Source organism: Rheinheimera sp. A13L (assembly GCF_000217935.1).
Classification (GTDB): Bacteria; Pseudomonadota; Gammaproteobacteria; order Enterobacterales; family Alteromonadaceae; genus Pararheinheimera.
In genome coordinates this window covers 1-115343 of record NZ_AFHI01000006.1, presented here as the reverse complement: position 1 = coordinate 115343, position 115343 = coordinate 1, and the positions used below count along the sequence as shown (strand labels likewise).

General features: G+C 46.4%; 115 protein-coding genes (1 of these 115 running past the window's edge). 74 read left to right on the top strand and 41 right to left on the bottom strand.

Translation table 11 applies throughout. The annotated features are described in order from the left end of the window. From RHEIN_RS04530 to RHEIN_RS04500, 7 genes are all read right to left on the bottom strand, one after another. On the bottom strand, window positions 1-634 hold the start of the coding sequence (locus tag RHEIN_RS04530; RefSeq protein WP_008897794.1) for a Mur ligase family protein. The gene continues 1052 nt to the left of window position 1, outside the view; the window shows 634 of its 1686 coding nt (coding positions 1-634); its start codon is at window positions 632-634; its stop codon lies beyond the left edge, outside the window. Next, window positions 631-1560, bottom strand: coding sequence for a methyltransferase (locus RHEIN_RS04525; protein WP_008897793.1), 930 nt, complete (start codon window positions 1558-1560; stop codon window positions 631-633). The genes RHEIN_RS04530 and RHEIN_RS04525 overlap by 4 nt, the downstream gene beginning before the upstream one ends. Window positions 1561-1562: 2 nt before the next feature. Continuing rightward, window positions 1563-3038: an iron-containing redox enzyme family protein gene (locus RHEIN_RS04520; protein ID WP_008897792.1), complete on the bottom strand. Its 1476-nt coding sequence runs from the start codon at window positions 3036-3038 to the stop codon at window positions 1563-1565. 184 nt (window positions 3039-3222) lie between these two features. Then, window positions 3223-3369, bottom strand: coding sequence for a DUF2474 domain-containing protein (locus RHEIN_RS20645; protein WP_237704334.1), 147 nt, complete (start codon window positions 3367-3369; stop codon window positions 3223-3225). Continuing rightward, window positions 3366-4373, bottom strand: coding sequence for a cytochrome d ubiquinol oxidase subunit II (gene cydB / locus RHEIN_RS04510; protein WP_008897791.1), 1008 nt, complete (start codon window positions 4371-4373; stop codon window positions 3366-3368). Before cydB ends, RHEIN_RS20645 begins: the two co-directional genes overlap by 4 nt. Beyond that, entirely contained in the window at window positions 4373-5815 is a 1443-nt protein-coding gene (locus RHEIN_RS04505) for a cytochrome ubiquinol oxidase subunit I (RefSeq protein WP_008897790.1), read from the bottom strand. The genes cydB and RHEIN_RS04505 overlap by 1 nt, the downstream gene beginning before the upstream one ends. Window positions 5816-6217: 402 nt before the next feature. Then, window positions 6218-6943, bottom strand: a complete 726-nt coding sequence (locus tag RHEIN_RS04500; protein WP_008897789.1) for a Crp/Fnr family transcriptional regulator — start codon at window positions 6941-6943, stop codon at window positions 6218-6220. Window positions 6944-7336: 393 nt separating this feature from the next. Here RHEIN_RS04500 and RHEIN_RS04495 point away from each other — a divergent pair, with 393 nt between their 5' ends. The 9 genes from RHEIN_RS04495 to RHEIN_RS04455 all read left to right on the top strand — a co-directional run bounded on the left by RHEIN_RS04495 (window position 7337) and on the right by RHEIN_RS04455 (window position 16279). Then, complete coding sequence (locus tag RHEIN_RS04495; protein WP_008897788.1) at window positions 7337-8797, top strand: aminoacyl-histidine dipeptidase; 1461 nt, start codon at window positions 7337-7339, stop codon at window positions 8795-8797. Between the two features lie 264 nt (window positions 8798-9061). Next, complete coding sequence (locus RHEIN_RS04490) at window positions 9062-9901, top strand: sulfurtransferase (RefSeq protein WP_040554524.1); 840 nt, start codon at window positions 9062-9064, stop codon at window positions 9899-9901. Window positions 9902-9976: 75 nt separating this feature from the next. Then, window positions 9977-10513, top strand: a complete 537-nt coding sequence (locus RHEIN_RS04485) for a GNAT family N-acetyltransferase (protein WP_008897786.1) — start codon at window positions 9977-9979, stop codon at window positions 10511-10513. Window positions 10514-10642: 129 nt separating this feature from the next. After that, on the top strand, window positions 10643-11944 hold the full coding sequence (locus tag RHEIN_RS04480; RefSeq protein ID WP_008897785.1) for a DUF2254 domain-containing protein: 1302 nt from the start codon (window positions 10643-10645) through the stop codon (window positions 11942-11944). A 136-nt stretch (window positions 11945-12080) separates the two neighbouring features. Further along, the gene (locus RHEIN_RS04475; protein WP_008897784.1) at window positions 12081-12473 is read left to right on the top strand and encodes a hypothetical protein; all 393 of its coding nucleotides are present in this window, start codon (window positions 12081-12083) and stop codon (window positions 12471-12473) included. Window positions 12474-12634: 161 nt separating this feature from the next. After that, on the top strand, window positions 12635-13129 hold the full coding sequence (locus tag RHEIN_RS04470) for a GNAT family N-acetyltransferase (RefSeq protein WP_008897783.1): 495 nt from the start codon (window positions 12635-12637) through the stop codon (window positions 13127-13129). A gap of 214 nt (window positions 13130-13343) precedes the next feature. Next, entirely contained in the window at window positions 13344-13802 is a 459-nt protein-coding gene (locus RHEIN_RS04465; RefSeq protein WP_008897782.1) for an HIT family protein, read from the top strand. A 92-nt stretch (window positions 13803-13894) separates the two neighbouring features. Next, entirely contained in the window at window positions 13895-14332 is a 438-nt protein-coding gene (locus tag RHEIN_RS04460) for a GNAT family N-acetyltransferase (protein WP_008897781.1), read from the top strand. Window positions 14333-14998: 666 nt separating this feature from the next. Then, complete coding sequence (locus RHEIN_RS04455) at window positions 14999-16279, top strand: amidohydrolase family protein (RefSeq protein WP_008897780.1); 1281 nt, start codon at window positions 14999-15001, stop codon at window positions 16277-16279. A gap of 222 nt (window positions 16280-16501) precedes the next feature. On the opposite strand, the gene RHEIN_RS04450 is transcribed toward RHEIN_RS04455, so the two are convergent. The 3 genes from RHEIN_RS04450 to RHEIN_RS04440 all read right to left on the bottom strand — a co-directional run bounded on the left by RHEIN_RS04450 (window position 16502) and on the right by RHEIN_RS04440 (window position 20896). Further along, on the bottom strand, window positions 16502-17620 hold the full coding sequence (locus RHEIN_RS04450) for a hypothetical protein (RefSeq protein ID WP_008897779.1): 1119 nt from the start codon (window positions 17618-17620) through the stop codon (window positions 16502-16504). Window positions 17621-17776: 156 nt separating this feature from the next. Continuing rightward, window positions 17777-18397 carry a hypothetical protein gene (locus RHEIN_RS04445; RefSeq protein WP_008897778.1) on the bottom strand — a complete coding sequence of 207 codons (621 nt, stop codon included), beginning with the start codon at window positions 18395-18397 and terminating at the stop codon, window positions 17777-17779. A 72-nt stretch (window positions 18398-18469) separates the two neighbouring features. Next, on the bottom strand, window positions 18470-20896 hold the full coding sequence (locus RHEIN_RS04440) for a catalase (RefSeq protein ID WP_008897777.1): 2427 nt from the start codon (window positions 20894-20896) through the stop codon (window positions 18470-18472). A 262-nt stretch (window positions 20897-21158) separates the two neighbouring features. Between RHEIN_RS04440 and RHEIN_RS04435 the strand changes: the two genes are divergently transcribed. The 17 genes from RHEIN_RS04435 to RHEIN_RS04355 all read left to right on the top strand — a co-directional run bounded on the left by RHEIN_RS04435 (window position 21159) and on the right by RHEIN_RS04355 (window position 34373). Beyond that, window positions 21159-21731 carry an MgtC/SapB family protein gene (locus RHEIN_RS04435; RefSeq protein ID WP_237704333.1) on the top strand — a complete coding sequence of 191 codons (573 nt, stop codon included), beginning with the start codon at window positions 21159-21161 and terminating at the stop codon, window positions 21729-21731. Between the two features lie 49 nt (window positions 21732-21780). Continuing rightward, window positions 21781-22998 (top strand): NAD(P)/FAD-dependent oxidoreductase, encoded by a 1218-nt coding sequence (locus tag RHEIN_RS04430; RefSeq protein ID WP_008897775.1) that lies wholly within the window; start codon window positions 21781-21783, stop codon window positions 22996-22998. A gap of 80 nt (window positions 22999-23078) precedes the next feature. Then, window positions 23079-25799, top strand: a complete 2721-nt coding sequence (locus RHEIN_RS04425; protein ID WP_008897774.1) for a cation-transporting P-type ATPase — start codon at window positions 23079-23081, stop codon at window positions 25797-25799. Between the two features lie 81 nt (window positions 25800-25880). Continuing rightward, window positions 25881-26186, top strand: a complete 306-nt coding sequence (locus tag RHEIN_RS04420) for a hypothetical protein (protein ID WP_040554508.1) — start codon at window positions 25881-25883, stop codon at window positions 26184-26186. A gap of 56 nt (window positions 26187-26242) precedes the next feature. Next, a complete protein-coding gene (locus RHEIN_RS04415) occupies window positions 26243-26743 on the top strand; it encodes a DUF2937 family protein (protein WP_008897773.1) in 501 nt (166 codons plus the stop codon). A 63-nt stretch (window positions 26744-26806) separates the two neighbouring features. Next, complete coding sequence (locus tag RHEIN_RS04410; RefSeq protein ID WP_008897772.1) at window positions 26807-27217, top strand: DUF2784 domain-containing protein; 411 nt, start codon at window positions 26807-26809, stop codon at window positions 27215-27217. A 45-nt stretch (window positions 27218-27262) separates the two neighbouring features. After that, complete coding sequence (locus tag RHEIN_RS04405) at window positions 27263-27814, top strand: AAA family ATPase (protein WP_008897771.1); 552 nt, start codon at window positions 27263-27265, stop codon at window positions 27812-27814. A 58-nt stretch (window positions 27815-27872) separates the two neighbouring features. Beyond that, a complete protein-coding gene (locus tag RHEIN_RS04400; protein WP_008897770.1) occupies window positions 27873-28211 on the top strand; it encodes a hypothetical protein in 339 nt (112 codons plus the stop codon). 87 nt (window positions 28212-28298) lie between these two features. Next, window positions 28299-29108, top strand: a complete 810-nt coding sequence (locus RHEIN_RS04395; protein WP_008897769.1) for an alpha/beta fold hydrolase — start codon at window positions 28299-28301, stop codon at window positions 29106-29108. 64 nt (window positions 29109-29172) lie between these two features. Next, on the top strand, window positions 29173-29814 hold the full coding sequence (locus RHEIN_RS04390; protein WP_008897768.1) for a hypothetical protein: 642 nt from the start codon (window positions 29173-29175) through the stop codon (window positions 29812-29814). Between the two features lie 88 nt (window positions 29815-29902). Next, window positions 29903-30364 (top strand): hypothetical protein, encoded by a 462-nt coding sequence (locus RHEIN_RS04385; RefSeq protein WP_008897767.1) that lies wholly within the window; start codon window positions 29903-29905, stop codon window positions 30362-30364. A 105-nt stretch (window positions 30365-30469) separates the two neighbouring features. Then, complete coding sequence (locus tag RHEIN_RS04380) at window positions 30470-30760, top strand: hypothetical protein (protein WP_008897766.1); 291 nt, start codon at window positions 30470-30472, stop codon at window positions 30758-30760. Between the two features lie 30 nt (window positions 30761-30790). Continuing rightward, on the top strand, window positions 30791-31207 hold the full coding sequence (locus RHEIN_RS04375; protein WP_008897765.1) for a septation protein IspZ: 417 nt from the start codon (window positions 30791-30793) through the stop codon (window positions 31205-31207). 353 nt (window positions 31208-31560) lie between these two features. Beyond that, entirely contained in the window at window positions 31561-32337 is a 777-nt protein-coding gene (locus RHEIN_RS04370; protein ID WP_008897764.1) for a Crp/Fnr family transcriptional regulator, read from the top strand. Window positions 32338-32375: 38 nt separating this feature from the next. Further along, the gene (locus RHEIN_RS04365; RefSeq protein WP_008897763.1) at window positions 32376-33266 is read left to right on the top strand and encodes a GGDEF domain-containing protein; all 891 of its coding nucleotides are present in this window, start codon (window positions 32376-32378) and stop codon (window positions 33264-33266) included. 48 nt (window positions 33267-33314) lie between these two features. Continuing rightward, on the top strand, window positions 33315-33680 hold the full coding sequence (locus tag RHEIN_RS20290) for a hypothetical protein (RefSeq protein ID WP_008897762.1): 366 nt from the start codon (window positions 33315-33317) through the stop codon (window positions 33678-33680). 120 nt (window positions 33681-33800) lie between these two features. After that, window positions 33801-34373: a YdeI/OmpD-associated family protein gene (locus tag RHEIN_RS04355; RefSeq protein WP_008897761.1), complete on the top strand. Its 573-nt coding sequence runs from the start codon at window positions 33801-33803 to the stop codon at window positions 34371-34373. 58 nt (window positions 34374-34431) lie between these two features. Here the strand turns inward: RHEIN_RS04355 and fusA are convergent, their stop codons facing one another. Both fusA and RHEIN_RS04340 read right to left on the bottom strand, forming a co-directional pair. After that, window positions 34432-36537, bottom strand: coding sequence for an elongation factor G (fusA, locus tag RHEIN_RS04350; RefSeq protein WP_443216041.1), 2106 nt, complete (start codon window positions 36535-36537; stop codon window positions 34432-34434). Between the two features lie 380 nt (window positions 36538-36917). Then, window positions 36918-37103 (bottom strand): hypothetical protein, encoded by a 186-nt coding sequence (locus RHEIN_RS04340; protein ID WP_008897759.1) that lies wholly within the window; start codon window positions 37101-37103, stop codon window positions 36918-36920. A gap of 376 nt (window positions 37104-37479) precedes the next feature. Here RHEIN_RS04340 and RHEIN_RS04335 point away from each other — a divergent pair, with 376 nt between their 5' ends. After that, entirely contained in the window at window positions 37480-38937 is a 1458-nt protein-coding gene (locus RHEIN_RS04335; RefSeq protein WP_237704332.1) for a PepSY-associated TM helix domain-containing protein, read from the top strand. Between the two features lie 47 nt (window positions 38938-38984). On the opposite strand, the gene RHEIN_RS04330 is transcribed toward RHEIN_RS04335, so the two are convergent. Further along, the gene (locus RHEIN_RS04330; RefSeq protein WP_008897757.1) at window positions 38985-40037 is read right to left on the bottom strand and encodes an alkene reductase; all 1053 of its coding nucleotides are present in this window, start codon (window positions 40035-40037) and stop codon (window positions 38985-38987) included. Window positions 40038-40047: 10 nt separating this feature from the next. Beyond that, window positions 40048-40353, bottom strand: a complete 306-nt coding sequence (locus tag RHEIN_RS04325) for an ArsR/SmtB family transcription factor (protein ID WP_008897756.1) — start codon at window positions 40351-40353, stop codon at window positions 40048-40050. Window positions 40354-40614: 261 nt separating this feature from the next. Here RHEIN_RS04325 and RHEIN_RS04320 point away from each other — a divergent pair, with 261 nt between their 5' ends. The 3 genes from RHEIN_RS04320 (at window position 40615) to RHEIN_RS04310 (ending at window position 42867) form a co-directional block, all read left to right on the top strand. Then, a complete protein-coding gene (locus tag RHEIN_RS04320; protein WP_008897755.1) occupies window positions 40615-41088 on the top strand; it encodes a hypothetical protein in 474 nt (157 codons plus the stop codon). Window positions 41089-41249: 161 nt separating this feature from the next. After that, on the top strand, window positions 41250-41732 hold the full coding sequence (locus RHEIN_RS04315; protein WP_008897754.1) for a fasciclin domain-containing protein: 483 nt from the start codon (window positions 41250-41252) through the stop codon (window positions 41730-41732). Window positions 41733-41880: 148 nt separating this feature from the next. Continuing rightward, the gene (locus RHEIN_RS04310) at window positions 41881-42867 is read left to right on the top strand and encodes a DUF481 domain-containing protein (protein ID WP_008897753.1); all 987 of its coding nucleotides are present in this window, start codon (window positions 41881-41883) and stop codon (window positions 42865-42867) included. A 46-nt stretch (window positions 42868-42913) separates the two neighbouring features. On the opposite strand, the gene RHEIN_RS04305 is transcribed toward RHEIN_RS04310, so the two are convergent. Then, window positions 42914-43900, bottom strand: coding sequence for an LLM class flavin-dependent oxidoreductase (locus tag RHEIN_RS04305; protein ID WP_008897752.1), 987 nt, complete (start codon window positions 43898-43900; stop codon window positions 42914-42916). A gap of 226 nt (window positions 43901-44126) precedes the next feature. Here RHEIN_RS04305 and RHEIN_RS04300 point away from each other — a divergent pair, with 226 nt between their 5' ends. The 4 genes from RHEIN_RS04300 to RHEIN_RS04285 all read left to right on the top strand — a co-directional run bounded on the left by RHEIN_RS04300 (window position 44127) and on the right by RHEIN_RS04285 (window position 47382). Further along, the gene (locus RHEIN_RS04300) at window positions 44127-45404 is read left to right on the top strand and encodes an MgtC/SapB family protein (protein ID WP_008897751.1); all 1278 of its coding nucleotides are present in this window, start codon (window positions 44127-44129) and stop codon (window positions 45402-45404) included. Between the two features lie 91 nt (window positions 45405-45495). After that, window positions 45496-46050 carry a cytochrome b gene (locus RHEIN_RS04295; RefSeq protein ID WP_008897750.1) on the top strand — a complete coding sequence of 185 codons (555 nt, stop codon included), beginning with the start codon at window positions 45496-45498 and terminating at the stop codon, window positions 46048-46050. A gap of 58 nt (window positions 46051-46108) precedes the next feature. Further along, window positions 46109-47032, top strand: coding sequence for a pseudouridine synthase (locus RHEIN_RS04290; protein ID WP_008897749.1), 924 nt, complete (start codon window positions 46109-46111; stop codon window positions 47030-47032). Continuing rightward, window positions 47032-47382 carry a putative quinol monooxygenase gene (locus RHEIN_RS04285; RefSeq protein ID WP_008897748.1) on the top strand — a complete coding sequence of 117 codons (351 nt, stop codon included), beginning with the start codon at window positions 47032-47034 and terminating at the stop codon, window positions 47380-47382. The genes RHEIN_RS04290 and RHEIN_RS04285 overlap by 1 nt, the downstream gene beginning before the upstream one ends. A gap of 3 nt (window positions 47383-47385) precedes the next feature. Here RHEIN_RS04285 and RHEIN_RS04280 read toward each other — a convergent pair whose 3' ends face one another. Beyond that, window positions 47386-48498 (bottom strand): serine hydrolase domain-containing protein, encoded by a 1113-nt coding sequence (locus RHEIN_RS04280; RefSeq protein WP_008897747.1) that lies wholly within the window; start codon window positions 48496-48498, stop codon window positions 47386-47388. Window positions 48499-48754: 256 nt separating this feature from the next. Between RHEIN_RS04280 and RHEIN_RS04275 the strand changes: the two genes are divergently transcribed. Continuing rightward, window positions 48755-49048, top strand: coding sequence for a DUF2798 domain-containing protein (locus RHEIN_RS04275; RefSeq protein ID WP_237704331.1), 294 nt, complete (start codon window positions 48755-48757; stop codon window positions 49046-49048). 68 nt (window positions 49049-49116) lie between these two features. Here the strand turns inward: RHEIN_RS04275 and RHEIN_RS04270 are convergent, their stop codons facing one another. Next, window positions 49117-51120: a PhoX family protein gene (locus RHEIN_RS04270; protein WP_008897745.1), complete on the bottom strand. Its 2004-nt coding sequence runs from the start codon at window positions 51118-51120 to the stop codon at window positions 49117-49119. Between the two features lie 172 nt (window positions 51121-51292). Further along, the gene (locus RHEIN_RS04265; protein ID WP_008897744.1) at window positions 51293-53251 is read right to left on the bottom strand and encodes a multicopper oxidase family protein; all 1959 of its coding nucleotides are present in this window, start codon (window positions 53249-53251) and stop codon (window positions 51293-51295) included. Between the two features lie 328 nt (window positions 53252-53579). On the opposite strand from RHEIN_RS04265, the gene RHEIN_RS21025 reads away from it, so the two are divergent. Continuing rightward, on the top strand, window positions 53580-53750 hold the full coding sequence (locus RHEIN_RS21025) for a hypothetical protein (protein WP_158005466.1): 171 nt from the start codon (window positions 53580-53582) through the stop codon (window positions 53748-53750). Here the strand turns inward: RHEIN_RS21025 and cobB are convergent. Continuing rightward, complete coding sequence (cobB, locus tag RHEIN_RS04260; RefSeq protein ID WP_008897743.1) at window positions 53729-54433, bottom strand: Sir2 family NAD+-dependent deacetylase; 705 nt, start codon at window positions 54431-54433, stop codon at window positions 53729-53731. The genes RHEIN_RS21025 and cobB overlap by 22 nt on opposite strands. A 272-nt stretch (window positions 54434-54705) precedes the next feature. On the opposite strand from cobB, the gene RHEIN_RS04255 reads away from it, so the two are divergent. The 8 genes from RHEIN_RS04255 to RHEIN_RS04220 all read left to right on the top strand — a co-directional run bounded on the left by RHEIN_RS04255 (window position 54706) and on the right by RHEIN_RS04220 (window position 60421). Further along, window positions 54706-55200 (top strand): hypothetical protein, encoded by a 495-nt coding sequence (locus RHEIN_RS04255; protein WP_008897742.1) that lies wholly within the window; start codon window positions 54706-54708, stop codon window positions 55198-55200. Between the two features lie 180 nt (window positions 55201-55380). Then, window positions 55381-55875, top strand: a complete 495-nt coding sequence (locus RHEIN_RS04250) for a hypothetical protein (protein WP_008897741.1) — start codon at window positions 55381-55383, stop codon at window positions 55873-55875. A 259-nt stretch (window positions 55876-56134) separates the two neighbouring features. Further along, entirely contained in the window at window positions 56135-57040 is a 906-nt protein-coding gene (locus RHEIN_RS04245; protein WP_008897740.1) for a diguanylate cyclase domain-containing protein, read from the top strand. A 58-nt stretch (window positions 57041-57098) separates the two neighbouring features. Beyond that, complete coding sequence (locus RHEIN_RS04240) at window positions 57099-57698, top strand: hypothetical protein (RefSeq protein WP_008897739.1); 600 nt, start codon at window positions 57099-57101, stop codon at window positions 57696-57698. Window positions 57699-57960: 262 nt separating this feature from the next. Next, window positions 57961-58635, top strand: a complete 675-nt coding sequence (locus tag RHEIN_RS04235; RefSeq protein ID WP_139056402.1) for an energy transducer TonB — start codon at window positions 57961-57963, stop codon at window positions 58633-58635. Between the two features lie 10 nt (window positions 58636-58645). After that, complete coding sequence (locus tag RHEIN_RS04230; protein WP_008897737.1) at window positions 58646-59374, top strand: MotA/TolQ/ExbB proton channel family protein; 729 nt, start codon at window positions 58646-58648, stop codon at window positions 59372-59374. Then, window positions 59375-59788 (top strand): ExbD/TolR family protein, encoded by a 414-nt coding sequence (locus RHEIN_RS04225; protein WP_008897736.1) that lies wholly within the window; start codon window positions 59375-59377, stop codon window positions 59786-59788. It abuts the gene before it with no gap. Window positions 59789-59929: 141 nt separating this feature from the next. Continuing rightward, window positions 59930-60421 carry a glutathione peroxidase gene (locus RHEIN_RS04220; protein ID WP_008897735.1) on the top strand — a complete coding sequence of 164 codons (492 nt, stop codon included), beginning with the start codon at window positions 59930-59932 and terminating at the stop codon, window positions 60419-60421. A 339-nt stretch (window positions 60422-60760) separates the two neighbouring features. Here RHEIN_RS04220 and RHEIN_RS04215 read toward each other — a convergent pair whose 3' ends face one another. Continuing rightward, a complete protein-coding gene (locus RHEIN_RS04215; protein ID WP_008897734.1) occupies window positions 60761-61726 on the bottom strand; it encodes a glycosyltransferase family 2 protein in 966 nt (321 codons plus the stop codon). 270 nt (window positions 61727-61996) lie between these two features. Between RHEIN_RS04215 and RHEIN_RS04210 the strand changes: the two genes are divergently transcribed. Both RHEIN_RS04210 and RHEIN_RS04205 read left to right on the top strand, forming a co-directional pair. Then, the gene (locus RHEIN_RS04210; protein ID WP_008897733.1) at window positions 61997-62872 is read left to right on the top strand and encodes a DMT family transporter; all 876 of its coding nucleotides are present in this window, start codon (window positions 61997-61999) and stop codon (window positions 62870-62872) included. A 123-nt stretch (window positions 62873-62995) separates the two neighbouring features. Then, window positions 62996-64210, top strand: a complete 1215-nt coding sequence (locus tag RHEIN_RS04205; protein WP_008897732.1) for a glycerophosphodiester phosphodiesterase family protein — start codon at window positions 62996-62998, stop codon at window positions 64208-64210. Window positions 64211-64278: 68 nt separating this feature from the next. Here the strand turns inward: RHEIN_RS04205 and RHEIN_RS20640 are convergent, their stop codons facing one another. The 5 genes from RHEIN_RS20640 to RHEIN_RS04185 form a co-directional block, all read right to left on the bottom strand. Next, on the bottom strand, window positions 64279-64533 hold the full coding sequence (locus RHEIN_RS20640; protein ID WP_008897731.1) for a hypothetical protein: 255 nt from the start codon (window positions 64531-64533) through the stop codon (window positions 64279-64281). After that, window positions 64508-65005, bottom strand: a complete 498-nt coding sequence (locus tag RHEIN_RS04200; protein WP_008897730.1) for a hypothetical protein — start codon at window positions 65003-65005, stop codon at window positions 64508-64510. Before RHEIN_RS04200 ends, RHEIN_RS20640 begins: the two co-directional genes overlap by 26 nt. Before the next feature lie 36 nt (window positions 65006-65041). After that, the gene (locus tag RHEIN_RS04195; RefSeq protein ID WP_008897729.1) at window positions 65042-65365 is read right to left on the bottom strand and encodes a hypothetical protein; all 324 of its coding nucleotides are present in this window, start codon (window positions 65363-65365) and stop codon (window positions 65042-65044) included. 257 nt (window positions 65366-65622) lie between these two features. After that, a complete protein-coding gene (locus RHEIN_RS04190) occupies window positions 65623-66351 on the bottom strand; it encodes an alpha/beta fold hydrolase (protein WP_158005465.1) in 729 nt (242 codons plus the stop codon). Between the two features lie 174 nt (window positions 66352-66525). Next, window positions 66526-68865, bottom strand: a complete 2340-nt coding sequence (locus RHEIN_RS04185) for a TonB-dependent receptor domain-containing protein (protein WP_008897727.1) — start codon at window positions 68863-68865, stop codon at window positions 66526-66528. A 215-nt stretch (window positions 68866-69080) separates the two neighbouring features. Between RHEIN_RS04185 and RHEIN_RS04180 the strand changes: the two genes are divergently transcribed. The 3 genes from RHEIN_RS04180 (at window position 69081) to RHEIN_RS04170 (ending at window position 71143) form a co-directional block, all read left to right on the top strand. Beyond that, window positions 69081-69809 (top strand): substrate-binding periplasmic protein, encoded by a 729-nt coding sequence (locus tag RHEIN_RS04180; protein WP_008897726.1) that lies wholly within the window; start codon window positions 69081-69083, stop codon window positions 69807-69809. Between the two features lie 147 nt (window positions 69810-69956). Continuing rightward, on the top strand, window positions 69957-70547 hold the full coding sequence (locus RHEIN_RS04175; protein ID WP_008897725.1) for a hypothetical protein: 591 nt from the start codon (window positions 69957-69959) through the stop codon (window positions 70545-70547). Window positions 70548-70726: 179 nt separating this feature from the next. Continuing rightward, a complete protein-coding gene (locus RHEIN_RS04170) occupies window positions 70727-71143 on the top strand; it encodes a DUF4174 domain-containing protein (protein ID WP_008897724.1) in 417 nt (138 codons plus the stop codon). Window positions 71144-71214: 71 nt separating this feature from the next. Here the strand turns inward: RHEIN_RS04170 and RHEIN_RS04165 are convergent, their stop codons facing one another. Beyond that, entirely contained in the window at window positions 71215-72753 is a 1539-nt protein-coding gene (locus RHEIN_RS04165; RefSeq protein ID WP_008897723.1) for a S10 family peptidase, read from the bottom strand. Window positions 72754-72977: 224 nt separating this feature from the next. On the opposite strand from RHEIN_RS04165, the gene RHEIN_RS04160 reads away from it, so the two are divergent. After that, window positions 72978-73880 (top strand): AraC family transcriptional regulator, encoded by a 903-nt coding sequence (locus RHEIN_RS04160; protein WP_008897722.1) that lies wholly within the window; start codon window positions 72978-72980, stop codon window positions 73878-73880. A gap of 33 nt (window positions 73881-73913) precedes the next feature. Here RHEIN_RS04160 and RHEIN_RS04155 read toward each other — a convergent pair whose 3' ends face one another. Both RHEIN_RS04155 and RHEIN_RS04150 read right to left on the bottom strand, forming a co-directional pair. Beyond that, complete coding sequence (locus tag RHEIN_RS04155; protein WP_008897721.1) at window positions 73914-75311, bottom strand: alpha-amylase family protein; 1398 nt, start codon at window positions 75309-75311, stop codon at window positions 73914-73916. 262 nt (window positions 75312-75573) lie between these two features. After that, complete coding sequence (locus RHEIN_RS04150) at window positions 75574-76671, bottom strand: dienelactone hydrolase family protein (RefSeq protein WP_008897720.1); 1098 nt, start codon at window positions 76669-76671, stop codon at window positions 75574-75576. A gap of 250 nt (window positions 76672-76921) precedes the next feature. On the opposite strand from RHEIN_RS04150, the gene RHEIN_RS04145 reads away from it, so the two are divergent. Further along, a complete protein-coding gene (locus RHEIN_RS04145) occupies window positions 76922-79087 on the top strand; it encodes a prolyl oligopeptidase family serine peptidase (RefSeq protein WP_008897719.1) in 2166 nt (721 codons plus the stop codon). A 112-nt stretch (window positions 79088-79199) separates the two neighbouring features. Here RHEIN_RS04145 and RHEIN_RS04140 read toward each other — a convergent pair whose 3' ends face one another. Next, the gene (locus RHEIN_RS04140) at window positions 79200-80084 is read right to left on the bottom strand and encodes a LysR family transcriptional regulator ArgP (RefSeq protein WP_008897718.1); all 885 of its coding nucleotides are present in this window, start codon (window positions 80082-80084) and stop codon (window positions 79200-79202) included. A gap of 110 nt (window positions 80085-80194) precedes the next feature. On the opposite strand from RHEIN_RS04140, the gene RHEIN_RS04135 reads away from it, so the two are divergent. The 4 genes from RHEIN_RS04135 to RHEIN_RS04120 all read left to right on the top strand — a co-directional run bounded on the left by RHEIN_RS04135 (window position 80195) and on the right by RHEIN_RS04120 (window position 86327). Beyond that, complete coding sequence (locus tag RHEIN_RS04135) at window positions 80195-80791, top strand: LysE/ArgO family amino acid transporter (protein ID WP_008897717.1); 597 nt, start codon at window positions 80195-80197, stop codon at window positions 80789-80791. A gap of 91 nt (window positions 80792-80882) precedes the next feature. After that, window positions 80883-81959 (top strand): low-specificity L-threonine aldolase, encoded by a 1077-nt coding sequence (gene ltaE / locus RHEIN_RS04130; RefSeq protein ID WP_008897716.1) that lies wholly within the window; start codon window positions 80883-80885, stop codon window positions 81957-81959. A gap of 103 nt (window positions 81960-82062) precedes the next feature. Continuing rightward, window positions 82063-85302, top strand: a complete 3240-nt coding sequence (locus RHEIN_RS04125; protein WP_008897715.1) for a S41 family peptidase — start codon at window positions 82063-82065, stop codon at window positions 85300-85302. Window positions 85303-85454: 152 nt separating this feature from the next. Further along, the gene (locus tag RHEIN_RS04120) at window positions 85455-86327 is read left to right on the top strand and encodes a 3-keto-disaccharide hydrolase (protein ID WP_008897714.1); all 873 of its coding nucleotides are present in this window, start codon (window positions 85455-85457) and stop codon (window positions 86325-86327) included. Window positions 86328-86464: 137 nt separating this feature from the next. Here the strand turns inward: RHEIN_RS04120 and RHEIN_RS04115 are convergent, their stop codons facing one another. Continuing rightward, a complete protein-coding gene (locus RHEIN_RS04115; RefSeq protein ID WP_008897713.1) occupies window positions 86465-86893 on the bottom strand; it encodes a hypothetical protein in 429 nt (142 codons plus the stop codon). A 295-nt stretch (window positions 86894-87188) separates the two neighbouring features. Between RHEIN_RS04115 and RHEIN_RS04110 the strand changes: the two genes are divergently transcribed. After that, on the top strand, window positions 87189-87377 hold the full coding sequence (locus tag RHEIN_RS04110; RefSeq protein ID WP_008897712.1) for a hypothetical protein: 189 nt from the start codon (window positions 87189-87191) through the stop codon (window positions 87375-87377). A 112-nt stretch (window positions 87378-87489) separates the two neighbouring features. On the opposite strand, the gene RHEIN_RS04105 is transcribed toward RHEIN_RS04110, so the two are convergent. Both RHEIN_RS04105 and RHEIN_RS04100 read right to left on the bottom strand, forming a co-directional pair. Further along, entirely contained in the window at window positions 87490-88086 is a 597-nt protein-coding gene (locus RHEIN_RS04105; protein WP_008897711.1) for an FMN-binding negative transcriptional regulator, read from the bottom strand. 6 nt (window positions 88087-88092) lie between these two features. Continuing rightward, the gene (locus tag RHEIN_RS04100; protein WP_008897710.1) at window positions 88093-88488 is read right to left on the bottom strand and encodes a GNAT family N-acetyltransferase; all 396 of its coding nucleotides are present in this window, start codon (window positions 88486-88488) and stop codon (window positions 88093-88095) included. A gap of 90 nt (window positions 88489-88578) precedes the next feature. Between RHEIN_RS04100 and pdxR the strand changes: the two genes are divergently transcribed. From pdxR to RHEIN_RS04090, 3 genes are all read left to right on the top strand, one after another. Beyond that, window positions 88579-90018, top strand: coding sequence for a MocR-like pyridoxine biosynthesis transcription factor PdxR (pdxR, locus tag RHEIN_RS04095; RefSeq protein WP_008897709.1), 1440 nt, complete (start codon window positions 88579-88581; stop codon window positions 90016-90018). A 74-nt stretch (window positions 90019-90092) separates the two neighbouring features. Next, entirely contained in the window at window positions 90093-90224 is a 132-nt protein-coding gene (locus tag RHEIN_RS21345) for a hypothetical protein (RefSeq protein WP_008897708.1), read from the top strand. Window positions 90225-90358: 134 nt separating this feature from the next. Then, on the top strand, window positions 90359-91072 hold the full coding sequence (locus tag RHEIN_RS04090) for a hypothetical protein (RefSeq protein WP_008897707.1): 714 nt from the start codon (window positions 90359-90361) through the stop codon (window positions 91070-91072). Between the two features lie 54 nt (window positions 91073-91126). On the opposite strand, the gene RHEIN_RS04085 is transcribed toward RHEIN_RS04090, so the two are convergent. Further along, complete coding sequence (locus RHEIN_RS04085) at window positions 91127-91915, bottom strand: PhzF family phenazine biosynthesis protein (protein WP_008897706.1); 789 nt, start codon at window positions 91913-91915, stop codon at window positions 91127-91129. A 109-nt stretch (window positions 91916-92024) separates the two neighbouring features. Between RHEIN_RS04085 and RHEIN_RS04080 the strand changes: the two genes are divergently transcribed. The 4 genes from RHEIN_RS04080 to RHEIN_RS04065 all read left to right on the top strand — a co-directional run bounded on the left by RHEIN_RS04080 (window position 92025) and on the right by RHEIN_RS04065 (window position 93997). Beyond that, window positions 92025-92414 carry a cytochrome b562 gene (locus tag RHEIN_RS04080; RefSeq protein WP_008897705.1) on the top strand — a complete coding sequence of 130 codons (390 nt, stop codon included), beginning with the start codon at window positions 92025-92027 and terminating at the stop codon, window positions 92412-92414. 76 nt (window positions 92415-92490) lie between these two features. Then, window positions 92491-92910 (top strand): nuclear transport factor 2 family protein, encoded by a 420-nt coding sequence (locus RHEIN_RS04075; protein WP_008897704.1) that lies wholly within the window; start codon window positions 92491-92493, stop codon window positions 92908-92910. A 61-nt stretch (window positions 92911-92971) separates the two neighbouring features. Further along, on the top strand, window positions 92972-93415 hold the full coding sequence (locus tag RHEIN_RS04070; RefSeq protein WP_008897703.1) for a MarR family winged helix-turn-helix transcriptional regulator: 444 nt from the start codon (window positions 92972-92974) through the stop codon (window positions 93413-93415). Between the two features lie 72 nt (window positions 93416-93487). Further along, on the top strand, window positions 93488-93997 hold the full coding sequence (locus RHEIN_RS04065) for a DUF1993 domain-containing protein (RefSeq protein ID WP_008897702.1): 510 nt from the start codon (window positions 93488-93490) through the stop codon (window positions 93995-93997). Window positions 93998-94128: 131 nt separating this feature from the next. Here the strand turns inward: RHEIN_RS04065 and RHEIN_RS04060 are convergent, their stop codons facing one another. The 4 genes from RHEIN_RS04060 to RHEIN_RS04045 all read right to left on the bottom strand — a co-directional run bounded on the left by RHEIN_RS04060 (window position 94129) and on the right by RHEIN_RS04045 (window position 96384). Then, entirely contained in the window at window positions 94129-94914 is a 786-nt protein-coding gene (locus RHEIN_RS04060; protein WP_008897701.1) for a substrate-binding periplasmic protein, read from the bottom strand. An 83-nt stretch (window positions 94915-94997) separates the two neighbouring features. Then, window positions 94998-95900: a DMT family transporter gene (locus RHEIN_RS04055; RefSeq protein ID WP_008897700.1), complete on the bottom strand. Its 903-nt coding sequence runs from the start codon at window positions 95898-95900 to the stop codon at window positions 94998-95000. 24 nt (window positions 95901-95924) lie between these two features. Beyond that, window positions 95925-96128, bottom strand: a complete 204-nt coding sequence (locus tag RHEIN_RS04050; RefSeq protein ID WP_040554492.1) for a YbaM family protein — start codon at window positions 96126-96128, stop codon at window positions 95925-95927. After that, complete coding sequence (locus RHEIN_RS04045; RefSeq protein ID WP_008897699.1) at window positions 96115-96384, bottom strand: late competence development ComFB family protein; 270 nt, start codon at window positions 96382-96384, stop codon at window positions 96115-96117. Before RHEIN_RS04045 ends, RHEIN_RS04050 begins: the two co-directional genes overlap by 14 nt. A 162-nt stretch (window positions 96385-96546) precedes the next feature. On the opposite strand from RHEIN_RS04045, the gene RHEIN_RS04040 reads away from it, so the two are divergent. Further along, window positions 96547-97650: a tryptophan 2,3-dioxygenase family protein gene (locus RHEIN_RS04040; protein WP_008897698.1), complete on the top strand. Its 1104-nt coding sequence runs from the start codon at window positions 96547-96549 to the stop codon at window positions 97648-97650. Between the two features lie 434 nt (window positions 97651-98084). Here RHEIN_RS04040 and RHEIN_RS04035 read toward each other — a convergent pair whose 3' ends face one another. From RHEIN_RS04035 to dinG, 4 genes are read right to left on the bottom strand one after another with little or no spacing between them, the layout of a single operon-like run. After that, on the bottom strand, window positions 98085-99044 hold the full coding sequence (locus tag RHEIN_RS04035; protein ID WP_008897697.1) for a histone deacetylase family protein: 960 nt from the start codon (window positions 99042-99044) through the stop codon (window positions 98085-98087). Then, window positions 99017-99607: a primosomal replication protein PriC gene (gene priC / locus RHEIN_RS04030; protein WP_008897696.1), complete on the bottom strand. Its 591-nt coding sequence runs from the start codon at window positions 99605-99607 to the stop codon at window positions 99017-99019. The genes RHEIN_RS04035 and priC overlap by 28 nt, the downstream gene beginning before the upstream one ends. Then, window positions 99604-100383, bottom strand: coding sequence for a sulfite exporter TauE/SafE family protein (locus RHEIN_RS04025; protein ID WP_008897695.1), 780 nt, complete (start codon window positions 100381-100383; stop codon window positions 99604-99606). The genes priC and RHEIN_RS04025 overlap by 4 nt, the downstream gene beginning before the upstream one ends. 2 nt (window positions 100384-100385) lie before the next feature. Further along, on the bottom strand, window positions 100386-102434 hold the full coding sequence (gene dinG, locus RHEIN_RS04020; protein WP_008897694.1) for an ATP-dependent DNA helicase DinG: 2049 nt from the start codon (window positions 102432-102434) through the stop codon (window positions 100386-100388). Window positions 102435-102910: 476 nt separating this feature from the next. Here dinG and RHEIN_RS04015 point away from each other — a divergent pair, with 476 nt between their 5' ends. The 10 genes from RHEIN_RS04015 (at window position 102911) to htpG (ending at window position 115301) form a co-directional block, all read left to right on the top strand. Next, window positions 102911-105559 (top strand): TonB-dependent receptor plug domain-containing protein, encoded by a 2649-nt coding sequence (locus RHEIN_RS04015; protein WP_008897693.1) that lies wholly within the window; start codon window positions 102911-102913, stop codon window positions 105557-105559. A 134-nt stretch (window positions 105560-105693) separates the two neighbouring features. Further along, window positions 105694-106650, top strand: coding sequence for a class I SAM-dependent methyltransferase (locus RHEIN_RS20285; RefSeq protein WP_008897692.1), 957 nt, complete (start codon window positions 105694-105696; stop codon window positions 106648-106650). Window positions 106651-106834: 184 nt separating this feature from the next. Next, entirely contained in the window at window positions 106835-107152 is a 318-nt protein-coding gene (locus RHEIN_RS04005) for an HvfA family oxazolone/thioamide-modified RiPP metallophore (protein WP_008897691.1), read from the top strand. A 53-nt stretch (window positions 107153-107205) separates the two neighbouring features. Beyond that, window positions 107206-108054 carry an HvfB family MNIO-type RiPP peptide maturase gene (locus tag RHEIN_RS04000; protein WP_008897690.1) on the top strand — a complete coding sequence of 283 codons (849 nt, stop codon included), beginning with the start codon at window positions 107206-107208 and terminating at the stop codon, window positions 108052-108054. A gap of 1 nt (window position 108055) precedes the next feature. After that, window positions 108056-108793 (top strand): HvfC family RiPP maturation protein, encoded by a 738-nt coding sequence (locus RHEIN_RS03995; RefSeq protein WP_008897689.1) that lies wholly within the window; start codon window positions 108056-108058, stop codon window positions 108791-108793. A gap of 273 nt (window positions 108794-109066) precedes the next feature. Further along, entirely contained in the window at window positions 109067-109615 is a 549-nt protein-coding gene (gene apt, locus RHEIN_RS03990; protein ID WP_008897687.1) for an adenine phosphoribosyltransferase, read from the top strand. 27 nt (window positions 109616-109642) lie between these two features. Further along, window positions 109643-111856 carry a DNA polymerase III subunit gamma/tau gene (gene dnaX / locus RHEIN_RS03985; protein ID WP_008897686.1) on the top strand — a complete coding sequence of 738 codons (2214 nt, stop codon included), beginning with the start codon at window positions 109643-109645 and terminating at the stop codon, window positions 111854-111856. A 76-nt stretch (window positions 111857-111932) separates the two neighbouring features. Next, window positions 111933-112268, top strand: a complete 336-nt coding sequence (locus RHEIN_RS03980) for a YbaB/EbfC family nucleoid-associated protein (protein ID WP_008897685.1) — start codon at window positions 111933-111935, stop codon at window positions 112266-112268. Window positions 112269-112286: 18 nt separating this feature from the next. Then, window positions 112287-112889 (top strand): recombination mediator RecR, encoded by a 603-nt coding sequence (recR, locus tag RHEIN_RS03975; RefSeq protein ID WP_008897684.1) that lies wholly within the window; start codon window positions 112287-112289, stop codon window positions 112887-112889. 480 nt (window positions 112890-113369) lie between these two features. Continuing rightward, the gene (gene htpG / locus RHEIN_RS03965) at window positions 113370-115301 is read left to right on the top strand and encodes a molecular chaperone HtpG (RefSeq protein ID WP_008897683.1); all 1932 of its coding nucleotides are present in this window, start codon (window positions 113370-113372) and stop codon (window positions 115299-115301) included. The last annotated feature ends 42 nt before the right edge of the window (window positions 115302-115343 follow it).

Here is a 115343-nt window from a genome sequence, read left to right as displayed (position 1 = left end):
AGCAGTCGCCGGTTTTCACGCACTGTCCGTCGATATAAATGCCCTGTGTTGTTGTTGTGCCCGTACGCAAGCCGCTGGCGCGAAGCACATGTGAAATCAGCAGTGTGGTGGTTGTTTTACCGTTGGTCCCTGTGACGGCCACCACAGGAATGTGGTCCTTGGTATTTAGCGAAAAGAAGGTTGCGGGACTATGGGCACTGGTGTCGGCTATTTTTTTCAACTCATCGAGTTGTCCTTCGAGGTCAAACTGCTGCTGGTGCAGTATCGCTGTGATAAACCCGACTGCAAGCCGAAGCGCTGCTTCGGCTACGGCTTCGTGCTGATAGCCAGATATCAAGCGATACAAGTTGGGTGTTGAAGGAGAAAAAGCCAGCGCGTTGCAGAATGTCGCAGTACTGCCCAGCCAGGCCTGAGCCGCACAGGTCAGTCGCACCAGCAGCCATGGCACTTCGCACTGGTCAATAGCGATCGGAGCGAAGCTGCCTGGCATCAGTTTGTGTATAAGAGCTGTGGCCTCCTGCAAAACTTCGACCCCGACTGTACTGTGGCTTTTAAGGTCAATTAGCGTGACAAAGCAGGGTTCCATGGCATAAATGTTTGGTCCGCGCAGAAAGCGGCTGTTGAGAATTTTCACAACCTTGTCCTGCGGGCTCTGAGTAACACTGCAGCAATACGGTCGACTCCGGCATAAGCCGGTTCGTCCAGTTCTTCGCCGAATACATCAGGGTCGAGCTCCTGATAGTCCCATTCGAGGTTGGAACCCCCGAGAAGTGAGGCAACCGCAGTGCGAAAGCGGTCATGGCCCTTGATGATGGCTGTGCCTGTATAGAGCAACAAAGTGCCGCCAAGGGCCAGCCTCGTTTTAGCCTGACTGACAATAGCCAGCGACAGTCCTTCGCCGAAGCTGCCACCACCGTGCCGGTAAATGCGTTGCTGCACATCGAGCAGATAAGGCGGATTGGCGACTATTAAATCAAAATCACCCTCAACATTGTCCAGCAGATCGGAGCTTTGGGTCACTACCCGGGCCGCACCAGCAAGGCAAGCGTTAACAGCGCTGTACCTCAAGGCCATGTCGTTGATATCCACAGCAAAGACTTGTGCCAGTGGCCGTTCCAGTGCAATAAGCACGGCACCAGGGCCAGCACCGCAGCCTATATCAACGGCACGCCGAACTTGTGCATCACCGGCAAGATGTTGGGCTATTACGTTGGTAAAGCGGTAGGTGTCGGGACCGAAGAAGATGGCGTCTGAGGCTGTTGTCGGATAAGCCGAGTGCAGAAAAAGCTGGCCGTGCAGGGTTGAAGCTCGTACCCGCGAGATCCAGCCATCACCCTGCAAACTCAGTACATTGGCATGGCGCATCGCCTCAAAAAGCTGAGGCGCTATAAGCTCTTGCCGGAAAGGGCGGCTCCAGCCAAAGACATCCGTCAGATTCGTTGCCCAGTTGCCCTGCAACCTTGAATTAACCCGTGCGTGGGTGGCCGGAGTGACAGTGGTAAAAAAGTAGCCTGTGGCTTTTAGCTCCATAGCCAGACGTAGCAGAGAGTCGTTATTCATACTTAGCTCAGGTTCAGAAAAAGATCGGCATAGAGCCTGGTTGCTGCCAGACCTGCGGGCGTAGGGTGATTTGCTGGCGAGAGCAGGCCCGTTAAAACGGCAAAGGCCCCAGCCTTAGTGTCAACCCCGGTTAACTGGCTGAACAGAATATCAACCTCCGCACAGTTGCCGGTGCGGGGGGCCTTGTTGGCGTGATGAGCGATGATTTGTTTGATGCTGGCATCGCTTTGCGGCGCAGCTGAGCTTTCAATAGTGCTGCCAGTGGCGCGAATACGAAATCTGTTTATAGTGGGCGTCTTGTTTGCATCGTTCAGGATCCAATCTTTCAGAAGTTGTAGCTCGTAACCATCGAAGACGCCGAACATAGGGGCTTGCTCATCGGTTAACAGGTGCCAGAAACGACTTTGCTCCAGGCTCTCCCCGCGGCGGATCCAGCCAGTGGATTGCAAAGTCTTCAGCAGATCTGCCATTTCAGCCGATGAAGACAACCATTCACTCAGCAGCCGGCCTCCGACCAGGCAATAGTCAGAATGCAGTTTTGCTCCGGTCTGGGCCTTGTCAGAGATAACCCGCAGTAGTTCTTGCTCAAGATCAAAAGATGCAATCACTTGCTGCGTGCCCATGCCAACCTGGTTTAAGCGGTAGCCATTGCCGACACGACGATAAAACTCTTTGGCATCGCCAAGCCTCGGTGTGCAATCCTGCAGGCTTTGTAAGGCTAAACGCGCGTGGCCGGTAGAGGCATTATCGATAGACACATGCAAGGTAAAGTAGTAGGGGTCGATGTTGAGTTCGTTCAGTTCGTAGGCTGTGATCAGCAAGTGCAGAGGCAGCTGTTCGTAGCCCAGATTAAAACCTATTAATTCCGGCAAAAACTCATCGGCGTGATGGGCCAGAGCGAGCTGCACAGCTCCTTGTGTGAAGTGTGCTGTCGGGCCGTCCTGCCATTTCTCACAACCATAGCGGGCGAGTAATCGTTTGTAGATCAGCACATGGTTTTGTTGCAGATTGCCGCAACCCAGCTCTTCCAGATAAGTGCGGATAAGAGGTGTCAGCCGCGGATCCTGCCAGCTTTGCAGCAAGCCATAAAGCCAGGCACCGTCCACAAGTTTGGTTGGGGCAACAGCGCGAAGAAAATACATCGCATGCGAGCGGCAGCCAAAGTAACGCCGCGGCGACCCGGCACTCCGCTCATCAAGGTAGTGCCGGTACTCCTGTGCCACTTGATCCTGAGCACTGCACAGCACAGCCGGCAATGACAGCATAGTGGCAGGAAAGTCGGAGTGGGTTGCAGCGGCTATGCTAAGTTGTTCCTGCAGGAAGCTACGCGAGGTGGAGCCTGATAATTCGTCAATCTGGCCTACTATGCCAGAGCCCTCGTCTAACATGGCAAAATAAAGCTGCCTGCTATCCACTTGAAGTGGTGCAAGCAGGGCGGGTGTTGTCGGCTGAATGTTATGTGGTACTGAATACATCATATCCATGTCCTTTGATCTATATCCTATCTTAGTCGCGAGGGCAGTGAATGTTGGCGATCCGAGCACTGCCCCGAGGCTATATAGTGCGCTGCATCAGCAGGGGAGTCTGTTCGTTGTCGTACAAGGCGCGGGCATGCTTTTAGAGAGGTCGGTAGAGCTACGCTGAATGGATGATGGTGGCCGATCAGGCCGTCATTCCTACTGCAGACATAAAAAACCGCAATAAAGATGCGACTATGGCTAGTGCCGCGACGCTGGCCAGCCAAATCAGCACCAGCCAGCCTATTTGTTTAAGCCACAGTGGCGCAGTGAAATTGAATGCTTTATTCAATGGTAACCTTCCCCGGAAGTGACTTTTCCTCTGAAAACGTAGTAGGCCCATGCGGTATAAACCAAAATAAAGGGAATAATAAACAAGGCACCGACTAAGGCAAATCCCTGGCTTTGTGGCGGGGAAGCTGCATCCCAAATAGTGATTGAGGGGGGAATAATATGGGGCCACAAGCTGATACCCAGTCCGCTATAACCGAGGAACACCAACATTAACGTGAAAATAAACGGCTGGATCTGTTTTCGTTGAGCCACAGCGCGTCTCAACAAATAGGTACATGCTAGTACCAATACGGGAACGGGAGAAAACCAAAGAATAGTGGGCAAAGAAAACCAACGCTCTGCAATACTGGCATCACGCAGCGGTGTCCAAATGCTGACTACAACAATAAAACCCAACAGTATCCAACTGAGGTGGGAAGTGATTTTATAAGCACGGTTTTGAATTTCTCCCACCGTTTTAATTATTAACCAGGTGCTTCCCAGCAGAGCAAATGCAGCCACCAGGCCTATTCCGGTAAAAATCGAAAATGGCGATAGCCAATCAAAGGCATTGCCTGCATAAGCACGATCGACCACCGGAATACCCTGAACATAGGCGCCGAGAGTCACGCCCTGAAAAAAAGTGGCTGCGACTGAACCTCCTATAAAGGCTTTATCCCAAAAGTGCCTTTCATGGTCGAGTGCTTTGAATCTGAATTCAAATGCAACCCCACGAAATACCAGGCCGAGCAGCATCAGGATCACAGGTAAATACAGTGCACTGAGGATCACAGAATAGGCTAATGGGAAAGCGGCCATTAGCCCTGCTCCGCCCATCACCAGCCAGGTTTCATTACCGTCCCATACCGGAGCGACAGTATTCATGATGATGTCACGTTGTTCTTTTTCCTTAAAAAAGGGATAAAGAATGCCAAGACCCAGATCGAAGCCATCCATGACGATATACATCATGATGGAGAACAAAATAATAAGAGCCCAAATCACCGAAAGTTCAATACCCATTATTTATCTCGCTCATCAGGATCTGGTGCATCATCACGGTCGCTTTTTTTCGCAGCGGATATCGGCCGCATAGGGGTCTGTTCCTGACCAACTCCGCCTTCTTCGGTTTGTCGTCCTTCAAAGGGCACAGGTCCTTTTTGGACCAGGCGAAACAGATAAGCGGTACCAGTGCCAAATATGGCGATGTACACCACAATAAAGAGTAATAAGGTAAAGCCGAGTTGGCCCGCGCTATGATTGGATACCGAATCGGCAGTGCGGAAAATGCCATACACAGTCCAGGGTTGGCGGCCAATTTCGGTGGTATACCAACCCGCCAGTATGGCGATAAGCCCTGTGGGCCACATAAGCACTGCAAATTTCTGAAATGCTCTGTTGCTCCAGAGTTTTCCCCGCCAACGTAGCACAGCACCCCATATGCCCATCAGGATCATGCACAGTCCCAATCCGACCATAATACGGAAGGACCAAAAAACTATGGTCGAATTAGGTCGGTCTTCAGGTGGGAAGTCTTTTAACGCAGGTATGGGGCCGTCCCATGTACCAGTGAGGAGCAGGCTACCCAAATGGGGGATTTCTATTTTGTATCTGGTCTCTTCCCGCTCCATATCCGGCCAGCCAATCAGGATCAATGGCACACCTTCACCATTGGTTTTATTCTCCCAATGCCCTTCTATTGCCGCGAGCTTTACAGGTTGATATTCCAGTGTATTTAATCCGTGCAAGTCACCTACCACTGCTTGTAAGGGGGCGACCAGAACCAACATCCATAACCCCATCGAAAACATTTTTTTGATGGATGTATTGTTATTGCCACGAAGCAGATGCCAGGCTGCTGAACCCACCACAAGTAGGGCGGTTGCCAGATAAGCTGCAATGCTCATGTGAATAAGGCGATAAGGAAATGATGGATTAAAAATAACGGCAATCCAGTCGGTAGGTACTGCGCGTCCATCAATAATTTCAAAGCCCTGGGGCGTTTGCATCCAGCTATTGGAGGCAATGATCCAGGACGCAGAAATGAGTGTGCCGACAGCAACCATAGCGGTAGACATTAAATGCATTCTGGGGCCAACACGGTGCCAGCCAAATAACATCACCCCTAAAAATCCTGCTTCCAGAAAAAATGCAGTCAGTACTTCATAGGCCAGCAGAGGCCCGGTAATACTGCCGGCGAAATCTGAAAAATAACTCCAGTTGGTGCCGAACTGATACGCCATAACCAGACCAGAAACCACGCCCATACCAAAACTTACTGCAAATATTTTTACCCAAAAATGATAAAGATCCCGATAAACTTCACGCTTTGTTGAAAGCCAAAGTATCTCCAGCACAGTGAGGTAACTGGCCAAACCTATAGTGATGGCGGGAAATATAATATGAAATGAAATAGTGAAACCAAACTGTATTCTGGCGAGCTCTAATGCAGTAAATCCAAGCATTTAAACACCTCTGGTTTGCGCTGTTGCAGCTTAGATAAAGTCGATGTCAGTTAAAAAATAACGCCATTTTTTGGGAGCTAAGATGTTAAAAGATGACAAACACCATAGGTTGAGTTTAACCAGCTGCTTCAGCTGTCTCTGTTCGGTGGGGGACGCAACTTTACTTATTGAAAAAATCTGAGCGGGGCACACTGAACACTTAGATAAGTGAATAGCTGAGGTGCCTGAAAAAGAACTCTATTGAAGCAAACCACCATGGAAGTCTGCTTAATTTTTATGCTTAACAAGGTTTAAAAAGGAAGGACTGCCAGATCATGTTCGTGTTATAGCCACTGTTTGCTGCTTCATGCTTTTGTGGTTGGCAAAACCACTTGAGAAATAGCAGCTACATTTGTGATGTACTTACCGCTGCGGCAGATAAGGCAACAAGAGTTTTGTTTCTTTTTTTACTACTTCGTAACATTCACAGCTCAGCGCTTCGAGTTGAATTCTGTCCAGCACTTTGATATTGCCACGCGAATAAGTAATAGCTCCTTGTTTTTGCAGCTTTAATGCGGCTCTAGTCACGCCTTCTCTGCGAACACCAAGCATGTTGCCCATAAACTCCTGCGTCATAGCCAGGTTGTTGTGGGTTAAACGATCCATCGACAGCAGTAGCCAGCGGCAAAGTTGCTGGTCAATGGAATGATGTCTGTTACAGACCGCGGTCTGAGCCACCTGGGTGATCAAGGCCTGAGTATAACGCAGCATTAATTGCAATAATTGGCCGTTTCGGTTGAGTTCATCTTTCACATGAAAGCGTGGCAGGCGATATGCATAGCCGGCATTTTGCACCAGCGAACGGTTTGGCGTGCTCGCTCCGCCCATAAATAACGAAATACCTAACAAGCCTTCGTTCCCCACCAACATAATTGCCGTCGAGGCACCGTTTTTCATAATGTATTGCAGTGAGACAATAGCGTCTGTTGGAAAGTAGACATGACGCATAGGGCTACCAGACTCATACATGACTGAATTCAGTTGCAGAGATACCAATTCAAGGTGCGGAAATAAACGAGCCTGAACTTCAGGCGGCAGCGCTGCCAGTAAATGATTATGCTGCGGTTGAGGTATAGTTTTTGTAGACATTCAAGCCCTCAGATAAGGTGTAATGAGCGTAACGAGGAAAAAAACGGCCAGATCATGCTGCTGTAGTTCATATGATTTCAGTGCGGTAGCACACACAAGAGAATTGCCGCACAAAAAAACAGCAGCTAAGAATAGTGAGGCTGTACCTCACTATGTCTAAAAGTTAAATTGGAGAGGGATTAAAAACATTTCAGGTTTTTTGGCTTACTGAAATCAACCAAAGTCTATTGAGGAGTCCCGTGTGAGAGTCGGGCTTAGAAATGGCAGACTGAAGCCACCTTTACACTACAACCCTTTTGCAGAATAGTGACTCAAAGTTTTTAGCGCTGCACCAGCTGTGCTTTATGTTAAAATGCCCGCGTTTTTAGCTGAGCGTCTTAATCAGGAGTTGTTGTGTCAGCATTATCATCCTTATACCCACAGCCGTTATGGCAATGGTTTAGTCAAATTTGTGCTATTCCGCACCCGTCGAAACATGAGCAGGCGTTAAGCTTGCATATTCAACACTGGGCGCGTGACAAAGGCTTAACTGTTGTTGAAGACAAAGTGGGCAACCTGATCATTAAAAAGCCTGCAACACCAGGTTTTGAAAATCGTAAAGTGGTGGTGATCCAGGCTCACCTGGATATGGTGCCGCAAAAAAACGCTGATAAAAACCATGATTTCACCAGCGATCCTATCGAGGCTTATATCGACGGTGACTGGGTAAAAGCCAGAGGCACAACACTAGGGGCCGACAACGGTATAGGCATGGCCTCAGCTTTAGCTATTTTAGGCAGTGATGAGATTAAACACGGTCCTTTGGAAGTGCTGCTGACCATAGACGAAGAAGCAGGGATGACAGGTGCCTTTGGTGTGGAACCTGGCATGCTGGATGCAGAAATTCTGATCAATACCGACTCTGAACAAGAAGGCGAAATTTACATGGGCTGCGCCGGTGGCGTGGACGCTGAATTTACAGTGCCAGTCGTGTGGCAAGCCGCGTCTGATGCTGTAACCACTTTTGATTTAAGTGTAACAGGCTTAAAAGGTGGTCACTCAGGTGTGAATATTCATCTGGGCCGTGGCAATGCCAATAAACTGTTGGCGCGATTTTTAGCTGACAATGCAACAGAACTCGAATTGGCCATCGCCAGCTTTAGCGGTGGTTCGTTGCGTAATGCGATACCACGTGAAGCGACAGTCACGCTCACTGTTCCTTCGGAAAAACTGACCCGGTTGCAACAAGCGGTAGCACAATTTGAAGCCTTGTTGCAGTTTGAATTAGCTGCGGTTGAACCTGCATTAAAACTCAGTCTGGCCGAGGTGGTTACTCCGGCTCAGGTACTGACTGCTGCGACTCAAACTACACTGATCCACTTATTAAATGTCAGCCCTAATGGCGTGATGAGGATGAGTGATGAAGTAGAAGGCGTGACTGAAACCTCATTAAATATGGGCGTGATCAGTACTAAAACAAACAGCATTCAGGTGCTCTGTTTAATCCGCTCTTTAATAGACAGTGGCCGTGAACAGGTTGAAAGCATGTTAAGTTCACTGGCGTTGTTAGCGGGCGCAGAAGTGAAGTTCAGTGGGGCTTACCCTGGCTGGAAACCGAACCCGGATTCACCAGTGATGGCCATAGTGCGCGACACCTATCAGGATATTTATAACAAAGAGCCGGTCATTATGGTGATCCACGCTGGTTTAGAGTGTGGTTTATTTAAAGAGCCTTATCCGGATATGGATATGGTGTCGATAGGCCCGACTATCCGCTTCCCGCATGGTCCGGATGAAATGGTCAACATCACTACTGTAGGTCAGTACTGGGAATTATTGCTCGCCGTGCTGGAGCGTATTCCTGAACGAGCTTAACTAATGCAGTAAGTCGTTCAGTAAGCCATCAGTAAAAAAGCCCCGAAGCCGGGGCTTTTTTGTGTCTGCAAACTGGTTTTCTGCAAAAAGCAGACAGCTGCATTGTCAGGAAAAGTTGCTGTATTATTTCTGAGCTTTGCATGCCTGAGCCACTAAACTGTTGTACTTTCTGGTTTTTCTCAGTAGTTTTACTGCCAATTCATACAGGACGGGCTGGTTATGCCTCATCTGCTGCGTTGTGTGCCATTTTACCCAGGAGAAAAAATGGAATTCCCTCTCGTCACAACCTCTTGGCTCGAGGCCAATTTAAACAATCCGCAGCTTGTGCTTATTGATGTAAGTATGAGTAAAGTGGTGGGTAAAAAAGCCATTGAATATGGCCGACCACTTTTTATACCAAATAGCCAGCATCTTGATTTAGAAACATCATTGTGTGATTTAACGTCAACACAAGTTCACGCCTTTCCTGTGGAAGAGCAATTCACGCGGGAGGTTCAGCGGCTTGGTATAAATGCTGAAAGTATCGTTGTTTTTTATGACAATCAGGGCATTTATTCAGCGCCACGGGCCTGGTGGATTTTTCAGGCAATGGGCTGCAAAAATAGCTTTGTGCTGGATGGCGGTTTACCTCAATGGTTGTCCGAAAAAAGATCGGTGGTGTCGGGTTTATCTGTTGATGAAGCAGTACCAGGTCACATGAATGGAAAGCTTCAGTCAGGTTTTGTATGCGATTCAAATTACATCATGGACAAAATAGTAAATGGACAGCTGACTCTCATTGATGCGCGCTCGAAGGAGCGATTCCAGGGATTAGTTCCGGAACCAAGGGCAGGTGTCCGCAGTGGTCATATTCCCGGTGCTTTAAACTTGCCGTTTCCAGAGGTATTGAATGGGCATTGTTTTAAAAGCCCTGAACAGTTATCTGAGATCTTCTTAAACCTGACCGGAAGCAATAACACAAGGCTCGTATTTTCATGTGGTTCTGGTATCACCGCATGCATTACCTTGCTGGCTGCGGTTGTCGTGGGCTACAGTCATCTGATTTTGTACGATGGCTCCTGGTCGGATTGGGGAAGTAACAGTGCTTTGCCTGTTGAGTGCTAAGCTGGCAAACAAATATTATGACCAGCGGGTAGCCGCGTCAGATGAACCTGTGGATGGACATAGCTGAGGACAACAATGATACCGACATTAGAGACAGAGAGATTAATTCTCCGACCTTTTAACGCTGAAGATGCGCCAAAAGTTCAGTCGCTTGCCGGTGAAAAAATAATTGCCGATATGACAGAAAACATACCTCATCCTTATCTGGATGGTATGGCAGAGGAATGGATTGGGTTGCATGATGCCTGGTGTAAAAACAGAAAGGCGGTCGTGTTTGCTATTGTGATCCGTGAAAGCGGCGAACTTATAGGTGCTGTCAGTATTACGCAAATTTCAGGGCAGAGCGGGAACCTGGGGTATTGGATCGGACTGCCTTATTGGGGACAAGGTTATTGCACAGAAGCTTCTATGCGGATCCTTGAGTTTGGTTTTAACCACTACGCTTTGTCTCGTATTGATGCAAGGCACCTTGCCGGGAACCCGGCCTCTGGCAGAGTGATCACCAAAAGTGGCTTTCAGTATGTAAGGGATGATGTTGTTTCTGAACCTGGGGTCAAATACTACAAACTTGAAAGACAAGAGTGGCTGTGTAAAAACAAAAATCTGTCGTAAGGGATAAAACAACATGCTGGAAAATTGAATGGTCTCAGCAGATAGTCAGCATAATGAGTGCAGAGCTGTACTGAACCCTTTGGCGATAGCTGAAAACCAGTGCCAGACAAAAACCAAAGGAGCTTTGTTGTGTTAACAGAACGTTTTAGGCTTGTTTTTAACAAGTTTCGTGACCGGCTTTGGGTAAAACCCTTGGCTGTTTGTTTACTCTCTGTTGCGGTAGCCTTCGTCGCAAAATTTGCAGATGGCACTGGCTTGGCAAAATTTACACCAGAAGTTTCATTGGACTCGATAGAGGCTCTGCTTTCTATTATGGCGTCCAGCATGCTGGTTATTGCCACTTTCTCCGTCTCGTCTATGGTCTCTGCCTATGCTTCCGCAGCCAACACCGCAACGCCGCGGTCATTCACTTTGGTTGTCTCTGACGACGCATCGCAAAATGCACTTTCTACTTTTGTTGGCGCATTTATTTTCAGCATAGTAGCGCTGACCGCGGTCAAGAACGACTATTTTGAGAGGGCAGGATTGTTTATTCTTTTTGTTCTGACAGCCTTTATATTCGGTATGGTGGTGGTTACTTTTGTGCGCTGGGTCGACCGTATTGCGCGCCTTGGACGTATGGGAACAACCATTGATAAAGTTGAAAATGCCACTGCCGCAGCTTTGAAACGGCGGTGGAGTGCTCCACATCTTTGTGGGGTAGCTGTGAGTTCACAAAAGAGCGATCATGTGGTGTATGCAGCGAATGTGGGTTATGTCCAATACATAGATATAGCGGCGCTCCAAAGCTGGGCAGAACAAAACAAAGCGCTGTTAGTTGTAGCTGCTTTGCCCGGCACTTTTGCTACACCAAACAAAGCATTGGCTTATATCATTGCCGATCAGGGGGCGCCAACTGACGTTGATAACACCGCTGTTGCCGGGGCATTTCAAATGGGGAGTTCACGCCTTTTCGATGATGATCCGCGGTTTGGTTTGGTGGTACTGTCGGAAATCTCTGGTCGTGCTTTGTCTCCCGCCGTCAATGATCCTGGTACAGCCATTTGTATTATTGGAGTACTTGTCCGGCTTTTTACCCTGTGGGGTGAACCCCAACCTGCTGAAGGGAAACTGGAGTCGAAGTATGACCGTGTAGCAGTGCCTGAGTTGTCCGTGCGGGATATGTTTGATGACGCCTTCACCGCAATAGCCCGCGACGGCGCTGGAGTCATTGAGGTGGCTGTAAGATTACAAAAAGCGCTTGAGTCTCTGGCATCAAGTCAGGATGCCGATATACGGCAAGCTGCAGAGTACCACAGCCGTCTGGCCCTGAAGCGGGCTCATCTTGCGCTGAATATCGCAGAAGATCTTAAAGTGGTTGAAGATGCTGCTGATTTTTCAGCTAAGAGCGCAGAGTTATCTGCTTCACCAGTACATAAAAAGGAAAGGTGAGTGGATGATGATTGAAAGCGCTCACTGCTCATTCAACATCAATCTTTACTCTGAAATACCATATTTGCCATTCAGGCAGTACAGGCGATACAGTCAATTGAAAACGCAACCCTAACGAAAAGCATAAAAGGATATTATGGATTTTATACTACGGAATTTTAAATGGCTGATGCTGCTGTCCGGTGTGCTGACCTCCACTATGCTCTATGGCCTTTTTGCACCTCAGGCTGCGCTGCAGTCCATGTTCGGCAGCTCATTTGATGGCGAACTTGAATCATTGATTATCCGTAGCTGGTCTGCTTTGGTTGGCCTTATAGGTCTGATGTTGATTTATGGTGCATTCAATGAAAAACACAGAGTTTTCGCTGCAACAGTAGCTGCCATCAGCAAACTGATTTTTGTGGTGCTGCTCTTTATATACGGCCAGAGCTTTTTGCAAAAAGCAGCCCCGGCTATCGGCATGGATCTGATGGTTGTAGCTTGTACTCTGGTGTTTTTAATAGCGGTAAAAGGTAAGAGTTCAGCTTAGTAGCATGATGCGGAGAATGGTTCTGAAACGAATTCCAAAAATTCTGGTATTCGCTATTGAAAGTCTTTGATAAATAAATTATTTTTCACGTCCAATCAAGAGAATCACAAGGGCGTGCTGGTTATCGCCATCTCAGATATTTCATCAGATAGGATGTTTGTATGAAAATTGAAGTAAGAAAATTCAAAGAAAATGAAGTCGGGTTGTTGTCCAGTCTGTGGCAATTTTATGCATATCATCAAAGTACGTTTAATGGAGATAGTGTCAGTGAAAAGGGACTATTTGATATTGACGATGACTATCTGGCCGATGTTGTTCAAGGTATCGAAGACTGCGAAGCCTGGTTAATTTGCGTTGATAATGCTGTTGCGGGCTTTGTTACCCTTGAATCTACAGAAATAGCTGGCCGAGAAATGCCTGAGCTTTCAGATATTTTTGTGTTACCAAAATATCGCAACCTCGGGATCGCTACTTTTGTGATTGATAAGTTGTTATTAAATTCTGGTAATGAGTGGCATGTGGCTGTCTATAACGAAGATCGCACCGCTTATGATTTTTGGCTACATTTGTTTGCAAAACTCCCAATTAAATCAGTGGAAGAATTAAGCCCTCCGGAAAATGACGAGTTTCATGAGTTTGTTATACAAAATAGCTGAATACTCTATTCTGTTGCTTGTTAAATGAGCGCCACCAGCCAACTGTAGTGGGGAAATAGTCCGCTTTCGATGGCTGGTCGGTCAACGTCTGTATATGCAAAGTTAAGCTGAACAGGAGCCGGGTTCTCTTACAAAAAATAAAAGCCGTCTTAGTTTTTTGGATAACAACACCTGGCAGGCTGATCCATCTGGATGATTTATTGCAAGGATAGATATGAGTTGTATTTTTTGTGACATAGTTGCCGGTAGGTCTCCTTGCCATAAAGTATGGGAAGATGATGAGCACCTGGCTTTTTTGTCTATTTACCCAAACACTGCAGGTTTTACAGTTGTTATTCCAAAAAAACACTACCCGAGTTATATCTTTGCTCAGAAAGATGAAGTTGTCTCTAAGCTGACCCTTGCCAGTAAAAAAGTTGCTCTGCTGTTGGATAAAGCTCTTGATGGGGTGGCCCGGACCGGGATGGCCTATGAGGGATATGAAGTCGATCATTTACATAGCAAATTGATACCTATGCATGGCACTGGCAATGATTCAAATTTTCAGGCTATTGACGGGACCAAAGGGCCTTTCCTTCGCCGCTATGAAGGCTTTTTATCAACCCATGATTGTGAAAGAGCAAATGACAGCGAACTCGAAAAGCTGGCTGCTTATATCCGATCTTGTGCATAACTCCGTGTGTATAGCTCAGTGTTTACTCCAAGCCATTTTATCGCCAGTAAAGAGTCTGGCCTGATGCGCCGAACCAAGTTTAAGGACAAACCGTGCAGGTATCGCTAGAGCAAGTCACTAAAGAAAATTACGAAGCAGTATGTGATCTGGATGTGACAGAGGATCAACAGGACTATGTGGCCAGCTCTATGTGGTCACTGGTGGAAGCTATGTTTAACGAGGGTTATGAAACCAGAGCTATTTGTCTGTATGAGAGGCCCGTTGGCTTTTTAATGTGGGTAAAAGAGTCCAGCGAAAAAGTGTCAATTTGGCGTTTTATGGTGGACCAACACCATCAACAACAAGGTATAGGCCGAATTGCTTTAAATCTTGCAGTGGAGCAGATAAAACAAAGTCCAGGTCTGCAGCAAATTGAAATTTGTTACAACCCCGAAAACCCGGTAGCCAGGGATTTTTATGCCAGCTTTGGTTTTGTTGAGGTGGGTATGGATGAAGAGGGCGAGGATATGTTAGCTGTGATTCAGTTGTAGCCCACTGACAAATACAGCCAAACTAACCTTGGGGCCCAAGTGTTAAGGATAAAAACAGAGACACCTTTGGCAGACAATTTTTTATAAGTAGTTGAAACACATTCAAACCTTTTCCCTTTTTGCTACGACTAAGTGGTGTAAACAAAGTTTGGTGGCTCATTTGTGTGGGCCTCTGAGCAATATTTTTTTCCACAATAAGCCGTTTGAACTAAAGGATTAAGAATGAAAAATTGGCAGGACAGACAATTTCCACAGCCGCAGGCTGCCGGTCTGGGTACGGCACATGGAGGTGCCGTATGAAAAATTGGCAGGACAGACAATTTCCACAGCCGCAGGCTGCTCTAAAGGGTACGGCACATGGAGGTGCGGTATGAAAAATTGGCAGGACAGACAATTTTCACAGCCGCAGGCTGCCGGTCTGGGTACGGCACATGGAGGTGCCGTATGAAAAATTGGCAGGACAGACAATTTTCACAGCCGCAGGCTGCTCTTCAGGGTACGGCACATGGAGGTGCCGTATGAAAAATTGGCAGGACAGACAATTTTCACAGCCGCAGGCTGCTCTTCAGGGTACGGCACATGGAGGTGCCGTATGAAAAATTGGCAGGATAGACAATTTTCACAGCCGCAGGCTGCCGGTCTTGGTACGGCACATGGAGGTGCCGTATGAAGAACAGCCTGATAAAACTCACACTTTTCCTCTGTATTTATTGTGTTTCAGCATTACCCGTCGTTGCCGGGCAGCTACTTCTGACCCATGGTACTTTATTGGACCCCAGCGATCAGAGCATCACCAAACAACATCTGCTGCTGGATGAAACCGGCATTATTGCCAGACTGGACAGTATTCCGGCAAATTTTACCGGGCAACAGCTGGATATTAATGGCAAGTTTGTGATCCCCGGGTTGATTGATATGCACACCCATGCTTTTGGTAATCGTGGCCCAAATGCTCAAAGTGAAATTATGGGGCCAGGCACCACAGCTCAAGTGGTGTTGCATGCAGGAGTAACGGGGTTTGTTGATTTATTTGGCAATGAAGATCAGCTGTTTGAACACAGACGGCTGCAACAACAGGGCTTAATAGCTGGTGCTGATATCTATACCAGCTTGTCTTGTTTAACCGCGCCCGGCGGGCACTGCTCGCAATTTGGTAAAACCCGGACCATCAAAAGCGAAGATGAAGCCCGGCAGCAGATTGCTGAGTTAGCAGCTAAACAAGCCGATGTGATTAAGCTGGTCAGTACTATAGGCGGCAGCTTGCCATCGCTTTCTCCTGCTTTACTTAAAACCTCAGTGGATGAAGCGAAAAAGCGGGGTATAAAAACCATAGTGCATATTCATACTTTGGCTGATATCGACAGTGCCATAGCAGCAGGTGCTGATGCCATCACCCACTTGCCGGATGATGCAGCGATCACAGCTGAATTAGCGCAGAGGCTGGCAGCCCATAAAGTGGTTGTTATTCCAACTCTTGCCTGTGATACCGATGAATATGAGTTTATGTTCTCCGATGTGCTGCAATCTGCTCTTGCCAAACAATTAGCAGACCCCCGTATTATTCAAGGTTATCAAAAAGCAGCCAGTGATATGACGCCCGAACAAAAGCAACAAGCGAAACAAAGAACTGAAAAATACTACTTGTCGATGAAACATCTGGTGGCGGCTGATGTGTTGTTATTGAGCGGCACTGACGCAGGCAACTATGGCACTTTACAAGGTTTTACTGTGCATCGGGAAATGGAAAAGTTTGTTGCCTCAGGACTAACCACCTGGCAAGCGCTGGCCAGTGCGACCAGTGATGCAAGGCTTTTTTTGGGCAAACCAGCAGGCTTACAAGCTGGTGCAGAGGCCAGTCTGGTGATTCTGGATAGCTCACCCATTGAAGATATTCGCAATAGCCAAAAGATTTCTGCGGTGATCCATCAAGGCAAAGTTATCCATTAAAATTGTTGTTCAGTATGAGTAAAGGGCAGGGGAGAATCCTCTGCCGTTTATTCTTGTGTGGTTGATAAAAAACCTTTACCAGATAGCACCACGCACACTGGTAAAGGGAATCGCATGCTCTAAAAGAGTATGGCGATTAAGATGATGATGGGAATTGGGATCCCAAGAAACCAGAGTAATACTGAACGCATAACGATCTCCTTTTAATCGAGTGAGTGTGATTTACGCATCACGTTGACGACCGCCATAAACCGCCATCAGGCTTGCGACGAAGGCACCAAACAGCAGGGCTACAGCCATCCAGAGTGCGGCATAAGCTGATGCTTTGCGGGCATCATCTGCAGCTTCACGAGCCGTAGTTTCGGCGTTTTCCAGCATGGTTTTTACTTTATCAAAGCCCTCAGATACACGTTGCTCAGCGTCCTGCTGACTCAGATCCGTCTGCTGTGCAATCAATTGAGCTATATAGCTTTGATCTTCTTGTGGTAATTCACCTGCGTATAAGGCTCGGGCAAATATCCGTGTCACTTCACCAGCAGGAATGTCACGAATGTCCTGATCCGATCCATTGCTGCGTGATGCTGTTCTTTCCGTCTGAACTTGTGAGGCAGTTTCATTTGCTGGTGCTATAGCTCCTTGTGCCTGGGCTTCAGGAGTCAGTGCATTTGTTGATGAGGCGACTCGTCCAGCCAAAACATCAGGCGAAGGTTGGATTGCTCTTGAGGTTGTATTTTCGGTGGAACTTTGTGCATCAGTACGGAATAATGAATCCACAAAATAGCCCAGAGCATCTTTGTTGTCGCCAGAGCCGTTTTCATTGGCTGCCATAGTTGCCGCTGAACCTGCAGCTGTTCCGGCTACAACACCTGCTGCCCCACCAACCATTTCAGCGCTGGCACGCATACCACTGCCCACTGCACTGACGACTGATGTCATGATGACCGCTGTCAGCAGTGATGCGACGGCCCAGGTAAGAAAACCGTGGGCTGTATCGCGGAAGTACACTTCGTCTGTGTGTAAGTCTGTCCATTTGGTACGCAAACGACCAGCTAAATAGCCACCCATGCCGGATGCAGCCAACTGGGTGAAACTCAGCCAGATGATAGCTGCCACCCCAAAGCTGGTCGCGCTGATACCTTCCATACTCCATGGCGACACAGCAGAGAATCCAAGCCCAGTGCCCAGTATCATCAGTAGCAATGATAAGGCGGCAGCTCCGGCAGCTCCGGCAAAAATCGCTGCCCATGAAACAGCGCTCTGGTTGCCTCCGGATGCATCAACAATGTGGGAAGGAACACGGCGTTCTGCTATCGGGTCCAAACCCTGGTTAACGTATGACATAAGATTCTCCATTTCTGTTATTGATCAATAAAATCGTAAAGTGAGTGAGGCTGTTGGTGTTTGCATAGTTAGCGTCATTGGAAAACAGCGGTTTAACAGCGCAGGTTCTTTGTGGCTGGCTGAATTGTTTTGGGTGCAACCCTGCTGTGGTATTCATCAGTGTTTCGACTTCAGCATGCTGTCGCGATCCTGTTCTGCCCGGGCTGCGCCTATAGCCGTTTCTACTTTTTTTACTTCTTCCGGAGGCGGCAGAACGGCAGGTAAACCCAGGGATTCAATCCACAATTCACGCAGAAAACCTTTGGTGTGATACAAATGATGGTGCTCATCCTGCTCTACCAGCTCAAATGCAGCCAAAAGCGCAGTTGTTTCTTCACCCTGGCCGTGTTTTGCCAGATGCCCAATCAGCTCCCAATTTTGGTGATCTTTAGTTTCAGCCAAAACCACACACTCGCCAGCGACCAATTGTGCTGCAGCAGCACTGCCTCGTGCTTTGGCCATCAGCATGGCTTTCACCAGCGAATCGCCAATGTGAGCGACGACTTCACGGCCTGGCGTTATAGTGTCGGGGTCCAGTCCAAGCTCACCAAACACATCCACCAGTGCTTTTTCGTGGCTGAGTGTTTGTTCCAGATACTCTTGCCATTCAGTTTTTAAATCCTTGTTTTGTGCACACAGCAGTGCTGTTTCGTAGATTTTTATGCCGCCGCGTTCTGTCTCTAGCGCCTGATACAACAGCTCGTGCAGTTGCTTTTTGATGTAAGGTGTTTTTTTCATCGTTTTATCCTTTGGTAACACCACTTGAAGCCGTGGCAGGCTGTGCGCAGACCTCGCACACAGATGGAGTGATTAACTGGCTACAGCTTTAGTAGCTGGATCCCGGGATGGATGGCGATGCGCTGCCACAGCATGGATAAATTCCGGCACTATGGCGGCGAAACTGCTGCTGTCTGCCATCAAAATGCCCTCGTTTTCATCCACACCAGGCCCAACGCCTGCTATATCAAGCAGTTCCCGGCCATCCCCCAAAGCAAGGATGGTTTTGCAGTGCTGGTACAAGTCGCGGATAAATCCGAGACTATGCTTATTGGCTGCGAGTGCCCGGATTGCTTCGTTGCCATCGGGCAATACAGCGGCATCAAACAATACGGCCGGAGAGTTCTCCAATGAGCGGTCTGCTTCAATTTTTTCGCCTGAAGCGCAGGTAAATATGCCTATGCGTGGCCCAACAAAATGAACCACGGCGCCAGCTTCTGTCAGCGCGTCATAAAGGCAAAGCAGCGAGCTATACCTAACTCCATCCTCAATCAAAATGGCTACCTGACGGGTGCGAATACCACAGTCGCCCGGCAACGCCATCATAGATAAGGCGGCTGAGACTGTGACTTCAGGCAGTTGAGGTTCAAGAATGGCTTTAGGCATGGCGTCTGGCAGATCCATGCCCAAACCAGCTGCCACTTCAGCGGCCAAGTCAGGGCATACATTGACCAGAGAGGACAGCATGCGGCTGCGAATGGCAGGCACCGCCACTTTGCTCAGTTCAAAGCGAAACGCATCGGTAATATGGGCTTTTTCAACCGCAGTCTGGCTATTAAAAAACAACATAGCTTGCAGGTAATGTTCAGCAAATTTTTCTGGTTTGCCCCGCACTTTGTCTTCGCTGATCCTGTCAGGAAAGGACATAAAACCGCCGTTACCGGCCTGACTGACGGCTGACTGACTGGCTCCGGCCTGAAAAGGGCAACCACCCGCCAATGAATTCGGCTCATAAGCAACACGGCCACGATTCAGCGCTTGCCTGTGCATGCCATCTCGTTGGTTATTTTGTACTGAGGCAAGTGGCGAGTTGATTGGAATTTCGTGAAAGTTAGCGCCGCCAAGACGGGTGATTTGGGTATCCACATAGGAATGGATCCGGCCTGCAAGCAGCGGGTCATTAGAAAAATCTATGCCCGGTATAATATGTGCTGTGCAGAACGCAACCTGTTCGGTTTCAGCGAAGAAGTTGTCAGGGTTACGATTCAGCACCATCAATCCGACCGGCAGAACTGGCACCAGTTCTTCCGGGATCAGCTTGGTGGCATCAAGCACATCAAAACTAAAGCCAGCGGCTTGTTCTTCTGTGAATAACTGCAGACCCAGCTCCCATTCCGGAAACTCTCCCGACTCTATGGCTTCCCATAAATCACGGCGGTGAAAGTCGGGATCGGCGCCTGATATTTTCACTGCTTCATCCCAAAGCAACGCATGAGTGCCTTGTAGTGGTTTCCAGTGAAACTTGCAGAATATGGATTGGCCCTCTTCGTTCACCAAGCGGAAGGTATGAACGCCAAACCCTTGCATCATGCGATAACTGCGCGGCAGAGCGCGGTCTGACATCAGCCACATCAGCATATGGGTAGATTCAGGCATCAAAGAGACAAAATCCCAGAAGGTATCATGGGCCGATGCGGCCTGAGGCATACCGTGATGGGGTTCAGGTTTGACGGCATGAACCAGATCAGGAAACTTCATCGCATCCTGAATAAAAAACACAGGCATATTGTTACCCACCAGGTCCCAATTGCCTTCGTCGCTATAAAATTTCACCGCAAAACCACGCACATCACGCGCAGTATCTTTAGAGCCCCGTTCTCCTGCGACCGTCGAAAAACGTACAAAAACAGGGGTGATTTTGCCTTCTTCGGCGAAAGGCGCTGCTTTGGTGTATTTGCCAAGTGCGTCATAGGCTTTGAAGTAACCATGTGCACCTGAACCACGGGCATGAACTATGCGCTCGGGGATCCGCTCGTGGTCAAAATGGGTGATTTTTTCCCGCAGTATAAAGTCTTCAAGCAAGCTTGGCCCACGCAAACCGGCTTTCAGGCTGTTCTGGTTGTCACTGATACGAACACCCTGATTAGTAGTTAAAGGCCGGTCACTTGCATCTACCCTGACTCTGTTCAGCGAAGCTACTGTTGGGTTAGTGCCAGGGCGCACTGCGCTGCCGCTTTTAGCTGTGCCTGTATCTTCCGTCGCAGTGCTTGCCGTCAAAGCAATGGATCGTGGCACTGCAGTAGCTCCAGGCTGCGGCATTAAAGCGTTGTCGTGACCATATTCGAGCGCTTTGTTGCTATTGTAGGGCACTGCGCCAACCAAAGCGTCTATAGCACTGGCTTGCTCTGCCACTATGTCGTTTGTTTTGAGTACAGCCCCTTGGTCAGGTGCTGTGACGACTGATGGTGCATCTTTGTTTTTCAGCTGCGACGACTTATCTGGCTTTTTATTCTTCGTCATAATTGTTCTCCGGTGAGATGTGGACGGCAGGCAAAAGAACTGCCGCTGGAACCGCTAACCTGCATCGATTCTTACGCCGCTGGCAGGTGGTGTCTGTTCGATAACGAACTCTCTTTCAGCACCTTCGCTGTACCCCTGATCTGGCTTGACTGTTCCGATTTCATCCTGAGTGTGACAGCGCACCGACGCTCTGGCCTGCATCGCTCAGGCTGGTTATCAATCAACTGTTGTGTTGTATCTGAAGTCGGATAAACAGCTATTGATGATGATTTTTTTTATCCACTTTCACCTGCTGTTGCTGAGGCCTATGAACCTGATCCCCGACCTTGAATTGACTGTGGTTGCTTTACATATCCGCGACTTGTTGTTTGCTTTTATCCTGGCTTTGCCTATTGGCTGGGACAGGGAAAAAAAAGAGCGCACTGCTGGCTTGCGTACTTTTCCGCTGGTGGCTGTGGCTTCTTGTGGCTATATGCTGGTGGGTATTGAGGTGCTGAGTTCAACAGATGCTGAAGCCCGGGTGATGCAAGGCATCATCGCTGGTATAGGTTTTATTGGCGGTGGCGCCATTCTTAAAAATGCAGTGAAAGGAGAAGGCTCAGTGTCCGGCACTGCAACAGCGGCAAGTTTATGGTTAACCGGTGCCATAGGCATTTCAGTGGCGACAGGCAGGCTCGAAATTGCACTGGTGCTCAGTGCCCTGACGTTTTTTACTCTGAGGTTTATGAGCCCGGCTAAAGCTTTGCTTGGAGCTTCAGGCAATGAAAAACCACAAAACGAGGGCCAGAGCAACGAAAGCCAGCAAGACAAAACCCAACAAAAAGATCTGAGCTGAGGCCTGAGCAGGCTTCAAGCTGTTTTCCGTTCAGCATAAGGAGCGAGCTGTGGATTTAAAAAGCGGTTATCCGTATTGGGCCATCAAAAATGGTCTGATGCATGCGTTCCCGCAACTTGACAGCAACCTTAGCTGCGATGTGGTGGTGATGGGCGCTGGTATCACCGGGGCGCTTATTGCCGATGAATTGGCTTCACATGGGCATGATGTGGTCGTGATTGATCAGCGGGATGTCTGCTGGGGCAGCACCTCAGCCAGTACCGCCTTACTGCAGTATGAAATTGACACTCATGCCACAGAATTAGCCAAAAGCTACGGTGAGGCTTCAGCGCTTTTAGCTTATCAATCCAGCCTGAAGGCTATAGCCCGGGTTGCGGTGTTAGCCCAACAGATAGGTGATGTTGATTTTGCGCACTGTGAAAGCCTGTATTACGCCAGTAAAACTAAAGATACACCGAGCCTTGCCGACGAATTTTCCTGGCGTAAAAACCATGGTTTTCCTGTGCATTGGCTGAGCAGACAGGCTCTGAAAGAAGAGTACCAACTGACAGCTCCAGCGGCTATTTTAAGCACTGTGGCTGCCCGGGTTGATCCTTACCGGCTTGCGTCAAAACTACTGCACAGAATGCGCCAGCAGGGCACAGCTGTATTTGATCGCACCGAAGTGAAAACTATCACAGCAACAAAGAGTTCGGTTCAGCTCACCACAGATCAGGGCATGCTGATTAAGGCGAAGCATCTGGTGATCGCCAGTGGCTATGAAGCTCAGTGCTGGTTAAAGCAAAAAGTGGCACAAAATCGCAGCAGTTTTGCCTATATCACTGACCCTGTTGATCCAGCTCAACTCGGCTGGTTGGCCACTACTTTAGTCTGGGAGTCATCACGGCCCTATATTTATTTACGCAGCACTGGGGATGGACGCCTTCTGGTAGGCGGCGAAGATGATGACTGCGATATTCCGGCGCGCAGAGACAAGTTGGTTGACCGCAAAGCTGCAACTTTACAGCGTAAAGTCGCACTGTTATTTCCGCAACTTCAGGCAAAGCCGGCTTTCGCCTGGGCTGGTAAATTTGCTGAAACCAAAGACGGATTACCGCTTTTTGGTCAGCATTCCCAGTACGGGCCTCGTGTAGTCTTTGCTCTGGCTTATGGCGGCAATGGCATTACCTACAGCATGCTGGGGGCAGGCTTATTACGCGCACAAATAGAGCGCCGATCACATCCATTAACAGAGTTATTCTCCTTTGCCCGGCTGGGGTATGGCTGATATGAAGCTGGCAAACTTAAAGAGTTATCACTCACTACCAGTTGCAACAGTTCAGAGTGCAACACAAGGCAGGGAAAAAAATGCAAACATCAGAATTGGATAAGCAGAAAACCAGTTGGCACAGCGAGCCAGCAGAGTCGTCGCTTGATGAATTGAACAGCTCCACTTCAGGTTTGGAGCTGCAAGAAGCACAAGCGCGTCTTGAAAAAAATGGGCCTAATCGTTTACCCGAAGCGGAAAAACGCAGTGTAGTGATAAGTTTCCTGCTGCATTTCCACAATATTCTCATTTATGTTTTGCTTGGTTCTGCCTTTATTACCGCAATACTGGGGCATTGGATCGATACCGGGGTTATTCTGGCGGTTGTGGTTGCTAACGCCATTATGGGCTTTATTCAGGAAGGTAAAGCAGAAAAGGCAATGGATGCTATTCGTCAGATGCTTGCGCCTCGTGCCAATGTCATTCGGGGTGGTGAACGTGCCAGTATTGAGGGAGAAAAGCTGGTGCCAGGTGACATAGTGCTGCTGGAGGCTGGCGATAAGGTACCTGCCGATTTACGTTTGCTCAGTGTCCATGGCCTGTCAGTACAGGAAGCTATTCTGACAGGTGAGTCTGTGCCTGTTCAAAAGCAGACAAAAGCAGTGGCAGCAGATGCAGCTCTTGGTGATCGTCTCTGTATGGCATTTTCCGGGACTCTGGTGGTTGCTGGCCAGGGCAAGGGTGTTGTGGTGGCCACAGCGGGAAATACAGAAATAGGACGGATCAGTCACCTTTTATCAGAAGTAGAAACGCTCAGCACTCCTTTGGTTAAACAAATGAGTGTCTTTGCAAAGTGGCTGACTGCGCTGATCCTCTGTATTGCGGCGCTTTTGCTGCTTTATGGTTATTTTGTTGCCAACACTGCCTTCGCGGATTTGTTTATGGCAGTGGTCGGCTTGTCCGTTGCTGCTATTCCAGAAGGTTTACCCGCCATACTTACTATTACTCTGGCCGTTGGCGTGCAAGCTATGGCCAGACGACAGGTGATAGTACGACGACTGCCTGCCATCGAAACACTGGGGGCGGTTTCGGTCATTTGTTCAGATAAAACAGGCACTTTAACCCGCAATGAAATGGTGGTGACTTCGGTCCTGACTTCAGAACACTTGTTTAGCCTGGAAGGTGAAGGTTATGCACCTGAAGGTCTATTGTCGCTGGACGACACTTATGTGTCCCCGTCTGACTATGGGGTATTGGACAAACTGGCCAGGGCCGCCGCACTTTGTAATGATGCTGCATTGCATGAAAAAGAGGGTCAATGGCAGGCAGAAGGCGACCCAATGGAAGGGGCTTTGCTTGCTTTCGCCGGGAAAATGGGCATGGAAGTTCGCAAAGGACAAAAGGACTGGACTCGTACTGATGCCATTCCCTTTGATGCCCGACATCGTTTTATGGCGACTTTAAATCATGATCCTGACCAAAATGCCTTTGTATTTGTCAAAGGTGCGCCTGAACGTATTCTGAGTATGTGTCAGCAGCAAATGGGTAGCGATGGCACAGAGCAAGCTCTTGATAGCGGCTATTGGCAGCAACAAGCTGAAGCTATAGCAGCGAAGGGGCAACGGGTCCTCGCTTTTGCACTGAAGGCAATGCCAGCAGACCATAAAGTGTTGCAGCATCAGGATGTGGAGGGAGCCCTTACTTTGCTGGGCATGGTAGGAATGAGCGACCCGCCGAGACCTGAAGCTATCGCCGCTATAGCAGAGTGCTATGAAGCCGGGATCCGGGTAAAAATGATTACCGGCGACCATGCGAAAACAGCAGCAGCCATTGGTCGTCAAATTGGCCTGCAAAATCCGGACAAAGTGCTGACAGGTGCTGATTTGGATGCGATGGACGATCAGGCGCTCAGCGCCGTTGTTCTTGACTGTGATATTTTCGCCCGTACCAGTCCTGAGCATAAACTACGGCTGGTGACCGCCTTGCAAGCTCAGGATATGACGGTGGCCATGACAGGAGATGGCGTGAATGATGCACCTGCATTAAAACGCGCTGACGCTGGTATTGCCATGGGGCTTAAAGGCTCTGAAGCGGCCAAAGAAGCGGCAGAGCTGGTGCTTGCCGATGACAATTTTACCTCCATTGTTGCTGCTGTCCGTGAAGGACGTACTGTGTATGCCAATCTTAAAAAAGTGATTAGCTGGACACTGCCGACCAATGCAGGTGAAGCCATGGTGATTATTGTGGCTTTGCTTTTAGGTATTGCCTTGCCCATCACTCCGGTACAGATCCTGTGGATCAATCTTATTACCGCCATTACTTTGGGCATTGCATTAGCTTTCGAGCCCACTGAAGACCATACCATGCGCCGGCCGCCCCGTCCGCGCAGTGAGCCCTTGTTAAGCGGTGAACTGATATGGCATATCATTTTTGTCTCATTGCTTTTTTTAGCTGGCGTTTACGGTATTTATTATTTCGCCATAGAAAGAGGTTATTCTGTGGAACTGGCTGGAACTTTAGCGCTTAACACCCTGGTTGCCATGGAGATTTTTCATCTGTTTTTTATCAGAAATATCTACAGCACTTCGTTGACCTGGAAGGCAATACGTGGCACAAAAGTGGTATGGATGGTGGTGATTGCTGTGACAGCAGCGCAGTTTGCCATTACCTATCTGCCAGCACTGCAAACTGTGTTTGCTACAGAGTCGGTTCCCTTTTGGGACGGCGTATTGGTATTTGCCATAGGTGTAGCCTTGTTTGCCATTGTTGAAACTGAAAAGCAAATCCGTTTTGCTATTCGTTCTAAGTTAAATAGTCACTGACAGCTTAGCTATCAGCATTTTGCACTGGAGTTCAGTGCAAAATGCTGCCTTTTAATCTGTTGGTCCAGACGGGTTAAAATGATGAAACTACCTACAAAAATTGAACTGATAAGCTTTTGCGTGTTGCTGAGTATTGGCCTCTTTATGCTTTGGTATTTTCCGGCTCACTCTAACGCTGGCTGGTATGTGATAGTACTGGGGGTTACCTTTGGATTATTTCCCGGGCCGCAACTAAAAGCAAAGTTTGAACCCACTCACGAAAAAACAGCACAACTGCGACAGGATTCCATTGCGGCGCGGGAAAATTCATTCAGTTGGTGGGCGTCGCCATTTCCCTGGGGACTGGCTGTTTTAATGCTGGCCCTGGTGTTTGCCTTCACAGCATAACTATTTTCACCGCATAACTATTTTTAATTCGATAACCGGATACAGGACGCTTCATTTTGATTGGAAGACTGCTCGATAAGTTGGTTTTTGGTGCAGCGTTAATTTTAGCGCTGCAAATGCCTTTGCTGGTCGATCATTATCATCAGTATTTGTCAGGCCTCTACAGTGCCACCAAATGGCAAGTGGATGGCTACGAAGCCACTGCAAAAGCCCATCAGTTTGCTGACGTGAACTCTATGATTGATAACCACCTGAAAAACGCTGAACCCAGTGTCAGAACGGATGCAGAACAAAAACGGCAAACTGTTGAGTTATTGCAGGAGTTAACCAGCGGCATGGATATCTTTGCCCATGGCAATTTGTTAGAGAAGATGATCTTTATGCTGCATCCCGACAGAGTTCATGTGGTGAAAGAAGTGCTACAGAATTTCAAAGTGGGAATACCGCTCAATGCAAGTGGCTTGTTGTTTGGTGTGGTGTTGGCTTTGTTATTAAATATGCTGATTATGTTGCCGTTCAGACTCATGCGCTCAGGTCGTCGTGCAGAGCAGTACTAACAGCGCGTGTAACGTTAAACTTGTCTGGTCACTGCCAATAAATAGACATTGAGAGGAAATGCCATGTCCAGAGAACTGCTGCTGCTTGTAGTGGCTGATGCGATTTTGCTGGTACATGTGCTTTTTGTCTGTTTTGTCGTCTTTGGGCTTTTGGCTATTTATCTGGGGTATTTCCTGAACTGGCTGTGGGTCAGAAACCTGGCCTTCAGGTTGCTGCATTTGTTTGCTATTGGCATAGTGGTCCTGCAATCCTGGTTGGGTGTGATTTGCCCTTTAACCATTTGGGAAATGGCACTTCGAAAAGAAGCCGGAGCTGTGACTTACTCAGGCTCTTTTATTCAGCACTGGTTACATCAGTTGCTGTTTTACACAGCGCCGGAATGGGTATTTATTCTGCTGTACAGCGCTTTTGGCTTATTGGTTTTGGCTAGCTGGTTTGTTGTTCGGCCAAAAGGCCGTAGCGGTAAAGAGTGAGTTTCAGTTCTTTATGCGGCGTTTTATTATTCAAGGAAGATAAGCATGAAATTTGTGATGATTTATGGTGCCTCAGGCGTCGGCAAAGAAAGCGTCGGACGTGAGCTGGCAAAACGAAACGAGTGGCATCTATTTCCTCAGCATCTGGCTTTTGACATTGCTTGTGCTGTTGTGGGCTTTGGTAATACGGGGTTTGAAAAGTACCAACGCAAGATTTGCTTAGACGCATTCAGAACGCTGATTGACAAGAAAGTCGCAGGAATCGTTTTTACCTTCTGTTACGTTTATCCGGCCAGTAATTACTTTATCGAAGGCCTTTTTGAGCTGCTCAATGAGCATCAGATCAAGGCCGACTTTGTCAGATTATCCTGTGATCTGGAAGAACACATTAGTCGGGTGACGTCTGAACAACGGAAAAACACCAATAAAATTCAGTCGAAACTTTATCTTGAGGATTATCTGAACCGATTCGATTTTTCTGTGAATATAGCTGAAGTTGAAACTTTCCATCTCAACAGCACCGGATTAACTATTCAGCAGTCGGCACTCGAAATTGAACATTATCTGGCTAAACAGCAGAAAAAAACGCTCACCTGAACCGCTTTTCAACTATAGAATGTTGCGGTCTTCGAAAGTGGTTTAAACAAGGAAGAGTATGTTTTACACCGCATTTATATCACTGAGTTTCATTATTGCTCTTGTGTCATTTCCAGTATTTAGCCAGTCCTGTGATATTGCCGGCATTTGGAAACACGCGGAAAAAGATGTTTCTCTGGTGCTTGATACCAGCCTGCAAACAATTAAAGTGAAACAGCATTCGTTGAACGCCGGGGCTGAGGGATTAACTGTGGTGAAAAATCTGCTTCCTGACGTCGCACAGCCTAATCTCTGGTCTGGCGATATCTATTCAGCAGATATCAATTCTTTTGTGCCAGTTCAGCTTAAAAGCCCAGACTGTACTACTTTACTGATCACTGAAAATGCTGAAAAGTAAAAAAGAAATTCTGCGTTTGATTCGTCAGTAGTGAGAGCGCAGTGTTCTGGTCGGTTCTTTATCATTGAGTTTGAGTAAGGAGTTAGTTTGAAGTTTATTCTGGTGATTTGTGCACTGTTGTCTTTTTTCCTTTCTGCCGCAGGCAGCAAATTAGTACAAGTGAAAGATGCTGAACTTGAATATGAAATGGCGGGGAGAGGTAAAACCGTTATTTTGCTGGAAGCTGGTGGTGGTGCTGCAATGTCAGACTGGGAACCGGTATTTCAGCGTATGGCAAAGCAGGCCACTGTGATCCGTTACTCCAGGGCTGGCAACGGCAACTCCACCGCTATAAAACGCCATTTTACATCACGTGATTACGCCGATTATGCCAGCGAGCTTCTGCTCAAACTGAATATAACAGCGCCAGTTATACTGGTGTCGCATTCCTATGGTGGCAGTATAGCCCGGGATTTCGCCGCAACTTACCCAGCACAGGTGAAAGCACTCTTGATGCTAGACCCTTCCTCTGAGCATGATGTCGATATTATGCGTGCCATCGATTTGCAGCGAGCGAATCGCGAAATAGCGCAAATCAAGCTGGATGATATGGCCAATGGTATGTCGAACCAGTATCTGGATTTCTGGAGTAAAAGACCGCTGCCGGATTACCCGCAAATCAAAGATATGCCAGTCACAGTTATTGCTTCGGTTAAAACTCATGAAAAGCCAGGCAACCTGTTTTTCACCGAGCAAGCCCGCCAGATGTGGGGCGAGATGTGGCAGCAATGGGCAACAGCATTTCCGCAAGGCAGGGCTGTATTAACCAAAAAAAGCGGTCACTACGTGCAGTTTGATGAGCCGGAATTGGTGCTCAGTGAACTGCAGTTATTGCTGGAGAAATCAGAGTCAGATTAATCACTGGTCAGTTTATTGAACGACAAAGGCTGTAGTGAAAGATGCCATATAGGTGGAGTTTTGGATGAAGAAAAGTTTGTTAGTAAGCTATGGCATTGTTTACCTGGTGCTTATTGCCTTCAGTGTTTATGGCAGCATTTTAGTAGGGCAGTTTTCAGTAGCCAATATGATCAGCACCTTGCTTTCGGTGATCTATTTGCTGGGATTTTTTGGTTATGCACTGGAAAAAAGGATTTGGAATGCGGCCGTCTGGCGTCGGTTCTTTTATTTGGTTTCTATTGCAACCTTAATACAGCTGGTCGCGGCTTTTTGGGCCGACGAGAAACAATCACTGGAGGTCATAGTAGCGACTGTATTGAGTCTGCCAGTCATCTATGCTTTGTATCAATACAGCAAGGCCGATAGTGCTGTCTGGTTGAAAAACAAAGATTATTTAAAAGCAGCTTTGCTTGAGACATTGCTTACCGCTGAGCCTGTTTTGGTTGTCGAAAAGCTGAACGGTACGGACAAAACAACAGTGACCCTATCGAAAGAGTCTGGAGGCTACTCTGTACAAATATCAAGAGCAAACCACGACAAGGAAGAAGCCTTTGCCAACAGCTTTAACAACATTGGTCATCTGGCTGCTTTTGTAGAAAAATATACAGCAGTTACAGTGAACGATTTTGAAGAAAAATACGCTCAGCATGGTATTGAAATTAAATAATATTTTGCGCATTCTGCAAATCAGAGTTTAATTCTCTGTCGGCTGCGCTCTATTGTTATGTTGATACAGATTAATAAAAGGAACTTAGATGAAAAAGGTACTGGTAGCGCTGTTTGGGTTGGTTGCTTTTTATCATGCACATGTTGCTGCGGATGATTTTGACTATGACGCTTTTGTAAAAGCTTATTATCAGGCTCAGGTGGCGACTCAGCAGCCTGATGCGACCAAAGAAGATTTAGAACATTACCTGTCTTTTTTGACTGAAGATGTGGGCAATCAGCATTTTCCAAATGCGCCTGATGATTCGCGTGAGCCTGACGGCAAAGCACTGATGCGTAAGGGCATGACACATTATTTAGGCGGCCATACTGAATACAAGGCTGAACTGATGAGTTATGAAGTTGGCTACAATGCTGTGGTGATTAAACATAAGTTTTCAGCCAGCGGAAAACGTGCCGATGGCTCAGAATTTAGTTACGCTAAAACTGCACTGGATGTGTTGGAGCTTGAAGCTGGCAAGGTATCAGTGATACGCCGCTACAGTAAATAGGATGTGCTGCAGTCACTTTGCAAGCATAACTAATTCATCACAGAAAGCAGCCGAAGACCGCTGTTTTCTGTGGTTTTGAAGCTGCTCTAAAATGGAGATGAGCCTTTGTATACAGAAAAACCACCTCACAATATAGTGCTTGCCAGCCTTTGGTTTGGCTTGTCACTGCTGGTTGCTGCAGCAGCGATAGCTGTTGTGTTTAGTCAAGCCCCTTTTCTGATGCCTGGTTTATTGCTCTTGTCTGTTGTGCTTTTTATGACAGGCAGACAACGAGTGCAGCCTCTGGCTATTGAGCAGCAAAAGTATCATCAGCGGGTTCGTGTTGTCGCTTTGCTTTCAGCTGTGTTTTGTGGTGCTGCAGCTGGTTTAAATAGTGTGTATGCGGCTTTGGTTTAAGTGTTCCGAGGGCGTCAGAGAGATAAATAAATGTGGGCATTGTATTGGCGATATCTGTTTTTAATAATGCTGCTATTGCCCGGCATGGCGTTGTTAAATGACTCATTTGGTTTGGTTGGCAAGCTGGTTAATACGACAACCTTATGGCCAACCGCTTTCTGGGGTATGTTTGGCCTGTTATTTATTCTGGCTTCACTGATGCAAAGCAAAGGCTTAACTTATCTGGTATGGGGACGCAGGCTCAAGCTTCACGCTGCGGCATGGTGCAGCTTTAACCTGATGCTGATAGTGCTCTTTATCGCTCTTGCATTGTTTGGATGGATATTTAGCATAGTTGTCAGTCCGCAAATCTGGTCACTGTATAAATTGTATGGTCAAAGTATTGCGCTACTGCTTTGGCCTCTGTTTGCTGCAAGGCTTACTATGATTCGGACCTCTTCAGTCTGACGGCTTGATCCTGCTTCAGCTGTCCGCGATATATCCGTAACTCTGTCTCATTACTGTGCTATGTTAAGCGCCGTTAGTCATTTCTTCGCCTCTATCCTGCAAGGGCGATCCGTACAGTTCTTATATGATTTTTGTAAGTGAAAAGACCACAAGGTTTTTCAGTTGCATCCTGGCTTAAAACATCTGCTTTTTTCCTTTAACTGCAATGCACTTACCAGTGGTTTTTGACCTGGTGTTTTGTTAAGTGAAGTTTTGAGCTTGGGTGCGATATCGCACAGAAGTTGTTTTGAGCTAAGCAGTATCTTCAGCCGGTTTAACCGGATCCTGATCACCATTCCAATCAGAGGAATTGCATGTCAACAAAACCCAAACCGCATCCGCAGCAAAATCATCTGCTGGCGGCTTTAGCACCTGATGTTCAGGCCCGTTTGTTTCCGCATCTGGAATTGGTGCCGCTGCCACTGCGCTCTTTGATGTACGAATCAGGCCGTACTATGCGCCATGTTTATTTTCCAACGGACGCCATAGTATCGCTACAGTACATTATGGAAAATGGTGCTTCTACAGCCATTCTGGTGGTGGGGAATGAGGGGTTATTAGGCATCTCCTTGTTTATGGGAGGACAGGGCACACCAAGCCGCTCTATAGTGCAAAGTGCCGGCCACGCCTATCGTTTACCCCGGCCTATGGTGAAAGAAGAATTTAACCGGCACGGCCAGTTATTGCTGTTGATGTTGCGATACACCCAGGCCCTGATCACCCAGGTGGCTCAGACAGCAGTATGCAACAGGCACCACTCCATCGATCAGCAACTTTGCCGCTGGCTGTTATTGTCTATGGACCGCTTATCGCACAATCAGTTGACTATGACGCAGGAATTTATTGGCAATATGCTGGGTGTTCGCCGTGAAGGCGTTACTCAGGCAGCATTAAAGCTGCAACAGCTGGGCGTCATTTCTTATTCGCGTGGCCTGATTAAGGTGCTGGACAGAGACAAACTGGAAACCTTGAGTTGTGAATGCTACGGCGTAGTTAAAAAGGAAACTGAATTATTACTGCCTTATCTGCCACAACGACAAGTGATCACTAATGTAGCCGCTATTCCTGTGGTCAAACTGCCAACGGTTTAAGCTGGTTCTGAAGCTGTTGTTTTTATAAAGAGGTAACCATGTCAGCAAAACCGCAAGTGCCCGTGAAAAAGGTGACCGTCAAAAGGGCGACGCTGCATGGTGTACTGAAAAAAAATGAAGAAATTAAAATAGATGTTGGCAGGGCTGCCGGTGAACTGGCGTCGGTGAATGATGTTTTAAAGCAACGGAATGCTTCAATTCAAACCATGAGGATAGCCCTTACTCAAAATGCAGATGCTGAAATCAGAGTGGCAAAAGCGGCAGAGGATTTAAAAAGGGTGAATGTTAAACTTGCCAATGAAATAGCTGTGCGTATAGGTATTGAATCTGAACTTGATAGTATGAAAGCAGACTTAGCCACAGTGCGGGATGATTTATTACAGTCTCAGGTGACAGAACGACAGGCACAACAACTGGCATTAACCGATGCTCTGACCGGCTTAGCGAACCGCGCATCCTATGAGCTGGCTCTGAACCAGGGGCTGGCTCAGGCAAAGCGGCAGGGTTGGGGACTGGCCGTGATGTTTATTGACGTGGATAAGTTTAAACACATTAACGACAGTCACGGTCATGAGATGGGCGACAAAGTATTGTTGATGGTGGCGAACCGGTTACAATCTTTTGTTCGCGAAGGGGATATGGTTAGTCGCTGGGGCGGTGACGAATTTGTTTGTTTGCTGCTTGAAGTAAAAGACAAAAATGATGTGCTGACTCTGGCTAAAAAGTTAGCTGTGCGGGTGGCTGAAGCTGTTACTTTTAACTGTATGACGTTGCACGTAAAAATCAGTATAGGTATTGCGCTCTTTCCGGCTGACGGTGATACAGCTCAGTTGCTGATTAAACACGCAGATACAGCCATGTATCAGGCCAAAGGGTCTGATCGGCAAGTGGTGTTGTTCCGGCATCACAGTGATACAGAACCGGACTAATGAGCTCTGAAAAGCAGCTTTGGATCCAAAAAGATAAAGATGAGTAAGATGAATAATTCAATGATGGACATCAGTTTTCGATTTCGTCAGTTAAACAAAATGCAGGCTCTGACCTTGTGCCGCGAACTGGATTCAGCCTCTTACACTGAACACTCAGCAGATGAAGCCGGTACGGAAATTACAGTCAATGAGAAAAATACAAAGCCACGCAACTATAGTGCTTTGGTCATACTGACACCGGAAAACATCGAAGCCATTACTATGTTTTATGTACGCCAGGGGATAAATCTCAGCCAGTGCGACATTTTAATCAATGCAACATTAACCAACACCACAAGTTTTACTCTGCCAGTGATAGTGAACCAGATGCTGAAACATATTGACTGCCCAATCAGTTTTTCTGTACTGAATTAAACCTCTTTTTATCCATGACTATTATCCGAAATTGGGTTTTCACTCAACGCAAAGGTTCAGGCTGTTCTTTGAAAGTTAAGTCAGTTAGAGTGCGCTTTTCCAGAATGGATGAGGAGCAAGATGACAACTCCGTTATTTTTTGACAGCTCACAGGCCTTTCGATTGTGGCTGGAGTTATACGCTGCTACTGCGACAGAGTTATTGGTAGGTTTTTATAAGGTAACGACGGATAAGCCTTGTATGAGCTGGTCTGAGTCTGTGGATGAAGCTTTATGTTTTGGCTGGATCGATGGCAAGCGCAAGCGTATTGATGAGCAAAGCTACAGCATACGTTTTACGCCCCGTAAAAAGAGCTCTATCTGGAGTCAAATCAATATAGATAAGATTGCAGATCTTCGCGCGCAAGGGCGGATGACAGCTGCAGGGGAGTTAGCCTTCTCTTACAGGACAGAGCAAAAATCTGCAGTGTATTCACATGAGCAAGCTACTGTTGCCAGCTTGTCAGCAGAAGAACTGCAGATTTTTCAGAGCAATGCTGCAGCCTGGTCGTTTTTCGCAAGCACTCCACCTGGTTATCAAAAGGTGCTGCTGCACTGGATCTGTAGCGCTAAAAAAGCCGAAACCCGTTTATCCCGACTGGCTAAATTAATGGAAGCCAGCGAAGCCGGAAAAAAATGCAATAGCGGAATATAGGTTAATAAAAAGCCCCGCGGTTTTCACCAGCGGGGCTTTTTTATGCTTTAGCGGCTAATTAGTTCTTAGCAGCGGCAGCTTTCTTTTCTTTCTCTTTTGCAATCACAGTATCAGCCACGTTTTGTGGACATGGTGAGTAGTGAGAGAATTCCATAGAGAACTGACCACGACCAGAAGTCATAGTACGCAGTGTAGAGATGTAACCGAACATCTCAGACAGTGGTACGTCGCCTTTGATACGTACGCCAGTTACGCCAGCTTCCTGACCAGAGATCATGCCACGACGACGGTTTAAGTCACCGATTACATCACCTACATGATCTTCAGGAGTGAAGACGTCAACTTTCATGATTGGCTCAAGCAGTTGTGCGCCAGCTTTTGGAATTGACTGACGGAAAGCGCCTTTAGCAGCGATTTCGAACGCGATGGCTGAAGAGTCAACTGCGTGGAAACCACCGTCGAATACTTCAACTTCAACGTCTAATACCGGGAAGCCAGCTAAAGTACCAGTGCTCATCATTGAAGCAAAACCTTTCTCGATGGCTGGCATGAATTCTTTTGGAACGCTACCACCAACAGTAGAAGAGATGAACTTGAAGCCAGAGTTTTGCTCGCCCGGACGAATGCGGTAGTCGATTTTACCGTATTGACCTGAACCACCAGATTGCTTCTTGTGCGTGTAGCTGTCTTCAACTTCACGAGTGATAGTTTCGCGGTAAGCAACCTGTGGTTGACCTACTACTAATTCAACACCGTAAGTACGTTTTAAGATGTCTACTTTGATATCTAAGTGCAGTTCACCCATACCTTTGAGGATGGTTTCGCCTGAATCCGGATCAGTTTCAACACGGAAAGTTGGATCTTCTGAAACCATCTTACCGATCGCGATACTCATTTTCTCAACAGAACCTTTGTCTTTTGGAGTTACAGAGATAGAAATTACCGGCTCTGGGAAGATCATTGGTTCTAAAGTACATTCGTGTTTTGGATCACACAGGGTGTGGCCAGTCTGGGTGTTGTTTTTCAGACCTACCAGCGCAATGATGTCACCAGCCTGAGCAGTGGTCAGGTCAGTACGGTCATTCGCGTGCATCTCAACCATACGGCCGATACGTTCTGTTTTACCTGTGAACGAGTTCAGCAGGGTATCACCCTTGTTCAGTACACCAGAGTAAATACGGATAAAGGTCAGGGCGCCGAAACGGTCATCCATGATTTTGAATGCTAAAGCGCGGAACGGCTCATCAGCAGAAACGATAGCGTATTCGCCAGTTGGAGCACCTTCTTCGTCAGTCAGTGGCTGTGGGTTTACTTCAGTTGGTGATGGTAAGTAATCAACAACAGCATCCAGCACTAACTGCATACCTTTGTTTTTAAAGGCTGAACCACAGAAAGTTGGGAAGAAGGCCAGATCACGGGTACCTTTACGGATACAAGCTTTGATCTGTTCAATAGTAGGTTGTTCACCTTCCATATAAGCCATTAACAGGTCATCGTCTTGTTCTACTGCAGTTTCAATCAGTTGCTGACGGTACATTTCAACGTCGTCCAGCATATCAGCAGGGATATCAGTCACAGTGTAGTTTTCTGGCTGGCCAGAGTCATCCCACACGTACGCTTTTTCAGTCAGCAGATCAACAACACCAACAAAAGTATCTTCACGACCGATTGGCAGAACCATGATCAGCGGCTGAGCGCCCAGAACTTTTTTCACCTGTTCTGTAACACGCAGGAAATCAGCACCGATACGGTCCAGCTTGTTTACGAAAATCAGACGAGATACTTTTGCGTCGTTCGCATAACGCCAGTTAGTTTCTGACTGAGGTTCAACACCACCAGAACCACAGAATACACCGATACCACCATCTAATACTTTCAGAGAACGGTACACTTCAACTGTGAAGTCAACGTGGCCTGGTGTATCGATAACGTTGAAACGGTAGCCTTTCCAGTAGCAGCTTACTGCCGCTGACTGGATAGTAATACCACGCTCAGCTTCCTGTTCCATGAAGTCAGTGGTTGATTCACCTTCGTGAACTTCGCCCAGCTTGTGGATTTTACCGGTCAGTTTCAGGATACGCTCGGTAGTAGTGGTTTTGCCGGCATCAACGTGGGCGAAGATACCAATGTTTCTGTATAAGGATAAATCTGCTGACATAGTAATCTCTATAAACTAGGGTTTGAAAATAGTGCGACAATATACAGGAAATTATTCCGATTTGCCCGAAAAAAAATCACCTGTATCTATGAATTTTATGTCCGCGTTTAGCAGGGCTGGCTGAACTTGAATTCGCCCCAGTGTCGCATGCTGTCACTCCAAGGCTCAGAAGCTTAAATGACGCAGGTTACAGCAGTGTTTCTGCGGTGATATTTTTCTGAAAACAAAGCTGAGTGGCGTGCAGAAATCTGGTATTTCAGCAGTGTAGCCTGCCAGATGGGTAACTGATGTGATAAAAATGAGTCAATCTGCAGGCTGATAAAGAGCACAAGAGTGAACGCCTGCACAGCAGGCATTCGAATCAGGGGGGATGCTGCGCCAAAAAATCAGACGAATTGAAGCACGGCTAAGCCAACGAGGCCAGTCATTGCCAAAATGCAATGTTCGATCAATTGCTCTGTTCTTTTCTCTTTTGTGATCTCTGCACCAGGGAAAAACACGTAAATCAGATTGATCAACAACAGCAGTAACAAACCCAGTCGGGCTGTAAATAACAACATATCGGTCAGCACTTATCACTCCACTACTATTTAAGCTGCCTCAGGACAAGCTTTAGTTCACGACTTAGTATACGGCGGCATTAGCCTTGCGGTTTTCAGTTTTTGCCAGCTAAGCAGTAAAACTGCACTGTTAAAAAATCGCGGTAGCATACTGATCTATGCCGCAATGGGCAAGGCGCTGTAGTACTACACTGGTCAGTGAAACAATTTATCTACTCCCTTTAACTGCGACAATATGTCGCATGGGTTGACACTGCCCCTTGTGTAAAACTAACGCCCAGTTAACCTTTTCATGCTAAGGCGTTATTTTTTATGCCATTTCCCCGTCGCATTCTGCTAAGTCTGCTTTGTTCTGCATTTTCTTTTTCAGCTATGGCTGATGATCATTATGGCTGAACTCACTACTCCTGCCCCACAACAGCAGCAGAGAGAACAGCGTGCCGCCGCTGCTCAAAGAGCGGTTTTTTTCTGGCATGGCTGGTCTGCGCTGATGATAGCGCCCGTATTGTTGGTTTTGGTGGTCACCGGCTGTGCTTACTTATTTGACCGTGAATTTGATCAGTGGTGGCAGCAGGATGCCTATCAGGTAAAACCACAAGGTACTGCCGCCACATTAGCGCAGCAGCAAGACTACCTGCGTCAGCAGTATCCGGATTGGAGCATCAACAGAGTGATGTTAGCTCAGGCTCCAACTCAGGCCGTGCGCTGGCAACTTACCGCGCCTGATGCGGTACATCTGATTTATCTGGACCCATACCGTTTAGCAGTGCAGGCTGATATTGACCCCACAACTCAACCAATGGCCATAATGCGGCGTCTGCATGCTGTACTGATAGCTGGCACAACAGGGGCTTATATTGTCGAGTGGATGTCATGCTGGACTTTATTCTTACTGCTGACAGGTGGCTGGCTCTGGTGGCCGAAACACTGGCGGCTTGCCGGGGTTTTAGTGCCAAGAAAACGCGGTGATGGTCGGGTGCACTGGCGTGACTGGCACGCAGTTCTGGCGCTTGTCAGCTCATTCGCTTTGGCATTTTTGGTACTCAGCGGTATGCCATGGTCGACCTTTTGGGGTCAGCAGTTTGCAAAGTTAGGTCGAGACTTTAGTCCAGAGTGGCACTGGGTCACTCCATCGCCAAACTTTCATTTGCCCGACACTGTGAAAAGCAGAGCTGTGGATCCTCATCATGAACATCTGGCGCAGTCTGCAACAGACTCAGCACAAGTGCATGTTACCGGAGGCAATGGATCCTGGGTGACACAGCAGTATCCGGCGCCGCAACCAGCCCATCTTCAACATTCGGAGTTGCACGGATTAACATCTGAACCACAACAGCCGGATATCAGCAAGGCGGAACCTTATCTGACCCGACTGGCGCTGGAAACTTATGGTCCGGGTGTACGGATTTTTTATCCGGCAACAGAAAAAGATGTATTTAAAATCAACTATATACCGGACAAAGCCGAAGGCCAGCAGACACTCTATATAGATCCTGCTAATGGAGAATTGCTGGATGATATTGGCTGGCAACGTTATTCGGCCTTAGCCAAAGTGGTGGAGTGGGGCACTATGACCCATTTAGGGCGGCAATACGGGGTCTGGAATCAGTGGCTGAATTTGCTGTTTTGTTTGCTGGTACTGACGGCTTTAATTGCAGGTTTAACCCTATGGTGGCGACGCAGAAAACCAGGACGCTGGTTACCAGCTTTGCAAAGCTCAGATAATTTACCCTGGGGCTTAAAGCTGAGTTTGCTGCTGTTGGTGATGCTGTTTCCGCTACTGGTATTGTCGTTGTTTGCTTTTGTTCTGCTGAGGTTCTGGCAGAATAGGTCCTGGCTGCACTAAAACGAAAAGGCCAGCATGGAAGCTGGCCTTTGTTTCTGTGAAGAAAACTAGGCTAAGGTTGGATAATCGGTATAACCTAACGGGCCTTTACCGTAAAACAGTTCTTTGCGTGGCTCGTTGAGTGGGGCATCCAGCTCTAAGCGTTTTGGTAAATCCGGGTTGGCAATAAAAGGAATACCAAAGGCTACTGCGTCGGCTTTACCTTCGGCCAGCCACTGATTCGCTTCTGCTTTGCTGAATTTTTCATTCGCAATCACTGGTCCACCAAACAGCTGTTTGATCAGCGGCGTGATGCTGTCGTCAGCTGCATGTTCACGGGTAGAGATAAAAGCTATACCTCTTTTACCCAGCTCTGTGGCGACATAACCAAAAGTGGCTGTGCGATTGGAATCACCCATATCGTGAGCATCCATCCGGGGCGCTAAATGCATGGCGACTCTGTCTTTGCCCCAGACGTCAATACAGGCGTCTGTCACTTCCAGCATCAGACGGGCACGGTTTTCTAAGGAACCACCGTATTCGTCGTCACGTAAATTAGTGCTGTCCTGTAAAAACTGGTCGAGTAAATAACCATTGGCACCATGTATATGCACACCATCAAAACCAGCAGCTTTGGCGTTGATAGCGCCCTGACGATAGGCTTGTACTACCTCTTTAATTTCAGCCAGAGTTAAAGCCCGTGGTTCGTCATAATCTTTCAGCGGACGTACCAGGCTGATATGACCGGCCGGACGCACTGCGCTTGGTGCTACAGGTTGTGCGCCATTTAAGTAAGATGGATCGGAAATACGACCTACATGCCACAGCTGCAGGAAAATACGGCTGCCCGCTTCGTGCACTGCGTCAGTGATCAGCTTCCAGCCTTGCACTTGGGCGTCAGACCAAATACCCGGTGTGTCAGGGTAACCCACACCCATAGCTGTGACTGATGTGGCTTCGGATAAAATTAAACCTGCGCTGCTGCGCTGGGCATAATACTCAGCCATCATGGCATTGGGCACACGGCCTTCGTCGGCGCGACAGCGGGTTAAAGGCGCCATCACAATACGGTTTTTCAGAGTTAAATCACCCAGGGTGAGGGTATCAAATAAAGTTGGCATCTGTAATTCCTTAAAGTTGATCAGTTAACCGCGCCAGAAATTGTTGAATAACCTCTTCATTACGCGAGAAAAAACTCCACTGGCCTATTTTTTTGCTGCTGATAAATCCAGCTCGTTGCAAAGTGGCCAGATGGGCTGAGACTGTGGACTGAGACAAGCCTGTTTTCTGGTCAATTTTACCGGCGCACACCCCAAAACTCAGAGGGTGCTCTTGATCAGCAAAATAGACTTCAGGTTGTTTCAGCCAGTTTAAAATGTCCCGCCGCACAGGGTGGGACAGGGCTTTGATCATCTCGTCGAGTTCTGCAGAGCTCATCGTTTAATCCATATACTTATATCGCGATGTAACGAACTATATATCGCGAGTTTTCGATATGCAATCTTTATTTTGTTCCGGTCGGTACATTTGTAGGCGAAATCATTGAATATGCAGGGAGGCGACGAGTAAACGAGACCCCAGGAGCATAGTCGTCCTATGTGACTGGGGCGAGGAGTGAAGTCAACAAAGCTGCAGGTTCAAGGATGATGTATATATCTGCTGCTATGCTCAGATAGAGCTGATTAATCAAGACTTGTTATGAATGGTTTTTTGTCATCACTGGAACTCAGGTGCAGCAAAAATGCGCTTTATGTGTGTTTTAAAGGTATTCACGAAGACTATCTGACGGCCCGCTATGCCGAAGCTTTGGAGCAGTTTTGCCAAACTATGCAAGGCAAGCCATGGGCTCGTATTGTGGATTTACGCCATTGGTCTGTTACTGCAGCCCAGAGTCAGCAGTTGATGGTGCATTTGCTGCAACAGGATTTAAAACGAGGTTTGACTCTGGAATATGTACTTTGGCCTTCTGATGTCATAGGCCGCTGGCAAATTGAGCAAACCTTAAAAAGCTTAAATGCCGAAAACACCTCTGAAGTTTTTCATCCAACAGATCATGAGGATGAAGCTTTAGCTGCGCTGGAAGCGAATGGATTTTCAATTGACTTCGGGGCTGTAACACGGCATGAGTCACGCTGCTGGCAACTTACGCAAACACAAAAAGACAAAAGCTGAATTTTCAAAACTGGCTTAAATAAACCATTTTGGTTTTACAGCGTATTACGGTTAAATTTAGCTTAAGTTTATGGAAAATAAAGAAATATACTTCTGATCCTTTTGAACATCTGTCCCGTTTGTTATTGCGGGTTTTATGTTCAACAAAAAAGGAAATCAGAATGAAATTTCGCTCATTATTGAATTTAACCGTTCTCTCTGCAGCTTTAGTTGTCTCTGCTGCATCTTACGCTTCTGCCAAGGCTGATATTGTTGATACTGCAGTAGCGGCAGGCAGTTTCAACACACTGGTGACTGCAGTAAAAGCGGCTGATTTGGTCGATACCTTAAAAGGTACTGGCCCTTTTACCGTGTTCGCGCCAAACGACGCAGCTTTTGCCAAGGTGCCGGCAGCAGATTTAGAGGCCTTGCTCAAAGACAAAGCCGCATTGGCTAATGTGCTGACCTATCATGTGGTGGCAGGTAAAGTGATGGCTGCAGATGTGGTGAAATTAACCTCAGCAACCACAGTACAAGGTCAGGATTTGAAAATTGCAGTCGAAGAAGGTGTGGTTTATGTAAACGGCGCTAAGGTGATCAGCACTGACATTGAAACCAGTAATGGTGTTATTCATGTGATTGATGCTGTTGTCTTGCCAAAATAACCCGTTTCGCAAACTGACTGAAAAGGAGCCTTGTGCTCCTTTTTCTTTTATATCTTTTTGCTGGAGGCAGCTGCATTGACAAATCCACTGCTGTTAAACTCACGGTCTATTCAAGTTTGGTTTGGTCTTCACAAGGAAGATGGCTGTGATGAAAACGCTGCTTTTTGTGGCTTTGTTATGGTGTATATGCTGTGAAGCGTCTACAGGGCAGGCTGCTGTAGTGTGGATGAAAAATGGTGACAGATTAACTGGCACTATCACCCAGCAGGACAAAAAAATTGTATTTCTGAACTTGCCTTATTCAGGACAAGTACAATTACCCAGAACTCAGATTGATCGTATTGAGCAGCCAAAAATAGCGGCTATTGAAGTGAAGCCTGCTGCTGTCCCTTCAGAAGCTGCGGTGGTAAAAAACCAGCCAGTCAGACAGTCCAGTGTAGATTTAACAGCGGGCAAAAAGCGCAGTAGCAACAGCACGGATAATCTGGGCTTTAAAACTGCATTTGAGCAACGTGATGATAATTTGCGATTGACCTTTGATGGAAAGTACGATTACGAAACCAGTAATTCGCTGAAGAAAACCCACAAATACCTGTTGAATCCCGGTGCCGACTATTTTTTTCAACCTCAGCTGTTTTGGCGTAATAAACTGGATTACGCTCAGGATTTTATTGCCTCAGAATACAAAAATGTCGATTTAAGTTCAGGCCTGGGTTACAGCTTTTATGACACGGCTGAGCTTAGAGTAGAGCTGATAGCTCTGGCCGGTATCAAACGGACTTACTTCAAAGATACGGCCGGGTTGGAACTGGTGCTGGGGGACAGGCAAAGTCTGGATTTTCGCCATATTCAGCTGGAGTGGGATTTGCGTTATGTATGGCCCGGCAGCAGTTTTGAGCTTTTTAACGAAGGCAGTTATTTAAAGCCAGTGAATCAACCCGTGAGTTTTCTCAAATTTAAGCAGGATGTGAATTTGAGTACGGGCCTGAGTTATTACCTGACGGAACGTATTCGTTTGTCATTTTCTGTGGATTTTGACTGGTCAAAAATTGATTTGGTGTTACCACAGGATCAGGTGATTCCTGTCGACAGTCGCGATTTACATCAAAAACTCAGCATAGGAGCCAAATTCTGAGTGAGTCCACCTAAGGCAGAGTTTTAGCTCTGCCTCTCCATGGCTGTTAGTTACCGATAAGCTCAGATGCAATCCGAAAACTGGTTTGCCGTGCTTTTGGGTCGTGCATCATGCTGGTGAGCATCAGTTCGTCCGGATGGGTTTGTTCAATAAAATCCAGCAAACCTTTTTTCACTTCAGCCGGATTGCCTATCACTGAACAAGCCAGAGCTTTTTCAACATAAGCTTTTTCATGCGCTTGCCAGATGTGGTTCATATCGTCGACTGGTGCTGGTAATAAACCCGGTACACCCCTGACTAAATTGACAAACTGCTGTTGAGGTGAGGTAAACAGATGCCGGGCTTCTGCTGTAGTTTCTGCGGCAAATACATTCAGCGCCAACATCAGATAGGGTTTTTCCAGTTGAGCCGAGGCTTTAAATTCTTTGCGGTATAAAGTTGCAGCCTGAAACATCATGGCGGGGGCAAAATGGGACGCAAAAGCAAAAGGTAAACCCAAATGAGCGGCCAGTTGAGCTCCATATAAGCTTGAACCTAAAATCCATAAAGGTACATTCAGGTTTTGCCCCGGTACCGCTTGCACCAGTTGATCGGCTTTGACAGGACCAAAATACTGTTGCAGTTCGAGGATATCTGTTGGGAATTGATCTTCAGTTTCCATTCTATTGCGCCGCAATGCCCGGGCGGTTTGCTGATCGCTGCCTGGAGCCCGGCCTACGCCTAAATCGATGCGGTCCGGATACAAAGTAGCCAAAGTTCCAAACTGTTCTGCAATAACCAAAGGTGAATGGTTGGGTAGCATAATGCCACCAGCCCCTAAACGAATACGCGAAGTAGCAGCAGCTAAGTGGCTAATCAACAAAGAGGTCGCCGCACTGGCGATGCCCGGCATATTGTGATGTTCAGCCAGCCAGTACCGCTTGTAACCCAAAGTCTCTGCCAGTTGCGCTAGGGCTTTGCTGTTGGCAAAACTGTCGGCAACAGAACTGCCAGAAGAGACAGGGGCTAAATCTAAAATAGAAAAAGGGATCATCGGTGCTCCGCTATGCTGTGATTACATACCGATTGGTATGAAACTAATGCAGCAATGGGTGCAGTACCTTGTGGATTCAAGTCTTGTGATCTATTTAGTCGGATTTTGCCGCCCGATGCTTTATTTTTTGCGGTGAAGTGCTGCAAACAGGCTTAGGGTTGTGACAGATCAACGAACAACACAAAAATTCAGCTATGCTGGGATCAAATACCTAAGAATATGAATTATGGCCGGATTTGACCTCACACTGGCGCAAAACTTTTTGATTGCGCTGCTTATTGGTGCCTTGGTTGGCATTGAGCGGGAAAAACACAAACACAATGATCACCCCGGCTCTTTTGCCGGAGTCCGTACTTACATTTTGTTTGCTCAATTGGGGGCTGTCAGTGCCTGGTTGTCTGTGCATTTGCAAACGCCATGGTTGTTTATTGCGGCTTTGTCGGCTGTTTCTGTGACAGTACTCTGTGCTTATTATCTGGAAAACAAAGTCAAAGCTGTGGCTTTGGGATTAACCAGCGAGTTGTCTGCTATTACCGTGTGTTTATTAGGCGGCGCTGTCATTTTTGGTTTTTCAGAAATCGCCGTCTCTTTGGCTATTTTCACTTCGGCTATTCTGGCGTTTCGGGAGCCTTTGCATGGCTTGATCAGCAAAATTGGTGCTGATGATCTGTATGCAGGCCTGAAATTGCTGATTGCCAGCTTTATTGTATTGCCCTTGTTGCCGAATGAAGCAATAGACCCCTGGCAGGCACTCAACCCTTATAAACTCTGGTTACTGGTGATATTAATTTCTGCTTTGTCTTTAGTGGGTTATATAGCTGTACGTTCTTTAGGTTCAGTTAAAGGCACCATGATCACTGCTCTGACTGGTGGGCTGGTATCATCCACAGCTATGACCTTAAGTTTTGCCCGCAGCAGTCAAATCGAAAATGATAGTGGAGCCGCTAACCGGCTGGCAGCTGGCATTTTAATGTCCTGGCTGGTGATGTTTGGCCGCGTGATTCTTATTGTGACTGCTATATCTGTGCCTTTAATGCAGCAACTGTTATGGCCTTTAGTGGGATTGGCTTTAGTCACCGCAGTACTGGCAATTGCTTTTTTTCTGGCCAGTCACAGACTGCAATCCGCCTCTGTTGCTACTGCTGTGCCTGTGAATAATCCTTTTAGTTTATGGTCGGCTATCCAGTTTGCTTTGTTGTTTGCGTTGGTACTGCTGCTGGTTAAACTGGCTGAGCATTATGCACCAGGTCAGGGTTTGTATTGGCTGGCTGCTCTGGCGGGTTTAACTGATGTGGATGCTATTAGTTTATCTCTTGCCGATTATGCCAGTCGTGGTCAGTCTGTTCAGCTGGCGGCTACTGCTATTGGCATCGCTATCTTAAGTAATTCTTTGGTGAAAACAACCATGGTATGGGTGGCTGGAACTCAAAACCTTGCACTGCGAATCTCTGCAGCCATGCTGGTGCTGAGTCTGGCGGGATTGCTGTTGTTTCGTTTTTCTTGAGTGGTCTGCATGAAGCTAACTACGCAGAAACTAAGTTTCTGTTAAGTTTGAACAGGCAAAATTCAGCAAGCAAGTAAACACAGAGGTGGTTATGTCGGTTTCACAACAAAGTTACAGTGCCTGGATGTTGCGTTTGCATTGGCTGACGGTCCTGTTGATCATTGCTATTTATGCCAGCATTGAGTTCAGGGTGATCTTTGTAAAAGGTTCTTTGGAGCGTGACTTGATCAAAGAAGTACATTTTGTGCTGGGCTTAAGTTTATGGTGTATTACGTGGCTTCGCTTGTTGGTCAGGCGTTTTAGTCTTATTCCTCTGATCGAGCCGGCACCTAAAGCAGCTGTTTTAAAAATCGCAGCTTTGATGCATGCTGCGCTTTATGTATTTTTACTGCTGATGCCTGTATTAGGTTATCTGCTATTAAGTGCTGCAGACAGCATCATCCCTTTTTGGGGTGTTCAGTTGCCTGCATTGATAAAGCCGGATCCTGATGTAGCGGCCTTTATTAAAGAAGTGCACGAGCTTGTGGGTAAAACAGGCTACGTTTTTATTGCTTTACATGTTTTGGGGGCCTTGGCACATCACTATATTGCTAAAGACAACACATTAAAGCGTATGTTGCCCGCTTTATTCAGTACAAAAAGTTAAAACAGGTTGACTCAAAGCTTTGAATTGTCTTAACTCAGGCCCTCTGACGTGAGGCTGTATGAGCAAAGCAACAAAACCATCTGAAATTACCTTGCCACCCAAAGATTTGGGGTGGGGGACAGTGCTGAGTTTTCTGATTGAAAAATTTCATCGTATTGATGCTGCCACCTGGCAACAACGAGTTGCTGATGGCAAAGTCTATTGGTTTGGTGGCGAATTGATTGACGCAAACACCGCGTTTTTACCCAGTCGCCGCGTCTGTTATCACCGTGAAGTGCCAGTTGAGCCTGTGATTCCTTTTACCCATCAGATTTTGTATCAGGATGAGCATATTATTGTCGCCTGCAAACCGCATTTTTTACCCGTGACGCCAGGCGGTGAATTTGTTAACGAATGTCTGCTGGAAAGAGTGAAGCGTGATACGGGGTTGCACGATGTGGTAGCAGTGCACAGACTGGATAAAGAAACAGCAGGTTTGGTGCTGTTTTCTGTCAACAGCCAAAGCAGGCCTTTGTATTATCAACTCTTTGCGCAAGGGCATATCCGTAAAAGTTATCAGGCGGTGGCCAGGTTATCTGAAGAACTTCAGCAACTCGAATTGCCAAATCGCTGGCAGGTTAAAAACCGGCTGGAAAAATCAACTCCGGCTTTTTTAATGCAATCAGTGGATGGGGAAGTGAATGCCTTTTCCAGCCTGACGCTGGTGGAAAAACGCGCTGAACTTGGATTATTTGAACTTTGCCCCCATACAGGAAAAACCCACCAGTTGAGGTTACATATGCTGTCTGTGGGTTGCCCTATTTTATTTGATAAATATTACCCGGTGTTGTTGCCGAAGCAGCAGCTGAATTTTGCCGAACCTCTGCAATTATTGGCAAAACGATTAAGTTTTGTTGACCCAGTGACAGGTCTGGATCATCAGTTTGAATCACCCCGCCAGTTGCAAAGCTGGCCTGTTATAACCGAATCGAAGGAAAACTAATGTCTAAAAAAGTGTATTGCATCGCTCAGTTTTTACCTAAGCCAGGCAAAGAAGCTGAACTCTTTAAAGTGCTGCAAGGTTTAGAGGCCAATACCTTACGCGAAGATGGTTGTCTGCAATACAGAGTGACCCGTCATATTTCAAGCCCTTTTGCTGAAGGTAAAAGTTTTCCTATTGTCTTTAATGAAATCTGGACTGATATCCAAAGCTTTGAAGCCCATTGCCAGCGTAATGAAATTAAAGACTTTTTCCAGACCTGGTGTCTCGCTGAAACAGGCTTAGCTCAGGACTGGAATGTGTGCATTTACAGCGATGAGCCGGAAAATTTTGACGCGCCACAATTAGGTTAAGCTCTATAAGGCGGATGTCAGAACTTGTTGCAGCAGTTGCATACCTTGTTGCTGCTGTTGAGTGCTGGTGCCTGAACTATGGTTTTGTAATAGCACCAGCGTCAGGTTTTTCTCTGGCAGAGTCAAAATAAACTGCCCACCAAAACCCCAGGCCAGTTGCGCCTGTTGTCCTGATAGGGTGCCCAACCACCATAAATAACCGTAGTTTGTCAGGTTCAGGTTGCTGAGTTGGTTGCGTCCTGTGCTGTGTGGGCTGGCTGCCAGTTGTAACCAGTTGGCAGGAATAAGCTGCTGCTGTTGCCAGCGTCCTTGTTGCTGCAACAATAAACCGATTTTAGCCAGATCCCGCGCGCTGATGGTTAAACCTGCTCCGCCGTTTATGTATCCGTCCTCAAGTAATTCCCAGCCCGCGTTGGAGATCCCCAAGGGGTCGAATAATTCCTGTTGCGCATAATCAGAAGTCGACATCGCTGTCGCTTTTTGCAAGATCACCGACAATAAGTGCACTGCTGCTGAGTTGTAGTTAAAACTGGTGCCAGCCGCGCTACTCATCATTCGTTGCAGTACATAACGAGTCGGATCTGCCGACAATACCCAGTTGTTATATCCAGCAGTGGTGCTTTCATCCCAGCTAATGCCTGAAGTCATAGTTAATAAATGCCGGATCCGGATATCCGCTTTGTCAGTCAATAAAGTCGCATAGTCGTCACTCAGAAAATCTGTGATAGGTTGTTCGACACTTTGAATATGGCCTTGTGAGATGGCTTTACCAATCAATAACATCATCACAGTTTTGGTGACAGAACGGGTTTGTAATAAATCAGAGGCAGTTTTGCCATGGTAATAGGCTTCTCCGACTAATAAACCATTACGTACTACAACCATGGCATACAGAGAGGGTAAGTTTTGCCCATCCTGAAACGCCTGGTTCAAAGTGGTTCTGTTAAAGTGTTCTGCTTCGGCTGTACTGCTTTGCCAGCCATTGCCTGCTGTTACTTCCCATACGACTCTGTTACCTGCGGGAGGAGGGATAGTGGGACTTGTATTGCCTGATGATCCACCGCCACAACCTGATAGCAGCACCAGAGCGAAGATGTTCAATACAGCTTTAAACATAAAGCTACTCCTGTTGCAGTTGGCTTGGTTGGTCTATTTGAGGCGTGAACAGTATCAGTATGACAAAGTTCGCAGACACAGAAAAACTTTAGCAGGCAGAATTGCAGTCGTCATAACAGTTTTATGCAGCGTGTTTTGCTAAATGCGCTGAGACTCATTGCGAAGCAGAGCTGCGATAAAATTAAAACGACTGAAACTGCCTTGTGTTTTTATGTTTTAGTCGCAAATCCATAGTTTAGGGTTGGGGAAAGATAAAGTGAGTCTTTATCATAACGGCCTCTTAAGTTGTCTGGCCCTGATGATGTCAAAACCTGTATTTAAAAAACTGCCTGCCCGCTTTATGGCTTATATAATGCCGCTGATTTTATCCATTATTATGAGCTGTATTGTGTCTTTGATCAGCACCTTAAAAAGTACCGGTTTTGGCGGTTTTGAGCTGAATATCTGGTTGGCGGCCTGGGCTTTATCCTGGGTAGTGGCTTATCCGGTGTTGTTGCTGGTTTTACCGCTGGTGCGAAAACTAACCAGTTTTATTGTGGAAACGCCTTAAGTCTGCAAGCCCTCCTGAAGCGCATAAAAAAGCCGGTTATTACACCGGCTTTATGCTTTGAAAGTGTCTTAAGAACCTATTACGCCACCATCATCTTTGGTGACAATCACGGTCGCTGAACGTGGTCTGCTGCTGCCGTCGTTCGCTGGCCAGTTACTGGTAAACTGGGTTGGGGTAGAGCGGTCACCCGGATGCTGGACGTTAACAAACATAGTTTTTAGATCTGGGGTAAAAGCCAAGCCTGTGACTTCTGCATCTACCGGGCCGACAAAAAAGCGTTTTATAACGCCTTTTGCAGGGTCAGCCACCAGCATCTGGTTATTGCCATAAGGGCCTTCGCCTTGCTGAGAACCACTCATATCGGTTTGGATCCAGAGTAAACCGTTTGCACTGAACATTAAACCGTCAGGGCTTGCTAAATGATTGTCTGCTGTTAAAGTCAGGTTGCTACCAGGTGTTGTGGTGCCAACATCACCAGCCAACAGGAAAATATCCCAACTAAAACTTAAACCCGAAGTTGCGGCATGTTCTTTCCAGCGAATGATATGGCCAGTGGCGTTATTAGCGCGTGGGTTAGAGGCGTCAATCTGTTCTATGGTACGACGGGTATTATTGGTCAGCGTAAAATACACTTCACCCGTCGTTGGATGCACTGCACCCCATTCAGGTCTGTCCATTTTTGTAGCGCCTGCAATATCAGCGGCCAAACGGGTATTTAATAAAATGTCGGCCTGGCTGTCGAAGTTGATACCAGCAGCAGCGGCTTTGGTCATCAGGGTTTCGTTATTGAAATCCAGAGGCAACCATTCTCCTGAACCGTCAGCGTTAAACTTAGCGGCATACAAAGTTCCATCATTCAATAAATGACCGCCCGCCGTCGCTTTAAAATAGGCTGCATTGGACACGTACTTGTAAATGTATTCGAAAGTGGAGTCATCACCTGAATAAACAGTGATCGGTTGACCTTCCACTACAGGGCCAAAAATGACGCCTTCGTGGCCAAAACGGCCTAAAGCTGTGCGTTTTTGTGGCACGCTGTCTGGATTAAATGGGTCAATTTCTACTATCCAGCCAAAAGTATTGGGCTCGTTACGGTAATCTTCAGTGGCATCAGCTCCTATACTGGTTGCATTAAAGCGCTGATATTGCTCTGCACCTGAGTCTGCGGTTTCCCAATAATAACGGCCATTTCTGCTGCCTACGCCATAACGTTTATGCTCGCGTGGCTGGGTCGCATCGGCATTCATAAAATAACCAGCCCAGTTTTCTTCGCAGGTTAAATAAGTACCCCAAGGGGTAAATCCATTACCACAGTTATTTAAAGTACCGCGGGTGCGGGTGCCGTCCTGACTGTATTTAGTCACCACTTTGGCATCACCACGCACAGGACCTGTGATATCCATAGGAGTTGCACCTGTGATACGGCGGTTTAGCGGGCTGCCTTGCACCAGTTGGAACTGGCCTTGTGCATCTTTTTTGATATGAGCCACAGTGACGCCATGGGCCGCTACTTCTTTACGAACTTCGTCTGCAGGGCGGGGTAAACCTGTTGGACCCATAGGGTGTAATACATTGGCGTCCAGATATTCATGGTTAAATACCAGTACACCTTCGTCGCTGTTTTGGTTGCTACTGCGCGCATCTAAAGGGAAAAAATGCATACCATCGTGGTGAGCGCCCACTTGCTGTTCCATGTCGGCACCAGTATTACTGCCGTCAGCCAGATAAGCAGGGTAACTACCCGAGACTGGTGTGCCCATAGGTAAAAAAGCACGGGCTGTGTAACCAGTTGGCACTGTAATATCATCCAGGCGGTTAGCTGCAATAGCGGCAAAACCTAATAACACAGGCGCGGGTTCTGGTTTTATTCCAACAGGGCCTGTGACTGGTTCAGCTGTATCACTGCTGCAGCCGACTAAAGCTGTGCCCATAATGGTAGCTATGGCTGCGCCTAAAGAGCCTTTTAAGAAGCTGCGGCGCGAGGCCAGTACGGACTGAAAATCAGGGTTATCTGAAAAGTTAGTTTGTGGATCTATACCCGAATTATCTATCTGGAAGTTTTTGTTCTGCATTTTGACTCCGATGTCGGTTGAATTAGAAATCTGCCGCGACATTAGAGCTGTTGTTTGTTTCAGTAAGATTACTTTTTGTTAATGAAATGAAGGGCAGTATTTAACTTTATAGATAAAAGCGACTGAACGCAGGAAAAACGCGGTGTAAGCTGATTACACCGCGTTCCGGTTTTTAATGGTGGGCCTTGCTGGCACCACCACTGCCGTCCGGTAAACTGATCCGCACATTTTGCATCATGCCCTGATCTTCATGATCCAAAATATGGCAATGCAAAACAAAGTCGCCTATGTAACGCTGATATTTAGTTCGCACTATCACTTTGTAAGATTTCCCCAGAGCATTTTTAACCCAGAGTGTGTCTTTCCATTTGCCTTTCATGCCTCTGTATTGTGGATCGGGGAATTTTTTGCTGGTGTCAAAGTCATCCACTGCATCCTCTGCACTGACATCTTTACCATTCGGATCCAGCACTGCGACCACCTGAAACGGATTGACGTGAATATGAAATGGATGGCTGGCCAGTTTTGACGTTAAGATCCACTCGTCGACGTTGCCTAAAATCAACTCCCGGTCAATACGACCAGGCTGATAAGGCTCGCCATTGATTTCGAAGCGGGTGGGTTTTGCCTCGGTATCGATATTAAACTCCAGAAGTTGCTTGTTTTCTGTTGCAGGCAGATCCTGATGTGGCACAAAGTTGCTCAGTTTCAGGCCAGCCTGTAAGTCGGAGATCACTGCATTTTGCATATCCGGGTTGATATTGATTTTAGCGCTTTGAATGAGTTGCTGACCAATAGTTGAAGTGACAGGTCCTGAAACTGCTGCTACCTGCACTATACCCAACAGTTGAGGTTCAGAAGGTGTTTGATCCACATTGGCTGAAGCTGCTGCGGCATCGTCAATCACGCAGTATTGACCGCCTTCAGGAAACATCATCAAAGTGTCCCAGCGATAACCAGGTTGAAGTACAGTCACTTCAGTGGAGTCAATTTCGGCCAGTGTTAAACCATCTGCAGCGATTTGATGTTGGGGGACCAGGGCACCGGTACAGGATTTTTGCAGTAATTTTTGCTCATCTGCAGCAGAGATCTGGCCTTGTAATGGTGAGCCTGTTAATTTCACTACTTTTAAATTGATGCTGTCGCGTACACCTGCATGCACCATACGCCAGCGTTCAATCTGGCCTGCTTTAGCATCCGCAAAAAAGGGCTGAACTGCACCATTAATACTGGTGTAACGGCCTGATTTACTCCAGCCGCCCGGGCCAAATCCATCGTAATTCAGTATTTCACCTATATCACCCGGATCACAAATATAAGCACCATTGGCATCCATTTTCAGCACAGGTTCTTGCCCAGGTTTTTTGATGTAACAGCCATACTGGATTTGCTGGAACACCATAGTGCGTTCTTTAAAGCTTTGGTTGGCGGAACTGGTTAACAGCAGATCGATGTCGCCAGTACGGTTTTTGGTGGGCTGACGAGTGCCCTGAATAATTAAAGCGCCAGCCATACCACTTGCCACCTGAATAGCTGTAGATCCATGACGGTGCGGGTGATACCAGAAGGTGCCAGCCGGGTGGTCCGCCGGAATATTGTATTCGTACTGAAACGATACTGTAGGGTTAATTGAAATCAGCACATTGTCGCTGTTACCCGCCGGATTAATCCACAAGCCATGGGTATGCATATTGGTGCCATTAAAGCAGTGGGGGTCATTCACGCCCTGACTGTGGCTGATGCAACTGGGATCTGGATCCAGTTTGTTATGTAAAGTGGCCCTGATGGTTTCTCCCGGAAAAACCCGCAGAGTAGGAGCCACAAAAGGTGCTTTGGGATCAACCTTACTGCCTTGATAGCTGCGTAAATTTACTTGATCCCAACTGCTGGTATTAGGGTTCCACAACTGACTGCGGGTGAGCATAACGTTCCAGTCCAGGCTTGCCTCGTCTGGTTGAGGTGCTCCGGCTTGTTGTTGAGCTTTGGTCAACAGCGGCAGGATTGCTCTTTTTATTTCTAATAAAGGCGGGTCCTGCAAAGGGCGGGGTTGTTCTGCGCTCAGTGCAAAACTGCTTGTTGCCATACTGGCCAAAGCAAGGCTTACAGCATGGCGAAGTAAAAAATGCGACATAAAATCTCCTGTGTGAATTGAATACAACAAAACCCTGAGGCTTTGTCTAATGCTTAAATTAGTGAGCTGGAGCTGTGTCCAGACGAATTTGACCTGGAGTGACACCATGTTGACTGATGCTCCACTGCGACGGATTGGCGGAAAAATCTTTTAGGCTGACAGGATAAAAACCCTTGGCTGCGGGGTGTTTTTGTGAGCAGAGCTGGGGACATACACAAATCCTTTTGAGTCATGGTGAACTAAGATCCTGAATAAAACTTGCTGATGAGAAGTTTTTTCGGAATTCGCTACAAAACCATAGTCCCTTTTTTTGATAAATCAAATGCAGATGAATTTATTTCAGTTGTTGCAGGCGAACGCCAGAGCAGTACGTCATTCCTTGCCGGACTGGCAGTGGCTGTGGCAGGGGGATGGATGGTTGGATCAACAGCAGTTGCTGAACTTGCTCTGTAATAATGCTAAAACCAAGCGCAGTGTTCAGCTAAGTTTGGCCAGATAAGCCGGTACTATTTTAGCGGCAAGGCCATAATAACCTTCAGCAAAGTCGCCACGGGTGGCTTCCATATTCAGCTCAACCGTATGAGCGCCCGCCTGCGCTGCAATTTGTACAAAACCTGCTGCAGGATATACCTGGCCTGAAGTGCCAATGGATAGAAATAAATCGGCCTGCATCAGTGCATCTGCGCATTGATCCATCTGATAAGGCATTTCACCAAACCAAACAATGTCGGGTCGAAGTGGCTGTGGGGTTTTGCAGCAATGACATAAATCTGTGGCTGTTACATCTTTTAGCCAGCTTTGATTTTTGCCTGACAGAGGGCATTTTACTTTTTGCAACTGGCCGTGCATCGCAATGACATGCTCTGATCCTGCTCTTTGATGCAGATTATCCACATTTTGTGTGATCAGTAAAAAGTTGCCGCCTTTGGCTTTATGCTGCAGTTCAAATTGCGCCAACGCCAGATGAGCGGCATTGGGCTTTAATTTAGGGTCTAACAGTTGAGCACGGCGTTGATTATAAAACTGCTGCACCAGGGCCGGATCCCGGGCATATCCTTCAGGTGTAGCCACATCCTCAATTTTATGGTTTTCCCATAAACCATTATGATCACGAAAGGTTTTAATACCAGACTCCGCCGATACCCCAGCTCCGGTTAGCACTACTATGTTGTTAAATCTCATACATAAAAGCCTTTATTGCTGCCTTTGCCTGAACACTTTAGCTGCATCTTCATCTACATACAAAAGCTGTCATCAGCTTATCTTGTTGGATACAAAGTGTAACTGATAAGCACAGACCGCAGGTTAGCCAATAAAGAATAAAAGTGCTGTGTGGTTGTTTATTGAACGATAGGACTTATGGGTTTTAATTTATTTTTTATTATCAATAAATAAACATTTGAATTTTATTTATAACAAATGTTTTAATGCTGGCGAAAAGGAGGGTCAACAACGTGACTAAAAACATCATCATTCTGGTATTAGCGTTTTTAAATATTGGGTACGCACAAGCATCCTGTGTCGAACTAAGGGAAAATAGTGAAATTACCTTGTCAACTGCTTCGCGCAGTGATGGTGAAATCTGTATTCAATTGCGTGATTTGCATTCAACAGAAACTTATTTTTCAGCCGACAATTTAATAGCTGGCTTAAACTCTGTGGCTGCAGCAGGTTATACCGCGACATTGCAACTGGGCAATGGCACAGTGATATACAGTAAGACGCTGTTTTCTGAACCCGATATTATCAAAGTGGCCTTACAGCAGCACGACAAGGCCATTTTAAAGCTGAAAAAATCGCCCGACGGCAATCATCTTGACTACAACTTTCATATTATTAATAACCGTGAAACTCAGGGTCTGAGCACTATTTCAGTCACTGTAAGTGCCAAAGCTAAAAGTAATGCAGCGCAGCTTCCACCACAGGAAAAGCAGGCGGCGGTGCTCTGATATGGGCAAGTTGCAGTGTGTGGTATTTTTCGCATGGTTTGTCTAACTGCCAGTATTTGCTGACCGCTTGTAAATTTCATTCCTCACCTTAAAAAATCCAGGCCTGATGCAAAATAAAGATCAGGCCTGGTTTCGCTTTATTTATCACTGGTGTGTTTTGCCAGCAGGAGATGTAAACAAATGAAAATCAATTTTTTAGCAGGGCTCGCTTGTTGCCTTCTGCTTAGCAGCTGTAGCGAAAGGCGCGATGTGGATGAAATGACTCAGCATTTTCAGTTGCATCAGGATAAGTTTAAGCAGCTGGCCGCTGCTGCCTGCAGTTTAAAAGCCACACTTAATACAAAGTTTCATCGCTACGATATAAATACAGCAGAGCAGTATCCGGCAGAGCTAGCGCCTTTATTAAAACAGCTGGACCAGTTATTGGCAGACGTAGACAAAGAAGATATGGCGCTGCTACAAGAAGGCACTGCTGAATGTTCGCTGATTGTTACTGAATGGTCTTCCTTTTTTGCCGGAGAAGGCGCTTATATGGCTTATAGTTACCAGCCGGCTGTTATCGCTGAGTTTAATCCCGATATTCATATGGAAGGTAAAAGAAGTACCACAGAAAAAATTTATTTTACTAAAGCCTTAGCCTATGGCTGGTATATCGAATATTTAAAGCAGCCTTAACATTGTAAATAGTCCAGCTTGGTATAGCCCCGGCAGATAGCAGCCATTTGTCTCTGAATGCCGTTTCACTTTTATCGTTTTTATTGTGTCCTTAGTTTGACTCTGTTATGTTCTGTTTCACTACTGGTATACCAAAGCTATAGTAAAGAGGCTGTGGGTGGTTGTTTGCTTAGTTTGTATCGAATAACCAGCTTCATAGGGTAGCCAGGCGTGCAACAGTATTTGGTAGTGCAGTTCAACAGATCCAACCAGGAGTAGTATGCCAAGCCCGTCGTTAGCCTCGTTGAGTGATTATATTGATCAATTACTTGAAGCTATTTGTGTGGTGGACGCCAATGGCCATTTTTTGTATCTGAGTTCTGGCTGTGAGCGGATTTTTGGCTATAAAAGCACAGAAATGATAGGCCGGCCTATGATCGAATTAGTGCATCCGGAGGATAGGGAGCGTACTTTATCGGCCGCCAGCGAAATTATGGCTGGGGATCAGAAAATCGATTTTGAAAACCGTTATATCCGCAAAGACGGTCAAATTGCTTATATCCAGTGGTCTGCCCGCTGGTCTGAAGATCAAAAAGTGCGGGTGGCCGTGGCCCGCGATATCACCAAACATAAACAACTGTTAGAGCAGTTGCAGCATATAGCCTTTTACGATCCTTTGACTCAATTACCCAACAGAGCTTTATTCGAAGACAGGCTGCAACAGTCATTAGCACGCGCCAGGCGTGAGCAGGGCATGTTGGCTTTATGTTTTGTGGATTTAGATAAATTTAAAGAAGTGAACGACCAGCTTGGCCATGCAGCAGGTGACTTGTGCTTAAAAAAAGTAGCAGAACTTTTATTGTTTTCAGTGCGTGAAACCGACACAGTGGCCCGTTTAGGTGGTGATGAGTTTGTTATTGTGATGGATGCGGTGACGGATCAGGCTGCTGTGTTAAGCGCTTTACAAAGCCTGCAGACTAAACTTCAGCAGCCGTTTTTATTTGAACAGCACCCACTGCAATTGTCCGCCAGTATTGGTATCGCATTTTTTCCACAGCATGGTCAGGATCAAAGCAGTTTGTTAGCGGCCGCTGACAGAGCTATGTACAGAGCCAAACATGCAGGCGGCAATCAGCTTTGGTGTGTCACAGAGTTACTGGATTCAGCGGGCAAAAATTTCGGTTAGTTTCACTCTTATTGCTGTTAAACTTTTGTTTTTCAAACGCTATTGAGTGTTGTGTTTCATGTCATTACCCCGTCGTCTTCACCGTTTTTTAGGCTGGTGTTTAATTTTGCCATTTTGTATCTGGGCTTTCACTGGCCTGGTATTTTTTATTAAACCTGGTTATCAGGCTGCTTTTTCCTACCTGACCGTTAAAACTTACCCCATCAGCACTACAATTCAGATCCATCCGCAACCCGATTGGCAGGAAATTAAGCTGCTGCAAAGCGTGTTCGGTGTGCATCTGCTGGTCAAACAATCGGATGGCTGGCAGCAGTTGAACCCGCAAGACTTCACAGTCCGTCTCCAGCCTGCAGATGATGAACTGCAATTGCTGCTTAAAGATGCAATCAGCGTCGATCCTCAGCGTTATGGCGAACAGCTGCTAAAAACAGATCAAGGTTATGTGACAGATACAGGGGTACAAATTCAACTGAACTGGGCCAGCTTAAGTCTGTCGCAACAAGGCAAAGATACTGAGTTAATTAACAATTTATACAAAGCCCATTACCTGCAATGGACAGGATATAAAAGTCTGGATCAGGCAGTGGGTGTGCTTGGATTACTCCTGCTGCTACTCACCACTGTGCTGGGGATTCGATTGCTGATCCGCCGTCGTTAAAGATGAATAAGAGCCTGCAGACCAGGCGTACCGATCGCCATTTGATTTAAATTTGTTGCAAACGAGAATGATTCTCGATAGCATGAATGCTATGTCAACAGAGTGCGATAAACACTTTATTGTACTGCTGTGGTGGATCCTTGCCTCTTTGCACTGACTCCACTTTGAATTTTTCAGATCAGAGTATTCAACAATGACGATTTAAAACTGTCTGTTGGGTCTGCTTAGATCTGTTGTCTGGTTTTAGTCTGGTGGGAAAGTGGTGAAAGGATCTGTTGTGTTGTTTTTTCTGGTGTTGATGCTGCATTTAAGCTTAGTTGCTGCAGTCGTCACCAATGCAACAGAACCACAAGCTAAAGCTGTGGAAAAGGCCATTGAAGGCGTGATTATTTCAGCTCCTGCAGCACCAGTGCCAGACAAGCCAAAACCCAGGCCTGTTTTATCTGAACAGCTGAAAAAGCCGAAGCCAATACCACCGAAGCATAAAAAAGCCGAAGCTAAAAAAGCAGTAGCGAAACCCAAACCTGCTCCGGTCAAACCTGCCCCAGTGGCAGAAGCTTCTCCCACTGCCGTCAGTACGCCAGAACCTCTTGCACAAGTAGCACAAACCAAAGCAGTTCCTGAAACTCCAGCACCTGAACCCCAAACCAGTCCACCTGTAGCTTCAGCCAGCAAAGTTGTGAATAAAGCACCACTTTATCCGATGTTGTCGCGCCGCCTGAAAGAACAAGGCACTGTGTATTTACAGGTACTGGTGCTTAAAAACGGCAAAGTAGGGCAGTTAACACTGAAACAAAGTTCGGGCTTTTCCAGGCTGGATCAATCGGCTTTAAATACGGTACGCAGCTGGACTTACCAACCCGCTTTGAAACTGGGGCAGCCGATAGATTTCTGGTTTGTGCAGCCTGTGGTTTTTAACTTAAATTCAATCAATTAGAGAGTTCATCATGCAAGAAAATCCCTATGGTATTGCCGCACTCTGGGCTCAGGGTGACTTTGTTATTAAGGCTGTGGCTGTGATGCTGTTGTTGATGTCCGTCGCCAGTTGGACTGTGATAGTGATCCGGGTCATCAGTTTATGGCGCTTAAAAAGCATCAGCAGAGCCAGCAATGATTTTTGGCATGCCCATAGTTTTGCTGAAGGGCTACGGATTTTAAGTTCGGCCGACTCCGCAGCAGGGCCTATGAATCCGTTCCGTTATATGGCTGACGAAGGCCAGGCCGCTTTGGATCATCATCAAAGTCATCAACAAGATTTACATGGTCACTTACCTTTGACTGAATGGCTGGTGTCCTGTCTACGGGGTGCTATAGATGAAAGTGCAGAGCAGATGCAAAAGGGCTTGGCCATTTTGGCCTCTGTAGGCTCGACTGCTCCTTTTGTTGGTTTATTTGGCACAGTCTGGGGCATTTATCATGCGCTGGTGGGTATAGGTGTTTCGGGGCAGGCCAGCATAGATAAAGTCGCAGGCCCTGTAGGTGAAGCGCTGATCATGACGGCTTTTGGTCTGGCTGTAGCCATTCCTGCTGTACTGGGCTACAACGCTTTGCAACGTGGCAATAAAGAAGTGCTGAATAAAATGCAGCGTTTTGCCCATCAGTTACACGCCTATTTTCTGACTGGGGCAGCCCCCAAAAGCAGCAGAGTGGTGGTGCCATTAAAGGAGGCTAAATAGATGGCTTTTGGTGGTGGTTTAGACTCAGACAACGAAGTGATGAGCGAAATTAATATGACACCACTGGTGGACGTGATGCTGGTGTTGCTGATTATTTTTATCATCACAGTGCCGGTGATCACTCACAGTGTGAAGGTCGATTTACCACGTGTCAGCAATGAAAAGCAGGAGGTTAAACCTCAAACTGTCACTTTAACGGTCAAAGCCGATGGCGCTGTATTTTGGGACGATCAGCCCATTGATGCTGCTCAACTGGAGTTAAAGCTGGCAGAGCAGGCGCAACAGCTGCCACAGCCTGAAGTCCATATTCGGGGGGATAAAGCAGCTCCTTATGAGCATGTACTCAAAACCATGGCTACTGTGCAGCAATCGGGTTTGCTTAAGTTAGGTTTTATTAGCGAGCCAGCCAGCTAACCGGGCTGTTTCTCTGTTCGGTTTTTTACATCAGTTACATCAATAAAATTAAATTGCATGCAATTTAATTGTTAGGCATTATGTTTTTACTTTCAGTGAGCACTGAAGCCCGAACAGCAGAGCGCAACAGAGGAGCATATGATGCCAAACCCAATTTTTGATTTAGCAGTGACCAATATCAAAGGCCAGCCAGTGCAGTTAAAAGACTACCAGGGCAAAGTGCTGCTGGTTGTGAACACCGCCAGCAAGTGTGGTTTTACGCCGCAATACAAAGGCCTGGAGGAGTTGTATCAAAAGTACAAAGATCAGGGCCTGGAAATTTTAGGTTTTCCATGCAACCAGTTTGGCAAGCAGGAGCAGGGTAATGAAACTGAAATCAGTGAGTTTTGTGAACTGAACTATGGTGTGTCTTTTCCAATGTTCGGCAAAGTTGATGTCAATGGCCCGGACGCTTCGCCTTTATTTAAAAATCTGAAACAGCAAAAACCAGGTTTGTTAGGCTCAGAATCTATCAAGTGGAACTTCACTAAATTTCTGATCGGCCGTGATGGTAAAACGATTTTACGCGCGGCACCACTGACCAAACCTCAGGATCTGGAAGCCGAAATTCAGCAGGCGTTAGCAGCAAATTAGACAGTGGAAACCTATGCGAAATCGGGGCGACCTTTATGGTCGCCCGTCCAGTTTTCCAACCCATATATTACAGACAGTAAATAATTGCCTGGAGCATATTGTTAACAGCTTCAGCTGGCCCGAAGGGCATTTTACAGGGATGTAAAATTAAAAAAATCGCCTGACGACAGAGGTGTAGTCAGGCGTAAAATACACAAGGCTGGGAATGGTGGAGTAAAAGACCTGTCGCTTTTACAACCTGTTCAGTCTTACAACTAGAACGCAGCAGAGTCTGCACTTTTTTTGTTTTATGTACCTTGATATAAAACAATAAAAACCCAATTTTGCTGCCTTCTGCCCCTATCCGCTTTTACTTCTCTCCCAGCGAAAAAAAAATGGTGCAAAAGCCAGATTTAATTTTTTTCGTACTGAAAAATGTGGTGACCACCAAAACTGATAGATCAGTGCTTTCAGCTGTTGAGCAAGTTGGTCAGGAAAGCTTTGCTGATTTTTGTTATTTAACTGGAATTTGTACAGTAAATAAGCCAGATGAAACAGCAATAAATGACGCCAAAGCTCTGGCATTGCAGGGTAAGAGTTCTTTAACTGAACATCGGTAAAAAAGCGCTGTAATTGCTGCTGATGTTGTGCTTTTACGTTAAAAGAAGCACTGGCACTATGCTCTCGGTAGCCATACAGCGGCAAACGCAAATGATAAATATGTCCTGCAGCCTCATATAAAGAAGGCATAGACATTAAATCCTCACAAAAGGCAATGCCCGCTGGGAACTGAAAGTTGGGTGCCATTCTTCTGCGATATACCCTTAAGCAGGAAAACCAACGACTGGCTTTATATACTTCGGTAATGGCTTTGTTTTTTAACAACCAACCGGCGTTACGATGCAGATAACGTGGTTTGGCATGGTTCAGTTCAGATATGTCCTTAAAACCTTTATAACCCAATTCAATCAAATCGGGTTTGTGCTGCTGGATCACGCTCAGTAGCTGACTGATGTAACCGGGTAGTAGTAAGTCGTCCGCATCAATAAAGCCAATGTATTCTCCAGTCGCATGTTTTATCCCCTGATTTCTGGCGACACTGACACCGCTGTTTTGTTGACACAACAACAGATAACATTGTGGTATCGCCGAAGAGCCTATGTGCCGTTGTGCCAATTCAAGGCTGCCATCTGTGGCACCATCACAGATCAGGACCACTTGTATTGCTTCTGTCAGTTGTACTTCAATAGAGTGAAGTAGCTCAGCAAAATAGTGGGCGGCATTGTAAAAAGGAACAATAAGAGATAACAAAGAACCTGATCGCATACTAGGCTACCTATAGGATGAGAATAGGGGAAATGCGAGTCTATCAGCAGGTTGGGGGGCTCAGAATAAGGGGTAACAGTTAGTCACTAAACTGTTAAATTCTCTTACATTCAGACGCTTCTTGTAACAAAAACAGGAGCGGTTTCAGTAATGCAATCTCTGGAATCACAGTGTTTCCACTGCAGGCTTAATCTTTGCTGCTTTTGCACTTGCTTTAGTCTGAAGATTTTTGAACACTAGCCCGCTGTTTTCTGCATTAATCAGGTAGTTATGAAAAGTCTGCTTCATCCCGCTGTCGATCAGCCGACTAAAGGGATTTTGTGTATGTTGCTGGCCGTGGGCATGTTTTGCGCTATGGATGCCTGTATGAAACAGCTGACGCAGTATTATGCTCCCATGCAGATCACCAGTTTGCGTGCCTTGTTTGCCTGGCCCTTAATCGTCATCTGGCTAGTCACAACCAACAGAGTGCAGCATTTACTGAATTCGCGCTGGTCTTTGCATCTGCTAAGGGCAGTGCTTGGCATCGTCATGTTGTCCGCTTTTGTTTATGCCATTCAGACCTTATCGCTGGCCGATGCTTATGCCATCTTTTTTGCAGCCCCTCTGTTAATCACCGCTATGTCAGTGTGGTTTTTAGGTGAGCATGTGCAGCTGCGCCAATGGGTTGCTATAGGCATTGGTATGCTGGCTGTGCTTTTTATGCTTAAACCTGAAGGTGATCAATTGTTGAGTTTAGGAGCGCTGGCGGCTTTGGTTTCAGCGCTTTGTTACGCCATTTCCGCTATTACGGTTCGGGTATTATCCCGCACTGACAATAGCGGCAATATGGTGTTTTGGCTGATGACTATGATAGGCCTCGGCGCTGGTGCTTTAGCTTATCCCCAGTGGGTGTCGATATCCTCGGATCATCTGTGGTTATTAGCGCTGATGGGTTTAAGTGGCGCTATAGGTCAGGTGTTTATTACTGAGGCTTTTCGTTTAGCGCCAGCTTCAGTGATAGCGCCTTTTGAATACACAGCACTGGTATGGGGTTTAGGCTTTGATATCCTGCTTTGGCAGTTATTTCCGGGTTTATCTATGTTGATTGGCGCTGGGGTTATTATGGCGTGTGGTTTGTATTTATGGGTACAGGAACGTCGTTGATCTAACCTCTATGATACAGCTTTGAACACCAGCCGGGCAGGGCAAGCCCGCTCCTCCATTTTGTGTCATGCTATTGTCATTCTGTGGTTTTAGTATGAAGTTTTTGCAAAAGGTGTGAATAATATGCTGATTAAAAAAGGTTTTTCTCTGCTGCCTCTGAGCTTGTTGTCTGTAACTATACTCTCTGATGTTGCCATAGCCGCTGATGCTTGTGTTACTGCTCCTTTGGTTATAGCCCACAGAGGTGCCAGTGGTCATTTGCCTGAACATACGCTTGAGGCCTACCAACTGGCTATGCGGATGGGGGCTGATTTTATTGAACCCGATTTGGTGCCGACCAAAGACGGTCAACTTATCAGTCGCCATGAAAATGATCTAACTCATACCACCAATGTGGCTGTATTGCCGCAATTTGCCGATCGAAAAACCACCAAACGTATTGATGGCATTCCAATTACCGGCTGGTTTAGTGAAGATTTTACTCTGGCTGAAATAAAGCAGCTGAAAGCCCGTGAACCTTTGCCAGCGCTGCGCCCTCAGGGAGCAGATCACAACGATCAATATTCCATTGCTACTTTGTCTGAAATTGTCAGTCTGGTAAAACAGTTTGAAGCAGATACAGGCCGTAAAGTCGGGCTTTATATTGAAACCAAACACCCGACTTATTTTCGGTATGAAGGAAAAACTGCAGCGGGCAAACCTATAGCGCTGGATATCAGCAAAATGCTGGTGCAGCAATTAAAGCAGCTGCGGTTTACTGATCCAGGCCGCGTATTTATTCAGTCTTTTGAACTGCAGAACCTGCTGGAACTTAAAACGCAGTGGATGCCGGATCTAAAGCTTCAACTTCCGCTGATCCAGCTGATTGGTGATACAGACAAAGCCTATTTACCACCAAAAGACAGTTTTTCAGTACCTTATGACGTGTTTTATCATCAGCAACAAAATGCTGATTTAGCTGCCATTTATAAAGACAGCAGTTTTTTAGCCGCATTGCCTAAACCTTTGGATTATTCGGCTTTACTGAAGGACAAAGGCCTGAACTTTATGCATAGCTATGCCGCTGGCATTGGCCCCTGGCGCAGCAGTATGTATCAAAAACACAGCCTGAATTTAAAGCCTTTTGTCAAAGCGGCTCAGCAGCAGGGCTTAAAGGTACACCCTTATACGTTCAGGGCTGAAGCAAATTATTTAATGCCCAAAGATGACAAAACCACATTCAGTTATAACGAAGAACTGCAGGCCCTGTTTAAGCAAGGCATAGATGGGCTTTTTACCGATTACCCGGATTTAGCTTTGGAGCAACGTGCTTTGTTCCGGCAAAGTTGTAAGCCTTAACTGATTTTGGCAAACGGTGTTACGACAGGGATTTTACTAGTTCAGATCAGGTACAGACCAGCTCTGAACTAACCAATCAGCCTGGTGATCCAGCGAAATCCCACCAGGCTGCGCATCATTTTTACAGCGCTGTTGTGGCGAAGCTGAAACAGGCAACCAGCGCAAAAACTCAGCATTAAACCCGGTGTTGAACCAATAAAACTAAGGCTTGCTTCTGATAATTGCTGTTTTCTTATCAGCAGTAATTGCTGCTCTAACTGGCTTTGTGCTGTCAGCTCAGTCAGCTTCTGTTGCTGCTTAGTCAGTAGCCGTTGGATCAGCATTTGTGTCTTCCTTCTGTGGCCTGAACAATAGCAATTGCAATTGCCGCCAGGTATTTGAAAAGCCTGCTTGTGACAGCACATAAGCTAAACTGCGCCAACACCAAAACAATACAGCAAACTGCAACAGCAGCAAAGCCGTGGCTGTAATTGCGACTGAACTGCTTAGTTGAAACAGCACATAACCCAGCACAGCCAAAATACTGCCCCAGAGTAAAATCATGCCTGCACCAAAACACACTACTAAAGCCGCGGCAATGGTCAGGCTGCGGCCTGTGAGCTGCCATTCTGCCGTTGCTATTTGCCCTGTCAGTTTTAGTTGGCTGGCATAAGCTTGCTTGACTGAATTGCCAAGCGCAGCTATTTCAGCCAGTTGATCCAAAGCTTGCTCTGCCGATTTAGTCAGGGCAGCCTGTGTGGATACAGGCTGCCCTGGTTGTTCCGCAGCTGCTTCAGAGCTTTCACTAGGTTGCATAAATCCGCCTTGGTTGGTATTGCGTCAGTAACGGCTTTATTTGCCGCGTAGCAAAGCGGTTAACAATACACCAGCAGCAAAGGCGATACCTGCAGCGGCCAGTGGATTTTGCACTGCAAACTCACGGGTTTTACTGTAGGACAGTTGCAATTGTTGCGTAATTTCTTCTTGTTTGTGCGTCAGCGTTTCCTGAGAGCTGGCCGCTGTTTTACGTAATGTGTCTTCAGCTACTGCAGCTTTTTCTGCCACTGCGTCTACTGCATGATGTGCAGCTTCAATAGCTTTTTCTGTAATAGGCGAATTTAACGCACTGTTGCTTTTACTTGTTGCTTGCTCTGTTGCACTTTGTGAAGTGGCCATAATAAATCTCCTTGGTGAACACTGTGAAATGCAGCAATGGCTGCACTTTTCATCTTACTCTTTGCATTCTACTCTTTGCGTTTTACTTTTACGTTTAAATTAGAGCATGGGTTGTGCCAAATTAATATATATCAATAAAAACAGTGTTTTATCTGTTTTTTGCTTTCAGCGAACCTCCAGCCTGACTGTAGAAGTTACCCGTTGCTGGTAATTTTTACACAACAGTTCCCCATAGGTTTAAGGCTGCGTAAAAGCGCTTATATCTCACCCAGCCATTGCTTTATGTAGCGGCTAAGTAAAGCAGGTTGCTCTAAGGGCAACATATGGCCAGAACCTGCCACGGCATGAAAAACAACCGGACTGCTGGGCTGATGACGTTTCTGACTGCTCTGCATAAAATGCTGCATCCAGTGGGTATTGATCAGCGGGTCCTGTTCGCTGTAGACAAAACAAAGCGGCAAAGTCAGCTTGAGTAGTTCATCTTTCAGATCCCTGCGCTCTGACGTTACACCCAACTGGGCTTTTAACGTATCCTCGCCAAGCTCTGCATCCATCTGGCGGATGATGTTCACTATATATTGCAGTGCATCAGGGCTTAACTTCGCGCTGTCCACTAAGGCTTCAGCTTTTTTCTGGCTGATGCCTTTGTAACCAAATTCAGTGATCAGCTGCAAGCTATACTGACGTGAAACCTGCTCTTGAGCACTTAAAGGGCAGGGGCTATTGGACACCAGCATCAAAGCTGCAACTTTTTCCGGATAACGCACCGTTAATAATGCAGCTAAATAAGCACCTAATGAAAACCCGACTAAGACTGACTTGTGGGAGGGCAAAGCTGAGGCTAAATGTTCCACCAGATGTTCCGGAGCCGCCCCTGAAGGAATAGGCAAATGTTCCAGTTCATAGTCGCTAAGGTAAGGGGCAAGCTCAGTCCAGAGCCTGGCATTACATAGAGTACCGGGGATTAAATACAGTTTGGTTTTCATAGGGTTAGGCTTTTGACTACGACCATGGTCCGCCAGCATAAAAGAAGTCAGGATAAATACCAAACTATTGGTATCTTGAAAGACAGCTGCGCCCAGGAACACTCAAACTGGTGCTACATCACAATAAAAAAGCCAGAGCTGTGTAAGCTCCGGCTTTTGTCACTCTGGATTAGATCAGAAATCCAGTTTTAAAGTTACAGTCGCTGTGCGTTCTGCACCTAAGTAATAAGCGCCTTCCTGGCCACCTGCTAAGTAGTCCTGGTCCGTCAGGTTGTTCAGCACCAGAGATAAGTCCATGCTTTTGAACATATCTTTTGATGACAAGTCTTTGCTGTAGCCCACATAGAAGTCCATCAGGGTGGATGCAGGGATTTCGTCTTTATTGCCACCTAAAGCAGCACCAAAGTAGCTGTCTGTGCGTTTGGCGGTTAAACCTGCACGGTAAGCTTCGCCCTGATAACGCAACGACAGGCTGAGCATAGTTTCAGGTGAACCTGCTACTTTGTCGCCTGCAAATATAGCTGCAGGGTTAGGTACTGGTTGTCCGTCCGGTCCCAGCACTATTTTTCCCTCTCCGTCTCTTAGCACAGGGTTGATGGTCTGACTGTATTCAGCGTTATTGCTGGTAAAGGCACTGTAAATACTCCAGCCTTTGTTAAACTCCCAGTTTAAGCTGGCTTCCAGACCTTCAGATTCAATACCACCTACGTTGACATAAGTGCCGTCTAACTCGTTCAGATAGTCAGGGCCACCCGCACTGGCTCCTGGTTGCAGAAAGGTGATACGGTTATCAAACTTTACATCGTAATAGGTTAATGACAGGCTCAGGTCGTCACCAAAATAACGTAAACCTAAGTCGATATTTTTTGCAGTTTCAGCTTCCAGAGCATCAAAATCCTGATCGGTTTCTAAAATTGCATCGCTGATGGCTTTAAAGTTTTCCGCATAACCACCAAATACTTCGTAGCTGTCGTTTAAGCGATAAACAAAACCCAGGCTTGGTAATACATCTGAATCGCTGTCGAGATTATCTGTATTGGTTGTAACGATATTATCTTTACGACTGACATCAACAAAAAACTTTTTCACACCCAAAGTAACTGTTAAATCGTTCCAGTTAATTTGATCCTGTAAATAAATTTTCTGCGTATCAGTTTCGTAGTTACGGTCGTAATGCACCCAATACGGCTGGTTGTTGAAGTAGTGATACTGTTTCGGGTCAATCACATTATGCCAGTCGCGGGTTTCGTTACGGTCTTGCTGTTCAATCCAGGCACCTAAACGTAACTCATGATTGTCCATTGCCCATTTCAGTTCTGAGGTCAGGCCATAACGGTCTTTTTCATAGTGAGTATGACGGTAAGAGGCGACCCGTGTTGCACCTGTTAAATCTGCATTTGGATCCAGAATGGGTTGACCTGCCGCATTAACATACTGATAACGAACTAAGTTGCCATTGCCCGTGCCACGGCTGACGCGATTACCCGCAGCGTCTTCTACATAGACCTGATAAGGCGGCAACCAGTCACCACGGCCTGATTGCATATGTATATAAGGCGTGACGGTCAGGTTCAGGCTGTCGGTTAAGTCGGTATCAATTTTGACGTAAGTGAAGCTGTTTTCCCGCAAGGTAGACCAGGCTTCGGCGAAGTTCTGATCGATATCCGGGTTGCCAGTCCAGACGTTAGTCAGACGATCCCAGTCCGGGTTATCAAAAAACTGCTCTAAAGATACAGTGTTATAGTTGTCTTCTTCAGTATCATCATAAGAAAAACGTGCTGTGATGGTGGTATTGTCCAGTTCAGTGACTGTTTTCACTTCACCGTGCAGACGATCGGTACGGCCATTGCTGCCTGAACCTATCCATCTGTTGCTAAAGCTGTCGGATAAACTGACATAAGCTGTGGTATTCGCCCCTATGTCACCTGTATCAAAGCGGGTGTAGTAACGGCGGGCATTGTGATCACCACCTGTCACAGCTACAGCTAAGTTTTGTTCAGCTAAAGGGTTATTTGATACAAAGTTTAAGGTGCCGCCTAGAGCGTCTAATGAAGCGGATGCGATATCAGAGGTACCCTGGCCCACTTCAACATAAGCTGTGTTTTCTGTATCCAGGTAACGGTTGGCTTTGCTGCCACCACCGTAAGCTGACCCACCATTAGGTAAACCATCGACGGTAATACCCAATTGTTGTTCGTTCAGGTTCACGTTAAAACCACGCATTGAAATGGTAGTAGACCAGTCATCACCACCAAAAGCGTCACCCTGACCTACACTGATCCCCGGTAGCTGGCTGACTAAATCCAGCACGTTACCTATAGGAGCTTTGGTGTTTTTAATCGCTTCATCTGTACTGTTATTCGCATAACTAATGCGTTTGCCAGTAATAGCCAGCACTTCTACTTCCTGCTCGTCGGCTGCAGCAACTGCCGCTTCTTCTGCCATTGCAGGTGCCGATAAACCTAAGGCTGAACTCACTGCCAGAGCGAGCAGATGTTTGTGATGTAATGCCACGTGAAACTCCATATTGTTGTTTGAATTGAAGAAAGCGCGGCCATTCTGGACTGGTCTAATGACAGTGAAATGAAAGAAAGATGACAAAATGAAGTAATTGAAATGTAATTTTTATGGAAACCGATTTCGATGAAACTGAAGGAGAAAAAGAAAATAGTGGTATTTGCTCTGAAGTCTGGCCTATGCTGAATTCTGCTTCAGATGGAACCTGATTGATGAAAACACTGCTGTGGTTTGGCTTATTCTGCATTTATAGTTGTATTGGTCTGGCTCAGGCGCAGCAATTACAGCTATTGGTGGGTGTAGAAAAACCTCCTTATATTAAAGTGGCAACTCAAACCGGCTACGAGTTGGATTTGCTGAAAGCTGTGGTGAAGCGTATGGGCTTTGACAGTCAGTTTATTCACGTGCCAAACGGCCGTTTGCTCCCCTTGTTCAGCAATGGGCAGGCCGATTTAGTCTCATTGCAGCGCAGCACCCCAGCTGGGTTCTATGCCACAGAGCCTTATATCAGTTATCAGAATATTTTGATTGTGCGTCAGGACTTATATAAAGAAATCTTAAGCCTGCAGGACCTTGTAGGTCTTAGAGTGATGGCCTTTCAAAATGCCCGCCAGTTTTTATCACCTGACTATACAGAAGCCGTAGCCAAAGCCAGCAGTTATCTGGAAGTGGTAGAGCAACATCAAATGCCCTCATTGCTGTTAAAAAACCGGGTGGACGTGCTGGTAATGGACAGAAATATCTTCTGGCACTATTACCGGCAAACCGCGCCTGATGACAGCAGCCTGAAAGTTCTGAGTTTTTTCCAGCCGAATCATTACCATGTGCTGGCCCGCACCCCAGAAGTCGCAGATCGTTTTAATAAAGCTTTGGCGGAAATCAAACAATCAGAGCTATTTAGCCAATTGCAGCTGAGCTATTTTTCGGAGTTGAATCAGTAGGGGTTGGGTTTATAAGGCATTAGTGATTTTAGAAAAAGCTGTTGAAATAAGGGGAGGTTGGCGCTAGTTTTGTGTGAACTGTTGGTAAAATTTTGCTTGGGAAGATTAAAAGGTTAACCCCAACATTATATTTAATGGAGAACGTGAGTGTTCAGAAAGTTTTTAAGTGGTCTGGTATTTGGCTTTGGATTTGCAATAGCTTTTGTGTTCGTCGCCTATGTAGGATTGCAGTTAATAATTCCGGCAGTTATCAATAATTCAAATAAAACCCCGGAGTTTTCTGATGCAAAACCAGCGGAAGTTATAGAACAAGAGAGTGCTTCCCATCCAAGACTAGGAGCTGAGAGTAATTTTAAGTTGTATAAGGACTCTAGAGCTAAAATGCAAGTTCCTGATGGCGGTGGGATTTTGTCGATTGCATCTATACAGACCCCATCTGGAAATAAGTATCCAAGCACTTATCAACTGTGGATTACTCAGTCCGAATTCTGGCAGGTAAAAACATCTGAAGAAACCGTAGAAATAGAAAAACTTGACTACCCAGCTATCCAACCGATAAATGCTGTTGAATCTACAATGCGTAAGCAGGCGGGATATGCTATGAGCACCATGACCATATCTTCTGAAGAAGTATCTGTTCTAAAAATGGGACAAGGTTCGTGGCATGACAAAGACATGAACGGAAGAATGAAAATTACAAAAGAGGGCGTTGTTTTTATACAGCCGAATGAGTATTAAATCTACACTAGTTCAAGATTAAGGGCTTACAAGGATCACTGATACTCGAATAGATAAATTTTTACCTTAGTTAGCTGTGTTACTCGAAAATTCAGGGATTTCTTTTAAATTCACAGAGGCTAAATCAGTAAAGCGCTTTGGGCATGTGACTTTTCCCCAAAATTAGTTGGAGAGTAACAATGAACCACATAACCAGACTTCTTTTCCTTGTATTCAGTCTGTGCGCTCACAGCAGTGAACCTGTTGTACTTTCTGACTTTGCTGCTTTGCAATGGAACCAAAGAATTGTGGTTGTAAATGAGGTTCAAAGTCAGGAAGCTATTTTGGCGCTGTTTGAGAAAAACAAAAGTAAAATCGACGAGCGGGATATGGTCTGGTTTGTACTTACAGGCGATCAGGTTCAGACAAACTATCAGGGGACTTTGTCAGCGGATTTTGTAGCTAACACCAGAGAACGTTACCCGATCAAGTCTGGTAAAATTATGCTGATTGGCAAAGATGGCGGGGTGAAGTTTTTGCTTGATCGTATGGATTTAGAAGCGATATTCTCAGAGATTGATGCCATGCCTATGCGGCAAAACGAAATGCTGCATTGAGGTTGGTGCTGGTTGTGATTGACTGCTTGATGGTGCAATGCCGCTTCGCGGCGATTGCACACTACAGCCGATTAATACTTAGCTGCTTGATCCGGCTTAGGTAAAGTGGCTTTGATAAAGTCACGTAAATCCTGATTCGACTGACGTAAGTCGTCATAACGCAGGTACATCATATGACCGCTACGATAGCCTTTGAAGCTTAATCTGTCTTTCATTTTGCCGCTTGGGTCCAACTGCCACATATTGTATTTGGCATCAAAATAGTTGGTCGCGCCGTCGTAGTAACCCGACTGAGTCATCACATGCAGGTAGGGGTTTTGTGCCATAGCCTGACGCAGGTTTTCACCTGTATTGTCATTGCTTCTGTCCCAAGGGTGCACGTTGCCAAACATATTGTATTTAATGTCAGTTTTGTACTTCAGCTCGTTTTTCAGGTAATGATTAATAGCTGGGGTAAAAGAATGCAGCCATGAGGTTAGTTCGGCGTTGTAATCCGGTGCTGAACCTGCTTCTTTTTTATCTATGCCTAAATAACGGGAATCTAAACGGCCTACGGTCTGGCCGCGTTCACGCAGTAATTCTTTCCAGAAAAAGTTGTTATCAATATCTAAGTTATTTTGCAGTACAGCTTTGACTGATAAACCTGAATATCTGGCGACTTGCTCTGCAACTTTTTGTTTTTCAGCTTCAGGTAATGAATTGCCTTTAGCTAAAGCGGGCAGGTAGGTGTCTAGCGTAAAAGCTTCCACTTCAGGCAAAAAATCCAGTAAATCTTTTTGCTGAAATTCGCTGTTGAGTGCTTTGTGATACCAGGCTGTCGCCGCAAAATACGGCAGGCGGTTGGCAACATCGACAGGGCCGTCACGTTTAATACCTATGTCAGTGGGAGACACCAGCACTACGCCGTTTAAGTACATCCACTGCTGGTTTTGTAGCGCCAGAGCTAAACCTGAAACCCGTGTGGTACCGTAGCTTTCGCCAATCAGATACTTAGGTGATTCCCATCTGTTGTAGCGGCTAACAAAGGTATTGACCCACTCGGCCAGATATTTGATATCGGCGTTTACACCAAAAAACATTTTTTGCTGCTCATCACGGCTTGGCATTTTGCCATCTTTGCCCGGCAATACGCGGGAGTAAGCTGTATTCACAGGGTTTACAAACACAATGTCGGCCGTATCGAGCACTGAATAAGGGTTTTGTTTTACGCCGTAAGGCTGCAAGGGGTAACCTTCGCTATCTACATTCAGGGCTTTAGGGCCACTGTACGCAATTTGCATCCAGACAGACGCAGAGCCTGGGCCACCGTTAAAAGAAATCAGTAAAGGACGGCTTTTTCTGTCTTTTACATTCTGACGTTCATAATAGGTATAAAAAATGGCAGCGGTAGGCTCGCCTTGTTCATTCCATACCGGCTGAGTGCCAGTGTAGGCTTTGTAGTTAAAGCTTTGATCCAATACAGTGGTTTTATGGTCGGTAACCACCACTGAGTCTGCATCTATTTGAATCGACGCATTTTTTGCGGTTTTAGCTTCGTCTGCCTGAACAGCTGAGCTTAAACTGATGGTACTCAGGCACAGGCCGAGCACCAGGAGTGGACTAATTTTCATAAATTTCCTGATTTTACTGTTGTTATTTTAGTTCAGCCTACTGTTTAACTCAGAGCAAGTAAAATAACCACCCGGCTTGAGACTAATTCACCTGAACCTGGGATGCTGTGCTTTGTCTGTTGCTCCACACTTCTTGCCTGAAAGTCCAGCGGCCTGCTTTGGCTGATGCAGCTGTATTACTTTGCTTTTATACTGGGTTTACAGAGGTTCAGAGGAGTTTTAGTGTGAGCAATTTAATAGAACAGCAACTTGAGCAGCTAAAAGCCCAGGTTTTACCTCATATGCCAGGCTATGGCGGCATAGAAACTCCAATTCCTGAGCTGTTTTTATATCGTACTGACGTGACCACAGAAGTAACACCTGTGGTATATGAACCCTCTTTGTGCCTGATGTTGCAGGGTGAAAAAGAGGTGTATCTGAATAATGAACGTATTGTGTATGACCCTTTAAGTTATTTATTGGTGCCTGTAACAGTACCTGTCAGTGGCAAAGTCACAAAAGCCAGTATCGACAAACCTTATCTTGCCATTCGTATGACCATCGACTTAAAAGAGCTGGCCGATCTGGTTATAGATTTAGGCGGCAGGGTAGAGCGCAGTAGAGCGCAGGTAAAAGCGATGAGTGTAGGGCGGGTGGACGAAAGCTTATTGTCTGCCTTTAGCCGTCTGATGCAGTTACTGGATAAGCCCGCCGATATTCCAGTCTTGTATCCACTCTTGAAACGCGAAATTTTATACCGTTTATTGCTGGGTGATTCAGGCAGTCAGTTACGTGACTTTATGCTGCTGGACAGTCAGGGGCATCGCATCAGTAAAGTCATAGAAATACTGCGGAAAAAATACAACGAGCCGTTGCGGATCAAAGATTTAGCCGACGAAGTGCATCTAAGCGAATCTGCGTTATTTCAGGCGTTTAAAGCGGTCACTGCCATGTCACCTTTGCAGTATCAGAAAAAACTAAGGCTCAATGAAGCGCGCCGTATCATGTTGTACGAAGGGGTAGAAGCAGCCACCGCCAGTTATAAAGTGGGTTATGAAAGCCCGTCGCAGTTTAGCCGTGAGTACAGCCGTTTATTTGGTGCACCACCAAAAGCAGATATCGAAAGAGTGCGTTTGCAGGGCGGTTAATGGGTCAGAGCTTGTGCTCTGACCCTGATCCACTTATTGCTGTAACCACATCCGGGCGCTGCGGGCCGGTATAGTAACTTTTAACCACTGCGTATTGACCTGAAAACTGTTGCCGCTAATCACATCAGTGTAATTCACATACCAGTTCAGTTCATTGGCGTAGGTATCTACCCAGTACTCTTGTGGCGTATTGCATTTGTTAATGCCCACTATGCCTTTTTTATCCCGTTTAAACAGCAGGAAACACTGGCCACTGCCGAGCACCTGCATACCGCTGCCCTGAGTGCTGTTATGAAAACGGATCATGTTTTTAATATCGGCTCTTTTATAAAAATCCTGCCAGCGATAACCATCTAAATTAGCGGTTTCACCATGATCCGAATAAATCATCGGAGTGCCGCCGTTGCGGCCCAGAATATAAGCATGCGCCAGAGTTTCATCTGTGCTGTTCATGATCTGATAACGAAAGCCGTCATTGGTTGGAATGTCGTGGGTAATGGCAAAAGTGATAGCTTTATTCCAGGCCAATGCCTGGCCATAAGCACCAGGGTCGACCAGCAGATCCATCGAACCGCCAAAACTAAAGGCATTACGCATAGAGGCAAAAAGCGGGAAGTCGTAAGCACTGTGGCTGGTATTGTCCAGATAAGGTTTTAAAAACAGCTCATATTCCTGATTACCTGAACCGCCAGAGGTAATAACTTCGCCAAATACATGCATGCCGCTGATGATAGATGGCGTCAGCACAGAGTTGATATGAGCATTGCTCATATGTTTGACTGCATCCACCCGAAAGCCTTTAATGCCCATATTTTTCAGGGCTTGTAAGTAAGCTTGCTGCTGGCTGATCACCCAGTTGTTATTGTCCAGATCGGGTAAACCTGCATCACCGCCGCCACCGCACAAGCGGTAATTCTGCACTTGCCACACATCCAGGTAATTACTGATACAAGCCGGAGCGTGAAAGTCTGATCCGGACAGGAAGTTTTGGCTTAAATCACCAAATAATTTCTGATTATTGGCATAAGTCCAGTTTGCCTGATAACTGCTTAACACAGCTGAACCCGGATAATTCAGGTCGCTGCGCTGTGCACTTTCGTTTGCCATATGATTCAGCACCACATCTGCATAGACCTGAATGCCTTTGCTGGTCAGAGTTTGGATCAGAGTTTGCAGCTGTTGTTTATTGCCGCGTGGATGGTCAATTAAGCGTAAATCCTGTGGCTGATACCGGGCCCACCACTCATTACCGCTGGATTTCATCGGCGGCGCTATCAACACCTTTTTATAACCAGCTTGCTGAATTTCAGTGGCTTTAGCCGTGATTTCGCTGTAGTTCCAGTTAAATGCATGCAAAATTACATCGGCATGAGCTGAGCTTGCTGCCAGTAAGCCAGAGCCCACCAACAGTGCTTGTAGTGATAATTTCATTCGTTTTACCCTGTCATTGTCTTCTTTTTATCGTCATGCTCATCAACCCTGGCCTGGATGGCTTGTGGGTGTATGGCTGCTTTTATAATGCTATTCGCTTTTGTCCCCGGAGCTCTCCCTGCGGGTCATCATCGCTATGCACAGGTGACAGATAAAAGTTATGAGTAGTTGATGGTTTTGTAAACAAAATGACATGATTGTTTAATAAATGCATACGTATTCAGTGCAAAATGGCACTTTTTTGGTGCTAAACCGCACTGTTTTAGTGCTGTTTTTGCCAGTGTTCCAGCCATAACCAGACTTGCTGTTGCTGTTTTCTGTTAAATTCGTGGCGGGCTTCAGTCCAGATCTCAGTGCGTAATGCCTGTTCAGCCTGATGTGCTTGCCAGACTTTTTTCAATTGGCTGTGACCTTCTACCACCCCTTGCACCGGCATCAGCGGGTCTTGCCCGCCATTGATTAAATACAAGGCTTTGGGCGCCATTAAACTCACCTGATCCACCAGATCCAACTGACGGGCTAAGCCCGGATGCAGTAAATAAAAAGACGACTGGCCTTTAGTCAAATTTGCGCCGGGCTGCAGCAGCTGTTCAAAGGTATTAAACCAGCAAATAGCCGCAGCGGCCTGAATATGCTCTGACAAAGCTGCCACCTGCCAGGCCCGGTAAGCCCCCATCGAAAAGCCGATAGCAGCAACTTTACCTTTGGGCACATTGGGTCTTTGCGCTAAAAACTGAGCTAACTGCATATCTTCATAGGCCGACAAACCAGAAAGCGAATGCCCTGTTGCCAGCAAATTAGCGGCTAACTGCTGTTGTTGTTCGTACAACACAGGCCCACGTTCGCCAAAACCTAAGGTATCAGCGGCCAGCACCAGATAACCTTGCTCTGCCAAATCATCGCCAATAAAACGGCCACCATAGTATTTGTCGACCCAGTGTTGCGCTTCTGTTTTAACAGCAGAATCAACAAAAGGCCGGATCATTTTTTCTTTACCAATGGCAAAATAAGCACCGTGGTCATGCAGCAACAACACAGCGGCTTTAATCGGCTGATTTTTAGGTGTCAGCAACAATGCTTTAGTATGACTGATGCTGCTTAACGGGATTTGCCATAGTTCTGCCTGATAACGTCCTCTGTCTTCCTGCTGCAGCATTTGTGCCTCAGCCAGAGGGGTTGTTGCCGGAGCGAGCAGGGCATCCAGATAAAACTTTCGTTGCTGCTGTTGCCAATGCTGCACTGGTACTGAGGCTTGCCAACTGCCCGGATAAGTGGGGGTAGGGTTTACTGGTACTGTGATATCGGCATACGCAAAAAATACCGCTAAACCCAGCCACAACAACGCACTTATTCTGAACATCAGTCTTACTCCACCAGTCTTTTATTCAGCATAAAGGAAGGTAAAGCTTCAGGTGAAATTTCTGGCAGGAAATTCCATAAACCGCACAGCTCTGGTGATTAGTCGCGTCTTTTGAAAGCCTTGGTTCAAAGGGGTGCTTTGATCTGGCAGTTTTGTTATGCTCGGCATCGAATTTTATTAACACTCACCCATTTGTCAGTGAAGCACTTGCTTCCACTGCGAAGGGTATAACATCCGGGGAACAGGATAGATGAGATACGCATTAAGCGCAGTGGCATTGGCTTTGTTAACAGCCTGTGGCCAACCAAGTGACACCACAAAAAAACAAGATACCCTTATGACAGAAACTCAGGCCGCTCACCCTTTTACTTATCCTGTCACCGCTAAAGGTGACGTAGTAGATACATATTTTGAAGAAAAAGTGGCAGACCCTTACCGCTGGCTGGAAGATGACCGCAGCAGCGAGACAGGCAACTGGGTCAAAGAGCAAAACAAAGTGACTTTTGCTTACCTGGACCAGATTGCTTACCGTGACCAGATTAAACAACGTTTAGAAGCACTGTGGAACTACGAAAAAGTAGGCGCACCTTTTATTGAAGGCGAATACACTTATTTCTTTAAAAACGACGGTTTACAAAACCAGTCTGTGTTGTACCGTAAAAAAGGCGATAGCGAAGCTGAAGTCTTTTTAGATCCAAATACCTTCAGCACTGATGCGACTACCTCTTTAGCTGATGTGTCTTTTTCTGACGACGGCAAGACGTTGGCGTACTCCATCTCTGAAGGGGGCAGCGACTGGCGCAAAATTATCATCATCGATACTGAAACTAAAAAACCAATTGAAGAAACCTTGGTAGACGTCAAGTTCAGTGGCGTGTCCTGGAAAGGTAACGAAGGTTTTTATTACTCCAGCTATGACAAACCGGAAGGCAGTGAGCTTTCTGCAAAAACTGATCAACACAAGTTGTATTACCACAAGTTAGGCACTGCACAAAAAGACGATCCAGTGGTGTTTGGTGGTGTTGACGCTGAAAAACACCGTTATGTCGGTGGTGGTGTAACGGACGACGGCAAATACCTGATTGTTTCTGCCGCTAACGCAACTTCTGGCAACAAAGTCTTCCTGAAAGATTTAACCAAAGCCGACAGCGCTTTTGTCACTTTGTACGCAGATGGCAATGCCGACTTTGAGTTTGTCGACAGCCGTGGTGATGCGTTGTATTTTGTGACCAACTTAAATGCACCGAATAAAAAACTGATCAAAATTGACGCGACAGCACCTGAAGCGGACAAATGGACAGATGTGATCCCTGAAACGGCCAATGTGCTGGATGTCAGCAAAGGTGCAGGTTTCTTATTCGCCAACTACATGGTGGATGCGATCTCTCAGATTAAACAATACGACTATGACGGCAAACTGGTGCGTGATGTGACGCTTCCAGGCTTAGGCACTGTGTCTGGCTTTGGTGGCAAAACGAAAGACACCACTTTGTACTACAGCTTCACGAACTACAATACAGCACCTAGTACTTTTGCTTTTGAGCCAAAATCCGGCGAAACCAGCACTTATTACAAAGCTGCTGTGAAGTTTAACAGTGACGACTACGAGTCAAAGCAGGTGTTTTATACCTCTAAAGACGGTACTAAAGTGCCGATGATGATCACCCACAAAAAAGGCATCAAACTGGATGGCTCTAACCCAACCATGTTGTACGGTTATGGCGGTTTTAACGTTAGTCTGACTCCAGCCTTCAGCGTAGCCAACCTGGTATGGATGGAAATGGGCGGCGTGTACGCTGTGCCTAACCTGCGTGGTGGTGGTGAATACGGCAAAGCCTGGCATAACGCCGGTATTCAACTGAAAAAACAAAATGTGTTTGATGACTTTATTGCCGCTGGTGAATACCTGATCGCTGAAAAGTACACTTCCAGCAACAAACTGGCCATCCGTGGTGGTTCTAACGGTGGTTTGTTAGTAGGTGCTGTAATGACACAAAGGCCTGATCTGGTGAAAGTTGCCATTCCTCAGGTCGGTGTACTGGATATGCTGCGTTACCACACCTTCACTGCTGGTGCAGGTTGGGCTTATGACTACGGCACCTCAGAGCAAAGCAAAGAGATGTACGACTACATCAAAGGCTACTCACCAGTGCATAACGTCAAAGAAGGTGTTGCTTATCCTGCAACTCTTGTAACGACAGGCGATCACGATGACCGTGTAGTACCAGCGCACTCCTTTAAGTTTGCCGCTGAGTTACAAGCTAAAGCCACAGGTCCTAACCCACAGATGATCCGCATTGAAACCAATGCAGGTCACGGCGCTGGTGTGCCGGTATCCAAGCAAATTGAGTTAGCTGCGGATATCTTTGGTTTTACTTTGTTTAATATGGGTGTGAAAGAGTTACCTAAGAACTAATACCTTTGGTTCTTGAAACCGCAGCGTGGTTGACTTTGCTGCTTGCCCCTACGGTTTCGTGTAGCTTTTTTGTGTAAACAGAAAAAACCAGAGCCTGAAAATTCTGGTTTTTTTATTGGTTTCTACCTGACTGATGTAAAAACCTGCCCGCCACCTGCAATACATTTTGTCTTAGCTGATACATTAGCGGGCTTTCGCTTTGCCAGTAATGCCAATACAACTCTGTATCCAGAAAATAACCTGGGGTTAAATCCACCAGTTCACCGCTATCCAGCTGTGACTGCATTTGTAGTTCTGGCAATAAACCAAAACCTAATCCGGCTAATGTGGCTTTTAAAAAACCTTCAGACGAAGGGCACAAATGAAAACGTTGCGGCACTGCTTGTGCTACATACCGCAGATACTGATGCTGCAACTGGTCATCCTGATTAAATACCAGGCAAGGGGCCAAGCTAAGTTGAGCTGCTAAATTCTGAGTTAACTGATAACGCTGAATAAAAGCCGGGCTTGCTACAGCGCGGTATCGCAGCGCTCCCAAAGCCATCACTGCGCCACCATTCACTGGCTGAGGGCTGGCACAGATACAAGCCATTACATCCCCTTGTTTCATTCGTTTTAAACCAACGGACTGATCTTCCACTACCAGATCAAAACGCACCGCCTGTTGTTCAGGCAAGACCAAAGCTTCGGGTAACCAGGTGGCTAAAGAGTCGGCATTGGTGGCCAGTCGCACCACCAGATCCTGTGGATCGTCAATCAATCCCAAAGCGGTTTCCATTTGCCGCACCTGTTGTAAATGGTTTAACAAACGTTGTCCTGCAGCTGTGGGCACCGGCGGGCTGCTGCGTAACAACACTGGCTGACCCAATACAGATTCCAGCTGTTTAATCCGCCGGCTGATGGCCGACTGAGTTAGATGCAACACCAAAGCGGCCCGTTCAAAACCACCTTGTTCCACTACTGCAGAAAGTGCCTGTAATAAGCGATAGTCAATCATCAGTTTTTCTCATGGTGCATAAAATTTATTCGTTGGATTCATGGTAAGTCGGTTGGGTAAGCTGGCGCTACTACTTTTACGGAGTGAATGGCTTTTTTGGGGCGAATAATATGCTGTCGTTTTTTACCGGTTTTACTGTGGGTTTAAGTTTAATAGTGGCTATTGGTGCACAAAATATTTGGGTGCTCAGCCAAAGCATGGCGGGTGCAAACCGGCTGGTGATAGCTGCAGTTTGTATTTTATGTGATGCCGCGTTAATTGTTGTTGGAGTTTACAGTGTGCAGTTGATCCAGCTGTGGTTGCCTCCGCTGGTACCAGTTTTGACCTGGGCTGGTGTTGCGATGCTATTGTGGCTGGCCTTTGGAGCTGCAAAACGGGCCTGGCAGGGGCAAGGCGCTTTGCTTGCAAAAGCTGAAGTGCAAGTGCGTAGCTGGCCAAAAACAGCAGTCACTGCGTTAGCCATTACTTTGTTAAACCCTCATGTGTATCTGGATACAGTGGTATTGATTGGCAGTGTGGGGTCTGTTCAGGCCCAACCTTTCTGGTTTACCGTCGGCGCTTGTCTGGCGTCATTGTGTTGGTTCAGTGCCTTAACAGGTTTAGCTCCAAGGCTGAAAGTCTGGCTGAGTTCGCCACTGCGCTGGTGCTTGTTTGATGCTGTAGTGGCGTTGATTTTATCTGGCATAGCGCTGAAGCTGGCCTTTTAAAGCGATATCTGGCAGGGAAAAGCCGTTGTGTCACCCTTGCAGAGCTGTCTTTGATCAGGTCTGATAGAGGTCAGATTTCAGGAGACACCAGATGACAGACTTTCGTAGCGACACAGTGACTCAACCCAGCGAAGCAATGAAAGCCGCTATGCTGGTCGCGCCTTTGGGTGATGATGTATTTCAGGATGATCCAACGGTGAACCAGCTGCAGCGTTATGCGGCCGAACTTTTAGGTTTTGAAGCGGCTTTATTTGCGCCAAGTGGCACTCAAACCAATTTAATAGCCCTGATGGCGCATTGCCAGCGTGGTGATGAAGCCATAGTAGGGCAGCAATGGCATACCTATCGCTGGGAAGGGGGTGGTATGGCGGTGTTAGGTTCTATTCAGCCTCAGCCTCTTGAGCATCAAGCCGATGGTACTTTAGCACTGGAGCATATTAGAGCTGCGGTAAAACCAGACGACCCACATTTTGCCCGTACTAAATTGATTGTGATGGAAAACACCACAGGCGGTAAGGTATTGCCGCTGGCCTATATGAATTCAGTCGCTGCTTTGGCTAAAGAGCTGGGATTAAAGTGCCATATAGATGGTGCCCGTTTAATGAACGCAGCAGTGGCTTTAGCGACGGCAGATGATTCAGATCCAATCCAAAAAGCGCGGCAACTTTGTGCTGGTTTTGATTCGCTCTCTTTATGTTTATCCAAAGGTTTAGGGGCACCTGTTGGCTCTTTGCTGCTGGGCAGTCATGCTTTTATTCAGCAGGCAAGACGACTTCGGAAAATGCTGGGCGGTGGCATGCGTCAGGCTGGAGTGTTAGCGGCAGCCGGTTTATATGCTCTTCAGCATAATATTCAGCGTCTGGCAGAGGATCATCAGCATGCACAACAACTGGCTGATGGTTTACAGCATATTGCCGCTGAACATCCACTGCTCAAAGGCAAGCTGGAACTGGTGTCTGTTCATACCAATATTTTATTTACCGATATAGCTGTTGAAGTGGCAGAGCCTTTACTGGCTTATTTGGCGGCACAAAACATAAAACTGACCAGCAGTAATTACAACAAAGCCGATCAGAACTACAAAAGAGTACGTTGGGTCACTCATCTGGATATCAAAACAATAGATATTGAACAGACCTTGGCTGCGGTAAAAAATTTCAGCGGCTGACTGGGATTAACTGACTGATTTCTGAGGCGGCCCCCTCTGCTTTTTTTTGGTTGAAGCTGATAAGGTAAAGCCAAACTAAAAAACAAAAACTCCGGGGCCATCTATGAAACTCAGTTTAGTCGCTTGTCTGACCGCCGCTCTTTTTGCCAGCAGTTATGCCGATGCTGCTTATTACCGCTCACCTGCTTTGCAAAACGATCAACTGGTATTTACTGCCGAAGGTGATTTATGGCTAAGCCAACTTAACGGTGGCGATGCCAAACGTTTAACCACACATCCAGCCGAAGAAACTCAGGCGCTATTTACCCCTGACGGTAAAGCCGTCGTTTATGTGGCGGCTTATGACGAGACCCCGGATATTTATTATTTATCTTTAACAGGCGGTTCGCCGAAGCGTTTAACAGCACACAATGCCAAAGTAAAACTGCAAGGCTGGAGCCTGGATGGCAAATTGCTGTACAGCACTGATGCCATGACAGGCCCGGTAAACAGCTGGGTGCTGAAGCTGATGGATATAGACACTCAGCAAACCGAAACTTTGCCGCTGCTGGATGCAGTTGAAGCAGTGCTGGATCAGCAAAATGGTTATGTTTATTTTATCCGCTACGGTTTGCAACTGACCGGCGATAACGCCCGTCAGTATCAGGGCGGAGCTAAAGGCCAGTTGTGGCGCTGGAAACTGGGGTCAGTGCTCGAAGCAGAACGCTTATTGGCAGATCATCAGGGCTCTTTACGTAATCCTATGCTTTGGCAAGGACAGCTGGTGCTGGTCAGTGACGCAGGGGGCAATGCTAATTTATGGTCTTACGATCCTGTTTCTACACAGCTTAAAGAGCTGACCACACATCAGGATTTTTCCGTACGTTCTGCCCGTCTTGACCAAGGCAAAGTGGCCTATCAGTTAGGGGCAGATATTAAACTGCTGGATTTAAGCTCAGGCCAAAGCAGCACACAAACTCCTGCTTTGGTGACAGACTCACCGCAGCAACGTCAGCGTTTATTAACTGAACCTCTGAAGTATTTAACCTCCAGCTCTGTTGGCTTTGCCAAGGAAAAACTTATCCTGACGCTTCGCAGCAAAGTGCAGGTGTTATCCCGTTCGCCACAACGTATTGTTGAACTGGCTGTGCCTGAAACGGCCCGGGCCCGCAGCGCTGTGATCAGTCAGGATGGCAAATGGGTGTATCTGATTTCGGATCAATCCGGTGAACCTGAAATTTGGCAATATGCTGCAGATGGTTCGGATAAAGGCAAACAACTGACCAAAGACGGTCGTGGTTTTCGCTGGAATTTAGCCTTGTCGCCGGATGGCCGTTATCTGGCCCATGATGACAAACAAGGCCAGCTTTGGGTGTTCGATTTGAAAACCCAAAGCAATCAACTGGTCCACAAAACTGGTTTTGGGTTAGGCCCTTACAGCGATATGGTCTGGAACAGTTCCAGCAATGTATTGGCCTTTATTGCAGAACAAGATGGCACTGGCCGTCAGCAAATTGGCTTGTATTCGATGAAAGAACAACAGGCAAAACTGCTGACTACAGATAAATACAATTCCTACAGCCCGGCTTTTCACCCTGATGGTGACTGGCTGTACTTTTTGTCCGAACGCGAGTTAAAGGCTACCCCAGGTTCACCTTGGGGGGACAGAAATATGGGACCCGCTTTTGATAAAAGAGCCCAGGTATTTGCTTATGCGTTAACCACTTCTGCGCAATTTCCTTTTGATGCGGAAACTGAATTAACCGCCGGGCTTGAAAGCCAGGGTAAAACTGTTCCATTGAAAGACTTACCAGGGCAGTTATGGCAAGTACCGGCGGCAGCAGGAAATTATCAGAAACTGCAGGTCAGCTCTGATTATTTATACCTGCATGAATTTGAACACAGTGGGGATGCGGGTTCAGTGCGGGCCTTAAAAATAGAGCCGGAAAACAAAAAGCTCTTGAGTTTTGCCGGTAAAGTTCGGGCCATACAAAGTAGCGCTGATGGTAAATCGCTGTTTTTGCAGTACGAAACAGAGCCTGGAAAGTATAGATTTTTCTTAGGTTCAGCCGCAGCTAAAGCGCCAGAAGGCGAAGAAGCTGAACCCTGGGCCATTGATAAAATCAGCCTGACCGTCACCCCAAAAGCTGAATGGCAACAAATGTTCCATGATGCCTGGCTGATGCACAGGGAGTTTTTATTTGACCCGGCAATGCGTGGTGTTGACTGGGGCACCACCAAAAGACGCTATCAGCCTTTGCTGGAAAGGGTAACCGACAGATTTGAGCTGGATGATTTACTGGCACAGCTGATTGGTGAGTTGTCTGTATTGCACTCGCAGGTGCGGGGCGGCGATTATGCCAAAGCCAGCGAAAGCAGCAAAGCCGCCAGTCTGGGAGGCGAATTTGTCAGCCGGGATGGCAAGTTAATACTGCAGACTATTTATCAAACTGACCCTGACTTACCTTCGATTGCCAGTCCGCTGAACAAAGCCGGAGTGGAACTGAAAACCGGCGATCACTTGCGGGCAGTGAATGGTAAAGCTGTAGCTTCAGTGCTGGATTTACATCAGGTTTTACAACAACAACAAGGTCAGCAAGTGCTGTTGCAGTTAGAGCGAAATGGCAAAGCCCTGAAAAAAGTTGTAGTGCCAGTCAGCCCGCAACAAGAGCAAATGTTGCGTTATCAGCATTGGGTGCAGCAGAAAAAACAACAGGTGGAGCAACAAGGTAAACAGCAACTGGGTTATCTGCATCTGTACGCCATGACAGCCAGCGACATCAGCAACTTTGCCCGCGAGTTTTATGCCAATGTGGATAAACCCGGCCTGATCATTGATGTGCGCCGCAACAGGGGCGGCAATATCGACAGTTGGGTGATAGAAAAGTTATTACGCCGGGTTTGGGCGTTCTGGCAACCAACTCAGGGCAAAGCTTATAGCAATATGCAACAAAGTTTCCGTGGCCAGTTGGTGGTGCTGACCGACCCACTGACTTATTCAGATGGTGAAACTTTTGCCGCCGGTATTAAAAGTTTGGGTTTAGGCCCTGTAGTTGGGCAGCAAACCGCAGGAGCGGGGGTTTGGTTATCAGGTCGTAATTTATTAGCTGATATGGGGGTGGCCCGTGTGGCTGAAACAGCACAGTTTGATAAAGATGGCCGTTGGATTATCGAAGGCAGAGGCGTGAGCCCGGATGTGATGGTCGATAACTTACCTTATGCCAGCTTCAATGGTCAGGACGCGCAGTTGTCCTATGCCATCAGTTTGCTGCAAAAACAACTGCAGCAAAAGGCTGTGCCGGAACTAAAAGCAGAGCCTTTAAAGCCGGGCATTGCCAAAGACGCACAAAAGCTGAACTGGTAACGATATTTTTTATCGCTTTAAGGGCTGAGCCAAGACTCAGCCCTTATTACGAAAAAACGTAACAGGTTTTGTTCCTGCTACAAAATGTAAGCCTTTACATTTTGCGTTTAAACTGGTATCCAATTGAAATCGTTCACTATTGGATAAAAGCTATGAAACTTAAATTCCTGTGTTTTTCTATCGTCTTGTGCAGTTATTCAGCTGTAGCTGCTGACTGGCAACCCTTACTGGATAAAGATCTGAGCCAGTGGGATACCTACTTAAGCTATAAACATAAAGAGTCTTATGATGGTTCTGTGCCTAAAGATAAACAGGGAAATCCTATAGCTCCTATAGGTTTAAATAAGGGCAATGACGAGCATAAAGTTTTTACTATGCAGCAAGAAAACAATGAGCCAGTGCTGAGAGTCAGTGGTGAAATTTATGGTGCTGTGACCAGTAAAAAATCCTATAAAAATTATCACTTAAAACTGCAATTTCGTTGGGGTGATAAAAAATGGCCACCACGTCTGAATAAACTCAAAGACAGCGGTATTTTGTATCATGCCAATGGTGAACATGGTCAGGAGTATTTCCGCACCTGGATGTTGTCGCAGGAATTTCAAATCATGGAAGGTCATAACGGAGATTATTGGCAACAAGCAACCTCGGCTATTGATGTCAGAGCTTTTTTACCTGAGTCAATTATGAATGCGGTGGCCGATGAGACTCAGCCCTTTATAAAAGTGGGCAAAGGCGAAGAGCTGCAGGGCTTTGTGTTGCGTAAAGACAATCATGAAAAACCGGCAGGGCAGTGGAATACGCTGGAACTGATCACTTTTGAAGGTCAAAGCCTGCATATAGTGAATGGCCATGTGGTGATGGTGTTGCGTAACTCCAGATATGTCACGCCAGAAGGCAAAACTGAACCTTTAATTGAAGGCAAAATTCAGCTGCAAAGTGAAGCAGCAGAACTGTTCTATAAAGGCATACTAATTAAGCCTTTAGAGCAAATGCCGGCAGAATACAGCAAGCTGTTTTTGTAATGGGATTAAAAAAACATCGGGAATGTTTTTTAACAACGCGAAGCGTTGGCCCGAAGGGTGAGCGCCATGGATGGCGGCGAATAAAGTAAGGCAGCCAAATGGCTGCCTCAACTTTATGCGCTAGTCGAACAAGAACGTCAGAATTTATAGCCAGCGTTAAAGACTGCGACAGTTCTGCTGTCGCCATCACGACGGCCACCATCGTAATCTGCTGTGCCTAAACCACCACCTAAAGTCCAGCCACGACCGCTAAAACCACTGAAGTGGTAATCATAAGTGGCCAGCAATAAAGATTTGCTATCAAACACATCAGAGCCTGAAGCATATTGAGCACCAAATACGTGCTGACTACCAGCAGATGGTGCTATATGAAAACCTACAGCTGCGCCGCCAATACCTACACCCACATAAACAGCCATATTATCTTCGCGGTACATAAATTTACCGCCTAAGTCGCCGTACTGAGAGCCAAAACCTGCGGCTGGCACAAATTCACCAGCCTGAGCAACGCCTGCTGCGAATACTGTTGCGACTACTAAGGTGGCCAGAGTTAATTTAATTTTCATTGTTATGATCCCTCTTTAAAACACAGACCGGAAGTTGCCCGGTTCACATAAGGCCGCAGTGTACCTTTGGTAACTGAACGGCAGCTTACTGCTGTTTAAAGCCATTGTTGGAAAGGTCAGGCCCTGAAATGAACAGGTTGAAAAATGAGCGTACAGTTCAGCTTAGGCTCATATTTACAGGTGCAAACTAAAAATCCACCTGCTAGTGGGGGCTGTAATGAAGTTTAGATATTACCCCGGGGCAGTCTCAATACCATAAGGTATTAGCTTAAGTAAAAAGACAGGAGTGCATCCTATGAGTGCAATCAAACAACAGAAAAGTGCGCAACCCTTTACCTTTGACGCCACTAAGAACGATACAGATTTAACCCAGCAAGAGCGCCGGGCTTTAAGTTTAGTCTGGAGTGATGCTGAGTCAGAGCCTGTGAAATCCAAAAGTCCTGACTTCACTACAGATCACTGTGCTGAGCTTGGTTATAACTAGGCCGATGTGTCACCACTCATCTGTAGTTCTGATTTTAGCCAGACTCAAGCAAGGCAGTTGACAGTTTTACAATGAACCCGCAGCTGTCTTCTGCTTTGCTTGTTTTTCGCTGTCAGTTTTTTTGATACAAAGCCAGCTGTTGCATCAGTTGCCAGACGCTTTGAGGTTGTTCCGTCGCCTGTAAATAGTCTCCGACTTTTTGCCGCTGTTCTGCTGATTTATTCTGCGAGAGTTTCATTTTCCCAACAACGCTGCTGATTTCTATCCGCACCCCACAAATGCCGTTCACCAGCTTTTGCTGATAATCCGCAGATTGCAGCATGTCTGGTGCGGAAAAACTTTCCTGCCTTCGTACTAAAGCCAGAGTTTGTTCTGTATCTAAAGTAAAAGCTGTACCTTTGAGTTCAACCAGGCTGTAGTTCCAGGTTGAAACAGCCTGCTCATCGCCATAACAGTCAGCTGCGACAAAAGCATGAGGCCCCATAATCACAATTTGCACCTGCTGTTCATTGAGCTGCTTTAACTGCGGATTATTGCGGGCCAGATGGCAAAATACAGTCAGATGATCGTTCTGCCAGTCCATTAAAAATGGCAAGGGGCTGTAATACAAATCCGGGCTGTTACTCAACAGCAAACCAAAATAATGCTGCTGTAAAAAAGAGCGGATCTGATCTAAATCGTCGCTCTGAAAGTGTTTAGGTAAATACATAGTGTTTTAGCTTTCCCTTTTGACGACAAAAGCATTGTGGCATAACTGATAACCCACTTTGGGGTAATAACTCATCGCACTTTCGGCGCTATGCAATAACTGCTGCACTTGTGGCCCTGTGACTACTTGCACCTGACGTAACAACTCTTTACCTATGCCTTGTTGTTGCAGGCTTTTATCGACCAACAAATCGCAGATATAAACCACCCATGCTTTGTCTGTCATGCAGCGGGCTAAGCCCACCAATTGACCGTTTTGCCGCGCTGTCAGCAGTAAATTCGCGCTGGACAGCAGGGTTGCCATCCGGCTTTTATCCTCTGTGGGCCTGTTGATGCCAGAGGCTTTATACAAAGTCAGCATTTCTTCTAAATCAAAACTGGATTCCACCTGATAACTCAGCATATACATTCCTCTTCGCTTGTAGAAGACGCTGTTTTATCGCTAAACTGGTTCTATAGGAAGTGCCAGTTTTGTTAAAGTGAGAGATCCAGTTTGCGTATAGAACTTGGAAGTTTTTTTCTGTCTGGTGAAGGCTCCCTGCAACAGCAGTTGTATCAGGCATTACGCGAAAAGCTGCTGACTTCGCAGTGGCCTGCAGAGGCCTTATTGCCCTCCAGCCGTCAATTAGCTCTGGATTTAAAGTTAAGCCGCAATACTGTCAATCAGGTGTTGCAACAGCTGGTGGCCGAAGGTTATTTGTTGGGCCAACCAGGCCGGGGTTATCAGGTGGTGGCTGTGGCTCCGGATCAATTTTTTCAGGCAAGCGAACATGCACAAGTGGCGCTGGCACCGGCTCAAATCACAGTATTTGACTATGGGGTTACAGCTAAAACCGGGCCAGCTTCGGGTTTGCTGCAAACCGGAGTGCCAGACTTATCGGCCTTTCCTTTTGCCTTGTGGCAAAAGTTAACCCAAGGTCACAGTGGCAGAAGTGCTTTAGCCGGTATGGCGGATGCGATGGGGTATTTACCACTGCGCCAGGCGCTTAATCATTATTTACGCCAGTCCCGTCAGGTGCTTTGTGATGAAGATTGTATTGTGATCACACCAGGCGCTCAGGCTGCTTTGTTTATTGCCACTAAGCTGGTGAGTCAGGCAGGGGATAAAGTGGCGATGGAATCGCCTGGTTATCCCCGTTTACGTCAGGCCTTGCAGTTATCTGAAGCCGATATTCATTATATTGATGCCAGTTCAGACAGCGGGCTTGCCACTGCTGATCTCCCTCGCCTGAACGGCTGTAAAGCCTTGTTTGTGACTCCGGCCCACCAGTACCCTATGGGCGGTATTATGCCGCTGTCAGAAAGGTTGCATTTACTTGAATGGGCCAGACAGCAGCACTGTGTTTTGGTCGAAGACGACTACGACAGTGAATTCCAGTTTAAACACAGACCTATTGCCAGCTTGCAGGGCCTGGCACAAGGGCAAGGGGTGATCTATGTCGGCTCCTTTAGTAAAACCTTATTTCCTGCTTTGCGTTTAGGTTATCTGGTGTTACCCAAACTTTGGGCCGCTAAAGCGGCCGCTTTATTACAGGCTTTGTATGGCGACGTGGCTTTATTGCCTCAGGCGGTGACGGCAGATTTTATGCTTGAAGGGCATTTTGGCCGGCATTTGCGAAAAATGCGCCAGCTGTACCAGCACAAACAACAGTTTTTCCTGCAACTTCTTGCAGAGTTTCTGCCAGAGGCGAAGCTACACGCCCGTTATGCCGGTTTACATATCAGTCTTGAGTTTCCTTATGAAGTGGCAGATCAGCAGTTAACGGCCGAATTATTAAAAGCAGGCTACAGAGTACAGCCTTTGAGCCGTTATGTATTTGCAGGGCCTGCGCGTACTGGCCTGGTGATAGGCTTAGCCAACAGTTCAGAGCAGCAACTACGGTCAGGTGTACAGTTTATTGCGCGCTTGCTGCCTTCGTATAAAAAAGTCTGAAAAGCAGAAATCATTGATTAAATTGCAAATGGGAATTATTATCATCTGAGTTTTTTACTGAGCCTATACACCAGATGACAGAACCCAAGCCACAAAATACACCCAACAAACTGCTTAAAACTATTCGGCAATGGCTGGGCTTTGCCGTTGTACTGACTGGTGCTTTTGTATTACTGCTTGAAAGTTTTGCTGTGATCCCTGGTTGATACTCTGGCGTAGGCCACAGATCTCTGGATCAGGCCGCAGCGCCTTCATCTGCAGGCATTAAGATCCTGATCTTGTTGTTCTTCTGTACACTGATTACAATCGCTGCCATTTCCGCTGTTTGTATGGAGTTCTGATGAATAAAAGTCTTTTAACCAATCTGTTGTCTTTAGTACTGATGGCTGCTGGCTGGATTTTCGCCTTGCCATGGTTATGGGCTATTGGTCTGTTTGCCTTTTCCGGTGCTGTGACCAACTGGCTGGCTATTCATATGTTGTTTGAAAAAGTGCCTTTCTTGTACGGGTCTGGGGTCATACCTGCGCGTTTCAGCGAGTTCAAACAAGGTATTTATGATCTGATCATGGGGCAGTTTTTCAGCAAAGAAAATCTGCAGCGTTTGCTTGCTGAGCAACATGAGCAAGACGCAGTCAGCTTAAAACTGGCACCTGTGATTGAAGCCATCGACTTATCACCCGCTTTTGATGCCTTACTGGAGACAGTCCAAAAATCTTCTTTAGGTGGAATGCTGGCGATGTTTGGTGGTGCTCAGATGTTAGTGCCGTTAAAAGAGCCTTTTATCGAAAACCTGAGCCGTTCTTTAATCGAGCTGGCAGACAGCCCTGAAGTACAACAACAACTTAAAAATCAGTTGCACCAAGGCGATACTATTGATTTGTTGCAACCTAAAATTGCCGCTGTAGTCGAGGCTCGTTTAGCTGAGCTGACACCTCAAATGGTGAAAGACATAGTGCAGCAGATGATCCGTCAGCATTTAGGCTGGTTGGTAGTCTGGGGCGGCGTCTTTGGTGGCCTGATAGGTTTATTAAGTAGTTTTATTCCTGCGATTTGATTAAAACAATAATAAGGGGCAGAGTTGTCTGCCTCTTACTATCAAAATGACAGGTTAAGCTAAAAAAATCTCACCCTGTAAATAGAGTTTGGCCTGACCCGAAACCAGTACTCTTTCACCCGCCAATTCACAGCGTAATACACCGCCTCGTGCCGATGACTGACAGGCCATTAACTGAGTTTTACCAAGCTGTTCTGCCCAATACGGCACTAAACCCGCATGAATGGAACCTGTTACCGGATCTTCATCACCGCCATTGGCAGGCCAGAAATAACGTGAAACAAAGTCGTAATCTGTGCCCGGCGCCGTGGCCACCACATCATAAGGTGCCAACTTTTTCAGTTCATGGCTGTTGGTCGATAGCTGCTTTACCTGCTCTTCATCGGTATAAATCGCAAAATAAGCCTGCGCACTTTGCAACACCAAAGTCGGAGTTATAGATAATCCTGTCATCAAGGCATCTGGCGCTGTGACCGGGCTGGCAGGGCGCTTAGGAAAATCCATTTGGATCCAGCCATCAGCTTGTTGGCTTACCACTAAATCGCCTACTTCCAGGGTACTGAAGCTAAGGATGGTACTGTTGCTTTGAGCAAATAATACAAAAGCTGCAGCTAAGGTGGCATGACCACAAAAATCAATTTCAGTGACAGGAGAAAACCAGCGGATCTGATAATGATCTTTCGCCAAAGGCAATACAAAGGCGGTTTCAGATAAGTTATTTTCGGTGGCGATCTGTTGCATCAGTTCATCACTAATGGCCTGTTGCAAAGGCACAACGGCGGCATAATTGCCTTTAAATAGCTGATCGGTAAAAGCATCTACCTGATAAATCGGAAGTTTCATAGGCGTCATTCCTCTGTCTAACCTTAAGTTGCTGCATCATAGCTCAGAAATACACAGCAGAAAGACTGAACTTGCTTATAATACCTCAGCATTTTTTTGAGGATTCTTGATGAAAACGGTAATTTCTGTGGTGATAACAGGCTTGTTGTTTTGTGGCTTTGCTTTTGCGAATGATGTGGATATGGAAAAAACCATGAAGCAAATGGCGCTGAACTTTAAACAAGCTAAAGAAGCGCAGTCGGTGGAGCAGATGACGCTGGCATTAGCCAGTTTTGAAACTCAATTGCAGCAAGCCCAGCAAGGCAAATTTCAGGCGGACAAAGCAGAGCTGTATCAGCAAGGTTTAAAAGAACTGGCTGTTGAAGTGGATCAGGCCCAATTGTTATTAGCGCAGCAGGATTTGGAAGGGGCGAAGCAGCAACTGCTGAAGATGGATGAACTGCGGAAAAAATACCATAAACATCGTAAACCCAGCTTCTGGCAGCTGATTTTTGGCTAAGCAGTGCTGACAATTCATCACAGATTTTTTCTGCAAATGGCGACAAACTGATGTTTTTTATCCAGGAGGGTTGATTATGCGTTGTGTAGCTATGGTTTTTTTATGTTGTTCCGGCATGGCGTGGGCTTCCTGCCCAGGCCAGTTTGATAGCAGCACCGATCAACAATGGAACCAGTTCCGTTTGCATTCTGATGTAAAAGCTTTGGCTCCTTTGTTGTCCGACAACTTTGTACTGACTCACTCCGATGGCAGAGTGGAAGATAAACAAAGTTATTTACAGGATTTAGCCAGCAGCAACAGAGTAAACACTCAAATTGAAAACTTTGATGTGCAGATCCGCTGTTTTGAGAATACAGCTTTAGTAACAGGACGCACTAAGCAGCAAGGCATTTCAGCAGGTAAAGCCTGGCAGGGCGAATTCCGCTTTACCCGGGTCTGGTTTTATCAGAATAACCAATGGCAGCTACAGGCATCGCATTCTTCACGTTTGCCTTAACTGGCTTTTTCAGGCCGGATTGAAGTATATTGCACACAATTCAATTGAGTCCGGCTATCTGATGACCCCAGAAAACGACGATTATTTAGTATTAGAAAAACAGCTGTGTTTTTCACTTTACAGCGCCAGTCACCGGCTGGTGCGCAGTTACCGCTTATTGCTGGACCCTTTGGATCTGACCTATCCGCAGTATCTGGCCATGCTGGTGTTGTGGCAGCAACCTGAACTCAATGTCAAAGATTTAGGTGAAAAACTGCATCTGGACTCAGGCACTTTAACGCCTTTGTTAAAACGGCTGGAAAACAAAGGCTTCGTCAGCAGAACCCGCAGCCAGCAGGATGAGCGGGTAGTGCAGATCCGCCTGACTGAGCAGGGACAGTTGTTAAAGGCTCAGGCCAGTCATATCCCAAAAACTATTTTTCAGCAATCAGGTTTGCCGTTAGAACAGTTGCAGCAGTTAAAACGCAACTGTGATTTGTTATTTCAGCAACTCGAAGCCTTGTAATAGGTTTTCGCATCCCCATTTCAGTCATCAGATCCTTGCAAAGGGCAGGATGGTTTCAATGAGGCAAAAAGCATGAGTTTATCTTTTTACAGCGCGTCAGTTCCGGTCTTTAAACAGTTCCTCACCAGTTTAAAAGACTTATTGGTTAAAGCTGAAAAATTCAGCCAGCAAAAAGATTTAGCCGATGCAGTGCTGCTGCAATCGCGTTTATACCCTGATATGTTTCCGCTGCTGCGTCAGGTACAAATTGCCGCCGATTTTGCTAAAAGTGTGTCTGCCCGTTTAGCTGGTGTTGAAGTTCCGGGGTATGAAGACACTGAGCAGACTTTTGCTGAACTGCAGCAACGTCTGGATAAAACTCTGGCTTTCCTTGATACCTTAAGTGCAGAGCAATTTGCCAATGCAGCAGAAAAAGAAATTGTATTGCGTGCTGGCACACCAAAAGAAAAACGTTTTACCGGTAGTCAGTATTTAGCTCAATATGGCTTGCCACAGTTTTATTTCCATGTGACGACCAGTTACGCTTTGTTGCGTCACAATGGTGTTGAAGTAGGTAAAAAAGACTATATGGGTCAGATCTAGGTCATGTAGGGGCGGGTAAAGGGCAGGGACAAGCCCAGCCCCTGCGGTACCCGCCCGTCTTCGTTCAATTCTGCACAGAGCTATTGCATGAAGCCAACAAAACGGTGGTTTTAAGTACGGAGGAGTTTGGCTTACTCGAAGTACAAAATACCGTCGCGAGCTTCGGTATTAATATTGTGGTATTGCTTTAAAATCAGCTGCCATTTTTCCGCAATAAACTGTTGTTGACCATTTTTCCGGAATTTTTCTGCAGCTAATGTCCAGCTTTGCATCAGTTTTGGATCTGTGCCTGATTTAGACATCAGCAGGTAAACCTCTGACGTTCTGAGTGTATACACGGCTTTAATATCATCTGCGTTCAAGCCTTCTTCCCACAACAAATGCTGAATTCCCTGACTTTCGTAAGCGATTAAATCCAGCCGGCCTGAGCGCAATCTTTGAATATTTTGTTGATGGTTGACTGAAGGATGCAGGTTGTTAAAGTCTTGTTCCAGTAACCATTCTTCTCTGATATCCCCCCGAACCACACCTATGGCTTTGACCTTCCGCAATTGATCCAGCGTTTTAATTTGCACAGAATTTGAACTCAGAGCATAGGCTGACCAGCTTTTAACAACCAGCTGTCCAATCCAATAAAACTCTTGTTCCCTTTGTTCTGTTTTGGAAAAGCTGAACAGCAGGACATTAGGTTGTGTGCGGGCAATATGAATAGCACGGGCTTCAGGCATAACTTCTATTTTAGTTTTGTCATTCAGGCTGCGTTGAATAGCTTGTACCACCTCAACAGAAAAACCTGTCAGCTGGCCGTGGCTATCCAGATAACTGGCCGGAGGTTCCACCACTGTGATGATGCGCAACGCCTGACTTTGAACAGAGAAACTGGCAAAAAAGAAAAACACACCCACAATCCATCGCATGGTCAGCTTTCTCTGATTAAGAAACACTGTGTTAGGTATAGTCAGGTTTCACAGTGCTGGCAACAAAGAGTTTCCACAAGTGATCAAAGACGGACAAGGCGTTTTAATTTCGCCGCTGGCAACAAAATAATTAAATTGCCCAAAGCCACAATACAAACACCAATAAGAGCTGACCAGCTCCAGTGGTAGTTTTCAAACCAGGTGGAAATACCTAAAGCAACAATAGGGAATAACACCATAGTATAGGCCGCTTTTGCCGGGCCTATGCGGCCTACCAAAGTTAAATAGGCACCAAAAGCCAGTACAGATCCAAACAAGGACAAATACAGCAAGGACAGGCTAAAACTGGCTGACATAGTAAAGACCGGCATAATGCCTTGTGTTAAAGCCAATAGGGCCATCATGCCAGCGCCATAAGCCATACCAAAGACATTAGTCTGAACTACAGGTAAATGTTGTTGCTGGTTTTTGGAGGACAGCATATTGCCAAGCGAGGCGATGTAAGTGCCGACAATACTGAGCACTAAACCCCAAAAAGCAGAACCATTACTTTCCAGCCCTGCTATCTCTGGCCAGAATACAAAAGCTATACCCAAAATACCTAACAAGGCCCCCAGCAAAGTTTTTGTGTCCACAGGTCGGCCAAAAAACAAGGCACCATTGAGGATGTTCATCAACACTATACTGGAAAACACCACAGCAATAAGACCACTGGTTAAATCAGAAGTGGCCAGATAAATCAGCAAGTAGTTTAAGCAAAATAAAAACAAACCTTGCAGCGCCATCCAGCCATGCTGACGACGGCTAAAGCGCAGCGGCAATTTACGCCATAAACACCAGAACCATAGCAATAGAGCCGCTAAACCAAAACGATAGGCAATAGACCACATTTCCGGCACATCGCCGAGTTGAAACTTAATGGCAAAAAAAGTAGAACCCCAAATCAGCACTGTCGCCAGATACAGGGTAATAGAATGGGTCAGCATAAAGCCTCATTAAAACTGCGGTATTTAATCAGTCTCTGCCGAAGTTTTGGTTAATGTAGTGCGAAAATCACTTTGTGCTTTCTTTTTAAAATCACGCTGCACTATGTCAAGGGCGGCAAGCACAGTGTGGGCTGGCAAATCCTGTTGCTCCAACAACAGGATCAGTTCTACAGCCAATTGCACCTCAAGTGGTGCTTCTGATAAAGCAGGGTGCTTAGTTTTTGTCACGTTGGGTGTCTAAAAAACCTTTGGCCTTGGCAACAGCTTCACGCACTTTCATGATCATTTCAAAACGTTCAGTCTGAGGCAGATAAAAGGCCATATCTACTTCATAACGAATATACTTAGGCGGCAAAAGATTCAGTACTATGCAGCATAAGTCAGCCAAATATTCGGTGTCGTGCTCATCATCTAAACGTAACTCAACCAGATGGTCCAACAGAAGTTTTTCGTAATAATTATGGATATCGTCATCTAACTTCATCTGTTACTCCTTGTGTGGCTGAACTTTATGTTCTGGCCGCTTATGACTTCTGCCTAAGCATAATCAGTTCGAACATAAAACGCTACTGACTGCTGTGAACTTCAGGTTGTGCTGATAGAATACAGCGGTCAAAACAACAGGCTATGGCCTAAGATTAAAAAAATGCAAAAGAATACAACCCCTTGTTACTACGGTGACTACCTGCAACTGGACAAAATTTTAACAGCCCAGGCGCCTGAAAGTGCAAAGTATGCCAATGAAGCCCATGATGAAACCCTGTTTATTGTGGTGCATCAGGTGTACGAATTATGGTTTAAACAAGTGCTGCATGAACTCAAAGCCGTGCTTGGCGTCTTTGCTGCAGATGAAGTGAAAGATCAGCAACTGACAGGGGTAGTGCATAAACTCAAGCGGGTTATTACCATTCAGCAACTGATGAACCAGCAAATTGGGGTGATGGAAACCATGACGCCTCAGGATTTTATGTCATTCCGCGACTACCTGGTGCCTGCCTCTGGTTTTCAAAGCGTGCAGTTTAAGATGCTGGAAATTGGTCTGGGTTTAAAAAGTGAATACCGCATCGACTTTGATAAAAACTCTTTTTACAGCCGTTTAAATGAAAAAGACCGGAGCTTTTTAGAAGGACTGGAAACTCAGCCGAGTTTGTTTGAGCAAGTGGAAAAGTGGCTGGAACGTATGCCATTTTTGCAATTTGGTGATTTCAGTTTCTGGCAGATGTACCAGCAAGCAACTGAAAAAATGCTGAACGAAGATGAAAGCACTGTCTTGGCTATTGAACAAATTGCCGAACATGAACGCGAACTGCAGCTCAGAGAAATCGTCAACACCAGAGCCAAGTTTGCTGCTTTGCTGGATAAAGACAAATATGCTGAACTGCAACAGCAAGGCAGCTTCCGTTTAAGTCAGCGCGCTATGCTGGCTGCTTTGTTTATCACTTTGTATCAGGAAGAACCTGTGTTTAACCTGCCATTTCAGGTCTTAACCTGTCTGACTGAAATTGATGAAAACATGACCATCTGGCGCTACAAACATGCCATGATGGTGCAGCGTATGCTGGGGACTAAAATTGGTACTGGCGGATCTTCAGGTCATGATTATTTAAAACGCACCACAGAAAAAAACCGCATCTTTACCGATTTGTTCCACATGGCAACTTTCCTGCTGCCAAAATCGGATTTGCCGGATTTGCCTCTGACAGTGCGTAAACAACTGGGATTTTATTTCGCTGGCGCCCAGCAGATTTAAATTGTAGGGTGGGGGTTATCCCCGCCCGTCTTAAATTCCAAACAAATCTCTATCGGGTTTTGTTACAGCCTGCAGGGTAGGGTGCAATCGACGCGAAGCGACATTGCGCCATGACGCCACAGCACCAATGCGCACGCAATCAACTTATGGCGGATTGCCTGTGGCAAATCCACCCTACCTCGCTTCAAGTACGAAGGGCATGATGTAGGGTGCAATCAACGCGAAGCGACATTGCGCCACAGCACCAATGCGCACTCCTTCAACTTATGGCGGATTGCCTGCGGCGAATCCACCCTACTTTGTTTCAAGCACGAAGGGCATGATGTAGGGTGCAATCGACGCGAAGTGACATTGCACCATTACGCTACAGCACCACAGTGCGCACCCCATCAACTTATGGCGGATTGCCTGTGGCGAATCCACCCTACCTTGTTTCAAGCACGTAAAGCATGAAACCAACGGTTTGTATTTGGCAAGGACAAACCGCTGACTTTAAAGGCCGCATAAAACAGCTGTAAATGGATTTGAGTTAAGGCATCGAGATCACGCTGATAACCCCCACCAATCACAGCTGCAACCGGAATTTCGCGCTTGTGGCATTCGTTTAATACATACCAGTCGCGCTCTGCCACTCCAGCAGTGCTGATATGCAACAACCCCAAATCGTCTTGCTGATGAATATCTATACCCGCGTCAAAAATCACTAAATCGGGCTGATGAATACGTAATAAATACTCCAGGCTTTGCTTTACTGCAGCCAGATACTCTCCATCAGTACAGGCGGTTGGTAAGCCAAGATCCCAACTGGACTGCTGTTTGCGGGCCGGAAAGTTTTTTTCGCCATGTAAAGAGGCTGTGATAATAGCGGGTTCATCGGAAAAAATGGCGGCAGTGCCGTCGCCCTGATGCACATCACAATCAAAAATCAGCACTTTGTCCACACCCTGAGTTAAGGCATAACGGGCAGCTACTGCTAAATCATTAAATAAACAAAAACCACTGCCTTCGCCGACAAAAGCATGGTGATAACCTCCACTTAAATGCAAAGCCAGCCCTTGTTGTAACGCCAGCTGCACTGTTTGCACTGTGCCACCAACCGAAGTTAAAGAGCGTGTTACTAATTGTTCTGACCAGGGGAAGCCTATACGGCGCATAGCTTTTGCGTCCAACTGACCAGAAATCAGTTGCTTTGTATAGAAGGGGTCATGCACTGAGCCTAGCTGATCTGTAGTTGCGATTTGAGATGAAGTGAACTGATCAACAGGCACACCCAACTCTAATAAGGCCTGATACAAAGCCTGATATTTACCTATGGGGTAACGGTGTTTAAAGGGCAGTTCCAGTTGACTGTAAATAGGGTGATAAATCAGCCCCGGCGGTTTTGTTCGGACCACTGAATTTCTACCTCTAATTCGCTTAAGGCTTTACGGCAACGGCCTAAACGGGCATGAATAGCCAGCACTCTGTCGGCGCTGGTATCTGCTGATCCACCGGACAACTGGCGTTGTTCCAGTTCAAGCATATCCAATAAACGTCGCTCAAAGCCCTGATATTCGGACAGTTGCTGATACAATTCCTGAGTAGAGCGGCGCAATTGCCCTACCATAGCCTGAGCTTGCTCTGACGCGTTAGGGGATGCAGGGCGTTTTTTGCCTTTACCAGGTAAATAACGTAAATCTTTGGTTTGAAAAGCCCGGCTTAATGCCTGAATTTGTGCGCTGAGTTTAGCCGCTAAGGCCTGAGCTGAGCTGGTGCGCTGCTCAGTGCTGAGCTTTAAGCGTTTTAGCATAGCTTCGGCTTCCAGCACATAGTCGGTTAAAAAAGGCGAATGGGATTGAAACAAGTCGCTGTCAAACCAGGCTTTTTGTTGCCAGCTGCTTTGTTTACCATCTATTGCTTTGGCTTGTTGGGTCAGCTGTTTGAGTTGTTGCTCAAGCGCAGCCAATAAGTCTTTCATCCATTGCTCCAGGCTTGCCATAACAAGCGGGCGGTAATAGCTAATACCATAGTTAAAAATATCGGCCTGATAAACTTACTGCCAAAACGAATCGCTGAACGGGCACCAAAATAGGACCCAAGCATTAAACAGGCCCCCATTGCCAGCCCTAATGCCCAATAAATATGACCAAGCCAGGCAAAAGTCACAAGCGCAAATACATTACTGACACAGTTCATTGAACGGGCTACACCGCTGGTCAGCAGTAAATTGATTTTATACAGCGCCATGGTCGACACCATCCAGAAAGCGCCAGTGCCAGGGCCTGCCAAACCATCATAAAAACCTAAAGTAAAACCCTGAGCGCGTTGTTGCCAGAAATGGTTGGGGGTCTGCTCTGGTAAAGTAAGCTGATCATCCGGCTGCATTTTTGCAAATAAACTGTATAAAGCGGCTATCACAATAAAAAACGGAATAATACGTTCCAGCCATTCTTTGCTGATTAAATCCACCACTAAAGTGCCACAAACAGCACCAATAGCGGTGAATATCAACGCTGTACGCCAAAATGCAGGGTCAAAAAGCCTGCGTCTATAATAGGTGACTGAAGCGGTAATGGAGCCAAAAGTAGCAGCCAGTTTATTGGTGCCTAATACCAGATGAGGCGGTAAACCTGCGGTCAACAACGCAGGTACAGTTAATAAACCTCCGCCTCCGGCTATTGCATCAATAAAACCAGCTACTAAAGCCACAACACATAAAGCGGCGACGACCCAGAGTTCTAAACCTAATTCCATTTTTAGTCTTCAATTGTCTGTGAAAAGGGAGGTAATGCTTTTAGCATGGCCTTGCCATAAGTTTTGGTGACTAAGCGCCTGTCTAAAATCACAATACGGCCATGGTCTTGTTCCTGGCGTAGCAGTCTACCACAGGCCTGCACCAGTTTTCGTGCTGTGGCTGGTACTGTCATTTGTAAAAACGGATTGCCACCTCGTTTGGTGATTGCTTCAGATAAAGCTTCTTCCAAAGGCGAGGAGGGCACAGCAAAAGGCAATTTAGTGATCACCAGATTGGTTAATAAAGCGCCGGGTAAATCCAGACCTTCAGAAAAACTTTGAGTGCCGCATAAGATACTGCCTTCACCTGCTTTTACTTTCAGGCTATGAAGCTCCAGCAACGACTGACGGGAAGCCTCGCCTTGCACTAAAAAAGACCAGCCTTTCGCTCGCAAAGCTTCGACTACTTTTTGCATTTGCCAATACGAAGCGAACAGCAGCAGGTTACCGGCTTTTTTATCCAGGTATTTTGGTAATTTATCGATCAATTCGTCAGTAAATGCATCACTGCTGGGGTCGGTTTGCATTTTGGGCAACAACAAACTGGCTTTGTTTTGATAATCAAAAGGCGAGTCGACTTTTAGTGTTTTTAAGCCTGGGTGCTGAGCAAGGCCTAATTCCTGTTTGATATAGTCGAAACTGTTCAGCGTGGTTAAAGTGGCGGAACAAAGCACAGTGGCAAAAGCCTGACTAAATAATAAGTCGTCCAGCAAAAAACTGACTGACAAAGGGCTGGCATAAGCGCTGCTGAGTTGATTATCTCTGTCCATAGCCACCCAACGTGCCTGATTCACATGTTTTTGTTGTGGCACTGAATACAGCCGCCAGAGTTCAGACTGCTGTTCAAATCTGTGTTCTATCGCCGTAAGTTCAAATTGCAGAGGCAGCACCAGTTTGGTGGCTACTTTATGTTCTGTCGTAGCTTCGGATAAAAATTGTTGTAATTTTTCTACACAAGATAAAGCTTTACCACTTAATTCGGCCAGTTGATCGGCATGAGAAGCAAAAGTCTCTGGTAATACTGCGTCGGCAAAACGGTAATGGGGCTCTTTGGTAAACCAGTTATGCTGATTCAGTTCAATCTGATGTTGCACAGGTTTAAGCTGTTTTAAAAAATCAGTCGCAAGTTCATCCAGTTTCAACACTTCGGTCATAGCACCATGTTGCGGCAAAATGCCAGCTAACTGCTGGGTGGTTTTTTTCAGTTTTTCCAGATACTGCGCCGGGAAACTCAAAGGCGCATAAGCGGAAAAAAAATCACGGCCACTGTCGGGCAGATGATGGGCCTCATCTATCACATAAATACAATCCGCAGGTTCCGGCAATATTTGTGAGCCGGCATCTAAATCAGCCAATAACAAAGCATGATTAACCACCAATACGGTGCTGCCCTCTATTTCAGCCCGGGCTAAATGAAAAGGACAGTGGTGGTGAATTGAGTTGGCTTTGCTGCAATGCGCCGGATCGGACGCTATTGCATACCAATGTTCATCTGCTACCGGCTCTATTAAACTGTCTCTGTCTCCCAGCCAATGACGCTGCTGCCAGTTGGTCAGTAACTGCTGTAGTAAAGCTGCTGGGGCAGTACTTTGAAATAAAGGTAATAAATCAGGTTGCTGCAATTGCTGGCGGATTTTTTCGACGCAGGCGTAACGCTGCCTGCCTTTCACTAAACAGAATTCAAATTTAAGGCCGCTGTGCTTTAGGAAAAAAGGTAAATCTTTTTGCACCAGCTGTTCTTGTAAAGCCACAGTAGCAGTGGCTATCACCAGTGTTTTTTTCTGTTTTAACGCAAAAGGAATGGCAGCCATTAAATAAGCCAGAGATTTACCTGTACCAGTGCCTGCTTCGACTAGTAAGGTTCTGTCATAACTGTGGTAACTGCCAGCCAATGTATTGGCAATTTCAGCCACCATCTTGTTTTGACCGGGGCGGGGCTGATAATTCGTCAGATTGCTTTTCAGCTGCTGGTGAATTTCACGAATTTGGCTTTTTAAAGCATCAGTAAGCATTAAAACATCTGGATAAAAAAACAGGGGTTTATGATAAGTCAGCCTTTAGTTCAGCGCAATATCGATATTGACGATAAAAAATAGCACTCAAAGCCGCGAATAAATGAAAAAAATTGACTTATAGACTGTAGAGTTAAGTTTACAAATTTTAGTGCGAAATTTGGCTGACATCTCAAATTGATTAAAAAACATTCTAAAAGAGGTTTTTTTGTGGGCTAAATAGGGAGAAGCGCTGCAAATCTATCCTCTCTATTGACTGCGCTGACTAGAAAAGGTGGGGTTTGCCGCACACGTTGACAACGCCCGATGAAATTTGTTCCGTAAAAGCTGTTGACCGTGCTGAAAAATTGCGTTTATTATCGGGGCGTTGTTTTCGGGGTCCACCTCGATTGCGAAAAGTTCGGAGTTCCAATCGCCGTAAAGGTTGGTCATCGTAAAAATATAGAATCACTAAATAGTGGTCCAGGGAGAAAAACATGTTTACAAATAATAAATTATCAAAGGCAGTGCGTTTAGCCGTTGCTTTTGGTGCAGCTTCAGTTGCTTTTTCATCTGTAGCTCAGGAAGCTGCATCAGAAGAGGAAGCAAAAGACGTTGAGCGTATCGAAGTAACTGGTTCACGTATCAAGCGTACTGATTTGGAAGGTTCATTACCGATCACTACTATTGACCGTGCTGCTATTGATATGTCTGGTCAGCTGTCTGTGACTGACTTGTTACGTAACACCACTTTCAACTCTTTTGGTTCTAACCGTACTACTTCTGGTAACGCTGCTCAGGGTACATCAGAAATTAACTTACGTGGTTTAGGTGCCAACAGAACATTAATTCTGATCGACGGCAAACGTGTTCCTAAGTCACCTTTAACCGGTAGCTCACAGGATTTAAACCAGTTACCACTGGCTGCTGTTGAACGTATCGAAGTGCTGCAAGACGGTGCATCAGCTGTTTACGGTTCAGATGCTATCGGTGGTGTAATCAACATCATCACTCGTAAAGATTACGATGGCGCTGAAATCAAAGTAGGTACTTCACGTGTAAGTATCCCTTCAGAAGGCGGTGACCGTGAAGAAGGTAGTTTCCTGATCGGTTCTGCTAATGATAAAACTAACCTGATGGCTGGTTTTTCCTGGAACAACCGTGACATCATTTTTGAACGTGCTTTCCCGTGGGTTGCATCTCAGCGTGGTTTATCTCCATACGGTAATAACTGGGCTGATTTAACTTCAACTGGTCGTGTTCCTTCAGCTACTGCTGCTAAATCTATCTCTGCTGGTTGTGACTTCGAATTGTATTACACTGCAACCAACCCTTGGATTGGTGGCGACATGTGTAGTTATGACTTCCTGAAAACCAACGCCAACGACTCATCCACTGGTAACCAGTCATTGTTCTTACGTGGTACACACGAATTTACTGACAACTGGAAAGTTTATGGTAATGCTAACGTTGCTAAAACTAAGTCTTTCGGCCGTTATGCTGCATCTCTGAACGATCCAGGCAGTATCCTGACTGCAAACAGCCCAAATAACCCAACTAACCCAAACAGCCCATTATATGATGCTTCAATTGGTGGTGCTGCGCGCTCAGTTGCTGTATTCCACCGTTTTGCTGCTTTAGGAACTCGGGATACACAGGTTGATAACTACTCTAACGACGTCATGGTTGGTTTTGAAGGTAATGTAAACGACATCGATATCGATGTTGGTGTACGTAAAGCAAAAACCAAAGCCTATAACATCGGTACTGGCTACCTGCTGCGTTCTGCTGCTAACATTGCAATGGAAAGTGGTGCCTACATGTTAAACGACCCATTTGGTGAGCGTTTTACAGATCCTGCTGCTCAGGCTGCTCACCGTGCCTTGTTGAACTCAATGAACGTAACTATTTCTCGTATCAGCCAGTTTGATCAGGAAGAAGCTTTCGCTTCTGCTGCTTTTGATGTGATGGAATTAGAAGCCGGTGCAGTTCAGACAGTAGTTGGCGCTGAATACCGCAAAGAGCAATACAAAGACAAATACGATGCCCTGTCTGAAGCTGGTGTTGTAGGTGGTTCAGCTGGTTCTTCAGCTGGTGGCGGTCGTGATGTTAAGTCTGCTTACTTTGAAACTTTAGTGCCAGTAGCAGAGCAGTTTGAACTGAACTTTGCCGGTCGTTATGAAAAATACTCAGACTACGGTAATGACTTTGCACCTAAAGTATCTGCCCGTTATGAGCCGTTAGAAGGCTTAGTATTACGTGGTTCAGTTGGTAAAGGTTTTAACGCGCCAAGTCTGGATATTCTGACACAACAGCCTTCTCCTGGTAACCCAACAGTACAAGACTTTGTGTTATGTGACCGTAACAATACACCTGTAACAGCTTGTCCGTCAGGTCAAATCCGTACTACTGATATTGCTAACCCTGAATTGAAGTCAGAACAGTCTGATCAAATGTCTTTTGGTATCGCTTATCAGCCAACAGATTGGTTAAACTTTGCTGTTGACTACTACAATATCGAAATTGAAGACTCAATCCGTTATATCGGCTTACAAACACTGATCAACCGTGAACGTGCTGGCGATTCTATTCCAGCTGGTTTAGGCGTAGTTCGTGACCCGGTGACTGGTGCAATCATGGAATCTACTACAGGTTCTGCGAACGATGGTACTGAAGAAACTTCAGGTATCGACGTGAACATCGCGACCAACTTTGATTTTGGTAACTTCGGTAAACTGAAGTCAACTTTCCAGGCCAGTCACGTGTTTGACTATAGTTTGGATGGTGGCCGTAACTTAGTAAAAGACCCAGGTAGCCCACAAAGACGTATATCTTTGAACCATGCCTGGAGCATCAGCGACTTTGATGTGTCTTTCACTACTAACGTGATTGGTTCACAGTTCAATAACGTGACTACAGCTAACAATGTAACTAGCCGTACTGGCCATATTGCTTCATGGACTACGCATGATCTGCAAGTGGTTTACCACACTGGCTGGAACGCAGATATCACTGTAGGTGCTCAGAACTTGTTCGAGAAGTTCCCACAAATCGGTGTATCAAGTGCTGCTGGTCGTAACCTGGACTACACACTGTATGACGCATACGGCCGTGTCAGCTACGTTCGTTACACTCAACGTTTCTGATAAGCCCTTACTGTTAAGTTGTGATCACAACTGCAGTATAAGCTGACGTAAAACCCCACTTTGGTGGGGTTTTTTTTAATGCAAAGTAGTGCTTATTTAAAGCAACTGCTGATGAGTAGATAAAAGAGTTGATTATGGAACACTGGGACAATCTCTGGAGTACTACAGAAGCTTTAAGCAGTTTTGCTGAAGGCGAAATGGCGTTTGGATACAAAGGGGCTGTAGCTGACTATTGGTTGTCAGTGTTTGAAACTCAGGCAGAACAGGCTGTAGTTGCTGATTTGTGTTGTGGTAATGGGGTTTTGCTTTTAGCTGCTGCCAGTTATGCAAGCTCAGCAGAAAAAGATTTTGTGTTATATGGCATCGATGCTGCTCAGGTGAATTTCTCTGCAGTAAAGCAGCAATTAGCAAAACTAACTCCTAAGGTAAAAGCAGAGTTTCTCGACAATACCTCAATAGAAAAGTTACCACTGGTCGATCAATCTTTAGATTTAGCTATTTCTCAGTTTGGTTTTGAGTACACGGACCTGGATCTGTCGTTAACTGAAGTGCACAGAGTATTAAAATCAGGCGCTTCACTTTGTTTTATTGCTCATCACCCAGACTCTTTTATTTCCAAAGACTGCCAGTTGGGAGTGAATATTTTGCACTCGCTATTGGACCAGTGTTTGTATTTTGATTTGGCTATATCCCTGATTGAATTAACTCTTCAGCTCAAGCAAAAAGCTATATCACCTGATCAGGTGCCTGCTTTTGCTCAGGTCAATCAGGCGTTATTGTCTATTATGCAGCAGTTTAATCAGAGCTATCAGTCCGATGAAGCACAAGAGTGGTTTTCAGATCTGTTCCGTCAAACAGCTCAGGCTGTTTTAAAATCGGATGCTGCAGCCTTAGAGGCGATCAAAGCGTTAAAAATGAATACCGGCTTTCATCTGCAGCGCTTACTGCAGCAGCAGGCTGTAGTGTTAACCCCGCAGCGACTGGATGCTAAGCTGGCTGCTAAGCCCGGGCTTTTTACTTCTGCAGTTTATACAGAGATCCGCAATGACGACGGGCTGATAGGCGTGGCTGTGAAACTGACAAAAATTTGAGGTCTATGACTCAGAAGCTTAGAGCCCTGGATGATAACTTCTGCTTAGTTTGCCGAGCTGTTAAAACCAACCTATGGTGTGCTGTGTTCTGATAAATTTTTAGCGAAACGAAATTTTTTTTGTGTAGTACAGGTCTACTGAACGCAACTTATTGCAACTTAACGCAACTACAAGGAATATTGATATGAAATCGAATAAAACTACTGCTGTTGCCATCAGCGCTTTGGTACTGGGCTCTTTATCCACTTTGAGTTTAACTGCTAATGCGAATCCGTTTTCAGCTGATCAGTTGAATGCCGGTTACCAGTTAGCCTCAGCAGAAGCCTCGTGTGGCGCTGATAAAGCCAAAGATAAAGAAGCCAAATGTGGTGAAGACAAAGCCAAAGATAAAGAAGCCAAATGTGGTGAAGGCAAATGTGGTGGCGATAAAAAAGACGGCAAAGACAAAGAAAAAACCAAAGAAGCTAAATGTGGTGAAGGCAAGTGCGGTGGCGCTGTATAACACCGAAGAATGTCAGCCTGCCAGTGCAGGCTGACTGCTTTTAAGGAGAGCTTATGTCTGATGTCCCTTTGGGTTTAACAGCGACAGAAGTCGGCTTGGGTTTGCGACGTGAAATGCTCACTACTGTGCTGGAACAGCCTCAAACCGACATCGATTTTTTTGAAGTAGCGCCGGAAAATTGGTTGCCTTATGGTGGCGCCTATCAGAAAAAGTTTCGTCAGTTAACTGAACGTTACCCCTTTATATGCCATGGTTTGTCTTTGTCTTTAGGCAGCCCTGATCCATTGGATCTGGATTTTGTTCAACAAATCAAAGCTTTTTTAAAAGAACATCAGATCAAATTGTACAGTGAACATTTAAGTTATTGCTCTGCTGCAGGGCATTTGTATGATTTGCTGCCTATTCCTTTTACCGAAGAAGCCGCAGTTTATGTCGCAGGGCGTATTCGCCTGGTGCAGGATATTCTTGAGCAACCTTTAGTCATCGAAAACGTGTCTTATTATGCCGCGCCCGGTCAGGAATTGTCGGAGCTTGAATTTACCAATGCAGTGCTGGAGCTGGCCGACTGTAAACTGCTGTTAGATGTGAATAATATTTACGTGAATTCAGTCAATCACAGTTACGATGCGCTGGATTTTTTAAAAGGCCTGCCTACAGAGCGTATCGCTTATGGTCATGTGGCCGGACATTACCGACAAAGTGACAGCTTATTAATCGATACCCATGGTGCTGATGTGTCTGATCCGGTTTGGGCCTTGTTATCAGAGGCCTATCAGCATCATGGTGTATTTCCGACTTTACTGGAACGGGATTTTAATATTCCTGATATGCAGCAACTGCAACTGGAGCTGGCGCATATTCGTGGCTTGCAACAAGCTAAGCAAAACAAGTTGAGGGCCTGAAATGAAATTCCAACAGGTTCAACAGGACTTTGTCGCTTATTTACGCTCGCCAGAGCAACACGAAAAACCCCTGGATGTAGAGCAGGAGCGTCTGGATGTTTATCGGGAGTTGCTGTTTAACAATGTTTCAGGTTTTGTTTGCAGCGCTTTCCCTGTGTTGAAATCTTTGTATACAGAGCAGGCATGGCAGCTGCGTTTACAGCTATTTTTTGCGGAATATCGCTGCAACAATCCGTTCTTTTTATCCATAGCCCAAAGTTTTTTAGATTTTTTACAGCACCAGTATCAATTACAACCTGATGACCCGGTGTTTCTGCTGGAGCTGGCGCATTATGAATGGCTGGAACTTGAGCTAGCGACTCGTAAAACCGAACCCGGACTTACCATAAGAGATCTGAAACAGCAGAGATTGCAGTTGTCAGAACTCGCTTCAGTGCAGGCGTATCAGTATCCAGTGCAGCAAATTTGCGCTGAGTTTCAGCCGACAGAACCTCAAGCCAGCTTTTTGTTGATCTACCGGGATCCGCAGGATGAGGTAAAGTTTATTGCGTTAAATCAACTGACAACTCTCTTGCTGCAGTTGCTGGAGCAGCAACCGGGCCTTACATTTGCAGGGCTTATCGATTTGCTATCACCTTATGTGCCTCAACTGGACTATGCCCAATTGTCGACAGGAGCTGAGACCCTGCTGACGGATTTTGTGCAGAAAGGCATAGTGCATGCTTTTCAAGCTGGCTAAAATTCATTACCATGTCCCACCTTTTTAGTGAATGAGCTCAGATCATGGCAGACGAAAATTTTAAAGAATCTTTTGGTATCGGCCAGTTAGTGCTGTTAGTCACAGCCTTCGTGGTTTTATTGTGTCTGGCACCTATTATCAGTTGGCTGCGGATCATCGCTTAAACTTTTTTCGAGCGTGAAATAACCGCCTGCTGGCGGTTTTTTTACTTTTCACGACAGCTATCCTTCAGAACGGCTGTCTTTTAAGCTGGATATAATCAGGATCGTGATGATGAATGAACATTCTCTTTCTGCTTTATTAAGTCAGGTGATCAAAGCAGTGCCTGACTACCCAAAGCCAGGTATTTTATTTCGTGATGTGACCAGCCTGATGCTGGACGCTGATGCTTTTGCAAAGGTGATTGATGCCTTTAAACAACAGTATCAGGGCAAAGGCTTTACTAAAATTGTGGGTACTGAATCCCGTGGTTTTATTTTTGGTGCTCCTTTGGCCTATGCTATGGGCTTACCTTTTGTGCCAGTGCGTAAACCGGGAAAATTGCCACGTGAACGTATTGCCCAGTCTTATCAGCTGGAATACGGCGAAGACACGCTGGAAATCCATAAAGACGCTATAGTTGCCGGAGATAAGGTGCTGTTAGTGGATGACTTATTGGCTACAGGTGGTACTATTGCTGCAACAACAAGTTTAGTCGAGCGTTTAGGTGGTAAAGCCACAGACGCTGCTTTTGTGGTGAATCTGCCGGATTTAGGCGGACAAGCGCGTTTAGAAAAGCTGGGGTTAAGCCTTTATAGTCTGGTTGAATTTGCAGGCGATTAATTTCAATAAAACACAGGCACAGGTGGCATGAGTTATCAGGTACTGGCAAGAAAATGGCGACCCCAACATTTTGGTCAACTGGTCGGCCAGGATCATGTGAAAACAGCGCTGACCAATGCGCTGAATCACAACAGATTACATCATGCCTATTTGTTTACCGGTACCCGAGGTGTCGGTAAAACCACCATAGCCCGTATTTTTGCCAAAAGTTTAAACTGCGAAACAGGCGTGACCTCCACGCCTTGTGGTGTTTGCAGTGCCTGTGTCGAAATTGATCAGGGTTTTTTCGTTGATCTGTTAGAAATTGACGCTGCATCCCGCACTAAAGTAGAAGATACCCGCGATTTACTGGATAACGTGCAATACGCGCCCAGCCGAGGCCGTTATAAGGTTTACTTAATAGACGAAGTGCATATGTTGTCGCGTCACAGCTTTAATGCGCTTTTGAAAACTCTGGAAGAACCACCACCTCATGTGAAGTTTTTGCTGGCGACTACGGATCCACAAAAACTGCCAGTCACAGTGTTGTCCCGTTGTTTGCAGTTCAGCTTAAAAGCATTAAGCCCAGAGCAGATTAAACAGCACTTATCTTATGTCTTGGCACAGGAAGGCATTCCGGCTGCTGAGGAAGCTTTGGCTTTGTTAGCACGTGCAGCCAAAGGTAGTTTACGCGATTCATTAAGCCTGACCGATCAAGCCATAGCTCAGAGTAACTCCAACATCACTGTGCCTCTGGTACGCGATATGCTGGGCTACCTGGAACAGCAATGGGCTGAGCTTCTATTAGCTGCTGTGATTAACCGTGATTTAGCCGCATTGAAACAGCATTTGGATCAACTGGTGCAGCAGCATAGTCATTTTGCTCATGTACTGGATGATATGCTGGCCTTGTTGCATTTAGCGGCTTTAAGTCAGTTTAACTGGCAGGCCGCTGATCTGGTTACCGATCATAGCGCCTTTGTGCAGCAACTGGCAGAACAGCAAAGTCCTGAGCAGTTACAGTTGTTTTATCAGTTACTGATCTCAGGCAAAAAAGAATTAGCTTTTGCACCTGAGCCACGTATTGGCCTGGAAATGGCGTTATTACGCGCTGTGGCTTTTGTGCCCGGAGCTGATACTTCTCCAGCAATGTGTGCCTCTGCTCCGGTGTCTCATGCGGCTGAATTAAAAGCAAAATTTAATTTGCCTGAAACTGCAAGTCCGGCTAAAGAGCCAGAATCTGCGCTTGCTATGGCAGAGTCATTGCCATCAGAGCCTGAAATTGTAGTTGAAATACTCCCAGAGCAGCATGCTCCAGCAGAAGCTGTGGCGGCAGTTACACAGCCATCAGCTCCCGCAGGAATAGCAGCTTCTATTCTGGCGCGTCGTGGTATTAAAGTTGATGCTGTTAGCACGGATAGGACAGCGGAGACTCAGAACGAAAAAAAGTCTGAATCAGCTGCTGCTGTAGCCAAGGCTGCAGAGCCTGTTGCTATACAAAGAGCACAAGCTGCTCCAGCTGCAGTTCATCAGCCCGTATTACAGCCGCAGCCTGCGTTACATCAGCAAGTGCAGCCGATGGTATCGCAGCAAGCCAATGAGCCTCAGCGCTCTCCTGCAGTCGTTCAGCACAGTCCGGTTATGCCTGCTGCCGCGCCAGAGCAGCCAGAGCCTGAGATGTCCGTTTATCCGGATGAATCTGATGCTTTGGATATAGCCACTGAAGACGCTGATTTTGCTGCCGATTGGGCCTGGCAGGAGTTTCAACAGCAACATCAATCTGAACCTACGTCAGAACCACAGCCAATAGCTGCGCCAGAAGCGAAAGCTCAATATCGTTTTGATGGTGTGATTACTGCTGAGAATTTCTCTGTGCGTCTTGCAGCTCAGGTCGATGAGTGGGCCGCTTTGGTTGATAGTCTGAATTTAGGTGGTTTATTGCGTTTGTATCTGCTGCATAGTTGCATCAGTTGGGCAGGGGATACAGTGCAGCTGCTGGTTTGTCAAAGTCAGCAGCATTTGGATAAAGAAAAATTCCGCGCCGAAATTATTAAAGAGCTGAGTCAGGCTTTTAATAAAGCAGTTCAGTTAGAAATTCAATACCAGCCTTGGGTAGAGACTTGCCCTGTGGCTATTCAGCAGCGTATTGAGCAGGAGCGTCTGGTTTATGTAGAGCAGTTGCTGCAGCAAGACCCTTGGGTTGTGCAGCTACAGAAAGATTTTGGGGCGGAAATAGTCGCTGACAGTATTATCGTCAACTAATTCGTCTTGTATTTTGGGGCTCAAGTCATTATCTTGTCGCCAGTTTAATCGAGTCATTTTTAAAGAGAGTACAGTTATGTTCAAAGGTGGTGGTGGCGGTTTAGGCAATATCATGAAGCAGGCGCAAGCCATGCAGGATAAAATGCAAAAGGCCCAGCAGGAATTGGCTAATCTGGAAGTTACAGGCGAGTCGGGGGCAGGTCTGGTGAAAGTCACCATGACAGGCAACCACAATGTACGCCGTGTCAGCATCGACGACAGTCTGATGCAGGATGACAAAGAAATGGTTGAAGACTTAGTAGCTGCAGCTATTAACGACGCGGTACGCCGTGTTGAAGAAACCAATAAAGCCAAAATGGCTGCTGTGACCGGTGGTATGCAATTACCTCCAGGTTTTAAGATGCCGTTTTAAGCTGTTGTCTGTTTTAGTATGAGCAAATTCAGCCCTTTGCTGCAGCAGTTGATCGACGCCTTGCGTATATTGCCAGGCGTAGGTCCGAAGTCGGCACAACGTATAGCCCTGCAGTTGCTGGAACGCAACCGCTCTGGCGCTGTACAGTTGTCGAAGGCTTTAGCTGTGGCTATGGAAAAAGTAGGGCATTGCCAGCAGTGCCGTACTTTTTGCGAAACTGATTTATGCTCTATTTGCTCAGATCCACGACGCAACGACAGTCAAAGTCTTTGTATTGTCGCTTCGTCTTCTGATCAGTTTGCGATAGAGCAAACAGGTCAGTTTAAAGGCCGCTATTTTGTCTTGCAGGGCCAATTATCTCCGCTTGATGGCATAGGTCCATCAGAGTTGGGCCTGGATTTACTGCAAAAGCAGCTCGGTACAGGTGCAGTGCAGGAAGTGATATTAGCCACCAACCCGACAGTGGAAGGGGATGCCACAGCCTATTACATTGCTGAGCAATGTAAAAAGTATCAGGTCAATGTCTCCCGTATTGCTCATGGTGTACCTGTGGGTGGTGATTTGGAGTATGTAGACGGGACGACCTTGTCGCACGCCTTTAGTGGCCGTAAACCTATCTGACCTTCATCCTTGAAGCTGTAGCAGCGTTGCTGCGTTCTTTCGCCCCAATCGCATAGTGGCCTATGCTCATGGGGACTCCTTCACTTGCGGCCTTGCTACAACTCCAATGCTTTTGGTCAGGACCTTCGTCCTTGAAACCGCAGCTTTGTTGGCTGCGCTCTGTCGCCCTAATCACATAGTAAGCTATGTATGTTAGGGACTCCTTCACTTGCCGTCGCGCTGCAACTCCAATGCCTTTGGTCAGACTCTTCGTTCCTTGCAGCTGTTACCTTGTTGGCTGCGCTCTTGCACTACCAAATAACAGCTTATTCTTTATCCACTTGCCTGATTCTCCATTTTGTTCTGAGTTTTGCCGATATTGCCCCCTTGATATTTGTGGCTATTAAACCCATATCCTTGCCAGCACAATTCGAAAGGCGCTACGCCCTTGCATAGGCGCTTTTGCATTAAAGTCATTGCATTAAAGAAAAGGAGCTGTATATGACTGAGACAGTACAAAAACAAAAGCACGGCTTTCAGGCCGAGGTCAAACAACTTCTACAGCTGATGATCCATTCGCTGTATTCCAATAAAGAAATTTTCCTGCGTGAGCTGGTCTCTAACGCGTCCGATGCGGCTGATAAACTGCGCTTTTTAGCTTTGTCCGACAGCAGCCTGTATGACAATGACGGCGAATTAAGAGTTCGTATCAGTCTGGATGAAGCGGCTAAAACCATTACCATCAGCGACAACGGTATTGGTATGACGCAGGACGAAGTGATTAGTCATTTAGGCACTATCGCGAAATCCGGCACTAAAGAATTTTTTGGTCAGCTCTCTGGCGATCAAAGTAAAGACTCTCAGCTGATTGGTCAGTTTGGTGTGGGTTTCTATTCTGCCTTTATTGTTGCCGATAAGGTGACAGTCAAAACCCGTAAAGCCGGTGCGCCTGCCGATTCTGCTGTAGAGTGGGAATCTAATGGGGAAGGAGAATACAGCATTGCGCCTATTGTGAAAAATAGCCGTGGTACTGAAATCACTCTGCATTTACGTGACGAAGAAACTGAATTTTTAAGTCAGTGGAAAGTGGAATCTATTGTCACTAAATACTCTGACCATATCAGCATTCCTGTGGAAATGTATCAGGAAGGCACTCCAGAGCAGGACGGCGAAGAAGGCGAAAAAATCCCTGCCACTGAAGGCTTCTGGAAAGCGGTCAACAAAGCCACCGCACTGTGGATGCGCGATAAATCAGAAGTGACTGAAAACGAATATCAGGAATTCTACAAACATATTTCGCACGACTGGACTGAACCACTAAGCTGGACTCACAACAAAGTGGAAGGTAATACCAACTACACCAGTTTATTGTTTGTGCCGAAAAAAGCACCTTTTGATATGTGGAACCGTGAAGCCCGTCATGGCCTGAAATTGTATGTGCAGCGTGTGTTTATTATGGATGACGCTGAACAGTTTATGCCAAGTTACCTGCGCTTTATCAAAGGTGTGTTGGATTCCAGCGATTTACCGCTGAACGTGTCCCGCGAAATTTTGCAGGACACCAAAGTGACGCAAAGCTTACGTAAAGGCTGTACTTCACGCGTATTAAAAATGCTGGAGAAAATGTCTAAAGCTGAAGATCAAAGCGAGTACCAGACCTTCTGGAACGAGTTTGGCCAGGTGATGAAAGAAGGCCCTGCTGAAGATGCCGGCAACAAAGAAAGCATAGCTAAGCTGCTGCGTTTCGCCTCTACTCATAATGACAACGCAGATCAGAATGTCAGCTTAGAAGCTTATGTCAGCCGGATGAAAGAAGGTCAGGACGAAATTTACTTTATCGTTGCCGACAGCTTTGAAGCCGCTAAACACAGCCCACATTTAGAAGTGTTACGTAAAAAAGGCATTGAAGTCCTGCTGTTATCCGACCGTGTTGATGAATGGTTAATGCAGCACCTGACTGACTTTGAAGGTAAAAAGCTGCGTTCTATCGCCAAAGGTGGTCTGGATATCAGCAAGCTGGATGACGAAGAAACGAAAAAAGCTCAGGAAGAAACAGAGAAGCAATTTGCTGCTGTGACTGAACGTTTTAAAACAGCTTTAGGTGATCAGGTCAAAGCCGTAAAAACCAGCCATCGTTTAACCGACAGCCCGGCTTGTATTGTCACTGATGAGTTTGATATGAGCACGCAGATGATGAAGCTGATGGAATCTGTGGGTCAGAAAGTACCGGACGTGAAACCTATTTTTGAACTGAACCCGGATCATGCATTGGTCAAACATATTGCCGATGTGCAGGACGAAACGCAGTTTAAACAATGGGCTGAAGTATTATTTGACCAGGCCTTATTAGCTGAACGTGGCAGCCTGAAAAATCCTGCAACTTTTGTCAGCCGCTTAAACGCGCTGCTGCTGGATTTATCGAAAAAAGCATAAGTTTTACTCTGAGTTTTAAAAAGCCTCTGCACTTGCAGGGGC

Coding starts and splice junctions, on each gene's coding strand:
- RHEIN_RS04305 (WP_008897752.1), bottom strand. CDS start 43,900: ATGATCCCTTTTTCTATTTTAGATTTAGCCCCTGTCTCTTCTGGCAGT.
- RHEIN_RS04110 (WP_008897712.1), top strand. CDS start 87,189: ATGAGTGCAATCAAACAACAGAAAAGTGCGCAACCCTTTACCTTTGAC.
- RHEIN_RS04040 (WP_008897698.1), top strand. CDS start 96,547: ATGCAAAAGAATACAACCCCTTGTTACTACGGTGACTACCTGCAACTG.
- RHEIN_RS04145 (WP_008897719.1), top strand. CDS start 76,922: ATGAGATACGCATTAAGCGCAGTGGCATTGGCTTTGTTAACAGCCTGT.
- RHEIN_RS04385 (WP_008897767.1), top strand. CDS start 29,903: ATGAAAAAGGTACTGGTAGCGCTGTTTGGGTTGGTTGCTTTTTATCAT.
- RHEIN_RS04215 (WP_008897734.1), bottom strand. CDS start 61,726: ATGCGATCAGGTTCTTTGTTATCTCTTATTGTTCCTTTTTACAATGCC.
- RHEIN_RS04165 (WP_008897723.1), bottom strand. CDS start 72,753: ATGAAAATTAGTCCACTCCTGGTGCTCGGCCTGTGCCTGAGTACCATC.
- RHEIN_RS04325 (WP_008897756.1), bottom strand. CDS start 40,353: ATGAGCTCTGCAGAACTCGACGAGATGATCAAAGCCCTGTCCCACCCT.
- RHEIN_RS04125 (WP_008897715.1), top strand. CDS start 82,063: ATGAAACTCAGTTTAGTCGCTTGTCTGACCGCCGCTCTTTTTGCCAGC.
- RHEIN_RS04270 (WP_008897745.1), bottom strand. CDS start 51,120: ATGCAGAACAAAAACTTCCAGATAGATAATTCGGGTATAGATCCACAA.
- RHEIN_RS04245 (WP_008897740.1), top strand. CDS start 56,135: ATGCCAAGCCCGTCGTTAGCCTCGTTGAGTGATTATATTGATCAATTA.
- apt (WP_008897687.1), top strand. CDS start 109,067: ATGAATGAACATTCTCTTTCTGCTTTATTAAGTCAGGTGATCAAAGCA.
- RHEIN_RS04205 (WP_008897732.1), top strand. CDS start 62,996: ATGCTGATTAAAAAAGGTTTTTCTCTGCTGCCTCTGAGCTTGTTGTCT.
- RHEIN_RS04400 (WP_008897770.1), top strand. CDS start 27,873: ATGTTTTACACCGCATTTATATCACTGAGTTTCATTATTGCTCTTGTG.
- RHEIN_RS04265 (WP_008897744.1), bottom strand. CDS start 53,251: ATGTCGCATTTTTTACTTCGCCATGCTGTAAGCCTTGCTTTGGCCAGT.
- RHEIN_RS04445 (WP_008897778.1), bottom strand. CDS start 18,397: ATGAAAAAAACACCTTACATCAAAAAGCAACTGCACGAGCTGTTGTAT.
- RHEIN_RS04295 (WP_008897750.1), top strand. CDS start 45,496: ATGTCGGTTTCACAACAAAGTTACAGTGCCTGGATGTTGCGTTTGCAT.
- RHEIN_RS04115 (WP_008897713.1), bottom strand. CDS start 86,893: ATGAAAATTAAATTAACTCTGGCCACCTTAGTAGTCGCAACAGTATTC.
- RHEIN_RS04300 (WP_008897751.1), top strand. CDS start 44,127: ATGGCCGGATTTGACCTCACACTGGCGCAAAACTTTTTGATTGCGCTG.
- RHEIN_RS04060 (WP_008897701.1), bottom strand. CDS start 94,914: ATGCGATGGATTGTGGGTGTGTTTTTCTTTTTTGCCAGTTTCTCTGTT.
- RHEIN_RS04505 (WP_008897790.1), bottom strand. CDS start 5,815: ATGCTTGGATTTACTGCATTAGAGCTCGCCAGAATACAGTTTGGTTTC.
- RHEIN_RS21025 (WP_158005466.1), top strand. CDS start 53,580: ATGAATTTATTTCAGTTGTTGCAGGCGAACGCCAGAGCAGTACGTCAT.
- priC (WP_008897696.1), bottom strand. CDS start 99,607: ATGAAAGACTTATTGGCTGCGCTTGAGCAACAACTCAAACAGCTGACC.
- RHEIN_RS04280 (WP_008897747.1), bottom strand. CDS start 48,498: ATGTTTAAAGCTGTATTGAACATCTTCGCTCTGGTGCTGCTATCAGGT.
- RHEIN_RS04475 (WP_008897784.1), top strand. CDS start 12,081: ATGGATTTTATACTACGGAATTTTAAATGGCTGATGCTGCTGTCCGGT.
- RHEIN_RS04200 (WP_008897730.1), bottom strand. CDS start 65,005: ATGCAACCTAGTGAAAGCTCTGAAGCAGCTGCGGAACAACCAGGGCAG.
- cydB (WP_008897791.1), bottom strand. CDS start 4,373: ATGGGTATTGAACTTTCGGTGATTTGGGCTCTTATTATTTTGTTCTCC.
- RHEIN_RS04005 (WP_008897691.1), top strand. CDS start 106,835: ATGAAATCGAATAAAACTACTGCTGTTGCCATCAGCGCTTTGGTACTG.
- RHEIN_RS04025 (WP_008897695.1), bottom strand. CDS start 100,383: ATGGAATTAGGTTTAGAACTCTGGGTCGTCGCCGCTTTATGTGTTGTG.
- cobB (WP_008897743.1), bottom strand. CDS start 54,433: ATGAGATTTAACAACATAGTAGTGCTAACCGGAGCTGGGGTATCGGCG.
- RHEIN_RS04490 (WP_040554524.1), top strand. CDS start 9,062: ATGGAATTCCCTCTCGTCACAACCTCTTGGCTCGAGGCCAATTTAAAC.
- RHEIN_RS04015 (WP_008897693.1), top strand. CDS start 102,911: ATGTTTACAAATAATAAATTATCAAAGGCAGTGCGTTTAGCCGTTGCT.
- RHEIN_RS04055 (WP_008897700.1), bottom strand. CDS start 95,900: ATGCTGACCCATTCTATTACCCTGTATCTGGCGACAGTGCTGATTTGG.
- RHEIN_RS20640 (WP_008897731.1), bottom strand. CDS start 64,533: ATGCTGATCCAACGGCTACTGACTAAGCAGCAACAGAAGCTGACTGAG.
- RHEIN_RS04190 (WP_158005465.1), bottom strand. CDS start 66,351: ATGAAAACCAAACTGTATTTAATCCCCGGTACTCTATGTAATGCCAGG.
- RHEIN_RS04320 (WP_008897755.1), top strand. CDS start 40,615: ATGAATGGTTTTTTGTCATCACTGGAACTCAGGTGCAGCAAAAATGCG.
- RHEIN_RS03995 (WP_008897689.1), top strand. CDS start 108,056: ATGAAATTCCAACAGGTTCAACAGGACTTTGTCGCTTATTTACGCTCG.
- RHEIN_RS04410 (WP_008897772.1), top strand. CDS start 26,807: ATGTCCAGAGAACTGCTGCTGCTTGTAGTGGCTGATGCGATTTTGCTG.
- RHEIN_RS04250 (WP_008897741.1), top strand. CDS start 55,381: ATGAAAATCAATTTTTTAGCAGGGCTCGCTTGTTGCCTTCTGCTTAGC.
- RHEIN_RS04335 (WP_237704332.1), top strand. CDS start 37,480: ATGGCTGAACTCACTACTCCTGCCCCACAACAGCAGCAGAGAGAACAG.
- RHEIN_RS04155 (WP_008897721.1), bottom strand. CDS start 75,311: ATGAAATTATCACTACAAGCACTGTTGGTGGGCTCTGGCTTACTGGCA.
- RHEIN_RS04105 (WP_008897711.1), bottom strand. CDS start 88,086: ATGTATTTACCTAAACACTTTCAGAGCGACGATTTAGATCAGATCCGC.
- RHEIN_RS04285 (WP_008897748.1), top strand. CDS start 47,032: ATGTCTAAAAAAGTGTATTGCATCGCTCAGTTTTTACCTAAGCCAGGC.
- RHEIN_RS04310 (WP_008897753.1), top strand. CDS start 41,881: ATGAAAACGCTGCTTTTTGTGGCTTTGTTATGGTGTATATGCTGTGAA.
- RHEIN_RS04045 (WP_008897699.1), bottom strand. CDS start 96,384: ATGAAGTTAGATGACGATATCCATAATTATTACGAAAAACTTCTGTTG.
- RHEIN_RS04240 (WP_008897739.1), top strand. CDS start 57,099: ATGTCATTACCCCGTCGTCTTCACCGTTTTTTAGGCTGGTGTTTAATT.
- RHEIN_RS03980 (WP_008897685.1), top strand. CDS start 111,933: ATGTTCAAAGGTGGTGGTGGCGGTTTAGGCAATATCATGAAGCAGGCG.
- RHEIN_RS04355 (WP_008897761.1), top strand. CDS start 33,801: ATGACAACTCCGTTATTTTTTGACAGCTCACAGGCCTTTCGATTGTGG.
- dinG (WP_008897694.1), bottom strand. CDS start 102,434: ATGCTTACTGATGCTTTAAAAAGCCAAATTCGTGAAATTCACCAGCAG.
- RHEIN_RS04450 (WP_008897779.1), bottom strand. CDS start 17,620: ATGTCATACGTTAACCAGGGTTTGGACCCGATAGCAGAACGCCGTGTT.
- RHEIN_RS04525 (WP_008897793.1), bottom strand. CDS start 1,560: ATGAATAACGACTCTCTGCTACGTCTGGCTATGGAGCTAAAAGCCACA.
- RHEIN_RS04375 (WP_008897765.1), top strand. CDS start 30,791: ATGTGGGCATTGTATTGGCGATATCTGTTTTTAATAATGCTGCTATTG.
- RHEIN_RS04435 (WP_237704333.1), top strand. CDS start 21,159: ATGATGATTTTTTTTATCCACTTTCACCTGCTGTTGCTGAGGCCTATG.
- RHEIN_RS04315 (WP_008897754.1), top strand. CDS start 41,250: ATGAAATTTCGCTCATTATTGAATTTAACCGTTCTCTCTGCAGCTTTA.
- dnaX (WP_008897686.1), top strand. CDS start 109,643: ATGAGTTATCAGGTACTGGCAAGAAAATGGCGACCCCAACATTTTGGT.
- RHEIN_RS04180 (WP_008897726.1), top strand. CDS start 69,081: ATGAAAACACTGCTGTGGTTTGGCTTATTCTGCATTTATAGTTGTATT.
- RHEIN_RS20290 (WP_008897762.1), top strand. CDS start 33,315: ATGAATAATTCAATGATGGACATCAGTTTTCGATTTCGTCAGTTAAAC.
- RHEIN_RS04120 (WP_008897714.1), top strand. CDS start 85,455: ATGAAACTTAAATTCCTGTGTTTTTCTATCGTCTTGTGCAGTTATTCA.
- RHEIN_RS04075 (WP_008897704.1), top strand. CDS start 92,491: ATGCGTTGTGTAGCTATGGTTTTTTTATGTTGTTCCGGCATGGCGTGG.
- RHEIN_RS04195 (WP_008897729.1), bottom strand. CDS start 65,365: ATGGCCACTTCACAAAGTGCAACAGAGCAAGCAACAAGTAAAAGCAAC.
- RHEIN_RS04135 (WP_008897717.1), top strand. CDS start 80,195: ATGCTGTCGTTTTTTACCGGTTTTACTGTGGGTTTAAGTTTAATAGTG.
- RHEIN_RS04465 (WP_008897782.1), top strand. CDS start 13,344: ATGAGTTGTATTTTTTGTGACATAGTTGCCGGTAGGTCTCCTTGCCAT.
- RHEIN_RS04090 (WP_008897707.1), top strand. CDS start 90,359: ATGAATAAAAGTCTTTTAACCAATCTGTTGTCTTTAGTACTGATGGCT.
- RHEIN_RS04440 (WP_008897777.1), bottom strand. CDS start 20,896: ATGACGAAGAATAAAAAGCCAGATAAGTCGTCGCAGCTGAAAAACAAA.
- recR (WP_008897684.1), top strand. CDS start 112,287: ATGAGCAAATTCAGCCCTTTGCTGCAGCAGTTGATCGACGCCTTGCGT.
- RHEIN_RS04485 (WP_008897786.1), top strand. CDS start 9,977: ATGATACCGACATTAGAGACAGAGAGATTAATTCTCCGACCTTTTAAC.
- RHEIN_RS04065 (WP_008897702.1), top strand. CDS start 93,488: ATGAGTTTATCTTTTTACAGCGCGTCAGTTCCGGTCTTTAAACAGTTC.
- RHEIN_RS04140 (WP_008897718.1), bottom strand. CDS start 80,084: ATGATTGACTATCGCTTATTACAGGCACTTTCTGCAGTAGTGGAACAA.
- RHEIN_RS04420 (WP_040554508.1), top strand. CDS start 25,881: ATGAAACTACCTACAAAAATTGAACTGATAAGCTTTTGCGTGTTGCTG.
- RHEIN_RS04500 (WP_008897789.1), bottom strand. CDS start 6,943: ATGTCTACAAAAACTATACCTCAACCGCAGCATAATCATTTACTGGCA.
- RHEIN_RS04290 (WP_008897749.1), top strand. CDS start 46,109: ATGAGCAAAGCAACAAAACCATCTGAAATTACCTTGCCACCCAAAGAT.
- RHEIN_RS04225 (WP_008897736.1), top strand. CDS start 59,375: ATGGCTTTTGGTGGTGGTTTAGACTCAGACAACGAAGTGATGAGCGAA.
- RHEIN_RS04470 (WP_008897783.1), top strand. CDS start 12,635: ATGAAAATTGAAGTAAGAAAATTCAAAGAAAATGAAGTCGGGTTGTTG.
- RHEIN_RS04220 (WP_008897735.1), top strand. CDS start 59,930: ATGCCAAACCCAATTTTTGATTTAGCAGTGACCAATATCAAAGGCCAG.
- RHEIN_RS04000 (WP_008897690.1), top strand. CDS start 107,206: ATGTCTGATGTCCCTTTGGGTTTAACAGCGACAGAAGTCGGCTTGGGT.
- RHEIN_RS04085 (WP_008897706.1), bottom strand. CDS start 91,915: ATGAAACTTCCGATTTATCAGGTAGATGCTTTTACCGATCAGCTATTT.
- ltaE (WP_008897716.1), top strand. CDS start 80,883: ATGACAGACTTTCGTAGCGACACAGTGACTCAACCCAGCGAAGCAATG.
- RHEIN_RS04390 (WP_008897768.1), top strand. CDS start 29,173: ATGAAGAAAAGTTTGTTAGTAAGCTATGGCATTGTTTACCTGGTGCTT.
- RHEIN_RS04405 (WP_008897771.1), top strand. CDS start 27,263: ATGAAATTTGTGATGATTTATGGTGCCTCAGGCGTCGGCAAAGAAAGC.
- RHEIN_RS21345 (WP_008897708.1), top strand. CDS start 90,093: ATGACAGAACCCAAGCCACAAAATACACCCAACAAACTGCTTAAAACT.
- RHEIN_RS04425 (WP_008897774.1), top strand. CDS start 23,079: ATGCAAACATCAGAATTGGATAAGCAGAAAACCAGTTGGCACAGCGAG.
- RHEIN_RS04370 (WP_008897764.1), top strand. CDS start 31,561: ATGTCAACAAAACCCAAACCGCATCCGCAGCAAAATCATCTGCTGGCG.
- RHEIN_RS20285 (WP_008897692.1), top strand. CDS start 105,694: ATGGAACACTGGGACAATCTCTGGAGTACTACAGAAGCTTTAAGCAGT.
- RHEIN_RS04070 (WP_008897703.1), top strand. CDS start 92,972: ATGACCCCAGAAAACGACGATTATTTAGTATTAGAAAAACAGCTGTGT.
- RHEIN_RS04150 (WP_008897720.1), bottom strand. CDS start 76,671: ATGTTCAGAATAAGTGCGTTGTTGTGGCTGGGTTTAGCGGTATTTTTT.
- RHEIN_RS04455 (WP_008897780.1), top strand. CDS start 14,999: ATGAAGAACAGCCTGATAAAACTCACACTTTTCCTCTGTATTTATTGT.
- RHEIN_RS04210 (WP_008897733.1), top strand. CDS start 61,997: ATGAAAAGTCTGCTTCATCCCGCTGTCGATCAGCCGACTAAAGGGATT.
- RHEIN_RS04230 (WP_008897737.1), top strand. CDS start 58,646: ATGCAAGAAAATCCCTATGGTATTGCCGCACTCTGGGCTCAGGGTGAC.
- RHEIN_RS04100 (WP_008897710.1), bottom strand. CDS start 88,488: ATGCTGAGTTATCAGGTGGAATCCAGTTTTGATTTAGAAGAAATGCTG.
- RHEIN_RS04365 (WP_008897763.1), top strand. CDS start 32,376: ATGTCAGCAAAACCGCAAGTGCCCGTGAAAAAGGTGACCGTCAAAAGG.
- RHEIN_RS04170 (WP_008897724.1), top strand. CDS start 70,727: ATGAACCACATAACCAGACTTCTTTTCCTTGTATTCAGTCTGTGCGCT.
- htpG (WP_008897683.1), top strand. CDS start 113,370: ATGACTGAGACAGTACAAAAACAAAAGCACGGCTTTCAGGCCGAGGTC.
- RHEIN_RS04080 (WP_008897705.1), top strand. CDS start 92,025: ATGAAAACGGTAATTTCTGTGGTGATAACAGGCTTGTTGTTTTGTGGC.
- RHEIN_RS04330 (WP_008897757.1), bottom strand. CDS start 40,037: ATGCCAACTTTATTTGATACCCTCACCCTGGGTGATTTAACTCTGAAA.
- RHEIN_RS04520 (WP_008897792.1), bottom strand. CDS start 3,038: ATGATGTATTCAGTACCACATAACATTCAGCCGACAACACCCGCCCTG.